117 protein-coding genes, 2 tRNA genes, 3 pseudogenes and 1 other annotated feature (1 of these 123 only partly in view) are annotated in these 114,934 nt (G+C 41.5%); of the genes and pseudogenes, 102 read left to right on the forward strand and 20 right to left on the reverse strand.

Translation table 11 applies throughout. From position 1 onward, the window contains the following. Positions 1-621 precede the first annotated feature (621 nt). The 11 genes from G7Y42_RS00870 (at position 622) to G7Y42_RS00920 (ending at position 11,427) form a co-directional block, all read left to right on the forward strand. Positions 622-1,071: a PTS sugar transporter subunit IIA gene (locus G7Y42_RS00870; RefSeq protein WP_165002970.1), complete on the forward strand. Its 450-nt coding sequence runs from the start codon at positions 622-624 to the stop codon at positions 1,069-1,071. A gap of 56 nt (positions 1,072-1,127) precedes the next feature. After that, positions 1,128-2,546 (forward strand): fructose-specific PTS transporter subunit EIIC, encoded by a 1,419-nt coding sequence (locus G7Y42_RS00875; protein ID WP_165002971.1) that lies wholly within the window; start codon positions 1,128-1,130, stop codon positions 2,544-2,546. Then, a complete protein-coding gene (locus tag G7Y42_RS00880) occupies positions 2,546-3,406 on the forward strand; it encodes a ketose-bisphosphate aldolase (RefSeq protein WP_165002974.1) in 861 nt (286 codons plus the stop codon). The genes G7Y42_RS00875 and G7Y42_RS00880 overlap by 1 nt, the downstream gene beginning before the upstream one ends. 340 nt (positions 3,407-3,746) lie before the next feature. After that, the gene (locus G7Y42_RS00885; RefSeq protein ID WP_165002976.1) at positions 3,747-4,520 is read left to right on the forward strand and encodes a DeoR/GlpR family DNA-binding transcription regulator; all 774 of its coding nucleotides are present in this window, start codon (positions 3,747-3,749) and stop codon (positions 4,518-4,520) included. 94 nt (positions 4,521-4,614) lie between these two features. Further along, complete coding sequence (locus tag G7Y42_RS00890; RefSeq protein ID WP_165002978.1) at positions 4,615-5,625, forward strand: LacI family DNA-binding transcriptional regulator; 1,011 nt, start codon at positions 4,615-4,617, stop codon at positions 5,623-5,625. Positions 5,626-5,684: 59 nt separating this feature from the next. Then, positions 5,685-5,999 (forward strand): PTS diacetylchitobiose transporter subunit IIB, encoded by a 315-nt coding sequence (locus G7Y42_RS00895; RefSeq protein WP_165002980.1) that lies wholly within the window; start codon positions 5,685-5,687, stop codon positions 5,997-5,999. A gap of 60 nt (positions 6,000-6,059) precedes the next feature. Then, positions 6,060-7,358, forward strand: coding sequence for a PTS transporter subunit EIIC (locus tag G7Y42_RS00900; RefSeq protein ID WP_165002982.1), 1,299 nt, complete (start codon positions 6,060-6,062; stop codon positions 7,356-7,358). Positions 7,359-7,406: 48 nt separating this feature from the next. After that, entirely contained in the window at positions 7,407-8,510 is a 1,104-nt protein-coding gene (locus G7Y42_RS00905) for a MupG family TIM beta-alpha barrel fold protein (protein WP_165002984.1), read from the forward strand. Next, positions 8,503-10,515 carry an alpha-amylase family protein gene (locus G7Y42_RS00910; protein ID WP_165002986.1) on the forward strand — a complete coding sequence of 671 codons (2,013 nt, stop codon included), beginning with the start codon at positions 8,503-8,505 and terminating at the stop codon, positions 10,513-10,515. Before G7Y42_RS00905 ends, G7Y42_RS00910 begins: the two co-directional genes overlap by 8 nt. Further along, a complete protein-coding gene (locus tag G7Y42_RS00915) occupies positions 10,508-10,891 on the forward strand; it encodes a PTS lactose/cellobiose transporter subunit IIA (protein WP_241161888.1) in 384 nt (127 codons plus the stop codon). The genes G7Y42_RS00910 and G7Y42_RS00915 overlap by 8 nt, the downstream gene beginning before the upstream one ends. 170 nt (positions 10,892-11,061) lie before the next feature. Next, entirely contained in the window at positions 11,062-11,427 is a 366-nt protein-coding gene (locus G7Y42_RS00920; protein WP_165002989.1) for a DUF2512 family protein, read from the forward strand. A 116-nt stretch (positions 11,428-11,543) separates the two neighbouring features. Here G7Y42_RS00920 and G7Y42_RS00925 read toward each other — a convergent pair whose 3' ends face one another. Beyond that, on the reverse strand, positions 11,544-12,728 hold the full coding sequence (locus tag G7Y42_RS00925; RefSeq protein ID WP_165002991.1) for an MFS transporter: 1,185 nt from the start codon (positions 12,726-12,728) through the stop codon (positions 11,544-11,546). Positions 12,729-12,746: 18 nt separating this feature from the next. Continuing rightward, positions 12,747-13,025, reverse strand: a complete 279-nt coding sequence (locus G7Y42_RS00930; RefSeq protein ID WP_165002993.1) for a hypothetical protein — start codon at positions 13,023-13,025, stop codon at positions 12,747-12,749. Positions 13,026-13,217: 192 nt separating this feature from the next. On the opposite strand from G7Y42_RS00930, the gene G7Y42_RS00935 reads away from it, so the two are divergent. Then, positions 13,218-13,874 (forward strand): Crp/Fnr family transcriptional regulator, encoded by a 657-nt coding sequence (locus G7Y42_RS00935; protein ID WP_165002995.1) that lies wholly within the window; start codon positions 13,218-13,220, stop codon positions 13,872-13,874. Positions 13,875-14,052: 178 nt separating this feature from the next. Here G7Y42_RS00935 and G7Y42_RS00940 read toward each other — a convergent pair whose 3' ends face one another. From G7Y42_RS00940 to G7Y42_RS00960, 5 genes are all read right to left on the reverse strand, one after another. After that, positions 14,053-15,399 (reverse strand): PTS sugar transporter subunit IIC, encoded by a 1,347-nt coding sequence (locus tag G7Y42_RS00940; protein WP_165002998.1) that lies wholly within the window; start codon positions 15,397-15,399, stop codon positions 14,053-14,055. Between the two features lie 25 nt (positions 15,400-15,424). Next, a complete protein-coding gene (locus G7Y42_RS00945; protein ID WP_165003000.1) occupies positions 15,425-15,727 on the reverse strand; it encodes a hypothetical protein in 303 nt (100 codons plus the stop codon). A 247-nt stretch (positions 15,728-15,974) separates the two neighbouring features. Beyond that, a complete protein-coding gene (locus G7Y42_RS00950; protein WP_165003002.1) occupies positions 15,975-16,772 on the reverse strand; it encodes a TPM domain-containing protein in 798 nt (265 codons plus the stop codon). Further along, positions 16,769-17,986: a TFIIB-type zinc ribbon-containing protein gene (locus tag G7Y42_RS00955; RefSeq protein ID WP_165003004.1), complete on the reverse strand. Its 1,218-nt coding sequence runs from the start codon at positions 17,984-17,986 to the stop codon at positions 16,769-16,771. The genes G7Y42_RS00950 and G7Y42_RS00955 overlap by 4 nt, the downstream gene beginning before the upstream one ends. 24 nt (positions 17,987-18,010) lie before the next feature. Next, a complete protein-coding gene (locus G7Y42_RS00960) occupies positions 18,011-19,258 on the reverse strand; it encodes an SPFH domain-containing protein (protein WP_165003006.1) in 1,248 nt (415 codons plus the stop codon). Positions 19,259-19,471: 213 nt separating this feature from the next. On the opposite strand from G7Y42_RS00960, the gene dnaX reads away from it, so the two are divergent. The 10 genes from dnaX (at position 19,472) to dinB (ending at position 27,871) form a co-directional block, all read left to right on the forward strand. Further along, on the forward strand, positions 19,472-21,217 hold the full coding sequence (gene dnaX / locus G7Y42_RS00965; RefSeq protein ID WP_165003008.1) for a DNA polymerase III subunit gamma/tau: 1,746 nt from the start codon (positions 19,472-19,474) through the stop codon (positions 21,215-21,217). 40 nt (positions 21,218-21,257) lie between these two features. Further along, positions 21,258-21,572 (forward strand): YbaB/EbfC family nucleoid-associated protein, encoded by a 315-nt coding sequence (locus tag G7Y42_RS00970; protein WP_165003010.1) that lies wholly within the window; start codon positions 21,258-21,260, stop codon positions 21,570-21,572. A 25-nt stretch (positions 21,573-21,597) separates the two neighbouring features. Beyond that, positions 21,598-22,194, forward strand: a complete 597-nt coding sequence (gene recR, locus G7Y42_RS00975) for a recombination mediator RecR (protein WP_165003012.1) — start codon at positions 21,598-21,600, stop codon at positions 22,192-22,194. Positions 22,195-22,259: 65 nt separating this feature from the next. After that, positions 22,260-22,922 carry a dTMP kinase gene (gene tmk / locus G7Y42_RS00980; protein ID WP_165003014.1) on the forward strand — a complete coding sequence of 221 codons (663 nt, stop codon included), beginning with the start codon at positions 22,260-22,262 and terminating at the stop codon, positions 22,920-22,922. After that, positions 22,919-23,248 carry a cyclic-di-AMP receptor gene (locus G7Y42_RS00985; protein WP_010718688.1) on the forward strand — a complete coding sequence of 110 codons (330 nt, stop codon included), beginning with the start codon at positions 22,919-22,921 and terminating at the stop codon, positions 23,246-23,248. The genes tmk and G7Y42_RS00985 overlap by 4 nt, the downstream gene beginning before the upstream one ends. Positions 23,249-23,257: 9 nt before the next feature. Then, positions 23,258-24,205 carry a DNA polymerase III subunit delta' gene (gene holB / locus G7Y42_RS00990; protein ID WP_165003016.1) on the forward strand — a complete coding sequence of 316 codons (948 nt, stop codon included), beginning with the start codon at positions 23,258-23,260 and terminating at the stop codon, positions 24,203-24,205. Between the two features lie 47 nt (positions 24,206-24,252). After that, entirely contained in the window at positions 24,253-25,077 is an 825-nt protein-coding gene (locus G7Y42_RS00995; RefSeq protein WP_165003019.1) for a stage 0 sporulation family protein, read from the forward strand. Beyond that, positions 25,070-25,417 (forward strand): DNA replication initiation control protein YabA, encoded by a 348-nt coding sequence (locus G7Y42_RS01000; RefSeq protein ID WP_165003021.1) that lies wholly within the window; start codon positions 25,070-25,072, stop codon positions 25,415-25,417. Before G7Y42_RS00995 ends, G7Y42_RS01000 begins: the two co-directional genes overlap by 8 nt. A gap of 66 nt (positions 25,418-25,483) precedes the next feature. Then, on the forward strand, positions 25,484-26,353 hold the full coding sequence (gene rsmI / locus G7Y42_RS01005) for a 16S rRNA (cytidine(1402)-2'-O)-methyltransferase (protein ID WP_165003023.1): 870 nt from the start codon (positions 25,484-25,486) through the stop codon (positions 26,351-26,353). A gap of 396 nt (positions 26,354-26,749) precedes the next feature. Continuing rightward, complete coding sequence (dinB, locus tag G7Y42_RS01010; RefSeq protein ID WP_165003025.1) at positions 26,750-27,871, forward strand: DNA polymerase IV; 1,122 nt, start codon at positions 26,750-26,752, stop codon at positions 27,869-27,871. Positions 27,872-27,938: 67 nt separating this feature from the next. Here dinB and nrdG read toward each other — a convergent pair whose 3' ends face one another. Next, on the reverse strand, positions 27,939-28,541 hold the full coding sequence (gene nrdG / locus G7Y42_RS01015) for an anaerobic ribonucleoside-triphosphate reductase activating protein (protein ID WP_165003027.1): 603 nt from the start codon (positions 28,539-28,541) through the stop codon (positions 27,939-27,941). 134 nt (positions 28,542-28,675) lie between these two features. Continuing rightward, on the reverse strand, positions 28,676-30,862 hold the full coding sequence (gene nrdD / locus G7Y42_RS01020) for an anaerobic ribonucleoside-triphosphate reductase (RefSeq protein WP_165003029.1): 2,187 nt from the start codon (positions 30,860-30,862) through the stop codon (positions 28,676-28,678). A 363-nt stretch (positions 30,863-31,225) separates the two neighbouring features. Here nrdD and G7Y42_RS01025 point away from each other — a divergent pair, with 363 nt between their 5' ends. The 11 genes from G7Y42_RS01025 to G7Y42_RS01075 all read left to right on the forward strand — a co-directional run bounded on the left by G7Y42_RS01025 (position 31,226) and on the right by G7Y42_RS01075 (position 42,588). After that, complete coding sequence (locus G7Y42_RS01025) at positions 31,226-31,993, forward strand: ABC transporter ATP-binding protein (protein WP_165003031.1); 768 nt, start codon at positions 31,226-31,228, stop codon at positions 31,991-31,993. Then, positions 31,983-34,049, forward strand: a complete 2,067-nt coding sequence (locus G7Y42_RS01030) for an ABC transporter permease (RefSeq protein WP_165003033.1) — start codon at positions 31,983-31,985, stop codon at positions 34,047-34,049. Before G7Y42_RS01025 ends, G7Y42_RS01030 begins: the two co-directional genes overlap by 11 nt. Before the next feature lie 230 nt (positions 34,050-34,279). Beyond that, positions 34,280-34,429 (forward strand): teichoic acid D-Ala incorporation-associated protein DltX, encoded by a 150-nt coding sequence (locus G7Y42_RS01035; RefSeq protein WP_165003035.1) that lies wholly within the window; start codon positions 34,280-34,282, stop codon positions 34,427-34,429. An 11-nt stretch (positions 34,430-34,440) separates the two neighbouring features. Further along, positions 34,441-35,958 carry a D-alanine--poly(phosphoribitol) ligase subunit DltA gene (dltA, locus tag G7Y42_RS01040; RefSeq protein ID WP_165003037.1) on the forward strand — a complete coding sequence of 506 codons (1,518 nt, stop codon included), beginning with the start codon at positions 34,441-34,443 and terminating at the stop codon, positions 35,956-35,958. After that, positions 35,955-37,157, forward strand: a complete 1,203-nt coding sequence (gene dltB / locus G7Y42_RS01045) for a D-alanyl-lipoteichoic acid biosynthesis protein DltB (protein ID WP_165003039.1) — start codon at positions 35,955-35,957, stop codon at positions 37,155-37,157. The genes dltA and dltB overlap by 4 nt, the downstream gene beginning before the upstream one ends. 12 nt (positions 37,158-37,169) lie before the next feature. Continuing rightward, positions 37,170-37,403: a D-alanine--poly(phosphoribitol) ligase subunit DltC gene (gene dltC / locus G7Y42_RS01050; RefSeq protein WP_165003041.1), complete on the forward strand. Its 234-nt coding sequence runs from the start codon at positions 37,170-37,172 to the stop codon at positions 37,401-37,403. A 2-nt stretch (positions 37,404-37,405) separates the two neighbouring features. Continuing rightward, on the forward strand, positions 37,406-38,665 hold the full coding sequence (dltD, locus tag G7Y42_RS01055; protein WP_165003043.1) for a D-alanyl-lipoteichoic acid biosynthesis protein DltD: 1,260 nt from the start codon (positions 37,406-37,408) through the stop codon (positions 38,663-38,665). Between the two features lie 212 nt (positions 38,666-38,877). Continuing rightward, the gene (locus tag G7Y42_RS01060; protein WP_165003045.1) at positions 38,878-39,960 is read left to right on the forward strand and encodes a M42 family metallopeptidase; all 1,083 of its coding nucleotides are present in this window, start codon (positions 38,878-38,880) and stop codon (positions 39,958-39,960) included. Next, positions 39,960-40,763: a DUF975 family protein gene (locus tag G7Y42_RS01065; protein ID WP_165003362.1), complete on the forward strand. Its 804-nt coding sequence runs from the start codon at positions 39,960-39,962 to the stop codon at positions 40,761-40,763. Before G7Y42_RS01060 ends, G7Y42_RS01065 begins: the two co-directional genes overlap by 1 nt. Before the next feature lie 69 nt (positions 40,764-40,832). Continuing rightward, positions 40,833-41,573, forward strand: coding sequence for an MBL fold metallo-hydrolase (locus G7Y42_RS01070; protein ID WP_165003047.1), 741 nt, complete (start codon positions 40,833-40,835; stop codon positions 41,571-41,573). 10 nt (positions 41,574-41,583) lie between these two features. Next, positions 41,584-42,588, forward strand: coding sequence for a lipoate--protein ligase (locus G7Y42_RS01075; protein ID WP_165003048.1), 1,005 nt, complete (start codon positions 41,584-41,586; stop codon positions 42,586-42,588). A 188-nt stretch (positions 42,589-42,776) separates the two neighbouring features. Here the strand turns inward: G7Y42_RS01075 and G7Y42_RS01080 are convergent. Then, positions 42,777-44,624: pseudogene (locus tag G7Y42_RS01080) on the reverse strand (hypothetical protein). Between the two features lie 212 nt (positions 44,625-44,836). On the opposite strand from G7Y42_RS01080, the gene G7Y42_RS01085 reads away from it, so the two are divergent. From G7Y42_RS01085 to G7Y42_RS01105, 5 genes are all read left to right on the forward strand, one after another. Next, positions 44,837-45,355, forward strand: a complete 519-nt coding sequence (locus G7Y42_RS01085) for a signal peptidase I (protein ID WP_165003050.1) — start codon at positions 44,837-44,839, stop codon at positions 45,353-45,355. Between the two features lie 68 nt (positions 45,356-45,423). Beyond that, positions 45,424-46,107, forward strand: coding sequence for an O-methyltransferase (locus G7Y42_RS01090; protein WP_165003052.1), 684 nt, complete (start codon positions 45,424-45,426; stop codon positions 46,105-46,107). Positions 46,108-46,304: 197 nt separating this feature from the next. Then, positions 46,305-46,378 (forward strand) — tRNA-Arg (locus G7Y42_RS01095). Between the two features lie 153 nt (positions 46,379-46,531). Then, on the forward strand, positions 46,532-46,891 hold the full coding sequence (locus tag G7Y42_RS01100; protein WP_165003054.1) for a DUF1304 domain-containing protein: 360 nt from the start codon (positions 46,532-46,534) through the stop codon (positions 46,889-46,891). A gap of 122 nt (positions 46,892-47,013) precedes the next feature. After that, positions 47,014-48,633 (forward strand): SulP family inorganic anion transporter, encoded by a 1,620-nt coding sequence (locus G7Y42_RS01105; RefSeq protein ID WP_165003056.1) that lies wholly within the window; start codon positions 47,014-47,016, stop codon positions 48,631-48,633. Between the two features lie 123 nt (positions 48,634-48,756). Here G7Y42_RS01105 and G7Y42_RS01110 read toward each other — a convergent pair whose 3' ends face one another. After that, positions 48,757-49,398: a uracil-DNA glycosylase gene (locus G7Y42_RS01110; protein WP_165003059.1), complete on the reverse strand. Its 642-nt coding sequence runs from the start codon at positions 49,396-49,398 to the stop codon at positions 48,757-48,759. A 140-nt stretch (positions 49,399-49,538) separates the two neighbouring features. Next, positions 49,539-49,615: a sequence feature (ribosomal protein L21 leader region), on the forward strand. 19 nt (positions 49,616-49,634) lie between these two features. On the opposite strand from G7Y42_RS01110, the gene rplU reads away from it, so the two are divergent. Genes rplU through rpmA form a run of 3 tightly spaced genes read left to right on the forward strand, consistent with a single transcriptional unit; the run spans position 49,635 to position 50,622 of the window. Then, on the forward strand, positions 49,635-49,943 hold the full coding sequence (gene rplU / locus G7Y42_RS01115) for a 50S ribosomal protein L21 (RefSeq protein WP_071856305.1): 309 nt from the start codon (positions 49,635-49,637) through the stop codon (positions 49,941-49,943). 28 nt (positions 49,944-49,971) lie between these two features. Further along, positions 49,972-50,316, forward strand: a complete 345-nt coding sequence (locus G7Y42_RS01120; RefSeq protein WP_002289451.1) for a ribosomal-processing cysteine protease Prp — start codon at positions 49,972-49,974, stop codon at positions 50,314-50,316. A 12-nt stretch (positions 50,317-50,328) separates the two neighbouring features. After that, complete coding sequence (gene rpmA / locus G7Y42_RS01125; RefSeq protein ID WP_010751514.1) at positions 50,329-50,622, forward strand: 50S ribosomal protein L27; 294 nt, start codon at positions 50,329-50,331, stop codon at positions 50,620-50,622. A 91-nt stretch (positions 50,623-50,713) separates the two neighbouring features. Here rpmA and G7Y42_RS01130 read toward each other — a convergent pair whose 3' ends face one another. Beyond that, entirely contained in the window at positions 50,714-51,220 is a 507-nt protein-coding gene (locus tag G7Y42_RS01130) for a helix-turn-helix transcriptional regulator (RefSeq protein ID WP_165003061.1), read from the reverse strand. 200 nt (positions 51,221-51,420) lie between these two features. Between G7Y42_RS01130 and G7Y42_RS01135 the strand changes: the two genes are divergently transcribed. The 22 genes from G7Y42_RS01135 to recN all read left to right on the forward strand — a co-directional run bounded on the left by G7Y42_RS01135 (position 51,421) and on the right by recN (position 69,744). After that, entirely contained in the window at positions 51,421-51,834 is a 414-nt protein-coding gene (locus tag G7Y42_RS01135; protein ID WP_165003063.1) for an ArpU family phage packaging/lysis transcriptional regulator, read from the forward strand. Then, positions 51,825-52,280, forward strand: a complete 456-nt coding sequence (locus tag G7Y42_RS01140; protein ID WP_241161889.1) for a phage replication protein — start codon at positions 51,825-51,827, stop codon at positions 52,278-52,280. The genes G7Y42_RS01135 and G7Y42_RS01140 overlap by 10 nt, the downstream gene beginning before the upstream one ends. A 22-nt stretch (positions 52,281-52,302) precedes the next feature. Continuing rightward, positions 52,303-52,476: a hypothetical protein gene (locus G7Y42_RS01145; RefSeq protein ID WP_165003065.1), complete on the forward strand. Its 174-nt coding sequence runs from the start codon at positions 52,303-52,305 to the stop codon at positions 52,474-52,476. A gap of 1 nt (position 52,477) precedes the next feature. Continuing rightward, a complete protein-coding gene (locus G7Y42_RS01150; protein WP_165003067.1) occupies positions 52,478-52,681 on the forward strand; it encodes a hypothetical protein in 204 nt (67 codons plus the stop codon). Positions 52,682-52,693: 12 nt separating this feature from the next. Continuing rightward, positions 52,694-53,269, forward strand: a complete 576-nt coding sequence (locus G7Y42_RS01155; RefSeq protein WP_165003069.1) for a hypothetical protein — start codon at positions 52,694-52,696, stop codon at positions 53,267-53,269. Between the two features lie 387 nt (positions 53,270-53,656). Further along, on the forward strand, positions 53,657-56,497 hold the full coding sequence (locus tag G7Y42_RS01160) for a sigma-54-dependent transcriptional regulator (protein WP_165003071.1): 2,841 nt from the start codon (positions 53,657-53,659) through the stop codon (positions 56,495-56,497). A 190-nt stretch (positions 56,498-56,687) separates the two neighbouring features. Continuing rightward, positions 56,688-57,179 (forward strand): mannose/fructose/sorbose PTS transporter subunit IIB, encoded by a 492-nt coding sequence (locus tag G7Y42_RS01165; protein WP_165003073.1) that lies wholly within the window; start codon positions 56,688-56,690, stop codon positions 57,177-57,179. Positions 57,180-57,283: 104 nt separating this feature from the next. Next, positions 57,284-58,273: a mannose/fructose/sorbose PTS transporter subunit IIA gene (locus tag G7Y42_RS01170; RefSeq protein ID WP_165003075.1), complete on the forward strand. Its 990-nt coding sequence runs from the start codon at positions 57,284-57,286 to the stop codon at positions 58,271-58,273. Between the two features lie 32 nt (positions 58,274-58,305). Further along, positions 58,306-59,109, forward strand: coding sequence for a PTS mannose/fructose/sorbose transporter subunit IIC (locus G7Y42_RS01175; RefSeq protein ID WP_165003077.1), 804 nt, complete (start codon positions 58,306-58,308; stop codon positions 59,107-59,109). Between the two features lie 20 nt (positions 59,110-59,129). Further along, positions 59,130-60,044 carry a PTS system mannose/fructose/sorbose family transporter subunit IID gene (locus G7Y42_RS01180; protein WP_165003079.1) on the forward strand — a complete coding sequence of 305 codons (915 nt, stop codon included), beginning with the start codon at positions 59,130-59,132 and terminating at the stop codon, positions 60,042-60,044. An 83-nt stretch (positions 60,045-60,127) separates the two neighbouring features. Next, positions 60,128-60,502, forward strand: coding sequence for a DUF956 family protein (locus G7Y42_RS01185; RefSeq protein WP_165003081.1), 375 nt, complete (start codon positions 60,128-60,130; stop codon positions 60,500-60,502). 141 nt (positions 60,503-60,643) lie between these two features. Beyond that, a complete protein-coding gene (locus G7Y42_RS01190; RefSeq protein ID WP_165003083.1) occupies positions 60,644-60,889 on the forward strand; it encodes a GlsB/YeaQ/YmgE family stress response membrane protein in 246 nt (81 codons plus the stop codon). Positions 60,890-61,079: 190 nt separating this feature from the next. Beyond that, on the forward strand, positions 61,080-62,144 hold the full coding sequence (locus tag G7Y42_RS01195; RefSeq protein WP_165003085.1) for a Xaa-Pro peptidase family protein: 1,065 nt from the start codon (positions 61,080-61,082) through the stop codon (positions 62,142-62,144). Positions 62,145-62,395: 251 nt separating this feature from the next. Then, complete coding sequence (locus G7Y42_RS01200) at positions 62,396-62,821, forward strand: Asp23/Gls24 family envelope stress response protein (RefSeq protein WP_165003087.1); 426 nt, start codon at positions 62,396-62,398, stop codon at positions 62,819-62,821. Beyond that, positions 62,814-63,263, forward strand: coding sequence for a transcription antitermination factor NusB (gene nusB / locus G7Y42_RS01205; protein ID WP_165003089.1), 450 nt, complete (start codon positions 62,814-62,816; stop codon positions 63,261-63,263). The genes G7Y42_RS01200 and nusB overlap by 8 nt, the downstream gene beginning before the upstream one ends. A gap of 93 nt (positions 63,264-63,356) precedes the next feature. Then, entirely contained in the window at positions 63,357-64,211 is an 855-nt protein-coding gene (locus tag G7Y42_RS01210) for a bifunctional methylenetetrahydrofolate dehydrogenase/methenyltetrahydrofolate cyclohydrolase (protein ID WP_165003091.1), read from the forward strand. Then, on the forward strand, positions 64,212-65,549 hold the full coding sequence (xseA, locus tag G7Y42_RS01215) for an exodeoxyribonuclease VII large subunit (RefSeq protein ID WP_165003093.1): 1,338 nt from the start codon (positions 64,212-64,214) through the stop codon (positions 65,547-65,549). A gap of 4 nt (positions 65,550-65,553) precedes the next feature. Beyond that, positions 65,554-65,778, forward strand: a complete 225-nt coding sequence (locus G7Y42_RS01220; RefSeq protein ID WP_165003095.1) for an exodeoxyribonuclease VII small subunit — start codon at positions 65,554-65,556, stop codon at positions 65,776-65,778. After that, entirely contained in the window at positions 65,779-66,669 is an 891-nt protein-coding gene (locus tag G7Y42_RS01225) for a polyprenyl synthetase family protein (protein ID WP_165003097.1), read from the forward strand. A gap of 8 nt (positions 66,670-66,677) precedes the next feature. Beyond that, positions 66,678-67,496: a TlyA family RNA methyltransferase gene (locus G7Y42_RS01230; protein WP_165003099.1), complete on the forward strand. Its 819-nt coding sequence runs from the start codon at positions 66,678-66,680 to the stop codon at positions 67,494-67,496. Positions 67,497-67,597: 101 nt separating this feature from the next. Further along, positions 67,598-68,047, forward strand: a complete 450-nt coding sequence (locus G7Y42_RS01235) for an arginine repressor (RefSeq protein WP_165003101.1) — start codon at positions 67,598-67,600, stop codon at positions 68,045-68,047. A 17-nt stretch (positions 68,048-68,064) separates the two neighbouring features. After that, a complete protein-coding gene (gene recN / locus G7Y42_RS01240; protein WP_165003103.1) occupies positions 68,065-69,744 on the forward strand; it encodes a DNA repair protein RecN in 1,680 nt (559 codons plus the stop codon). A gap of 64 nt (positions 69,745-69,808) precedes the next feature. Here recN and G7Y42_RS01245 read toward each other — a convergent pair whose 3' ends face one another. Next, a complete protein-coding gene (locus tag G7Y42_RS01245) occupies positions 69,809-69,925 on the reverse strand; it encodes a DUF4044 domain-containing protein (protein ID WP_165003105.1) in 117 nt (38 codons plus the stop codon). 72 nt (positions 69,926-69,997) lie between these two features. After that, positions 69,998-70,954, reverse strand: coding sequence for a magnesium transporter CorA family protein (locus G7Y42_RS01250; protein WP_165003107.1), 957 nt, complete (start codon positions 70,952-70,954; stop codon positions 69,998-70,000). A gap of 173 nt (positions 70,955-71,127) precedes the next feature. Here G7Y42_RS01250 and G7Y42_RS01255 point away from each other — a divergent pair, with 173 nt between their 5' ends. From G7Y42_RS01255 to ileS, 17 genes and pseudogenes are all read left to right on the forward strand, one after another. Further along, positions 71,128-71,496, forward strand: a complete 369-nt coding sequence (locus G7Y42_RS01255) for a DUF3397 domain-containing protein (protein ID WP_165003110.1) — start codon at positions 71,128-71,130, stop codon at positions 71,494-71,496. 170 nt (positions 71,497-71,666) lie between these two features. Beyond that, entirely contained in the window at positions 71,667-72,098 is a 432-nt protein-coding gene (gene mraZ, locus G7Y42_RS01260; protein WP_206215424.1) for a division/cell wall cluster transcriptional repressor MraZ, read from the forward strand. Positions 72,099-72,118: 20 nt separating this feature from the next. Beyond that, positions 72,119-73,078, forward strand: coding sequence for a 16S rRNA (cytosine(1402)-N(4))-methyltransferase RsmH (gene rsmH / locus G7Y42_RS01265; protein ID WP_165003114.1), 960 nt, complete (start codon positions 72,119-72,121; stop codon positions 73,076-73,078). Between the two features lie 4 nt (positions 73,079-73,082). Continuing rightward, positions 73,083-73,484, forward strand: a complete 402-nt coding sequence (ftsL, locus tag G7Y42_RS01270) for a cell division protein FtsL (protein WP_165003116.1) — start codon at positions 73,083-73,085, stop codon at positions 73,482-73,484. Then, positions 73,485-75,680: a penicillin-binding transpeptidase domain-containing protein gene (locus G7Y42_RS01275; RefSeq protein ID WP_165003118.1), complete on the forward strand. Its 2,196-nt coding sequence runs from the start codon at positions 73,485-73,487 to the stop codon at positions 75,678-75,680. Between the two features lie 30 nt (positions 75,681-75,710). Beyond that, positions 75,711-76,673 (forward strand): phospho-N-acetylmuramoyl-pentapeptide-transferase, encoded by a 963-nt coding sequence (gene mraY / locus G7Y42_RS01280; protein WP_165003121.1) that lies wholly within the window; start codon positions 75,711-75,713, stop codon positions 76,671-76,673. Positions 76,674-76,686: 13 nt separating this feature from the next. Beyond that, positions 76,687-78,048, forward strand: coding sequence for a UDP-N-acetylmuramoyl-L-alanine--D-glutamate ligase (murD, locus tag G7Y42_RS01285; protein ID WP_165003123.1), 1,362 nt, complete (start codon positions 76,687-76,689; stop codon positions 78,046-78,048). A gap of 27 nt (positions 78,049-78,075) precedes the next feature. Beyond that, positions 78,076-79,164 carry an undecaprenyldiphospho-muramoylpentapeptide beta-N-acetylglucosaminyltransferase gene (gene murG, locus G7Y42_RS01290; RefSeq protein WP_165003125.1) on the forward strand — a complete coding sequence of 363 codons (1,089 nt, stop codon included), beginning with the start codon at positions 78,076-78,078 and terminating at the stop codon, positions 79,162-79,164. Between the two features lie 15 nt (positions 79,165-79,179). Then, positions 79,180-80,404 (forward strand): annotated as a pseudogene (locus G7Y42_RS01295) (cell division protein FtsQ/DivIB). A gap of 153 nt (positions 80,405-80,557) precedes the next feature. Next, complete coding sequence (ftsA, locus tag G7Y42_RS01300; RefSeq protein WP_165003127.1) at positions 80,558-81,880, forward strand: cell division protein FtsA; 1,323 nt, start codon at positions 80,558-80,560, stop codon at positions 81,878-81,880. Positions 81,881-81,902: 22 nt separating this feature from the next. Further along, positions 81,903-83,144: a cell division protein FtsZ gene (gene ftsZ, locus G7Y42_RS01305; RefSeq protein WP_165003129.1), complete on the forward strand. Its 1,242-nt coding sequence runs from the start codon at positions 81,903-81,905 to the stop codon at positions 83,142-83,144. 16 nt (positions 83,145-83,160) lie between these two features. Further along, complete coding sequence (locus G7Y42_RS01310; RefSeq protein ID WP_165003131.1) at positions 83,161-83,838, forward strand: YggS family pyridoxal phosphate-dependent enzyme; 678 nt, start codon at positions 83,161-83,163, stop codon at positions 83,836-83,838. A gap of 13 nt (positions 83,839-83,851) precedes the next feature. Further along, entirely contained in the window at positions 83,852-84,460 is a 609-nt protein-coding gene (gene sepF, locus G7Y42_RS01315; RefSeq protein ID WP_165003133.1) for a cell division protein SepF, read from the forward strand. Between the two features lie 29 nt (positions 84,461-84,489). Continuing rightward, positions 84,490-84,762, forward strand: a complete 273-nt coding sequence (locus G7Y42_RS01320) for a YggT family protein (protein WP_165003135.1) — start codon at positions 84,490-84,492, stop codon at positions 84,760-84,762. Positions 84,763-84,819: 57 nt separating this feature from the next. Beyond that, positions 84,820-85,602 (forward strand): RNA-binding protein, encoded by a 783-nt coding sequence (locus G7Y42_RS01325; RefSeq protein WP_165003137.1) that lies wholly within the window; start codon positions 84,820-84,822, stop codon positions 85,600-85,602. Between the two features lie 20 nt (positions 85,603-85,622). Continuing rightward, on the forward strand, positions 85,623-86,336 hold the full coding sequence (locus G7Y42_RS01330; protein WP_165003139.1) for a DivIVA domain-containing protein: 714 nt from the start codon (positions 85,623-85,625) through the stop codon (positions 86,334-86,336). A 255-nt stretch (positions 86,337-86,591) separates the two neighbouring features. Then, a complete protein-coding gene (gene ileS, locus G7Y42_RS01335) occupies positions 86,592-89,390 on the forward strand; it encodes an isoleucine--tRNA ligase (RefSeq protein ID WP_165003141.1) in 2,799 nt (932 codons plus the stop codon). A gap of 42 nt (positions 89,391-89,432) precedes the next feature. Here the strand turns inward: ileS and zwf are convergent, their stop codons facing one another. The 3 genes from zwf to G7Y42_RS01350 all read right to left on the reverse strand — a co-directional run bounded on the left by zwf (position 89,433) and on the right by G7Y42_RS01350 (position 92,100). Next, on the reverse strand, positions 89,433-90,956 hold the full coding sequence (zwf, locus tag G7Y42_RS01340) for a glucose-6-phosphate dehydrogenase (protein ID WP_165003143.1): 1,524 nt from the start codon (positions 90,954-90,956) through the stop codon (positions 89,433-89,435). A gap of 13 nt (positions 90,957-90,969) precedes the next feature. Continuing rightward, a complete protein-coding gene (locus G7Y42_RS01345) occupies positions 90,970-91,617 on the reverse strand; it encodes a metal-dependent transcriptional regulator (protein ID WP_165003145.1) in 648 nt (215 codons plus the stop codon). Positions 91,618-91,791: 174 nt separating this feature from the next. Continuing rightward, positions 91,792-92,100, reverse strand: coding sequence for a DUF4828 domain-containing protein (locus G7Y42_RS01350; protein WP_241161890.1), 309 nt, complete (start codon positions 92,098-92,100; stop codon positions 91,792-91,794). Positions 92,101-92,299: 199 nt separating this feature from the next. Between G7Y42_RS01350 and sfsA the strand changes: the two are divergent. The 11 genes and pseudogenes from sfsA (at position 92,300) to G7Y42_RS01405 (ending at position 102,724) form a co-directional block, all read left to right on the forward strand. Next, a pseudogene (gene sfsA / locus G7Y42_RS01355) lies at positions 92,300-93,027 on the forward strand (DNA/RNA nuclease SfsA). 16 nt (positions 93,028-93,043) lie between these two features. Continuing rightward, positions 93,044-94,057: a Gfo/Idh/MocA family oxidoreductase gene (locus G7Y42_RS01360; protein WP_165003147.1), complete on the forward strand. Its 1,014-nt coding sequence runs from the start codon at positions 93,044-93,046 to the stop codon at positions 94,055-94,057. Further along, positions 94,057-95,334 (forward strand): DEAD/DEAH box helicase, encoded by a 1,278-nt coding sequence (locus tag G7Y42_RS01365; protein ID WP_165003149.1) that lies wholly within the window; start codon positions 94,057-94,059, stop codon positions 95,332-95,334. Before G7Y42_RS01360 ends, G7Y42_RS01365 begins: the two co-directional genes overlap by 1 nt. Positions 95,335-95,393: 59 nt before the next feature. Then, positions 95,394-98,096: a sigma-54-dependent transcriptional regulator gene (locus G7Y42_RS01370; protein WP_165003151.1), complete on the forward strand. Its 2,703-nt coding sequence runs from the start codon at positions 95,394-95,396 to the stop codon at positions 98,094-98,096. A gap of 154 nt (positions 98,097-98,250) precedes the next feature. Then, on the forward strand, positions 98,251-98,568 hold the full coding sequence (locus tag G7Y42_RS01375) for a PTS sugar transporter subunit IIB (RefSeq protein ID WP_165003153.1): 318 nt from the start codon (positions 98,251-98,253) through the stop codon (positions 98,566-98,568). An 18-nt stretch (positions 98,569-98,586) separates the two neighbouring features. Next, complete coding sequence (locus G7Y42_RS01380; protein ID WP_165003156.1) at positions 98,587-98,907, forward strand: PTS lactose/cellobiose transporter subunit IIA; 321 nt, start codon at positions 98,587-98,589, stop codon at positions 98,905-98,907. A 114-nt stretch (positions 98,908-99,021) separates the two neighbouring features. After that, positions 99,022-100,491, forward strand: a complete 1,470-nt coding sequence (locus tag G7Y42_RS01385; RefSeq protein WP_165003158.1) for a PTS sugar transporter subunit IIC — start codon at positions 99,022-99,024, stop codon at positions 100,489-100,491. Between the two features lie 76 nt (positions 100,492-100,567). Continuing rightward, a complete protein-coding gene (locus G7Y42_RS01390) occupies positions 100,568-100,789 on the forward strand; it encodes a hypothetical protein (protein ID WP_165003160.1) in 222 nt (73 codons plus the stop codon). 31 nt (positions 100,790-100,820) lie between these two features. After that, on the forward strand, positions 100,821-101,003 hold the full coding sequence (locus tag G7Y42_RS01395) for a DUF3188 domain-containing protein (protein ID WP_165003162.1): 183 nt from the start codon (positions 100,821-100,823) through the stop codon (positions 101,001-101,003). Beyond that, positions 101,003-101,416: a DUF3284 domain-containing protein gene (locus tag G7Y42_RS01400; protein ID WP_165003164.1), complete on the forward strand. Its 414-nt coding sequence runs from the start codon at positions 101,003-101,005 to the stop codon at positions 101,414-101,416. The genes G7Y42_RS01395 and G7Y42_RS01400 overlap by 1 nt, the downstream gene beginning before the upstream one ends. A 120-nt stretch (positions 101,417-101,536) precedes the next feature. Continuing rightward, positions 101,537-102,724, forward strand: a complete 1,188-nt coding sequence (locus tag G7Y42_RS01405; protein ID WP_165003166.1) for a GNAT family N-acetyltransferase — start codon at positions 101,537-101,539, stop codon at positions 102,722-102,724. 212 nt (positions 102,725-102,936) lie between these two features. Here the strand turns inward: G7Y42_RS01405 and G7Y42_RS01410 are convergent, their stop codons facing one another. Continuing rightward, entirely contained in the window at positions 102,937-103,101 is a 165-nt protein-coding gene (locus G7Y42_RS01410; protein ID WP_165003168.1) for a hypothetical protein, read from the reverse strand. A 154-nt stretch (positions 103,102-103,255) separates the two neighbouring features. On the opposite strand from G7Y42_RS01410, the gene G7Y42_RS01415 reads away from it, so the two are divergent. Together G7Y42_RS01415 and G7Y42_RS01420 are read left to right on the forward strand one after the other, a co-directional pair. Then, positions 103,256-103,329, forward strand: a tRNA-Arg gene (locus G7Y42_RS01415). 213 nt (positions 103,330-103,542) lie between these two features. Beyond that, a complete protein-coding gene (locus G7Y42_RS01420) occupies positions 103,543-104,145 on the forward strand; it encodes an RICIN domain-containing protein (RefSeq protein ID WP_165003170.1) in 603 nt (200 codons plus the stop codon). Positions 104,146-105,606: 1,461 nt separating this feature from the next. Here the strand turns inward: G7Y42_RS01420 and G7Y42_RS01425 are convergent. Next, positions 105,607-106,839, reverse strand: coding sequence for an aminopeptidase (locus G7Y42_RS01425; protein WP_165003172.1), 1,233 nt, complete (start codon positions 106,837-106,839; stop codon positions 105,607-105,609). A gap of 256 nt (positions 106,840-107,095) precedes the next feature. Here G7Y42_RS01425 and G7Y42_RS01430 point away from each other — a divergent pair, with 256 nt between their 5' ends. Then, positions 107,096-107,665, forward strand: a complete 570-nt coding sequence (locus tag G7Y42_RS01430) for a TetR/AcrR family transcriptional regulator (RefSeq protein ID WP_165003174.1) — start codon at positions 107,096-107,098, stop codon at positions 107,663-107,665. Between the two features lie 319 nt (positions 107,666-107,984). Here G7Y42_RS01430 and G7Y42_RS01435 read toward each other — a convergent pair whose 3' ends face one another. After that, the gene (locus G7Y42_RS01435; protein WP_165003176.1) at positions 107,985-108,431 is read right to left on the reverse strand and encodes a flavodoxin; all 447 of its coding nucleotides are present in this window, start codon (positions 108,429-108,431) and stop codon (positions 107,985-107,987) included. Between the two features lie 162 nt (positions 108,432-108,593). On the opposite strand from G7Y42_RS01435, the gene map reads away from it, so the two are divergent. The 8 genes from map to rfbC all read left to right on the forward strand — a co-directional run. Beyond that, a complete protein-coding gene (map, locus tag G7Y42_RS01440; protein WP_165003178.1) occupies positions 108,594-109,358 on the forward strand; it encodes a type I methionyl aminopeptidase in 765 nt (254 codons plus the stop codon). A gap of 44 nt (positions 109,359-109,402) precedes the next feature. Further along, the gene (locus G7Y42_RS01445) at positions 109,403-110,326 is read left to right on the forward strand and encodes a YihY/virulence factor BrkB family protein (RefSeq protein WP_165003180.1); all 924 of its coding nucleotides are present in this window, start codon (positions 109,403-109,405) and stop codon (positions 110,324-110,326) included. Positions 110,327-110,401: 75 nt separating this feature from the next. Continuing rightward, on the forward strand, positions 110,402-111,532 hold the full coding sequence (locus G7Y42_RS01450; protein WP_165003182.1) for an MraY family glycosyltransferase: 1,131 nt from the start codon (positions 110,402-110,404) through the stop codon (positions 111,530-111,532). Then, complete coding sequence (locus tag G7Y42_RS01455) at positions 111,533-112,330, forward strand: glycosyltransferase family 2 protein (RefSeq protein ID WP_165003184.1); 798 nt, start codon at positions 111,533-111,535, stop codon at positions 112,328-112,330. It abuts the gene before it with no gap. After that, complete coding sequence (locus tag G7Y42_RS01460; protein WP_165003186.1) at positions 112,330-113,157, forward strand: glycosyltransferase; 828 nt, start codon at positions 112,330-112,332, stop codon at positions 113,155-113,157. The genes G7Y42_RS01455 and G7Y42_RS01460 overlap by 1 nt, the downstream gene beginning before the upstream one ends. A gap of 4 nt (positions 113,158-113,161) precedes the next feature. Beyond that, positions 113,162-113,869, forward strand: a complete 708-nt coding sequence (locus tag G7Y42_RS01465; RefSeq protein WP_165003188.1) for a glycosyltransferase family 2 protein — start codon at positions 113,162-113,164, stop codon at positions 113,867-113,869. Between the two features lie 97 nt (positions 113,870-113,966). Continuing rightward, positions 113,967-114,833 carry a glucose-1-phosphate thymidylyltransferase RfbA gene (rfbA, locus tag G7Y42_RS01470; RefSeq protein WP_165003190.1) on the forward strand — a complete coding sequence of 289 codons (867 nt, stop codon included), beginning with the start codon at positions 113,967-113,969 and terminating at the stop codon, positions 114,831-114,833. Between the two features lie 13 nt (positions 114,834-114,846). Further along, positions 114,847-114,934, forward strand: the 5' end (the start) of a protein-coding gene (gene rfbC / locus G7Y42_RS01475) for a dTDP-4-dehydrorhamnose 3,5-epimerase (RefSeq protein ID WP_165003192.1). It continues 485 nt past the right edge of the window; 88 of the gene's 573 nt are visible here — the first part of the coding sequence; the start codon lies at positions 114,847-114,849; the stop codon falls past the right edge of the window.

The following is a 114,934-nucleotide window of genomic DNA, read 5'->3' on the forward strand; positions in this document are numbered from 1 at the left end:
ATCGATTAGATTATGCGGTGCCAGTGGAAGGCGTTGTTCGATCCAATATTGTGAGTTATACTGGAAATCTTTTTGAGCGAATCATGTGGGGAAATGAAGAGTTAATAATTAATACACCAGAATTGCTATTCTATGATATTACTATTTCAGATGGCTCTATAGGAGCACCAATCATTCAGAATTCTGCTCTTGTAGGCATAACTACTACTTAAAAAAAACAAGGAACAATGAACCAAGCTCTTGCTTTAAGACAAGAACTTTTTATTTTTTTCGCATCATAATGCAGAAATTAATAGAAAAAGTAGTAGATAGTTTTTCATTATCAATTTGATTTGATAAAAACACCCTTGTATTAACGAAATGAAGAGTGATTATTTCAAAGTACAAAAAACAATTTACCTAAAAATAGAAACCAAGCTTTCCTTTCGAGGAAGGCTTTTTGTTTTGCTAGGAACGCACGATTGCTTGTGAGCTAAATCGTTCATTTTGATGACTGAAACACTCGGATGATGGGTATTTTCCCTCTGTTCGCTCATTATATTGAACGGTACAGCTAGCGATGCTATACTGACCTCAGTTCTAAGAAAACGGTAACATTTTTTTGTGGGGGAGAGGATTTTAATGAGCTTTGATCAATTGATCGCAGAAGAACTGGTTGTTTTCGATCCATCGATAGATTCAAAAGGATCATTGTTTGAGCGGATAGGTGATGTACTGGAAAAAACGAACAGGATAAGAAGTGCTAGAAAAGTCGTCAAGGCACTATTCAAACGAGAAGAGGAGATTTCTACAGGGATAGAAGAGGGTTTTGGGATTCCACACGCGAAAAGCAAATATGTGACAAAACCAGCACTGTGTTTTTTCCATACGGCTAAATTAACGGATTACAGCGGGATAGACGGAGTACCGATCGAATATGTTTTTGCCATCGTAGTTCCTGAAAAATCAGCAGATATGCACCTGGAGATCCTCAGCACACTCTCCAGACGGTTGGTGGATGCAGATTTCAGAAAGGAAATAAAGGAAGCTACTACGCCAGCAGACATCATCAGACGGATCAACCAAGCATAAAAAATAGTGTAGCCATGTCCGAGTATCGATAGTGAAGAAAAAGGAGGAAAATGACCATGAAAATCGTTGGCGTAACTGCTTGTCCAACTGGAATTGCTCATACGTATATGTCGGCAGAAAAATTAGCAGTAACAGCAAGAAACCTGAATCATCAAGCAACATTCGAAACGCAAGGTGTAAAAACAGAAAATCGGTTATCTGCAAAAGAAATCGAAGAGGCAGATGCGATCATTCTTGCGGTGGATAAGGATATCGAATTGGACCGGTTTGCCGGGAAAAAGGTGAAGCGTGTCTCTACAAGCAGAGCGATCAAGGAACCACAAGTAGTGATAGAAGAAGCACTGAATGACGTTGATGTATTCGTTGTGTCTAATGAAAAGGAACAAGTTGCAAGTGAGAAAAAGCCGACGCTCTATAACCATTTCATGAATGGCGTGAATTACATGCTTCCATTTGTGATCGCAGGTGGGATCATCATCGCATTGAGTTTTGCCTTCGGGATTACAGCGTCTGATCCTGACTCAGCAGACTACAATGTGCTAGCAGCTGCATTTTCAAGGATCGGAGGGGATACAGCATTTGCGATGATGGTCCCTGCGCTAGGTGCTGGGATTGCTACATCGATTGCCGGAAAAGCAGGATTTGCTCCAGGAATCGTTGCTGGATTACTGGCATCCACAGGCGGCTCGGGGTTTCTTGGCGGAATGATCGGCGGCGTGCTGGCAGGATATATCTGTGATTTTCTGGCAAATAAAATCAGTATAAAAAAAGAGCTTGCCGCGATCTATCAATTGATTGTCGTACCGCTGTTATCGATTTTAATGATTGGGCTATTGATGGTCTTTGTGATCGAACAACCGATCACATGGGTATTGGATGCTTTGACGAATTGGCTGAATAGCTTAGGGAATACATCTGGTCTCTTATTCGGATTACTTATCGGTATCATGATGGCAGCTGATATGGGCGGACCGATCAATAAATCGATTTCGACTTTCTCAATCGGTTTGATGTCAGCAGGCGTGAATGCGCCGATTGCTGCTTGTATGGCAGCAGGAATGACGCCTCCCTTGGGAATTGCACTTGCTACTCTATTATTCAAACACAAATTTACCAAAGAAGAACGGACTTCGGGACAATCATGCTGGATTTTAGGAGCTTCATACATTACAGAGGGTGCTATCCCGTTTGCAGTATCTGATCCGATCCGCGTGATCCCTAGTTTGATGGCTGGTTCGGCAGTCGCTGCAGGGATTTCCATGGCAGCAGGAGTGACTTCGATGGCCCCTCATGGTGGGATTTGGGTGATGCTGATCCCGAATGTCATGAATGATCTGCCTATGTATGTTTTGGCAATTGCTGCTGGTACAGTCACCACAGCCTTTATGCTTGGACTATTGAAAAAATCAGTGGGAGAGAAAAAACAAGACAAGTTGACGAAAAATGAAAATCTAACAAATGAGGTGGAAGCATAATGTTATATACAATGAAAGATTTATTGAAAGTAGCCAAAGAGAACCAATTTGCAGTCCCAGCCTTTAATATTTGCAGCTATGATATGATGAAAGCAATCATCGAAGAAGCAGAACGGTTAGAAGCACCCGTGATCTTAGAAATACATCCTGATGAGATCGCCTATTTGAACGATGAATTCGTTGCAGCAGTGAGAGCATATGCCTATGCCAGCAAACTGCCAATCGCTATCCATCTGGATCATGGTGGTACGATAGAAGATGTCTTGCGAGCGATCCGAAACGGCTATTCTTCCGTGATGATCGATGCTTCTCTGAAATCATTTGAGGACAATGTGCAAATCACGAAAAAAGTGGTAGCGTTAGCTCATGCGGTAAATGTCTCAGTTGAAGCAGAGCTTGGAACGATCGGAAATAATGGATCTGCTGAAGGAGGCGCTGAAACGATCATATATACGGATACTGATCAAGCGGAGATTTTTGTGAAAGAAACAGGGATCGATACACTTGCTGTAGCGATCGGAACAGCGCATGGCTTGTATCCGAAAAACAGAACACCAAAATTGAATATCGACTTACTAAAAGAATTGAACCGGCGAATCGATCTTCCATTTGTTTTGCATGGGGGATCAGGTAATCCCGATGCAGAAGTCAGTGAAGCTGTAAAATACGGTGTTGCCAAAGTGAATTTGAGTTCAGATCTTAAAAGCGTCTTTTTCGATGCCTTGCGGGAGATATTGAGTGATAATCCGGAGATGTACGAGCCGAATGCGATTTATCCGGCAGCAAATAAAAAAGTGCAGGAAGTAGTCAAACATAAAATGGGGATTTTGAATACGATCGGCAAGGCCGGCTTATACTAAGGGGATCAAGTAGGGTATGACAAAATTTCTGTCATACCCTTTTTCGAATAAATGGTGTTCCAGAGACAGCCTATCGGCAATAAGGCTGAACATCTCTGACACAACCTCTCCACTAAACGGTGTTCAAAAGCTTGCATCTGCGGTAATAAGCCCAACCAAACGAAAAATATGAAGAGCTATTTTTTGTTTGGCTGTTCTTATTACGTGATGCAGGACAGCTTTTTCACGACCTCTGATTCACGGTGTTCCATCTGCTGACCTTCGATAGTCGCTCAGGTAAAACTCTGCTGTCGTAACCTCTTTTTTCCTGTTACTATATAAATCAAATGGGGGGATTTTTATGTTGAATGAAGTAGAGAATCGGCAGCAAGAGATTGTGAACTATCTGAAAAACAACCAGTTTGCAAGAGTCGCCGATCTGATCGAGTTAGTGAATTATAGTGAAGCCACGATCAAACGTGACCTTGTCTTTCTAGAAAAAAGCGGATTGATCCGCAGAGTTCGCGGTGGCGCGATGCTTGTCGACAATCGAAAGATCGATGTGCCTTACCTGATGAAGATCACGAAATTAGAAGAAGAAACAGAAAAACGCAAGATCGCAGATATAGCTTCTTCCTTGATCCGAGATGATATGGTCCTATTTTTGGACTCCAGTACGACTTCTTTGCATTTGGTGAGAAACTTAGCAAGATTCGATGGTCTGCAGATCATTACGAATGGCATCGTCACAGCTGCTATGTTGAGTGAATACACAACGGCGAAAGTATCTGTATTGGGAGGATCGATCGTGCCGAAACGAGCAACGATCAACGGTTCGAAAGCCTATAATGATGCATTGTCCTATTACGCAGATCTAGCAGTGATCAGTTGTCGCGGGCTAGATTTCAGCCAGGGAGTGACAGAAACCCATGAAGGAGAGGCAATGGTCAAAAAAGCTTTTCGCAAACAAGCAGATCGGCTCGTCGTCTTAGCTACACAGCAAAAAATCGCGCATAAATTCATGCATCAAGCCATTGCTTTCCATGAAATCGATTATCTGGTGACAAGCAAAGAGCTGACAAGAAAACAGTATGCGAAAGCAAAAGAGCATCATATCGAATGTCTGTATGGGTGAATTGTTGCATGATCGTCTTAAGATGCTTCCCCGTGGATAAAAAACGTGATAAATTAGAGATGCTGAATGTTTTTTAGAGGAAGGAGAGATAAATATGGTCACGATCAAAGAAGTTGCCAAAGAAGCGGGGGTTTCTATTGGGACAGTTTCTCGTTATTTGAACGGTTATCAGCTGAAACAAAACAATATGAAAAAGATTCAACAGGCAATCGATAAGTTAGGCTATGAAGGAAACATCATCGCCAAAGGACTCAAAAGCAATCGAAGTATGTCTATCGGGGTATTGGTCAATTCATTAACAGATGTGTTTGCAACTTCAATTGTCTCTAGTTTGGAAAATTATCTGGAGGAAAACAACTATAGCCTCATCTTATGTGACTATCAAAACGACAATCAACGATTGGAACGTAAATTAGAATTTCTGAAATCGCGTTTAGTTGATGGAATCGTTGTATTTCATATGGAAAATAATCTGCCGATCTTAAAAAAACTACGAGATGCGGGAATCTTTATTGTTGCTGTGGATTCTCCTATCAAGGGATTCAAGACAGATACTGTGTTAGTCGACAATTATCAAGCTTCCTATCAAGTAGTCGATCAGTTATATAAGATGGGGCATGAAAAAATCGGTGTGATCGCAGGAGATACAAATCGATACATCGGTGCCGAACGATTGAATGGCTTTGCAGATAGTATGAAGGAAAAGGGCATCTATTCAGAAGACTTGGTTGTCATGGGAGATTATACAAAAGAAGCGGGATATAAAGGGGCACAGGAACTTTTGAAGAAAGAGGGCATCACCGCGCTCTATTCGACGAATTACTATATGACACTCGGTGCAGTCCAGGCCATCTTTGAAATGAAGAAGAAGATCCCAGAAGATATCTCTATTGTTGGATTTGACCACTTTGAATTGAGCGATATCATCCAGCCGAAACTGACAGTCGTTGAGCAGCCTATCCAACAGATGGGGGAGATGATCGGCGAACTGATTCTGGACTCGATCAAAGGAAAAAATAAGGACCGTCACACTTCAGTCGAGTTGGCGACGAATCTTTTATGGCGCGATTCAGTAAAAAAAATAAAAAAAGGACTTGCTAATTAACCGTTTTCATCATATACTTTCGTTGTAAATTAAAACGATTCAAAAATGGAGGGGACATCATGAAAGTTTTATTAGCTTGTGGCGGTGGAATGAGTTCTTCGATTTTAGCTGAGAACCTGATTGCAGAAGCACAGAAACAAGGTGATCATGATTTTCAAATCGAAGCAACGGGGACAGAGGAAGTATCGTTGAAGATGCAACAAGACAAGTGGGATGCTCTTTTGCTGGCTCCACAAGTCAGTTTCAGGAAAGAATATCTGCAAAAAGAGGCGGACGCCTATCATATTCCTTTGGTCCCGATAGAGGGAATCTTGTATACGCCGATGGGGCTCCCTGATTTATATCGGTTGATTCAAGAAAAGGTCAGTGAATAAAAGAAGTTTCTTCTTTTATTGCAACAAAATTAAAACGTTTCAAAAATAAGGAGGAGGAACATGGAGAAAAGAAAAACTGTTGATTTCAACAAGGTTGTCCGAATAATGGGGACAATTGCCAACAACCGTTATTTGACAGCTGTACGAAACGGGATGAGCGTCATTATCCCGGTAACGATTATCGGCTCGATTTTTATCATTCTTTTGAATCTGCCGATTGATGCTTGGAAAGATTTGATCGCACCATATGCAGAAAAGCTCACGATCCCAATGAATTTTACGATGGATTTTATGTCAGTGTATGTATGTGTGGGGATTGCTTCCAGTTTGTGTGAAGATTATAAATTAGACAAAGTATCTACTAGTGTTTTAGCTGTTCTGGCTTTTCTGATTGCCGCAATTACACCAGCTGTGATTGACGCAAAGGCTGCAGAACAAGCAGGACTGACGATTAGTGGTACCGTGTTGCCATTAGGGAATTTTGGCGCTGGTGGACTGTTTACAGCTATTATCATTTCGATTTTTACAGTTGAAGTTGTCCGTTTTTGTGTCAAGCGCAATATGGTTATCAAGATGCCTCAAGGTGTTCCGACTTCGGTGATCAATTCTTTTGCAGCACTGATTCCAGGAGCGATCGTGATCGTTACTGCATGGGTGATCAAAGTAGCATTGAATTTTGACATCAACCAGACGCTACAGTGGGTTTTCTCGCCTATCCGCTATTTTGCAGGAGATACGATTTTATCTGTCATTATTCCTATTCTTTTAATCACGATTGTATGGATCTTCGGGATTCATGGGATGATCATCGCCACACCGATCTTATACCCATTCTGGTACGAGAACTTGAATGCCAATATCAATGCAGCAGCGGCAAATGAAGCCATCCCACATTTTATGACTGAGCAGTTTTTTCAATGGTTTGTCTGGATTGGCGGTGCTGGAGCAACGTTGTCTTTGACTTTTCTGATGGCGTTTTTCGGGAAATCTGAATTCAGCAGGAAAATGGGCAGGTTTACGTTGATCCCTGGTATCTTCAATATCAATGAGCCGCTGATTTTCGGCGTACCGATCGTCATGAATCCGTTCTTTGCTATCCCATTTATTTTGGCACCGCTTACGATGGGGGTCATCACCTATTTAGCGATGGGCGTCTTCCATCTAGTAAACAGTCCGATCGCAATCGCGCCATGGACATTGCCTGCTCCGCTTGGGGCAATGATGGCGACAGGATTAGACTTTCGAGCAGGGATTTTAGCGCTAGTGAATATCGTGGTCGCTGGGCTTATCTATTATCCGTTTTTCAAAGCTTTTGATAAAAATATGGCAGAAAAAGAACGTGAAGCAGCGCAAGAATAAAGAGATGAAAAATCAATGACTATAAAACACATAGGAAGGTGAAGAAACTTGTTCGGAATTGCTGTCTATCCGTATAAAGAAGTGCAAGAAGAAACAGTAGATTATATCAAGACTGCGGCAAAATATGGGTTTGAGCGTGTATTTACGAATTTATTGATGATCGAGCCAGGGGAAGAAAAACAGGTGATTGAACGTTTGGAAACGATAATAAAAGAAGCAAGAAAGTGTCGAATGGAAGTGATTTTGGATGTGAATCCCGCAGTTTTTGAACAATTGGGCATCAGTCATCACGATCTTACCTTTTTCAAAAAAATGGGCGCAACAGGTATACGATTGGATTCCTCATTCGATGGGCTGGTTGAGTCACTTCTGACCTTTGATGAAACAGGATTGGATCTGGAAATCAATATCAGCAACGATACCTATTATTTAGAAAATATTTTATCCTATCAGCCAAATGCAAAACGTCTTATTGGCTGTCATAATTTTTATCCGCAACGCTTCACAGGACTAGATTATGAGTATTTTATGAAATGCTCGGCGAAATATAAAAAATTGGGCCTTCGTACGGCTGCTTTTATCAATTCACAGACAGCTGATCATGGACCGCATTGTTACACAGATGGGCTTTGTACACTGGAGCAGCATCGCGATTTGCCAATCGAACTTCAAGCTAAACACTTGGTTGCGACCAATCTGATCGATGATATCATCATTGCTAACGCATTTGCCAGTGAGGAGGAGTTAGCAGCGCTAAGTGCTTTATGCACAGACCAAATCGTATTGGATGTAGAATTCTCTTCGAATACGACAGGATTGGAAAAAGAAATCCTATTAGATAATCAGCATTTCAATCGAGGAGATATCAATCGTTTCAGTATCCGTTCGACGTTTGTCAAATTACGCTACCAAGATCAAGATATTCCGGAAAACAATGCGAAAGAAAAGGTCTCATACGCGGAGATTACATTGGGGAATAATTCCTTTGGGCAATACAAAGGAGAAATCAATATCGTGAAACAAGGGATGCCGAATGAACGTCGCGAAAAAAATGTTATTGGAAAAATCACCAAAAGCGATCAATTCCTGATTGATTATATCCAGCCATGGACGAAATTCAGATTTAGAGAGGTCAAAAAAGTCAATGAATAAATTGCCATATCGACAAGTCCACTTAGATTTCCATACGCCGGAGCTTCCTTACGCGCTAGGACAGCATTTCGACAAATCAGTTTTCCAGCAAACGTTAAAGGATGCGTGTGTGAATGCAGTGACTCTTACCGGGCGATGCCACCATGGTCACATTTATTATGATACCAAGCTTCCTGCTAGACATCCACAGATGACGAATGATTTTTTGATGCAACAGGTAGATGCCTGCCACGAAATCGGGATCAATGCGCCGATCTATCTGACAGTAGGCTGGGATGCCTATGCAGCTGACCATCATCCAGAATGGCTGGAACGTAAAACAGATGGGAGTTACTATGGCTTTCAAGATTATGGACAGCTAGCACCAGGATGGAAAACACTCTGTTTCAATACACCTTATCTAGACTATTTGAAAGAACAGATTATTGATACGATGTGTCATTTTAAAGAAAAACTTGATGGCTTGTTCTTCGACATCGTATGGCAGGATCCGTGTTGCTGCGGGGACTGTGTGGCAAAAATGAGACTGAATCAACTTGATCCGCAAAATGAACATGATCGAATGCTCTTTGCCAAACAAACAGAACAGTATTTGAAAGATGAGATTTACCAGATCGTCCATCAGCAAGAGTCGGATTGTCCGATTTTCTTCAACGAAGGGAATATTTTACCAAGTATACGGCCCAATTTATCTGAATACAGCCACTTGGAGATCGAGTCTTTACCAAGTGGAGAATGGGGCTATCAACATTTTCCTACCGTTGTCCGTTATGCGAAGAATCTGGGAAAAGAATATGTAGGTATGACGGGGAAATTCCATAAAGTATGGTCAGATTTCGGTAGCTATAAAAACCAAGCAGCATTAGAATATGAAACCTTTTTAGCGTTAGCTCATGGTGCGAAGTGTTCGATTGGTGATCAGATGTATCCGGATGGCACATTGCAGCCGGCAACTTATGAATTGATTGGTTCAGTCTATCAGCAAGTCCAGCAACTGGAAGGCTATAATGATCGAAGCCAAGCATTGACGGAAATCGCCATCCTTCATCCGGGTGTTATAGTTGAGAGTAAAGAGAAAGTAGATCTTTCATTAGCAGGAGCAGTAAATATGCTGAATGAAAGCCAGTATCAATTTGATATCGTTGATTTGGCAATGGATTGGAAAAAATATAAGGTGATTATCCTACCTGACAAAATCACAACAAATCAGGCAATCCAAGAAAAAACCAACGAATATCTGCAATTCACCACTGGGAAGATTATAGCGACTTATCAAAGCGGTTTAGATGAGAGAAATCGATTTTTACCAGGATGGGGTATCGATTATGTAGGAAATAATGAATTTATTCCGACTTACGGTAAATATGGCTTGTTATTCACAGATATCCTGCCCGATGGTGAACTGGTCTTGCATGGGCCTGGATTATTAGTGAAACCCCATGTAGCGGAAAGTATCGGTAATGAATATCGTCCAATGTACCAGCGCAGCTACCTGCATTATTACTCTCATTTTCAAGCACCTGTTGCAGAAGCTTCTGGTTATCCGGTTATTACGCAAAGCAGTCGAGTATATTATCTCAGTCATCCGATTTTTGAAATGTACAAAAGACACGGTGTTTTACAATATAAACAGATCATCCAACGGATCATCGAGAATATCTTAGGTGATCCTGTAATAAAAACATCAATGCCTGCAACTGGGGACGTCATTTTGAATCATAATGAAGAACGCCAAGAATTGATCATCAACTTCTTGCATTATCTTCCGCAAAGAAAATCACTTGAAATAGATACCATTGAATCAGTCATCCCGATATACGAGGTACAAACAGTGATCAACCTTGCACGAGTAAGCGAACTATGTAATAAAGCGATCACAAGAATTATGAGGGTATCTGATGTCCGGAATCAGCAAGAAATCAGCTATGATGTCTCTGAAACAAAAGTGAGATTTACGGTGCCGATGATCAAAGGATATCAGCTAGTCGTTGTAAAATATGAATAAAGAAAAAGGTGAAGAGATGGAAGGACTAGAATTGATTTCATTCGACATTATCAGACAAGTAGGAACAGCAAAATCAAAGGTAATGGAAAGTATGCAAAAATCACGAAAAGGCGAATTTGAGGAGGCAAAACAACTGATTCAAGAAGCAAATAAGCATTTGCTAGAAGGCGAAAAAACGCATTTTCAAGTGATCACGAAAGAGGCAAAAGAGGGAACGAAAGCAAAAGGTAAAAACATTGAATTGACGATCCTTTTTATACATGCAGAAGATCAGCTGATGTCCGCTGTGACATTGAGGGATCTGGCACAGGAACTTTTAGAAAGTTATCGAATGATGTTTGACTTGAAACAAATGATCACAGAGATCCGTTCCTAAGTATCTCGTCCCTTTTCACGTTTGCTATTTCCTCATTTTCTCCAGACTTTTTTCACTTTCTTAAATAGGACCTTATTTTTGATTGCTTCTCGTAGCAGATGGTATAATCATGAAAAGGTTATCTTGAACGATGATCTTTTCTTTTTATCTAGGAGAAAGGAGTGAAGAAAATGAAACATGTGAAAGCGTTGGTAGTGAAGGCGATTATGATCTGGGCGATTTTATGGATTGTTTTGACAGGTCTCTATGGGGTAAGGTTCATGGACTCGACGATTGTTGGGGCGATCATCGTGGTAATGATTTATGTTTTAGGAGATCTTCTTATCTTAAGAAAAGTAGGGAATATTGCTGCAACGATTGCAGACGCCGGTTCAGCTGCGGTCATTTTATGGCTGTATCTTTACTTCATGAACGATATGAGCAATATCTGGATGAAAGTATTGGTACCAGCATTATTGATCGGTGTAGCAGAATGGTTCTTCCACAAATGGCTGCTTAGCCAAGGGATCGTACCGGATGAACGAAAAATGGAATAAAAACAATGCGTGACAAAATAAAAGAAACTCCCTTGGCTGTTCGTTTTTATCGAATACCCGAGGGAGTTTTCAAATGATTTCTTATTAGCTGAAAATCATCTCATTTTTTCTGGTTTTCAATTCATACCCATCTGTACTGTCTGTCTTTTTCTTCGATTGAACAAGTAAAGTACCGTACAGATCAAAGGAATCACACCAGCAACCAGATACAGCCCTCTGAATGAAGTCAAGGATTTCAGCATCCCCATCAAATAAGGACCGACACCCAATCCCAGATCTAGACCAATGAAGTAAGTAGATAAAGCGATACTGATCCGGTGTTCTTTTACGATCTTCAAGCAGACAGCTTGTCCGTTTGACATGAATGTCCCATAACCTAGACCGACAAGTGCGCCAGAAACCAGAAGTGTGACGCTATTGGTCGTGACACTAAGCAGGAACAAACCGGCAGTCAAGAAAAGATAGCTTGGATACATCACATATTGTTCACCTTTGACATCAAAGATACGACCAGTCAATGGACGGGTGAATGTGATGACCAGTGCATAGACAACAAAGAAGAATGATCCAGCAGAAACTAGATGAATGATTTTAGTATAAGACGACAGGAAAGACAAAACACTTGAATAAGAAAGTCCCATCAAAAAGGCGATCCCTGTGATGAACAATGCTTTTTTTTCGATGAAACTATCGATATTCCATGAACGAAGCGATGTTTTCTGTGCGTCTGTCAAAGCGATATTCTTGACTGGGAAGAATAAGCAGGCAATCGTTACTAATAGGACTAAAATGATGGAGAACCAGATAATGAAATGGAAATCCGCCATGTTCAGCAAGATCATTCCTAAAAATGGTCCGACAGCAGCAGCTAAACTCGTACTTAGCCCATAGTAATTGATGCCTTCGCCTTTTTTTGATTCAGGGATATAGGCGGTCACGATCGCGTTCGTTGCGGTCGAAACAGTCCCATAGCCGAATCCGTTCAAAAAACGGACCAAGTACAAGATCCCGATCGTCGGCATATAGAGATAAGCTAAAGTGGTGAGTAGATAGAAGACAGCGCCACCGCGCAAAGTGATTTTCCGTCCGATCAATTCTAGTTGTTTCCCCATGAATAGCCGAGCTAATAAGGTACCAATAATATAGATCCCAGAAGCAAAACCAGCTTGGCTCAAGCTAGCATGCAGAGAATCTTGTGCAATAACAGCGATGATCACCATAAGTAGATAATAAATCAAATAAACGATAAAATTGATCAGTGTAACTCCGATAAAGTATTTATTGAATAATTTCTTTTCCATGTGTTCTGTGTTTTCCCCTTAATCTGAATAAGCTTTTAATTTTTGTATTTGTACTTCGACATCGTGATAATTCGACGGGTAGCGATCAACGAGCTGACGAATAAATAAATCGCGTGTCGTCATAAATAAGTTCAAGAATTCTTGACATTCATTTGACGGATTCTCATCGACAGATTTGATCAATTCAATTGAGTTCTGATAAGCGTCATTTAAGAAGACCAATGAAGCTTTCATGTCAAATCTTGTTTGATAAGCCGTTTCTAGTCGATCAATGATTGTGTTCATCCAATATTTCATGTTTTTTCCCTCTATTCTTAAAAGATTTTACTTCCGCAGTATAACGAAAAGAAAAAGGAAGGAAAATCACACTGGTAGTAACAAATAGTACTTAACAAATGTTAATATCATTAGTAAAATACCTATGGACTTTAAAAAGTCTAAAAGTCTTGTATGATTTTTTTAGATGAAAGTTTGGATGGGGGAGCATCATTGGATAGTACAGTATTAAAGGAATACTTGGAAAAGAATGATTTTCCAATCATACGGAAAGGGTATCGCAAATATTTGACATTCGAAGGGATGGAAGATTCGCATACGTATATCCTGAAAGAAGGAACGGTAAAAGCTAGTGTCATCTCGAATGACGGGAGAGAATTCAATCTTCGGTACATCAAAGACCTCGAGATCGTCTCTCTTTTAAAAGATGAATATTCACAATTCATCGATTCACCGTATAATATCCGGGTAGAATCGGAATATGCAGAATTTTATCGGATCAATCGTGTCAGATTTTGGCAAAATATCAATGAGGATCCCAAATTACAGCATTATGTAAAAGAGTATTATCGTTATCGCTTGCTGTATTCGATGAAAAAAATGCAGCAGATGCTATTGAACGGGAAGCTTGGCGCTGTATGTACTCAGTTATATGAACTATATGATTTATTCGGCGTACGAACTGATGAGGGGCTGCTGATTGATTTCGTGATCACCAACGAAGAAATCGCGAAATTCTGCGGGATCTCAACAGCAAGCAGTGTCAGCCGGATTTTGAAACAATTGAAAAAAAGCGGGATCATCAAGGTAAAAGATCACCACATCATTATCACGAATATGGATCTCTTAGAAGACAATATTATTTTTTGATATTTTTTATGAAATAAGGATATGAATTATAGAACAAAAGGGTACACGGCAAGACTTGACGTAACAAAAGTCCTGTCGTGTATCCTTTTTCTAATACATAGTGTTCGAGTAACTGACCCTTGGCATTAGTTCAGAACGAAGGGCTCCTTTCACAACCTCATTCTTGCCATGGTTTTTTTTAGACAGCCGATTCTGTTTGTTCTGATACGACGGTTTGATCAAAGGTTTGTTTTTCGATATCTGCTGCGTGTTCTTTTGCCAATTCGTTTTTATCATAGATTTTTACGAATGGATAATACATGAAAACAGATAAAATAATCAGCAAGACATTCAATACAGCCGCCCGCCAGTCACCGCCAGTGGCAAGATATGCGCCGATCGGTCCCGGCAATGTCCAAGGTGCCGTGATCGTCACTGCACTGACTAATCCTAATTTTGTTGCAAACCAAGCAATCGTTGCACAGACCATCGGAGCAAAGATAAATGGGATGATCAATGTCGGATTCAAGACGATCGGTACACCGAAAATCACTGGTTCATTGATATTGAAAATCGAAGGCGTGATGATCGCTTTCCCAAGTTTCGAAGCATATTTTGATTTTGCGGTAAAAGCAAGTAGAATAGCTAGACCAATCGTACAGCCAGCGCCACCGATCCAAACAAACCATTGATAAAAAGGCTCAGCAGCGATATTCGGCAATGCTTCGCCTGCAGCGGCCGCAGTTGTATTTGATTCCAGGATCTGTAACCACAAAGGACGCGCTAATGAACCAATGATCGAAACGCCATGGATTCCGAAAGCCCAGAAAAAAGTGATCATGAAAATCAAAAGCAAGACACTAGGTAATGTATCCGTCGCGCTGATCAGGGGACTCACGATCTTTGAGACAGCTGTATGCCAATCAAAGCCGATATAATAGCTGATAGTAGCCATAACTAAAATTACGATCAGCGTCGGGGTAAGGGATTCAAATGAACGAGCGACAGCCGGCGGAACTTGTTCTGGCATAGTGATCTTGAATCTTGACTTGTCGGTCATGCGATAGACCTCGACGGCAAAGATCGAAGTGATGATCCCAACAAACATCCCGCCGCCTCCTAGATTCGCCATGGGAAGCACAAAGCCGGAAGTACCAGCTGCATCTGCGGCTTCTAAAGGAATATTGACCGGAACAAAAGTCAGTAAAAAAGCAATCGTTGCTAAAATCCCGCCAGACACGACATCAAGCTTATAGGTCTTTGCTAAGCTAGCACCGATCCCAAATGTCGCATAAAGAGACATGATGAACATCGTCATGCGATAAGGAAGTAAAATAGTCGCCGCGTGTTCCGATAAGAATTGATAGATCCGAAAGCTTTGAGGTAAGGGCGGAAAAGCAATGATCAAGAAAAAAGAACCGACGATAATCAATGGAAGCGTAGCAATAATCCCGTCACGAATCGCTCGTAGATGCCGCTGGTTCGCGATTTTTGCCATAGGCCCCGCTAAATGTGTTTCAATGAAATCTGTAAATTTTGTTAACATACCAACACCCCTTTATCCAAATAGATTAAAAAACAATACCTTGATAAAGCCAAAGATAAGCCAAGCCCATAAGAACAAGTGACTCAGCTGAGAATGTAAGAATGAATCCCCGACTCATCCCTTTTTCCGTACGAATGAAATAGTGATTGATCGACAGCACAGCCGCCAGACTAGCTGGTAGAAAAAGCAGCATCCCTAAGCGGAAATCCCAATGCATCAAATAAAAAAGATACGGGATAAAGACTCCGCTGATGAGACAGGCGATCAGAAACAAAGCGGCAGCTTTAAACCCAAACAAAGGCGATATTTCTTCTGTTTTCCTTTCCATTTTTCTTCCTCCTTTAAAATCAAACGCTTACAAAAATAAGTATACAGGTAAGAAATCAAAAATCAAACGATATTTGAAATTTAGGTAATTTTATTTCTAGTTTGTTTGGAATCTAATTGATTTAAAAAAGTAGGGCACCGAGATTTATCAGAACCCAAAATGTTTCAATACAAAAAGAAGAGGTTGTGATAAACAGCTTATCACAACCCCGTTCTATTTTTTTGTTTTCATTGATCAGAAGCTTGACTTAAAAACTCCGTCCGCCTCCGCCGAATGTTCCGCCTCCGCTGGAATGGGTCGTACTCCCGCCACCTCCGCTTCCTGGCGGCGGACTTTTAGGGATACGTCTTGTCGTCACGAAGGAATTGGTTAAACGATCTGTTCTATCCGTCAGTTTCATACTTGATTTTTCACGAAATGGATATTTGTACGTACCTGATTTTAACTGGTAGCGAGAGACAGTGATTGTATAGAACAGGACACTTAGGATGAGAGCTAAGATAAGCGCAATTACGATCTCTGTCGTAGTCAGCACCTTGTATCGAGTGATTTTTCCCGTTTCTTCATCGACACGATAATGTCCGCCAGGTACGCCAGCTTCCACATACTCTGCAGTTTTCGTCAGGTAAGCCTGAGCTGCTTCAAAATAAGCCGCATTCGTCATTTGATCGTATACATCATCGAGAACAGCGTCGATCCGCTTGTCTGTTAAATAATCGATCATATTCCCGGAAGTCGAAATATAGATTTCGCGCTGAGACATATCCATCAGCAGCACAGAGCCGTTGTTGTCATTCCCAATTGCTTCCCGCAAATAATCATCAGCAAAATCTCTCGGCTCCTCTGTATTGGAAGTGGTAGTCACGATAAAGACTTGGCCTTTGATTTTTTGATTCAAAGTTTGCGCTTGCTGTTCTAAGGATTGGATCTGATCAGTCGTGAAAAGTCCTGCTTCGTCATTGACTGTTGCCGTTGCTGCATGGGCAGCAGATGGAAAACAAAAACTTGCCATCAGGAAGAGAAAAAAGAAAAAATGTTTTTTCATATCAGATACCCTCCGATCATAAAGAGGATCGCTAGAACAGCGAAGATGCCAAAAGCGGTCAAGCCAAGTTTTTTATGACTGATTGGCAGGACACCGCTGACTTTTCCCGTCTGACCATTCATTGCATAGTAATACACTTTTTTGCTTGAGTCATTGCTGCGATAAGTAACTAGCCAGACTGGCAAAAGGACATATTCATTCGTTTCACTTGTGATGTCAGCAGAAGTCCGGACACCCGTCAATGTCGTGTAGCCGTTTGCCGTGTCTTTCAGCAGTTTTTCGGAGTAGTCTCTTAATTCAGCCTGTACTTGTGACTTGATCGCTTCGTATTCGATATCACGTTTTTCTGCCTGGAAACCTGCTAGATACTGGCTTTTGAAATCGATCGCTTTGTTCAGCGGGAAGGGCTGGACGCCTTCGACCATTTTCTGCTGGGTATTTTTGGATAAGGCATTTTTGACAAGCTCCTTGAAGGAAAGATTCCCTTCTCTCGATACTGCATATTGCTTAGTCTCGGTATATTCGATATCCCCTACACGCCAGATCCGGATCACTGTCCCGTTGGCTTGCAAAGCGCCTTCGACCTGAGCATCGGTTGCCCAGTAAGGGAAGTAGACGCCAGTTAATTTGTCGATCTGGTCTTTGTTGAAGAAGGCTTTGGGAACAAACCATTTCTTTTTTGTCCATGCTAAAAATTTCTCGACTGCTTCTTCTTTTTCGATCGCAAAAGGGAGGACCTTGTTTGGCAAAAATTCTCCACTCAAACGTCCAGACAGTACGACCGGGTTGTGGCAATAATAACAATAAGTTGCAGCAGTAGTCGCATCAGTGACGATTTCTGCACCACAGTTGGGGCAAAGGAAGAGATCCATCGCCGCTTCCTTGCCAACTGTTTCATCAGCTGTATCTGAAAAACCGCCTGCTTCATCAAACGCTTTTCGTTCAGCCTCATCCATTTCAGCAAGCTGTTCTTCCGCTGTGAAAGTGAAGTCATCTTCTTGGTTTGTAGTGGGTTCTGTCGTTTTCGTTGTCTCGTTTGTTTCTTTTGACTCTTGATCTGATACGCCTCGAGCTTCCTTTTGTTGCTGCTCATAGAGACTGACTTCTTCTTCGGTATAGATATTCAAACAGTATTCGCAATGAAACTTTTGGTCTTTGGGATCAAAGGTCAAAGGCCCCCCGCAATTTGGACATTTATGTGTAAGGACATCCATCAGCTGCACACCTTTCTCAACAGATTAATCGACTGGAATACCTTTGAATGGTTTTCCGCAATTTGGACAGAATTTAGGGATGCCATTTGAAAGATCCACGATCTCATTACATTCACTGCAGCGCATTTGTAATTTTGGCTGTGCGTTTTCGACAGGTTTTGCAGCTCCGCAGTTCGAACAGAATTTTCCGGAATTCTCAGTTCCACAGACAGGGCAGGTCCAAGTATCAGAGTTGCCTTGAGCGGTTTGCTGATTTTGCTTTTCTGCCTGCTGCTTGATTTGTTCTTGGTTATTTTGTGCTGCTTGTGAAAGATAAGAGCCATTTGCATTCATGCCCATGCCGACACCCATGAAGCCTGTCATCGCGCCACCCTCATTTTTTCCGGCAGCTTCCATTCCTCGTGCAATCGAACCTTGGACATAGCCTTCTCGTACGCTTGGATCACCAAGCATGGCACCTTCGTTACGCATATTGATTAGTTTCACTGAATCATCGGTGTAAGAAATGCTGGCAACCGCAACCGATACGATCTCCATCCCGCGAAGCTCACGCCAGGATTCATCTAAAGCTGTGTCCATGTATTTGCTCAATTCCAAGCTTTTTGAAGGAACATAGGAGATCCGTTGTCCATCTGCGGACATCTGGTTGATCGCAGATTGTAAAGCAGTCAAGAATTCTGCCAGATATTGTTCGTTGATATCCGAGATTTCTACTTGTGTCTTGTTTTTAGGGATCGCGTTCGTATAGAACAAGATCGGGTCAACGATATGGATAGAATAAGTTCCATGGGCCCGTAAGAACAATTCAGCATTGTAGAAGTTGTCGAAATAATTCAATGGCGCACTCGTACCGAATTTGATTCCTTTGACTTCTTGCAGATTGATGTAAAAAACCTGTTGTTTCTGCGGTGTCACACCGCCGAATTTAAAACGGTCGAATGTTTCTGCGATGGCTTCTTTCAACGTGCCGTTGAACATGGAAGGTGCTGCATCGTTTTTGATGGTATAGTAGCCTTCTTCTGCGGTATAATCAATGATTTTCCCGCCGTCGACAAGAAGCATCATCATATTCGGATACACATGGACGACTGTTCCGTCAGTTAAGACATCGTCTGTCCCTTTTCGATTGGAACCGCGTTTGTCATCTTTGCGGACCTTGACACCTTTTGTCATAACCGTCGTGTCACTCATATTGTCCGGTTCGATCACCTCAAGCCACTGATCTGCCAGGCCGCCGCCAATCATACTTGTTGCTGCTTTGATAAGACCCATAAAAAATTCCTCCTTCGATTGAGCTGTCGTCAATTATTTTTGTGTTTTCATTATACCATAGTAGGATTTAAAACCTCTCGGACCAAAGACGGAGTTGGCGATAAAATTGATTATTCGTTAAATACCAGAAAAAGGCGTGATGTATAGTAGTTTTTTTAGCAGAAATCACGTATAATAAAAGATAGTGAATTTTTCAAAAAGAGAGGGATCCTTATGGCATATCAAGCACTTTATCGCGTCTGGCGCTCGCAGCGCTTCGATGACATCGTTGGACAAAAAGCTGTGACACAGACATTGAAGAATGCTATCGTTTCCCACAAAACTTCTCATGCGTACCTGTTTACGGGGCCACGCGGAACTGGGAAGACCAGTGCCGCGAAAATTTTTGCAAAAGCGATCAATTGCCCGAACAGCAAAGACGGTGAGCCGTGCAATCACTGCGAGATGTGTCAGTCGATTACAGCAGGGACACAAGAAGATGTCATTGAGATCGATGCTGCCAGCAACAACGGGGTAGAAGAGATACGATTCATTCGGGATCGTGCGAATTATGCGCCTACTAAAGCGGCATACAAGGTCTATATCATTGATGAAGTACATATGCTTTCAACTGGGGCATTCAACGCCTTGCTGAAAACATTGGAGGAACCAAAAGAAAGTGTTATTTTCATTTTAGCTACAACAGAACCTCACAAGATCCCGGCGACGATCATTTCCAGGACACAACGCTTTGATTTCAAACGGATCAATGCATCGGATATCGTGGAACATCTTGAATTCATCTTGAAAGAAACAGACATCGCTTATGAAGAACCAGCGTTAGGGGTCATTGCCAGAGCAGCAGAAGGCGGGATGCGGGATGCGTTGAGTATTTTGGATCAGGCTATCTCGTTCAGTGAGGGAACGATCACCTTGGATGACGCGATGCAAGTAACCGGGAGTCTGACCGATGAGATGATGAACGAATATCTCAATGCTTGCGTGAAAAAGGAAGTCCCCAAAGCGCTGGAGTCTTTGAACAAGATTTTGGCTGCTGGGAAAGAATCTCGCCGATTTTTAGAGGATCTGTTGCAGTATTGTCGTGATCTGCTGATGTATCAGCAGGCACCTAATCTCGTGACAGAACAGACGAGTTCAGTAACTTCTGCATTCATCGAATTGTCAGAATCAGTTTCAGCAGATCAGTTGTTTCAGATGATCAATATATTAAGCGAAACGCAAAACGAGATTCGTTTTACGAATAGTGCTACTATTTATTTAGAAGTCGCAACTGTCAAACTGGCACAGTCTTCTTCATTGCTAAGTCATCAACCAGTAAGTACGGTGGACGATCAGCTTGTCAAGCAGCTGCAGCAAGAGATCGCCCAATTAAAAAAAGAAATCAATGCAATCAAGAAAAATGGCGTAAGCACATCAGGACCATCACAGCCGCAGCCACAGCCAGTGCATAAAAAGCAGGCAAGTACTTATCGGGTGCCGACAGAGCGTGTCTACAACGTTTTGAGAGAAGCTACCCGTCAGCACTTGAACCATGTCAAGGAAGTCTGGGACGATCTACTGATGAGCCTGTCAGTCACGCAACGTGCGATGCTGAAAGCCAGTGAGCCAGTCGCAGCTGGTCCAACAGGGCTGGTCATCGCATTCGATTACGAGATCGTATGCCAGCGAGCGGCAAACGACGAAGATCTGAAGCTTTCTGTCCACAACAACCTTAGTCAGATGATCAAGGACTATGCACCAGAACCGGTGTATATCACGCGAGAAAGCTGGCCGGAGATCCGTAAGAGCTATTTGACCCATGTGAAAGAAGAGGGAACAGAAAACTCATTTGCACCTGAGGAGTCTGAAGGAGAGATCGAACTGCTCCCGCAAGAGCAGGAAACATCTTCTGAAGAGACAGTGGTAGCTAAAGCGGAAGAGCTTTTTGGTACAGAATCGGTAACTGTGGTCGATGATTGAATCGACAGATAAATGAACACAAAAAAGGAGAGAGATAGATATGATGCGCGGAATGGGCAACATGCAAGGAATGATGAAACAAGTACAAAAAATGCAGAAAGAAATGACAGCAGCACAAGAAGAATTGAATGCTTCTGAATTCACAGGAGCATCGACGAACGATTTGGTGACCGTCGTATTTACGGGCGAACGTCAGATGAAAGATATCCAGATCAAAGAAGAACTCGTTGATCCAGAAGACATCGATATGCTGCAAGATCTTGTATTGATGGCAGTCAATGATGCGATGGCGAAAATAGAAAAGGAAACAGAGAAAAAAATGGGGAAATATGCGAAAGGGCTGACCGGCTTTTAATCACCCGATGAAGGAGCAATGACGAATGCAATATCCAGAACCGATTGCAAAATTGATCGACAGTTATATGAAGCTTCCGGGAATAGGGCAGAAAACAGCGACAAGACTCGCTTTTTATACGATCGATATGAAAGACGAAGTAGTCAATGAATTTGCCAAATCACTGCTGAGCGTGAAACGTGATCTGCACTTTTGCAGTATTTGCGGGAACATCACTGAAGAAGATCCATGTGAAATCTGTAAAGATCCTTCTAGAGACAGAAGCATCATCTTGGTCGTAGAAGAACCGAAAGATGTCATGGCGATGGAGAAAATGCGGGAATACCGCGGACTTTATCATGTACTGCACGGTGTTTTGTCTCCAATGGAAGGGACCGGACCGGAAGATATCAATATTTCTTCTCTTTTGCAGCGTCTCCATGATGATGAAGTCAAAGAAGTGATCATCGCGACAAATGCAACGACTGAAGGCGAAGCTACAGCTATGTATCTGTCACGATTGATCAAACCTGCGGGGATCAAAGTCACTCGTTTAGCACATGGACTATCTGTTGGTTCTGATATTGAGTATGCAGACGAAGTGACCTTGATGAAAGCAGTCGAAGGAAGACGAGAGTTGTAAATTTTTGTTTAAAAGAATTTTTCAGATACAATGAAAGAAGTAGCACAAGAGATGGGGGCAACAATGTGAATGGACTATTCATTACAATCGAGGGACCAGACGGCGCTGGAAAAACCAGTGTGCTGAATGAGCTGTTTCCTCTTTTGAAAAACGTAGCAAAAACAGAAATCATCCAGACAAGAGAACCTGGCGGGATCCCGATCGCTGAAGAGATCAGGGCAGTGATCCTTGATCCTAAGAATGACCGGATGGATGAACGGACGGAAGCACTGCTTTATGCAGCAGCAAGAAGACAGCATCTAGTCGAGAAGGTCCTGCCAGCATTGGCTGAAGGGAAAATCGTCTTATGTGACCGTTTTGTCGACAGTTCTCTTGCTTATCAAGGCGCAGGACGCAGGATCGGCGTTTCTGAGATCGCCCGACTGAACGAATTTGCTACAGAAGGTACGACACCAGATTTCACCCTTTATCTTGATGTGGATTCAGACACTGGGCTTCGCCGGATCGAAGAACATCGGCATGATCAGATCGATCGCCTGGATTCAGAAGGACTGGAATTCCATCAGCGGGTCCGCCATGCGTACTTGAAACTTGCGGAAGAAAATCCTGAAAGAATCCATAAAATCGATGCAAGACAATCCTTTGAAGAAGTCCTTCAAACAAGTTATCACGCAATCATTGACCAATATCCGCAATTTTTTGAAAAACAGGAAGGTGAACGTTCATGAAAATCATTTTAGCTATTATCCAAGACAAAGACAGCAACCGTTTGTCCAATGAATTGATCGATGCCAATATACGTGCAACGAAATTGTCATCCACAGGTGGCTTCTTGAAAGCCGGTAACAGTACATTTATCGTCGGTATCGAAGACGAACGTGTAGAAGAAGCATTGGAGATCATCAAAAAAACATGTGAATCCAGAAAACAATTTGTTTCGACCCCTGTGACTTTAGATATTTCGATGGATGGCGGCGTACCTTATCCAGTTGAGGTTGAAGTAGGTGGTGCAACAGTGTTCGTCTTGCCTGTTGAAGGATTCCATCAATTTTAGGAGGAACTTATGGGAGCTGTAGATCGAGAATTAAATCTGGCTCAAATGCAACCTATCGTGTATCAGCAGCTTCAGCGAAGTTTTGAGCATGGGCGTCTCGCTCATGCTTATCTTTTTGAAGGAGAAAAAGGAACTGGTAAACATGAGATGGGCATCTGGCTAGCACAACATCTTTTCTGTACGCAACTGCAAGACAACCAGCCATGTGGAACATGTAACAATTGTCGCCGTATCGAAAACAAAGAACATCCCGATGTGTTGGTGATCGAACCAGATGGGCAAACCATCAAAGTAGAGCAGATCCGCCGCCTCCAGACAGAATTCAGCCGAAGCGGCTATGAATCGAGAAAGAAAGTCTTTTTGATCCAGTCGGCAGAAAAAATGAACAGCAGTGCGGCAAACAGCCTGCTGAAGTTTTTGGAAGAACCAACAGGCGACTTTCTAGCTATTTTGGAAACAGATGCGGTCGGTCGCATCTTGCCAACGATCCAATCTCGTTGCCAAGTGCTCCATTTCCAAGAACTCTCAAAAGAATCGCTGATCCATAAATTGCAGGAAGAGCAGATCTCAAATGAAAAAGCAAAACTTTTGGCTTTCTTAACAAACAGTTTAGGAAAAGCAGTTGAAATCTCACAAGATGAATGGTTTAATGATGCTAAGGACTTGATTTACCAATGGTTTGTGTACCTACAAAAGCATGATACGCAAGCATTCATCTATGTCCAGAAAAAACTGACGAAAGCGTTCAAAGAAAAATCGCAGCAATTTACAGGTTTGATGATCCTGATGTTTTATTATCAGGAGGCTCAGTATCAGGCGATAAATGCTGGCGAATACGGGAAAGTCAAGCAGATAAACCGTACGATCGAACGCATCTTAACGGCAGAACAGAAATTACGAAGCAACGTCAGCTTCCAGGCAGTGGCGGAACAATTTGTTTTACAGACAATTTTTTGAGTCATGTATATGTTTATTGTGAAGAAGAATGATCAAGGAGGATGGAAATGGTCGAAGTAGTAGGTGTCCGTTATAGAGATGCTGGTCATATCTATTATTTTACACCCGGAGATTCTGAATATGTTTATAATGATAAGGTGTTAGTCGAATCTCAGCAAGCCTTACATATTGCAACTGTTGCCATCCCCAAGAAAGAAATTGATCCGGAAGAGCTTCCAGATCAGCTCAATCCGATTCTGCACAAAGCAGCGCCAGCTGAAATGGAAAAACATAAAAAGAACGAAAAGGATGCACAAGCTGCATTGAAGATCGCCAAAGAAAAAGTCAGGAACCATCGATTGGAAATGAAAATCGTCAAAGTCGAATATACCTTTGATCGAAGCAAGCTGATTTTTTCGTTCACTGCAGATGGTCGGATCGATTTTCGAGAACTGGTCAAAGATCTGGCAGGAGTATTTCGCACGAGGATCGAGCTTCGGCAAATCGGTGTTCGAGATGAAGCAAAGCTTGTCGGTGGCATCGGGCCATGTGGACGTCCATTGTGCTGTTCTTCTTTTCTAGGCGATTTCGTTCCTGTTTCGATCAAGATGGCAAAAGATCAGGGTTTGTCATTGAATCCGACAAAAATATCAGGTTTATGCGGACGTTTGATGTGCTGTTTGCAATATGAAAGCGAAGAATATGAATTAGCAAAAAAAGAACTCCCTGACTTTGGAAAAGTGATCGATACACCTGATGGTAAAGGGAAAGTCGTAGGGTTGAATCTGCTTAGCCGTGTAGTGAAGATCCGGCTGACTGGACGGGAAAATCCTGTCGAATATGAATGGGATGAATTAAAAGAGTTTATCCAAGTAGGTGAAATGAATGGATAAGAGATCATTGTACGACGGTCTGAATCAGTTAGAATCAGAGTTGCGAAATACCTTGACGGAATTGGTCGAGATGAAACATGCTTTGCATGAGATCGTCGAAAAAAATACGACTTTAGAGATGGAGAACCAGCGTTTACGTGAACATTTACGGGAATTGAACCAAGTGGCGCAAGCTCCTGCCGAAAGTGTGAAGCAGGAACTGTCCAAATCTCGGATGAATCTGGAAAAAATCTATGAAGAAGGTTTCCATGTCTGTTATGATTTATATGGTTCCAGACGGGAAAATGATGAACCTTGTGCGTTTTGTTTAGAAGTAATCTACCGTGAGAGCGGACGCTGATTAATCGAAAGAAATGACTGGAGCAAATGTACGGATGCTCCAGTTTTTTTATGAGGAGACGGTGAAATGTACAACCAAAAGAGTTTTAAAGGAACCCAGGAATACGGCACACTTTATCTTGTGCCTACCCCTATCGGAAACTTGGAAGATATGACCTTCCGCAGTGTGCGGCTGCTGCAGGAAGCAGAATTGATCGCAAGTGAAGATACGCGCAATACACAAAAATTATTGAATCATTTTGATATCCATACGCCGCAAAAAAGTTTGCATGAACATAACTATAAGGAACGGATTCCGCAATTGACTGCATTCTTAAAAGAAGGCAAGTCGATCGCTCAAGTAAGCGACGCGGGGATGCCTTCGATCAGTGATCCAGGACATGAATTAGTTCTAGCTTGCATCAAGGAAGGGATTTCCGTGGTCTCTGTACCAGGACCGACAGCAGGTATGACCGCGCTGATTGCCTCGGGTCTGTTACCTCAGCCCTTTTTGTTCTACGGATTTTTACCGCGAAAGAAAAAAGAGCAGAAAACGATCTTAGAAGACTTGAGATCACAGACAGCTACCCTTATTTTCTATGAGTCCCCTTATCGAGTCGCAGCCACTTTAGAAAATGCATTAGCAGCATTCGGGAATCGGCAAGCGGTGCTATGCCGTGAATTGACAAAGATACATGAGGAGTATTTGCGAGGCGACATAGAGGAGTTACTGACCTATCTTGAAAGCCATCCAGTAAAAGGAGAATGCTGTCTGCTGATCTCCGGCAGTGAAGACAATGACCAACCAGCAGAGACTAAGACTACAGAAACTTTGAAAGAACAAGTAGAAAGTCAAATCGCACTTGGCTTAAAGCCGAATGCAGCAATCAAAGCTGTCGCGACCAAAAACGGGCTGAAGAAGCAGGAAGTGTATCGGCAGTATCATGAGTTGGATTAGAGGTTGTGACAGTGTCGTTCAGCTTTAGGGGGATAAGAAAAAGTTTGTGAAAATGGCTTTCCACATTTTTACATAAATTTGACTTATCTCCGAAAAGCTGGCACTGGAACACCGTGTATCAGAGGTTGTGAAAAAGCTGTCCTGCATCAAGCAGTAAGGATGAGCAGATAAAAATAGCTCTCCTTATTTCTGCATAAATTTGTCTTATCGCTTGAACTGCGGCATTCGAAGTTTTTAAAGAACAAAGAGAATTTCACAGGTTAGGAACTGGTCCATGCCATCACAAAAGACAAGTGTTGGCATGGATCTTTTCCTCTTGGATCGAGCATTTTTTGTCCTTATCCTGCTGCTTGTATGCGAACAGAAGTTCTTGTATAATAGGAAAGGAGGTGGAGAATGATGGAACTGAAATTCCCTTTACATAATGATACATCGAGAAAAATCATCCATATCGATATGGACGCGTTCTTCGCCTCTGTGGAAGAACGAGATCATCCGGAGTTTCGGGGACATCCACTGGTCATTGCTAGGCACCCAAGCGATACGGGAGGACGAGGAGTCGTGACTACAGCTAATTACGAAGCGAGAAAGTACGGGATTCATTCTGCCATGAGTGCCCAAAAAGCATATGAATTGTGTCCGCAGGCAATCTTCAAACCAGGTGATCATCAAAAATACAGTGAAGTATCTAAAAAAGTAAGAGAAATCTTCCACCATTACACAGATATTGTCGAGCCTGTCAGTATCGATGAAGCTTATTTGGATGTAACAGAGAATAAAGTCGGCTGCAAATCAGCAATCAAAATCGCGCGTATGATCCAGTCAGATATTTGGGATGCTGTCCAGCTGACCTGTTCTGCAGGAGTCAGTTACAACAAATTTCTAGCCAAACTCGCTTCTGATTATCAGAAACCTCGAGGGATCACTGTAGTTGCTCCGCAAGATGCTGTTTTATTCCTAAAGGCACTGCCTATCGAGAAATTCCATGGCGTTGGGAAAAAGACTGTGCCAAAAATGCATGAATTAGGGATCTTTACAGGTGAGGATCTGTACGAGTGCACAGAGATGATGCTGATCCAAAACTTTGGGAAGATGGGCTATTCATTGTATCGAAAAGTGCGCGGTATCCATGATTCACCTGTGAATGTGACAAGAGAACGAAAATCAGTCGGAAAAGAGCACACTTACGGTCAGCCTTTACAAACTGAAGAGGCTGTACTTGCGCAGCTTCGCCAGCTAGCTGAAAAAGTCGAAGAAGCATTGCGACGTGTACAAAAACATGGGAAAACTGTAGTATTGAAAGTTCGGTACACGGATTATTCAACAATCACTAAACGAGTGACGCTACCAGAATATATCTATAAAAAAGAAGCGCTTTTTTACCAGGCAAGCTTGATTTGGGAAGAGATTTTGGGGATCGAGAAAGGGATTCGTCTATTAGGGATCACTTTGACAAATCTAGACCCGATGACTTATGAGAATATCGTTCTGCCATTATGGGGAAACGATGAAAATTAAAAAACGACTTTGAAGAGAAGAACGAGTACGCTGTCATGGAGTACTCGTCTCTCTCAAAGCCGTTTTTTTATATCAGGTCTTGTTTTTTGATTTGTTCATAGGTTTCTGTCGCATCGGTACACTTGTCCCAGATGATGACTTTGTTTTCCGCCAATGATTTTTGGACGTCGATGATCCGTTGATTGCTGCTTCCGCGAAATTGCAGTTTCAGATCACGCTTATTGATATCGAACCGTCCATCTACCAAAATATCGATTTGGGAGAGAAGTGCCAGCTTATCTTCAGAATCCTGCAGCAACTCATCAAAGGTATAGCCGGTCCATGACCAGATATCTTTCGTATGGCCGAACTCTTCACGGATCCGTTTGACTACTTGCAGGCAAACCTCTGTATTCAAAAAAGGCTCACCGCCTAAAAGAGTCAGGCCTTGAACATAATCGTGACGAAGATCTGTCATGATCTGTTCTTCCAGTTCTTTTGTAAAAGGTTTGCCGTAGCGGAAGTTTTGTGCCGCCTTGTTGAAGCAGCCTTCACAGGCAAATAGACAGCCGCTTACATACAAACTGTTCCGCACACCTTCACCGTCGACGAAATTGAACGGTTTGTAATCAGCGATATAATTTTGGCTGTAATCTTTTGCCAGCCATTCTTGTGGTTTGGGATTTCGCATAAAAAAACTTCTTTCATCATAAGTTTATGACAGAGTCTATCCGTCTCTTTAGCAACGACAAATTTTCGTCAAATCATTATTACGGCCAAAGAAACGGCACTGTCAGAGCTAAGCTGTTCGAGTAAAATTGTAGTCTATTTCATGTGTTTCACTCGTGAAGAAATTTCTTTGTGACGTCCATGGACCATTGGGCGTGCTTGAGGATTACCAAGATACCCACATGTACGTTTTACGACATCACACGTCTTTGGATCATGGTTGCCGCACTCTGGGCATTCAAAACCGCGTTCTGTCGGTTTGAAATCTCCCTCGAAACCACATTCGTAGCAGTGATCGATCGGTGTATTCGTTCCTAAATACCCTACTTTGTCATATGCATAATCCCAGACAGCTTCCAGTGCTTTTGGATTTTGCTGCAGCATTGGATATTCACAGTAATGGATGAATCCACCGGAACAATATTTTGGATAATCTTTTTCAAAATCTAGTTTTTCGAATGGTGTCGGATTTTTGCGGACATCATAATGGAAACTATTGGTATAGTATTCTTTATCTGTAATGTTTTCGATCAGTCCGAATTTTTCGGTATCCAATCGGCAGAAACGATCTGTCAGACTTTCACTAGGGGTGGAATAGACACTGAAATGATAGCCGTATTCGTCTCCCCAGGCATCTGCGTTTGCTTTCAATTCTTTCACGATATCTAATGTGAATTCCTTTGCTTCAGGATTTGTTTCCCATTCACCGCCAAAGAAAGCAGATGCCACTTCGTATAAACCGATATAACCTAACGAGACAGTCGCACGACGATTTTTGAACAACTCATCGACAGCATCTGTCCGAGAGAGCCGTTTGCCAAAAGCGCCGTACATATATAAAATCGGTGCATTTGCTGGGATCGCTTCTTTACAGCGTTCCACGCGGTAGACCAAAGCATCTTTCATGATTGCCAAACGATCAGAGAGCAGTTCCCAGAATTTTTTCTGATCTCCTTTGGCTTCGATAGCGATACGTGGAAGATTCAATGTCACTACCCCTAGATTCATACGACCTACATTCACTTCTTGGCCGTTCTCATCTTTCCAGCCTTGAAGGAAGGAGCGGCAGCCCATTGGTACTTTGAAGCTTCCAGTCAGTTCCACGATTTTATCATAATTTAAAATATCAGGATACATCCGTTTTGTGGCACATTCCAATGCTAATTGTTTGATATCGTAATTAGGATCGGTCGGATTCAGGTTGACGCCGTTTTTCAAAGTAAAGATCAATTTAGGGAAAATCGCTGTACGTTTTTCGCTCCCTAATCCATTGATACGGATCTGCAGAATCGCTTTTTGGATCTCGCGTTCGAACCAGTTTTGACCAAGACCAAAACCAAGAGAAGTAAAAGGCGTTTGTCCATTTGATGTAAACAATGTATTGATCTCATATTCCAAGCTTTGCATCGCATCGAAAATATCTTTTTTTGTCTTTGCTTTCGCATATTCTTTTTGACGTTCAGGTGATTCGATCCATTCTTCGGCGTCTTTCAAATGTTTCTGATAATTTAATTCAGCAAAAGGTGCCAAAAGCTCATCTGTACGGTCAGCCGAACAGCCGCCGTATTGACTTGAGGCTACGTTTGCAATGATCTGTGAGATCTGCGCTGTAGCAGTTTGGATCGATTTAGGTGATTCGACTTCGGCATTTCCGATTTTGAATCCGTTGTTCAGCATGCCTTTAAAATCGATCAGGCAGCAGTTCGTCATCGGTGTATAGGGATGGTAATCCAAGTCATGGTAATGGATGTCTCCCTTTTGATGCGCGTTGGCAATATGAGGCGGCAGCATTTTCAAGCCAATCGATTTTCCAACGATACCGGCTGTCAAGTCACGCTGTGTATTGAATACGTTGCTGTCTTTATTCGCATTTTCATTGACGACTGTCTGATCTTTGTTGATCAGTTTTTCGATCGAGAAGTTGATGTCAGTTGCTTTGCTTCGCTGAAAATCGCGTCTTGTCCGATAATTGATGTATTCTTCTGCTAACGCATATTCATTTTTTTCAAGTAAGATATGCTCAACGATGTTTTGGATTTCATAAATTTTTACATTTTCTGCAAATCTGTTCTTGATTTCCTGGACAACGAGTTCTACGATTGTCTGGATCTTTTCATATGTGAGCGGAGAAAGAGTACCGTTGATTTTCTTTTCGGCTTTGATCAACGCTTCACCGATTTTTTGTGCATCGAAATCAACGTGTCGTCCATCACGTTTGATCACGGTGACAGGGATCTCCGATTGAAGCATCCGTACTGTTTTTTCTTCATAATTGAGGTTCATTTTAGTCAACTCCTGCTAAATTCTTCTTGTCTATCATAAAACAAAAAGAATGAAGGAGCAACCGAAAACCGGCATATATTGTATGCAGGAGGTTGCATATTTGCAAAAGTATACTATATATAGTGTATATTTCTTTGTGAAAAAAAGTGAAAACGTAAAAAAACAGGTTTTGCGATCTGTATATTTGTTTTTTGATGAATAAAATGATTGAATAAAAATTTTTTGCGTACTTGTTGATCGAAGGTGACAAAATCTAAAGAGAAAAAAATGAAAGAATATGCTACTATGCAATTAAGGAAATGCAATACGGGCAATAAAGGAAAAATCGGAAGGACGAGCAGAAGAAAGACAGGAGGAACGAATATGGAAAAGATGATCGAGGTAAAACATATCAGTAAAATCTACGGAAGCAGACTTTCTCCAGTCAAAGTTTTAGATAATATTTCTTTTGCTGTAGAAGAAGGCGAGTTTGTCGGGATCATGGGACCAAGCGGAGCTGGAAAGACTACGCTCATGAATATCTTGTCTACGATCAGTCTGCCGACGATGGGGAGCGTGTCGATCCAGGGAAAGGAAATCACTAAAATGAAAAACAGGGAATTGAGTGATTTCCGACGAAAAAAATTAGGATTCATCTTCCAGGAGTTCAATCTGGTCGATACCCTGAATGCAAAAGATAATATTTTGCTTCCGTTAGCTGTGGAACGTATTTCCAAAGAAGAGATGGAAAAAAGAGTCCTGCATGTGGCGCAGTTATTGAATATAGAAGAAATCTTGAAACGGTACCCTGATGAATTATCTGTCGGGCAACGTCAGCGGATCGCAGCAGCACGAGCATTAGTGATAAAACCAAAAGTGATTTTCGCTGACGAGCCGACTGGATCACTGGATTCAAAATCAGCAACGGAGTTATTGAATTATTTGTCGACCATGAATCAAAAAGAAAAAGCCACGGTCCTTTTAGTGACACATGATCCTTACACGGCAAGTTATTGTAATCGGATCTTGTTCATCAAAGATGGTGTCATTTTTTCAGAAGTCGTCAGACGAGGTTCCAGAAGTGAATTTTTTGAAAAAGTGATCGACATGCAGGCAACGATCGGAGGAGGCGGGAGAATCAATGCTTTATAAGCTGGCTGCAAAAAGTTTTTTACGCCAGTCCAGAGGGTATCTAGTTTATTTCTTGAGCTTGACGTTATCGGTGATGATCTATTATTCCTTCAGCGCGCTGACGTTCGATCAGACGCTTGTCAGAAGAGTGAATCAGGATAGTTCGTTGGATGGGACATTGAATCTTGGAGGATTGCTGATCAGTTTCGTTCTTCTCTTTTTCGTGTTCAGTGCGAATCGTTTTTTCTTGAAACGCAGGCAAAAAGAGATTGGGATTTATCAGCTGTTCGGAGTGAACAAAGTGCAGATTTCCGTGATCTATGTTCTGGAAACTTTGTTTATCGGTCTATTCGCCTGTACCTCTGGCATAGGATTAGGGATCATCTTCTCAAAACTTTTTTCGATGATTCTGGTCCGGATGATGAAAATGGATATCACTAGTCCGTTTTTTATTTCCGTTCCATCCATCAGGGAGACTTTATTTGCTTTTCTCATTATTTTGCTGGCGGTGTCCGTCTATTCGATCTGGAATATCTGGCGTTATCCGATGATCCGAAGCTTTGGTGAAAGGGAGCATATCGAAAGTTCATCTATGCGTATCCGGACACGTCATCGTCTGTTGGGCGTGTTAGGGATGCTGTTTCTTTCCAGCGGGTATTTTTGTGCGAGCCATTTTCGAGCCATCGTTTCATGGATCATCGAAAATGACATCAATTATTTATTTGTGGTTTTTCTTCCGCTGGTGATCCTGGGCTTATGCATAGTCGGGACGTATTTGTTCTTTTGCTATTCGATCCGACTAATCATCAATCTGTTTAGTAAATGGAAAATGAATTATAAAGGAATCAACTTTTTGATGATCGGGAATACGCAGATCCATCTTCTGAAAAGCTGGCGTACCAATTCGTTGATTACCGTAGTGATCGGTATAGCTTTGATGATGATCGGAGGTATGGCCTGCATTTCTACGATCATCATCCATCAGGCGCAATTGAATGCACCGATGGATTATCAATTGAGTACGGAGACAGCAGAAAAGATCAAACCGATCTTATCCGAAGAAAAACAGAAGATCACCAGTGAATTTGTGTTACATTACAAATTGACAGGGAGTATGTACCATTTGAATGGCAATCCTTCTGAGGCATATCTTGATTTTCAGCTGGCGAATATCATCTCGGAAAAAGAGTATCAACAGTTTCAGCGGTTGAATCCGAGACTTCCTAAAATCAGGCTGCAGACTGAAAACCATGCAGTTTTGCTCGATCAGATCCAAGGAGTGATCCGAAGAAATCCCATTTACGGGTCAACCATCGCCTTAGCGGATCAAGAAGAATTGACCATCCAATCGAAATTTCCTAACTATCTAGGAGATGAAGATCTTCGTTATATGGGGGTCACACTCATCGTCAATGACGACGTATTTAAAAAGACAAGTGGCTTGGAATATCAAATCGCGACTATGAACGTATCGGGCGGGGATAATGAAAGGATCACTGAGCGTCTTGATAAAGACTTGTCGATGAAGTGGTCGGATACGGTATATTATGAGTACAAGATGAGTGACGGAAGGCTAAGAGGCACAGTCACTATGAAAGCTCCGCTGGAAAAAGCAGAGGGATCAGCTGATTTCAATGGCGAAATGTCACGTTTCAACTTCTCGTCTCGTTATGTAACGATGCGGGCAGCGAACCGGCAAACGGGTATCGATATGTTTGTGACACTATTTGTTGGAATGATCGTGATCATTGCGACAGGGAGTATCCTGACTGTCCGGCAATTAGCAGAAGCAGAGGAAGAAAAGGGGAATTATCAGCTGTTGACGAAGCTTGGCATCCCTCAAAGAAGAGCGCGTCGGATGATTTTTGAGCAAAATGCGCTCACTTTCTTTCCGCCGATGTTCTTAGGGATCGCCCATGCTGTATTTGCCATCAATGTGTTCGCCCAGTATATCGAAACAGCAGATTACTGGATGGCCTATTTAGTCTGCGGCTTACTGATCATCGTCTATTTATTGTTCTATATCGTTACAAGCAAACTATATTGTCGGATCGTCGAAGAACAATTCTTTTCTTGAATCACCAAAAAAACAGATTTTCTTTTAGCGTAAAAGCTGATTGAAAATCTGTTTCTTTTTATTTTTATAAAGTCTTCGTATGAAAGAATCAGCTTCTCTGATTGATCGTAAGTGACAAAAGTGTTAGTGGAAAAACGCTTACTGTTAGTTTATTGAATGTCGCTCTTCTCCGAAGTTATGTACACTTTGGATGAGGTTTTAGTATGAGGTTTTACGAGGAGGAAGTTCCAATGAAAAAATGGTATTCAAATCCTCAATTCAACTATTGGGGAACATTTATTATTCGGACGATTTTTTATAGTGCAGTTTTGCTTATGCTGATCTACCTGTACCACTATAAGAATATCCAGGGAGGTTCTTTTATCTATAACGAGTTTTAGGAGGAAGAGAAATGACTATCAAAACAATCATTGAAACAATCGATGACTGGGGGAAAGATAAGCCAGATCGGATCGCCTATCAAAACAAGAAAGACAAGCATACGTATGGCGAATTAAAGCGATTCTCTGATTCGCTCGCCTGCTATTTGGAAGGACAGTCAATGGATCATGGACCAGTCGTTGTGTTTGGGAATCTGGAATTTGAGATGATCGCAGCTTTTCTAGGCGTCGTCAAATCTGGTCGTGCGTATCTGCCAATCGAAGAACATACCCCTAAAGAGCGTATTGAATCGATCCTTCGTGTGGCACAGCCTTCGATGATCATCAGTATCGGACAGTGGGTGGAAGAAGACCCGATCATCCCAGTAGTATCAAAGGAAGAGCTTCACGCGATTTTTGAGGACCGCGTAGCATCACGTCCGCAATCAGCAGTAAAAGAGGACGAAAACTTTTATATCATCTTTACTTCTGGGACGACAGGGGAACCTAAAGGGGTGCAGATCAGTCATGAGAATTTGAAGAGTTTTGTTCGATGGACATTGGAAGAATTCAAACTAGGTACTGGCAAACGTTTTTTAGCACAAGCACCATTTTCTTTTGATCTTTCCGTCTTTTCGATCTATCCGGCATTGCTGTCTGGTGGAAGCCTAGTGCCTTTGGAAAAATCAGTGATCCAAGATTTCCGTCAATTGTTTTCGGTGTTGCCGAAACTTGAGCTGGATGTATGGGTATCTACGCCCTCATTTATGGAAATCTGCTTGATGGAACCGACATTCGATGCGGCTCATGTCCCGGAATTAGCTACTTTCTTGTTCTGTGGTGAAGAATTGACCAAAAAAACAGCACAGGAACTGTTAAAAAGATTTCCGGATGCTGCGATCTACAATACGTACGGTCCGACTGAAGCAACGGTCGCTATTTCCAGTATACAGATCACTCCACAACTGCTAGATCAGTATGAACGGTTACCGATTGGATACATCAAGTCGGATACGAAAGTCCACATCGCCTATGAAGACAAAGACAGCTTGACAGATGGAACGGGCGAAATCATTATCTCTGGGCCGAGTGTGTCAAAAGGGTATCTGAATAACCCGGAAAAAACACAAGCTGCTTTCTTCGAACAAGCAGGGAAGCGAAGTTATCGTACGGGTGATGCAGGAAGAATGTCAGAAGATGGTTTACTGTTTTATGAGGGAAGAATCGATCAGCAGATCAAACTGCATGGATACAGGATCGAACTTGGTGATATCGAGCATTATCTATTGAAAGACGATCGGATCAAGCAAGCAGTTGTCGTGCCGAGATATCAGAAGACCAAAGTGCAGCAGCTCGTTGCATTTATCGTCTTGGAGAACAGTGAGATACAGCCTGACTTCAAGTTATCCAAATCGATCAAAGAAGTGCTTTCGCAGTATGTCATGGACTACATGATCCCGCAAAAAATCAATTATGCAGAGATGCTTCCACAAACTGTAAATGGGAAAATCGATCGCAAAAAATTACTTGCTGAGGTGAATGCGCGATGATAGTCCCTCACATGATCCCATATGCGGAACCCTTTTATTTTCTGCTTTTAGCAGTAGCGATGCTCCCGCTTGTTTTATCTTTGCTGATCCGTGGAAGACGGCTTTCTATTTATCAGACGGCAGTTACTCTGTTCTTCTTGTACGTCAGCTTTGGCGGTACTTACTGGCAGCAAGGACTAGCGCTGATCTGCTACGTGATTTGGCAAACAGTACTAGTCTGGGCATATTTCGTCTATCGGCAGAAAAAAAATCAGGGCATATGGTTCTATCTCGCTGTATTGCTTGCGATTTTGCCTTTAGTCTTGACAAAGATCACTCCGTTTGCTGAACACGGGAAAGATTCATTGTTTGCTTTTTTAGGTATTTCGTACTTGACGTTCAAATCCGTCCAAATGATCATGGAGATGCGCGATGGCTTGATCAAAACATACCAGCCGTTTCGATATATCCAGTTTTTGCTATTCTTTCCCACCATCTCTTCAGGACCGATCGATCGTTACCGGCGATTTGAAAAAGATCAATTGAATCCGCCAGAGCCTGGGCGATATGTCGAGATGCTTGGGAAAGGAGTCCAGCATATTTTTGTCGGCTTTCTCTACAAATTCATTATCGGTTATTATTTTGGACAGGTCCTCTTGCCCGTTGTCGGTAAGATGGCTTTACATCAAGGCGGGCTCTCATGGGCACTAGTTGGATACATGTATGTCTACAGTATGTACCTGTTCTTTGATTTTGCGGGGTATAGTTTATTTGCTGTAGGGACAAGTTATTTGATGGGATATGACACGCCAGTCAATTTCAACAAGCCCTTTTTGTCATGGAACATCAAAGAATTTTGGAATCGGTGGCACATGTCTCTGTCTTTTTGGTTCAGAGATTATGTGTATATGCGTCTGATGTTTTTCCTGATGAAGAAAAAAGTGATTAAGAGCAGGATCGTGATGTCGAATATCGGCTATTTCGCACTCTTTCTTTTGATGGGTGTCTGGCACGGTCTGACTTGGTATTACATCGTTTACGGATTATATCATGCATGTTTGATCTGTTTGACAGACGCGTGGATTCGCTTCAAGAAAAAACATAAGAAGCTGCCATCGAACTGGATGACACACGCGCTTTCTGTCTTTTTGACATTTCAAGCAGTATGCTTCAGCTTTTTGATTTTTTCAGGATTTTTAGATCAATTATTTTTCAGATAGGAGAGAATACGAATGGAAGAACAAATTTTAGCGATTTTAGAAGAAATCACAGGAACAGACGAAGTGAGAAAGAACCGGGAAATCGATTTATTCGAGGAAGGTTTGCTTGATTCTTTAGCTTCTGTCCAATTATTAGTTGAGTTGGATGGACAATTAGATATCCAGGTACCTGTATCAGAATTCGATCGGGAAAATTGGAATACACCAAACAAGATCATTGCACAAGCTGAAGAATTGAAGGGATGAGTATGAAAAAGAAGCTCTTTGCCATTTTCGGTCCGCTTATCCTGGCATTTGGGTTGCTGTTATTCTTTTTCACTTCTTCTTATCGTGTCAATCTCTGTGACCCTAAAATCCTGCAAAAAGCCTCTTCTTCTATGTCACAGAATGTCTTGAGAGGCGATGCGATAAAGAACAAAGCTTTGTCAGAAAAGCAGTATGTTCCGTTTTTTGGTTCGAGTGAATTGAGTAGGATCAGTCCATTCCATCCTTCTGTGCTGGCACAGAAATACAACCGAAACTATCGCCCATTCCTCTTGGGTGCTCCAGGGACCCAATCGTTGAGTCAATATATGATGATGCGTTCTGCAGGTGACGCACTTAAAAATAAAAAAGTGGTGTTCATCCTCTCACCGCAATGGTTCGTCAAAGAAGGTGTCAAAGAAGATTATTTCAATATGTATTATTCAGAGCTTCAAACTTTTGACTGGCTGTTCTCGCTAAAGAAGATAACTCCGGCTGATCGTTATTTAGCAAGACGGTTACTCTCTTTTCCAAAAGTCACGGAAAATGAAGAACTGAAAATGATCCTCGACACAGTCAAAGCCGGGCGGATGCCGAAAAAAGAGGAACTCGATTCCTTACGCGATAAGTGGAATCTGCTGAAAAGAGAAGATGAAATCTTCAGCAATATCGGTCTTCATGATAGACAAAAGGAAATCGATCGGGATGTCAAGGCGTTGCCTGCTCGATACCAGGAAGCTGAACTATCCGAACTAGCTAATGAAATCGGGAAAAAAGACACAACGAATAATTCTTTTGGTTTGAAAAACGGGTTTTATACGCATCGCATACGAAATCAGGTATCCAAACTGAAAGATTCCCAGAAGAATTGGGACTATCGCTTTTCTCCTGAATTTTCAGATTTCCAACTGGTCTTGCAGCAGTTAGCGAAGGAACACGCTGAAGTACTGTTCATCATCCCTCCTGTAAACGAAAAATGGAGCAACTATACAGGATTGTCCCAAGAGATGCTGCAGGAATTTGCGAAGAAGATCAAATTCCAGCTGAATCGTCAAGGATTCACGCAGGTAGCTGACTTTACTAAGAATGCAGGGACACCGTATTTTATGGAAGATACGATCCATTTAGGCTGGCAAGGCTGGCTTGCAGCAGATCAGCGGATCAAACCTTTCTTGGAACAAGAACAAAAGCCGAGCCATTATCAGCTAGATGATGCATTTTATAGCAAAGAATGGCAGCAGCAAAGACCAGAAAAGCTAAAATAGAGCGCACAAAAACGGGCTGGGGCTTAGGATTGCCCCAGCTTTTGCTATCTGCTGAGCGATAGCAAAAGCTTTTAGTATGCATGCTCTTTTTCAGCAAAAGAGTCAAGAGGATATTTTTATAAAAAGCAGAAAAGAAAAACGTTGGTGTCACTGAACATTCATCAAAAAGAATGGTATAATTTCACCATTACCAATGAAATGAGGGAAAGAATTTGGAGAAAAAAGAAGAGCAGCTGCTCATTGATTTGACAACGGCTAGAGGTGTGCCCGGAAACGAAGAAGAAGTGAGAAATGTTTTCAAAGATTATGCGAAGTCATTCGCAGACGATATTTTCTTTGATGGTTTGGGGAGTGTGATTGCCAAACATGGTGCTGGTGGCGGACCAAAAGTCTTTATTTCTGGCCACATGGATGAAGTAGGATTTATGGTTACGAAGATCACAGAAAAAGGATTTCTGGAATTCCAGACATTAGGCGGCTGGTGGGGCCAAGTCATGCTGGCGCAGCAAGTGGAGATCAAAACACAAGATGGGAAGATCATCCACGGAGTCATCGGTTCAAAACCGCCTCACGTATTGACTCCTGAAGTCCGCAACAAACCATACGCGATCAAAGACATGTTTATTGATATCGGCGCATCAAGCGATCAGGAAGCAAAAGAATGGGGCATCCGTCCAGGAGATATGGTCACTCCATACATCGAATATAAGCGAATGAACGGCAGCAAATTCCTGCTTGCTAAAGCATGGGACAATCGAATCGGTACTGCGGTCTCCTTGAGAGTGCTTGAAAATCTGTCGAAGGAAGAACATCCGAATGTATTATTTGCCGGAAGTGATGTTCAGGAGGAAGTCGGTCTGCGTGGCGCGCGTACAAGTACGCATCTGGTCAATCCAGACATTGCTTTTGCATTGGATACAGGAACTGCTGGGGATACGCCAGGGATGACCCCTAAAGAAGCAGATTCAGTATTAGGGAAAGGGCCGCAGATCCTGATTTTTGACGCATCGATGATCCCTCATAAAAAATTGTTGAATTTTGTCATCAATGTCGCTGAAGAATTGGAGATTCCTTTCCAATATACCGTCATTACAGGCGGAGGGACAGATGCAGGACAAATGCATCTGACAAGAGATGGTGTACCTTCTGTCGCAATCACTGTTCCAGTCCGTTATCTGCATTCGCACACATCGATCATCCATGAAGATGATTATTTGAACACGGTGAAGCTAGTGACTGAATTGGTGAAACGTCTTGACAGTGAAACAGTAGAAAAAATCCGGAGTTATGAATGATGGAGAATCGAGTGACTATTTCAGATTATCGTAAAAAAGCACGTGCTTCTTTGGAACATCAATGGGGAATGAATGCTTGGCTGGTCTTCCTTTCAATGCTAGTCGTTGGTGCGATCCAGTCAGTTTTCGATGGGGTGAGTCCTTTTTCGAGTGAGAGCAGTCAAGGGTCTATCTTAGCGTTTTTAGTGGAGCATTTGCTGCTGTTTGCTTTTACTTATGCATTGTTTTACATTGCATTGGTCGTGGTACGAGGCGGGAAAGCCCAGACTGGACAGTTACTGGCAGTTTTCCAACAAAAATATTTTGGATCGATACTTGTGATCAATCTGATCAGTACCTTCGTTACGTGGGCGATCAATTCGCTGATTCTACTGCCGATCTTTTTCATCGGCGGGATAAATACTTATACTCAGTTGCTTTTCAACTCGAATATGATTCCCGCGAATATAGCAGATTCAGAAGTACTGAACATCGGTTTTGTGTTGCTGATGCTAGCTGTAGCCTTTTTATCATTGCTGATTACGAGTATCGTTGGTGGCTTGTTCCAGTTTGCTGCATGGACAAAATTCGACTATCCTGACCTATCTGTCTTTCAATGTCTGAAGTACGCATGGTTTTTATTGAAAGGACGTATCGGTATCTATATCCTGTTGCAGCTGTCATTCATCGGCTGGTATCTGCTGGGAATGCTTGCATTGTTCATCGGTTTGTTATGGGTCATTGCCTATGTCAATGTAACGATCGCTGGTTTTTATGATCAGGCGCGGATCGAAAAGGGCAGTCCATACGAGTATTTTTCTTAGATTGTAAGCAGTTAACCCATTGGAATCCCAGAAGATGTGGTAGGATAGATTGTTGAGGAGGAATGGAACATGAAATTAACTGTTTTAGGCTGCTTAGGCGCATATCCTTACAAGCAACAAGGAACAACTAGTTATTTATTGCAGTCTGATGATTTCAATTTATTGATCGATGCAGGAAGTGCGACATTAGTCAAACTGCAGGAACATCTTGACCCGTTAGCGCTAGACGCAGTGATCTTGAGTCATTATCACCATGATCACATTGCAGATTTGGGTGTCCTTCAATACTATTGGCAATTGCATCCGGAAAAAGATCCAGAGGCCGTGCTGCCGATTTATGGGCACACGAGAGATGAGTTTCATTTTAGTGAATTGACGATACCTGGTGTATCAGAAGGCCACGGCTATTTTGAAGCGGAAGAATTGAAGATCGGCCCTTTTCTGATTACATTCATGGAAACGATCCATCCTGTGGTATGCTACGCGATGCGTATCGTGGAAGAGTCAACAGGGAAAGTACTGGTGTTTACTGGAGATTCAGGTTATCTGGAAAGCTTTGCTTCTTTTGCAAAAGAGGCGGACTTGTTTTTGGCAGACACCTATCTATTTGAAGGGAATGAACGGCATCGTGCACATTTTACTTCGAAAGAATCGGGCGAATTGGCAAAAGCTGCCAATGTCAAACAGCTTGTGTTGACCCATCTCCCTCAGTTTGGAGATTTAGAGCAGTTGAAAGAAGAAGCGCAAAGAGCAGCAGGAGCGGATATCCAAGTAGCACTTGCTGCCGTTGACAAAGTGTTTGAAATCTAGGAGGAATACGATGATTTTTGTACCGAATGAAAACCATGATCCAAGAATAAACTTGGCAATCGAACAATATTTGCTGCAAGAAATGCCTTTAGATGAACCAATCCTGCTTTTTTACATCAACGAACCATCGATCATCATCGGCAGAAACCAAAACACGATCGAAGAGATCAACCGTGACTATGTAGAAGAACATGGGATCCACGTTGTCCGTCGGTTAAGTGGTGGTGGTGCGGTGTACCACGACCTCGGCAACTTGAATTTCAGCTTTATCATGCCGGATGACGGTGATTCGTTCCGAGATTTTGCTAAAGTAACGAAACCGATCATCCAAGCATTACATGAGCTTGGCGTATCTGGTGCAGAGTTAAAAGGACGTAATGACTTGGTGATCGATGGGATGAAATTTTCTGGTAACGCGATGTACGCGACAAATGGCCGGATGTTCGCTCACGGAACGATCATGTTTGATTCAGATATCGATGAAGTAGTTCATGCGTTGAAAGTGAAAAAAGATAAAATCGAATCAAAAGGGATCAAATCGATCCGTTCACGTGTGACGAACATCAAGCCTTTTCTTCCTGAAGACAAGCAAGACATGACAACAGAAGAGTTTCGTCAAGATATTCTGTTGAAGATCTTTGGTGTGGAAACAGTTGATCAAGTAAAAACCTATGAATTGACAGAAAAAGACTGGGTAAAAATCAACGAGATCTCTGCTAATTATTACAGAAACTGGGAGTGGAACTACGGAAAGTCCCCTGATTTCAATTTTTCTCGCCAAAAACGTTTCCCTATCGGCTCGATCGAAGTCCATTTGAATGTATCAGAAGGTTTGATCGATGATGTCAAGATTTTCGGTGATTTCTTCGGATTAGGGAATATCTCAGACGTAGAACAGGCATTGATCGGCCAGAAATATGAGAAAGCTGCATTAGAACAAGCAGTAGAGAAAATCGATATCAAAAAATATTTTGGTGTGATCGAGCCGTCAGATCTGCTATCTTTGTTATATTGATAACAAGAAGGTCGTGACAGCGATGTTTTGACCTAGGTATTACAGAAGAACAACGGAAAATAGCTCCTCATATTTTTCGCCTGAGCGGACTTAGTGCCGCAGATGCAAGCTTTTGAACATCATTTCATCAAAAAAGGTTGTGACAAGATTTTGTCACAACCTTTTTTTGTGTGGATGGATCAAACCGACTAATCGATTTTTGAATAGTTACGTGACAGCTGGATCGTTATCCGATCGAATAGCTGATCTTTTTCCTGATTCAGTGTCCCAGCATACTTTTCTGCTACATCTTAAATCATCATTAGATCATATTGTTCCTGATCATCCAATTCTTCCGTGATCCCCCGAGTAAAAATATTGCTGTCATAATGAGCACTATGTTCACATTGGATCCACAGCTCCTCTTCTTTTTCGTGCATCGACAAGTAGATCTTTCGTTGCAAGGGATTCTCGATCGCATGTGTTTCTCTGAATGAATGTTCCAGTACATGGATCAGTAACTGTGCCAGATCATCATCTTTGACGTGGAGATGTTGCGGAAGATCCGCACAAAATTCTACTTGGATGTTTCGCTTAGCTGCGATTTCTCGATAGCGGGCCAAAATAAGATTTGTTAATTGATGACCAGAAATCGACGAGATCACTTCGAATTTTTGGGCGCCATCCAGCATTTTATGAAGATAATTCTGGGCTTCCGAATGATTGTTTTCATACATGAGCATTTCTAAATTTTCCATATCATGGATGAAATCAAGTCTTAATGTACTGATTTCTTGGATATGCTGGCGGAGCTGTTCGTAATGCTGTTCTAGCAGATCGGTTTTGATCTGTAAAAAATCAACTTGTTTCTGATGGTGATCGGAATTCATGATGTAATCGATGATATTATAACCGATGATCACGATCAGGATAATGATATAAAGAATGGTCGACCAGTTGATCGTTGTTTGATAAATACCAAGAGCAGACTGGATATAGATTAGACAATGGATGATCGCAATCAAGACGATCCATGGTGTACAGGCAACGAAAAAACGGTTATCTTTATACGCTTCACCGATACAGGCAAGGGAAGTGACCAGTGTACTGATGACACTAGTGATATTTGCAATCGGCATCAGTTCTGGAAGTTCATTTGGTGTCACTGCAGCGTAAACAAGTATACCAATAAAAACGGAAATCTGGACGAAGCAGAAGAGTCCGTACCACTTTTTGTAATAAATCATTTTAGAAAAGTAATAAGTAATGATAAAGACCGACGTCAGGATGATAAAGACATGTGATAAGAATGAATGAACGATCGGTTCGAACAATACTCCGCTTAAAATATCTTCCGAAACGGATTCAAGCCCCAGCGTTAAAGCAAAGCAGCTCAAGATAATCAAAGAATAGTCAAGTTTTTTTTGACTATACATAACGTAAATCGTATAGACTAGTATACCGATAGCTAGAAAAACGGCGATGACCATTGTAAGGACTTGTGGAACAGACTGAGAAAAAATAAAGCTGATCATCGGACCAGTCGTCCCGATGTAGACTTTTGGCGGTATACCGGAATAGTTTTCATAAGGCGATGATACCGTGATTTTCAGTTTTTTGCCGATATAGTTCGCAGGCAAATCAATGACCGCTAACGAGAGACCGGGATTCGTTTCTTTTTGCGTGTCTTTTCGCTGATATAAAAGAGTATCGCCTAAAGTGACAGTCAGCCATTGATGATTGCCTTTAATCAGGAGATTCGCCTCATCCAGATCCTTTTTCAATGTTGTTTCCATCACGAAAGTCTCATTTTTTCCGACCGTCGGGATATAGCTGATATATTTACTGTCAAACTTGAAATCAGGCTCGTCATAGGAGTAAAAAGCCCATGAATGCTTGAGTTCTTTCATTTGATTACTGTCTGCAGGTGAGAAGATAAAATAAAAGAAGTAAACGATGCCTGTTAAAAATAACAGTGATAATATAATGATAGAACTCCACTTCATTTTTATGGATAACGCTTCTTTTTTATTATGTATGTTATTAAAAAAAGACATATTATAGTATCCTTTCTAAATCGATTGGTTTTAGAGTAAACTTTTTTATTTCTTTCGTCAATTATTTATAAAAAAAGATTAATGAATAATGAGTTTTTAGACACAATCCTTTTTAAATAATAATTTATTCGTTTTTTTGTGTTTAAATTTGAAAAAAATAATTCGTTATTATATTATTAGGTAAAATATAAAGAGAACAGGAGGTGAAACCGGTGCCTACTTACAAAAAAATAACTTTTAATAGTTCGATTGCTTTGATCGTGTTTTTGAGCCTGACGCTACTAGTCGTTTTGCTCCCGCGTTTGTTTGGTCTGACACCATACATTATTGAGGATAAAGGAATGAGTCCATATTATGCACAGGGAAGTATGATTTATGTACGTCCGAAAAGTGCCGATGAGATCTTGGTCGGAGATGTCATTACATACTATGAAAATTCAGGGAAGAAAGTGACGACACGGCGCGTGACCGCAGTGGATAAAAATCAAAAAACTTTCTACACTAAAGCAGATGTAGATAACTATGCAGAGCCAGGGATCGTGAGAAAAAGAAATATCATCGGGAAACCGATTTTCCAGATTCCGTATATCGGACTGATTTTATCAAGGACGGCTTTTGTCTGGATCCGATGGCTGTTCTTAGTGATCGCTTTTTGTCTCACCGCAATCACTGCATGGAACACCTTTGAAGAATTCAAGAAAAGGAAAAAAGGGACACGAAGATTTTTGTAAACGTCTCTTGCTTGGTCTTGTAGATTCTTTCAGTTCTCCGTATAATGTGAGAGAAGAGGAGGAGAAGCATGCGTAACGAAATGATGCATCGTCCCGTCGTAAAAGAAGAATTATTAGCGTTTATGCGGACACAGCAAAAAAAACTGCCAGGTGAATTAGGAAAATTGGAGGAAGAAGCACACGAGGCCGGCGTCCCGGTCATTCCTCATGAAACTGTAGTTTTTTTGAAGTTTTTTCTAGGACAGCAAAAACCGAAACAAATTTTAGAAATCGGTGCAGCCATCGGTTTTTCCTCAAGTGTGATGGCAACGACCATCGAAGAAGCTGGGCATGTCACGACCATCGATCGTTTTGATGTGATGATCGAAAAAGCGAAAAAGACCTATGAACGCCTTGGGTTGACAGAAAAAGTCACGCTACTTGAAGGGCAAGCTGCAGATATCTTGCCCACATTGACTGGTCCATATGATTTTATTTTCATGGATAGTGCGAAATCAAAATATATTGAATTTCTGCCAGAGTGTCTGCGTTTGTTGAGAAAAGGCGGCGTACTCATGGTAGATGATATTTTCCAGGGAGGAACGATCCTGCTGCCAGACGAAGAGATCCCTCGTGGAAAGCGGGCGATCCATCGCAAATTGAATGAATTTCTTCAAGTAGTCATGGCACATCCTGATTTGACTTCAACGATCCTTCCATTAGGAGATGGCGTGATCATGATGACCAAAGAAGTAGATCAGATCAAGCTTTGATCCTATTCGCGCGAGAGGGTCCAAAAACAGAGAGGATCTCCAATAGACGATAAAAGAAGTGAGTGGACGAATAAGGGCTTCAGTCGATTCTAAGCGAGATAGCGTATCTAAATTTCAGTATTTGTCATTTAAATAACTATTTCGTATTGACAGAAGCCATTTGTTTCACTATAATTATTGATGTTCCGCTAGTTCTTGTCATAGTAGCTCAGCTGGATAGAGCATCCGCCTTCTAAGCGGACGGTCGGGGGTTCGAATCCCTCCTGTGACGTAAGCAAACCTCTAGAATTATATTTCTAGAGGTTTTTTTTGCATGATCGATTGCCTAAAAATGTTGAAACAAGACAAATGATTAATCGGAGAGAATGTTTTATAATAAAAAAATCAAAGCTGTCTATGAATGGCTTTGGTGAAGGAGGAAAAAATGACATTACTTTCAAAAGTGCTGATTACGTTAGTGGCCATCGAGTTTTTATATATCATGTATATCGAAACCTTTGCGACTACTTCAAAAACGACGAGTCGCGTCTTTAAGATGGAAAAAGAGGAGCTTGCACGTGATTCTGTCCAGACATTATTTAAAAATCAAGGAATATACAATGGATTGATTGGTCTCGGCCTATTATATGGAGCGTATCTTTCTTCTGCACCTAAGGAAATAACTGGTATGCTGCTGGTATATATTTTACTCGTTGCACTATACGGAAGTTTTACTAGCGATCGGATGATTATCGTCAAACAAGGAGGCATCGCTTTACTTGCAGGGATCTCGCTCTTTTTCTAACAGATGAAAAAATCAATGTTTTTTCATGAAATCTCTGAAAGGTTTGTGAAAAATATTACTTTCGACACGGATATATGGTATGCTAGTACTTGTCGAATTTTTCACAAAAAGGAGTTAAAAGGGTGTTCAAACAATTTATTTTTATGTTAAGAGAAGAATTTTCCGGGTATGATCTTTCTAAATTCCAAAAAGATCTACTGGCAGGAATCACGGTGGCAGCAGTAGCACTTCCATTAGCCTTGGCGTTCGGAGTTTCAAGTGGCGCAAATGCCGCTGCTGGTTTGATTACTGCAGTGATTGCGGGTATCGTTATCGGAGGCCTTTCAGGCGGATTCTACCAAATCTCGGGTCCAACTGGCGCGATGGCTGCTATTCTCATGTCGATCGCGGCGACACAAGGACTCCAAGGGGTCTTGCTCGCTACTTTCTTAGCTGGTTTTTTGTTGCTTGCGGCAGGGATCTTTCATTTAGGTACCTTGACTTCATTTATTCCTGCACCAGTGATTACTGGCTTTACCTCAGGGATTGCAATCATCATTGCTTTGGGACAAGTAGATAATTTATTTGGCGTACATTCTGAAGGCGCAACAGTGATCGAAAAACTCAGCAGTTATCAAAGTCTAGGTTTTTCAGTAAATATGCCAGCATTCATCATGGGTATTTTGGTGATCATCGGAATGCTGATCTATCCTAAAAAATGGGCAAAAAGAATGCCAAGTTCTTTAGTGGCCATCATTCTAGCGACGGTGTGCATGCTGATTTTCGATTTACCAATCGCCTCAGTAGGAAAAATCCCGCAAACGCTGATCAGCAGCGAACGGCTCTCGCTAGGTGATTTCAGTCTGTCAGCTATCCAGAAAGTGTTGGTTCCAGCCATAAGTATCACTTTGCTTGGAATGGTGGAAAGTTTGCTATGTGGGGCTTCCGCTGGTAGGATGTCCAATAAGGCGCTGGACAGCAACCAAGAACTAGTTGCACAAGGGATTGGGAATATCCTCCTGCCGTTTTTTGGAGGGATCCCTGCCACTGCAGCAATTGCTAGAACAAGTGTAGCAATCAAATCAGGGGCACAGACGAGACTTGCTGGTATGATCCATGCGGTCGTTCTGTTGCTTTCTATGCTAGTGCTTGCACCGATCATGTCACAAATTCCGATGCCTGCACTAGCAGGTGTGCTTATCGTCACTGCTTGGCGGATGAATGAATGGGAGACGATCCGAACCTTGTTTTCTAACAGATACTGGTCGGCGGTCTTGCTGTTTTTCCTTACAATGATCTGCACGGTCATCTTTGACTTGAGCATCGCAATTGTGATCGGGATCGTGGGTGGATGTATTTTCTTTGTGATAAAGAGTGCTGCGATCACTATTTCAGTAGAAACGATCGACTGGCAAAGAATGAATCTTCCAGAAACGGAAAAACTAAATAATTGGACGGTCGTCTACATCAGTGGACCATTGTTTTTCATGTCTTCAGAAAAGCTGAAGACCACATTAGCACAGCTGAACCAACATGATGGGATCATTTTCTCTATGCGTGGCGTACCAAGTATCGATTTGACGGCGCGTGCTGTATTCGATGATTTCCAAAAGAAAGCAGAAGAGAGAAACCAGAATGTGATCTACACTTCTATGCAGCCGGAAGTAGAAAAACAACTGCAGCATCTGTGGCAAAACGATCGGACGGAGCAGCATGCGACAGTTGCGCATGCTTTATCCGAATTGCATGCGAAATATGCGTAAGTAAATAGCTGAAAAAAACAGCGATAAAAGAATCAACCGACTTCTGATCTACCGGACCTCTCAGTCTGGCTAACAGAAGCCGGTTTTTATTTGCTTTTTGTGACATAATCATTTTATGAAGGTCTAGTTCTTTTGAAGGATCTCAGCTAATGTTTGCCAGTCATTCTGGATCAGCGGCCCTAGCGAACGATTGTAAAAAATGGCAGCAGGATGGAAAAGTGGAATGATCCGATAGTTCTCTTTCGACCATACATAGGCGTCTTTTTGTCCATTCAATCTCATGACAGGCCCTTCGTATAATTCCCCGTGATTTTTAGTCACTGTATAGTTCTTACCTAATAAGCGCTGTAATCCGATGTTCCCTAATGTGGCAATCAACTTTGGCTGGACGTGCATGAGCTCGTAATCCAAGATTGGTGCATGAGCAAAAACTTCAGAGGCAGTAGGCGTACGATTCGGATATGTGGTTTCAGTTTGATTGGTCCGCTTGTTTATTCGCTGGACTGTTCGATAAGGTCTGCTTCGCACGGCACTGGTGATATATACATCTTCGCGCGTCAGTCCAGCAAGGGCTAGAGAAGCCATCAATTCTTTGCCCGCTTGCCCGCTAAATGGAATGTGGTTTTCCACTTCTGTTTTCCCAGGAGCTTCACCGATCAGCATCAATTTGGGCTGAAGAGGTCCTTGGCCAGCAACGAATCCTTCGACAGGCTTGCCATTCATTCGGCGTAAAGCTTCTTTCACTAATTCATCTGGGTATTCCACAACGTATCATCTCCTTTGACACTTTATATTATAAAAAGAAAAACGAAGAATAGCGATCGATCTGTCTGGAAAGAAACTGCAGATTACAGTTGACGAACACCGATTAGTCTGGTAAGCTAGTACTGTTGTAATTGTGGACTCCACAGCTACAACCGCACAGAGCAAGTAGTAAGTACAGCAATTGCTGTCACTTGGGATGGCGAGTCTAAGTATATTATAAGGAGGTGCTTTATAGCATGTACGCAATTATTAAAACTGGTGGTAAACAAGTAAAAGTTGAAGTTGGACAAGCAATCTACGTTGAAAAACTTGACGTTGAAGCAGGCGAAAAAGTTGTATTTGACGAAGTTATCTTAGTAGGCGGCGAATCTACAAAAGTAGGCGCTCCAACAATTTCCGGTGCAACTGTTGAAGGTACTGTTGAAAAACACGGCAAACAAAAGAAAGTCGTTACTTTCAAATACAAACCTAAAAAACATTCACACCGCAAACAAGGTCACCGTCAACCATACACAAAAGTGGTTATCGACGCTATCAACGCTTAATCTGCGTTTGAGAAAGAAGGCCTGAATAATGATCAAAGGAACGTTTAAGCGAAATGACGCAGGTCAGATCGTTTCATTTACTTTGACCGGGCATGCGGATGCAGGTCCTTATGGAAGTGATATTGTTTGTGCAGGTGTTTCTGCATTAGCAATCAGCACAGTCAACGGGATCGCTTCATTAGCCGGTTTTGAACCTATTGTGGAAATGAATGAAGAAGAAGGCGGTTATCTTTATACCGAAGTCACTTCAGGAATGACACAAGAACAAAACAATATTGCCGAGATTCTATTAGAAAATCTCTTGTTGGGATTACAATCGATAGAAGCTGAAAATTCAGAATATATCCAAATAAAAACAATCAATGATAAATAGGAGGTGCAGACCATGTTGTTATCTATGAATCTACAATTATTCGCCCACAAAAAAGGTGGCGGTTCTACATCTAACGGCCGTGACTCAGAATCAAAACGTCTAGGCGCAAAACGTGCTGACGGACAAACTGTTACAGGTGGATCAATTCTTTACCGTCAACGCGGTACAAAAATCTATCCAGGTGTGAACGTAGGTATCGGCGGAGACGACACTTTGTTTGCTAAAGTTGACGGCGTTGTGCGTTTCGAACGTAAAGGCCGCGACAAAAAACAAGTATCTGTTTATCCAGTCGCTCAAGAAGCTTAATTAAAGAGCTTAATAACAATCAGCCTTATTCCTTTATTCAAAGGAGTAAGGCTTTTTTTTCGTGCAATAAGGAAAAGAAGATCCTTGGTATTCAGAGCTCCAATCGATTTTTTTCCTCTTGCGATTCCAGTAATTCCATAGTGTAATTCCAGATCTTGTGTTTATTTTCTGGGTTTAGCCGTGCATAGTTATAGATCATCGTTCTAGATAGATCGGATAATTCATCGAGGTTCAGCTGTTTATCCGGCAGATGCGTCCTGTCGTTTTTTAAAGTAGTAATGGCTTGTAGCGTTAAGGCCATGAATTGTTCGGTCTGTTCTTCTGACCATTCGATTGCTAGTGGATCTATTTCTTTGGCTAATAGTGCTTCACGTTGTTCACTGATTGTTTGATAGGAATCGGGCTGCTCGGACACACCCATGATATAAGCCACAGACACATTGAAATAATCAGCTATTTTTTTCCAGATTTCCTTGTTACGAGGTTCTCTTTTTCCGTTCTCATAGTTTGTTAAAGTACTTTGAGGAAGCTCTAAATCTTGCGCTAGTTTCGTGATCGTGAGCTCATGTTTTTGTCTCAGTGCTTTGATTCGATTCAATGATGTCCCTCTTTTCCGTAGTTATTGTCTATAGGATACCTTTTTTTCGGTGGAGTTTCAATAAAAATATCTCATTTTGAAATATTAAGTATTGTATTTCAAAATGAGATATCCTATAATTCGTGTACAGAGTATATTTCAATTTGAGATATAGATCTGCATCATTCAGCATTTGAACAGAGAAAAAAGGGGGCAAAAAGGTGGAACTGAATTTTGATCACCAGCAAACGAAGAAAAATGTGACAGTTTTTTTGAAACATGCAAATAAAGTACGGGTGCTTTACTACTCCTCACTAGCACTGAAATCTCACAGCAGATATTCGGATACACCGGTCTATGCACAAGGACAGCATTCTGAACAAGTAGCGAAAGCCGCATTGTTACGAATAGAGGCACAAGAGGAGTGGGCAGAGATCGAAACAGCATTGGAGCTGATGGAGCCGGAAAATAAATTATTGATCGCCAAAAAATATCTGACTTCCGACAAACTATCGGATACGAATGTTTATACCACTCTCAATCTTTCTTCCAGCCACTTTTATCGAAAATTGGACAAAGCACTGATCGAATTTGCTTTTTGCTATCGTGGCGGAGAATTAGTCGCATGGGAATAAAAGATTCAGTGTCCGCTTTTTCTTTTTATGTGCAAAATGTTGGAACAAAAAAAGCGAAGGGAGGAAATGTGATGGTTGCCGAATTGAATATTCGCCAAGACCGTTTTTTGAAAGCATTGCTTGAGACACCGAGTGTTGCCAAAGCCTGTGAGCTTGCCGGGATCAATAAGAAAACCGGTTATAAATACTTGAAAGATGAATATTTTATGACAGCTTACAGGGAACTAAGACGTGAATTGATGCAGCAAGCGACAGCGAAACTGCAAAAAATCTCACAAGAAGCTGTCGAAGTATTGAGAGAAATCATGAATGACAATGAAACAACGCCGAGTTCGCGCGTCCAATCGGCTAAAGCTGTTTTGGAGATCTCGTACCGTTCCATCGAGCTAGAAGATATTCAGGAACAAATCGATGAGTTGAACAAAATAGTCGCAATGAAAGAATAAGTGTTTCGATAAAGGAAGGAAAATGGGCACACGTCAGTTAAAAAAAGAACTAATAAAATTGAAAAAACAACATCATACAAGGTACGAAGAAAGAAAATCATTGGACACAACCCAAGAATTGCTTAGTAGATTTATGGACGAATCTGGAAAAAAATGGAAAAGATCCCAAAGAGGGAAAAAGAAAGAAGGAATTTAAATTGACAAAAGAAGATATCCAAAAAGTACTGGAACAGTTTGTAGAAGAAGATGGTACATTTGATCTGGAAAAAGCATCGGAAGCATTGATGGCTGGAATCCAGCCATTTTTAGATGAACTTGAAAAACTGAAAGAAGAAACAGGGCACACCGAAGAAGCGAAAAAAAATCCTTTTGATGAGATTCTAGCGAAATACCAGAAGTAAGGGGTACGCAAAATGAAAAAAATCGATTATACCATTCCGCAGATCGATAAATTTATTGCTGAAATCAGCGAGATTTTCGTAGATCTCGATCAAACGCTGCAAGAACTGGAAAAAGAAAAACAGGAGCTGAAACTTGCCTATGACTCTTTAGAGACTAGCAGTAAGCAAACGATCGATCGCTTGAAACAACGATCAGTGATCCAAAGTAAATTGTCGGAAAATGAAAAAAACACGGCTGCTACTTTGAAAGAAAGACGGAAGCGGCAAGAAGCATATTGGGAAACGATCACCAAAGAAGCAGAAGACATTCGGCTGAATTATTATCAGCAGATCGAAAAACAGCTGCGGTCTGCTGAAGAAGAGATCACTCGCTTACTCGATAAAATCGGGAAAGTGAATAACCAGATCAATGAAGCAAAAGTAACGCGTGAACAAACATTTAACCAAGCAATCGCAAACATTCGACGTATCGTCAAAAATAAATCCGGGAACCAGAAAATTTTGAACGAAAGCTACGCAATTCAAAAAAAGATCATTGAAAGAATCAAAGAATATAATGCGAATCGGATACCAGAAAAACAAATATGAAGATGGAAAAGCAGCTGGACAGGAGAAGACATCAGTCAGATCCTCGAGTTCTGCTGCTTTTTTTGTCTATTTCGTTTCTTAGGCGGTACGATTTTTCGATATGTTTTAATAACTTTCGTTTCGTAAAAAAATTTTCATACAAGAAAATAAATCTGTTACCTTACCTGAAGAAATGATTATACTGAATGTTATGTGGATTTTTTTATTTAGAATACAATGAAGCTGTCACTTCTTGTTTTTTTATCGTGGAAAATCCTTGTATATCAGTCTTTTTTTTAATAATAAAAGTTCTGCATTTTAGGTAAACAGTTGACGAAACAAGAAGAAATCAATAGTATTATGTTTTGAAGACGGAGAAAGACAGTTTATAGAAGAGGAGCGAGGAAGTTGACAAAGCGAATTGACCGGATCTACAGGTATGTCAAAGAAAAGACCGCTCATTTGAAAAGTATGGAATATGATCAAGGTGTGACCACGCAGGAGATTGCTGAAGTGCTGGGTATCCAACGGACGAACAGCAGTAAAGATCTCAATCAGCTGGTACGCGAAGGTAAACTGCTGAAGTCGGAAGGAAGACCCGTACGCTACATATATCAAAAGTCCGTCGTTTATGACAATCCCGATGAAAGATCTGCACCGAAACACGTAGTAAGTTATAAGGAAAAACCCGTGAATTTGGAGCAGCCAACATTCCAAGTGGATACTAAAGACATTTTTGCAAAAATCATTGGTGCGAACGGCAGTATGAAAAACTCTGTCGAACAGGCAAAAGCAGCGATCCTTTACCCGCCGAGAGGTCTGAATTGTCTGATCACAGGACCGACTGGCTCAGGGAAAACTTACTTTGCCCATGCGATGTTCCATTTTGCTAAAGCCAACAATGCTATAAAAGAAGAAAATGAGTTGATTGTTTTCAACTGCGCGGATTATGCGAATAATCCAGAGTTATTGATGAGCCACCTTTTCGGTTATGCAAAAGGCGCGTTTACTGGTGCAGAAGAAGAAAAAATGGGGATCATCGATCAAGCAGATGGAGGTATGCTCTTTTTGGATGAGATCCACCGCTTACCTCCTGAAGGACAAGAAATGATCTTTTATTTTATGGATCACGGGACTTACAGTCGCTTGGGCGAAACAACCAAGTCTCATGAAGCTGATGTGCGGATCGTCGGGGCGACCACAGAAGACCCTGGTTCTTCTTTGTTAGAAACATTTGTCCGTCGTATCCCGATCAATATCAAATTGCCGGCTTTTGAGAAACGACCAGCTAATGAAAAAGTAGATCTAGTAAAGATCATGATCGCGCATGAAGCTAACCGTACCCAACGAAAAATCTCTTTGACAGAAGATGTGGCGAAAGCCTTGATCGGAAGCGTCACGTATGGGAATATCGGACAATTGAAATCCAATATCCAACTGGTGTGTGCTCGCGGCTTCTTGAATCATATGAACTCGCCCGAAATCTCGATTACAGTAGATGACTTGACGGAAGGGATACGCAGTGGCCTGATCCAGCTCGCTAGCAATCGTACAGCGATGGCGGAACTTTCAAAAATACTGGAACCGAAAATCACGGTTTATCCAAATGACATGATCATGAAGATACAGTCGGATTCTTATGAGTTGCCTTATAATTTATACGATATCATCGGGGACAAAGCCGCATTGCTGAAATCAGATGGATTGGATCAAGAGGCGATCAATCATTTTATCTCCACAGATATCAATATCCATTTGAAATCTTTTTATAAAGATCATGGATTTTCGTTCAATGCAGATAACAAATTGGCAGAGTTTGTCGACCCGAAAATCATCGAATTGACGAATCAGATTTATCTAATGGTCAAGAGAGCTTTACCGTATGAATTTCAGCAAAATTTTATCTACGCAATGAGCCTTCATATCAGCTCCTTTATGAAAAAAATCAATTTAGGAGAAGAAAGGCATACAAATGATAATATCCGTGAGATGGCTGTCGATTTTCCAAAAGAATATGCGATCGCAAAAGAAGTGCGGGAGTATATCGAGTCGTATTTCCAAGTCGATATCCCGGAAAGTGAAGATTATTATTTGACGGTACTGATCGTTTCATTGAGAGCCAATCAAGCAAGTGGGCGGATTGGTGTCGTGGTCGCTGCTCATGGAAACAGCACGGCAAGCAGCATGGTCCAAGTCGTACAGCAGCTACTGGATGCAGATAATGTGCGAGCAGTCGACATGCCGCTGGATATGGATCCGAAAACAGCATTGGGACGGATCGAACGGAATGTCCAAGAAGTAGATGAGGGCAGCGGAGTGATCTTGCTCGTCGATATGGGATCTTTAGCTTCATTCAATTCTCAGATACAGCGAGATACAGGGATACCAGTTCGCACGGTTGATATGGTGACGACTTCTCTTGTTTTGGAGACAGTGCGAAAGGTATCTGTATTAGGAACAGATCTTGATATGTTGTATGAATCACTGAAAAACTTCAGAGGGTACGCAGAAATCCCTGCTGCTTCATCCGCTAAAACAACGACGCGGGGGAAAAAGGCGATCTTGGCCATCTGTGCTTCTGGAGAAGGGACGGCACAAAGAATCAAAGAGCTGATCGAACGCGCAGTCAACAAACGGCAAGGAGCAGAATTGGAAGTTTTGGCTTTATCGATCATGGAAGTGAAAAAAGAGCTGCCCGCTATCGAAGAAAACTATCAGATCATAGCTACTACGGGTATCACTGATCCGGCGATCCACGCACCTTTTGTTCCTTTAGAACGATTCATTGATCAAAATATCGAACTGATTTTGGATCAGCTTCTGCTTGAGTCTGAGTTAGAGGAATCTGAGCAGATTTCATTGAATGACGAAACAGCCAAAGAAACCTGTATTGAGTTCATTACTGATAATTTTACCTTTATCAATGGAAAGAAACTGATCGATCCGATCTGGGAATTTGCTACGGATACTGTACAAGTGATGGGGATAAATGAAGAAGAATATGGCTTCAAAATAAATCTAGTCATGCATACGGTCGGAATGATCGAACGTATCATTTTGAACGAGCCGCTGTCAGTAGAATCAAAAGAGCTGGAACAGCTTGAGTCTGATTCTTTGCATGAAAAAGCTGAAGTTCTTTTAGCTTCGATGGAAAACAAAATAAAAGTAAAGACGCCTCGTGAAGAAGAATACTATCTGCTTCGCTTGATCCATAATCATCTGGAGAAAAATGAATACACTAAGCTGTAAATACACAAAAACGATACACTTTATTAGTGTATCGTTTTTGTGTATCGCTAAAAAAAGCATATGTTATGGTTAGTGTATCGAATAAAAGTTGGCACGCTTCTTGCTTAATATAGAGTGTGCTAGGAGGTGGTTGTTCACACAGAAATGATAGGGGTTTCTGTGAAGTAGTTTGAAAGAAGGAGTTTTGCAGATGGATATTCGATTAGCGCGTATAGATGATCGTTTAATCCACGGACAAGTTGCAACTGTTTGGTCAAAGCTAACTGGTGTGGAGAGAATCATCGTCATCAGTGATGCTGTTGCACAGGATCGGCTGAGAAAGTTTCTATTAAAAGAAGCAGCTCCGCCTGGGATAACGGCAAATGTGATAACTGTTCAGAAAATGATCCAAGTTTATCAAAGCGGTTTGTTAGCGCATGCGAAAGTGATGCTGTTGTTCACGAATCCTCAAGACGTTGAAACAATTGTTCGATGCGGAGTGCAGCTGAAGACCTTGAATATCGGCGGTATGAGTTTCACTGAAGGCAAAACGATGATCACTAACTTCGTTTCAGTGAACCAGCAAGATATTGATTCCTTTTATTACTTGAACAGTCAAGAAGTGGAGTTAGAGATTCGGAAAGTACCTGCTGACAGAAAAATCCTTTTGATGGAACTACTAGCAAAAGTCAAAAAGGTGTAGCAGAAATATTGTTGTTGGTAAAAGGTCAAATAAATCTGTTGTAATGGTTAGCAATTATTAATAATTATGATTTTGTTACAACAAAAGAAATAGGAGGTATAAATATGGTAGGGATTATCCTAGCAAGTCACGGACAATTTGCTGAAGGAATCTTACAATCCGGTTCAATGATCTTTGGCGAACAAGAAAACGTCAAAGCCGTTATTTTGAAACCAAGTGAAGGTCCAGATGACTTGAGAGCCAAACTAGAAGAAGCGGTTGCTTCTTTTGACAACCAAGATGAAGTCTTATTCTTAGTTGATTTATGGGGCGGTACGCCGTTCAACCAATCAAACACATTGTTTGAAGAACACAAAGACAAATGGGCAATCGTCAGCGGTTTGAACTTGCCAATGTTGATCGAAGCTTACGCATCACGTTTCTCAATGGAATCTGCGCATGAAATCGCAGCGCATATCATTGAGACAGCAAAAGATGGTGTGAAAGTCAAACCAGAAGAATTAGAACCGGCAGAAGCGCCAAAAGCGGCAGTAGCTGACGAACAACCTAAAGGAGCACTTCCTGAAGGCACTGTTGTTGGAGATGGAAAAATCAAATATGTGCTGGCACGTGTGGACTCACGTCTGCTACATGGGCAAGTTGCAACTGCTTGGACGAAAGCGGTACAGCCTAATCGAATCATCGTTGTTTCAGATGCGGTATCAAAAGATGACTTGCGTAAGAGACTGATTGAACAAGCTGCTCCTCCAGGTGTTAAGGCAAATGTTATTCCAATCAGTAAAATGATCGAAGTAGCAAAAGACCCACGTTTTGGAAACACAAAAGCATTACTTTTATTTGAAAACCCTGAAGATGTACTGACCGCAGTTGAAGGTGGCGTTGATATCCAAGAATTGAACGTTGGATCGATGGCTCACTCAGTTGGTAAAGTCGTTGTAAGTAAAGTGTTATCTATGGGACAAGAAGATGTCGAAGCATTTGAAAAACTTGAACAAAAGGGTGTCAAGTTTGATGTACGTAAAGTACCAAATGACTCTCGTGACAACATGAATGACATCTTGAAAAAAGCAAAAGCCGAATTGGCGAAAGCGTAATAATCATATAAAAAATTCATAGGAGGCTTATCATGTCTATTATTTCAATGATTTTAGTCGTATTAGTTGCCTTTCTAGCTGGTATGGAGGGTATCCTTGATGAATTCCAATTTCATCAACCACTAGTGGCATGTACATTAATCGGTTTAGTTACCGGTAACCTCGAAGCTGGTATCGTACTTGGCGGTACACTACAAATGATCGCTTTAGGTTGGGCAAATATCGGAGCAGCTGTTGCGCCAGATGCTGCTTTAGCATCTGTTGCATCTGCAATTATTTTAGTATTAGGTGGACAAGGTGTGAAGGGTGTTCCTTCTGCTATCGCAATTGCTGTTCCTCTAGCTGTCGCAGGATTATTCTTAACAATGATCGTACGTACAATCGCTGTTCCAATCGTTCACTTGATGGATGCAGCTGCTGAAGAAGGAAATATTCGCAAAGTTGAAATGTGGCACGTCATCGCTGTATGCTTGCAAGGTGTTCGTATCGCTATTCCAGCAGCAGCATTGCTATTTATCCCTGCACAAACAGTCCAATCATTCTTGGAATCAATGCCAGCATGGTTGACAGACGGTATGGCTATCGGTGGTGGAATGGTCGTAGCTGTAGGTTACGCTTTAGTAATCAACATGATGGCTACAAAAGAAGTATGGCCATTCTTTGTTATCGGTTTTGTTGTAGCTGCAATTTCTCAATTGACATTGATCGCGCTTGGTGCACTAGGTGTTGCTCTAGCTCTTATCTACTTGAACCTTTCTAAAATGGGCGGTTCTTCAAACGGTGGAGGCGGAAGCAATTCTGGCGACCCATTAGGCGATATTTTGAATGACTATTAATCTTGAAGGAGGAAAATAAAATGGCAGAAGAAAAAATCACATTATCGAAAAAAGATCGTTTAGCTGTTGCATGGCGTTCTACCTTCATTCAAGGTTCATGGAACTACGAACGTATGCAAAATGGCGGCTGGGCTTTCTCAATGATTCCAGCAATCAAAAAATTATACAAAACAAAAGAAGAACGTTCAGCAGCGTTGAAACGCCATCTGGAATTCTTCAATACACATCCATATATTGCTTCTCCTATTCTAGGGGTTACTTTGGCACTAGAAGAAGAACGTGCCAATGGCGCACCAGTTGATGATGTAGCGATTCAAGGGGTTAAGGTTGGTATGATGGGACCTTTAGCCGGTGTCGGTGACCCAGTATTCTGGTTTACTGTACGTCCAATGCTAGGCGCGCTAGGTGCTTCATTAGCAATGGGTGGAAATATTCTTGGACCAATCATCTTCTTCTTGGGATGGAACATTATCCGTTGGTCATTTATGTGGTACACACAAGAATTTGGTTATAGAGCCGGTTCTAAAATCACTGATGACCTTTCAGGCGGTTTGTTGCAAGATGTAACAAAAGGTGCATCTATTTTAGGGATGTTCGTACTGGCTGCGTTAGTTCAGCGGTGGGTATCGATCAAGTTCTTACCAGTCGTATCTACTGTTAAGCTAGATAAAGGTGCTTATATCGAATGGGATAAATTACCTTCAGGCGGCGAAGGAATTAAGAGTGCATTTGAACAAGTAAACAACGGTTTAGCACTTTCTCCTGAAAAAGTAACGACCTTACAAGATAACTTGGATCAATTGATTCCTGGATTAGCTGCTTTAGCATTGACACTGTTCTGTATGTGGTTGCTTAAGAAAAAAGTTTCTCCAATCGTTATCATTCTTGGATTATTCGTAGTCGGTGTTGTTGGACACGTTATCGGACTTTTATAATCCGCAAAATACGGCTCGGGCATTGTCCCGAGCTTTTTTTATATAGTATACTGTAAGAGTAAAAAGATAACAGGAGTGATAGAATGGTTCAGTCAATCAATACAAAAGTAGACTTAGTAATTGACGCAACTGCCTTTACTGGCTTGACAGACTATGGACAAATCATGATTGGCGATAACGGTTTCGAATTTTACAATACACGGGATAAACGAAAATATATACAGATTCCTTGGGAAGAAGTAGACTACGTATTAGCATCAGTGATGTTCAAGGGTAAGTGGATACCTAGATATGCCATTCAAACAAAAAGAAACGGTACATACACGTTTTCTTCAAAAGAACCTAAAAAGGTACTGCGAGCAATCAGAAAATACGTAGATGAAAATCGGATGGTTCAATCATTAAGCTTCTTTGACGTAGTAAAACGCGGGATTCGCGGAATATTCAAACGCAAATAAGCAAAAGACGAAGAAGGTCTCTCCTGAAGAAACTTCCTTCGTCTCTTCTTTTTTACGAGCAGATGCATGGCTGAAATCCGATTATTTGTTCGCTTCAAATCCTCTATGATAAAATTAATATGAAAAGAAGGGGGTTATATGATGAGTTGGTTATGGACATTGATCGTAGGAGCTATTATTGGCGCGATTGCAGGAGCCATTACAAGTAAAGGAAGCTCGATGGGATGTATCACGAATATCATCGCTGGGTTAGTCGGTTCAAGTATCGGTCAGGCGATTTTTGGTAATTGGGGTCCTAGCGCTGCGGGGATGGCACTGATCCCGTCTATTCTAGGCGCAGTGATTCTGGTTGCAGTTGTCTCATTCTTCTTTGGGAGACGTTCTTGATTAGCTAATCAAGAGATAGTACGTTTTTATTTGTTTCTACATTTAACAGCAGAAAGATCTGTTCGATCCTAGATTGAGCAGGTCTTTTTTTATCCCTTGTTTTGTTTATAAAATTTACCTTAAACACTCGTGCTAGAAGAAAAGTTTGCTATAATAGAAAAAAGAAGGACAGAAAGAAGGAGTTTCATTTATGATGCTACGAGTAGAAAAATTGCGCAAAAAAATGCAGGAAGAAAATCTGGATTCATTTCTGGTCACCAGCCCATATAATCTTCGCTATTTAACGAATTTCACAGGAACGACTGGATTAGCAGTCATCACCTTGGACAAAGCATTCTTTATCACAGACTTTCGTTATACAGAGCAAGCAGCAGCGCAAGCTCAAGGGTTCGAGATTATCAAAAATGTGGGACCGATCTTTGATGAAGTAGCGAATCTTATCCGTAAAGAAGAATTGCAGGCACTTGCGTTTGAAGAAACAACTGTTTCATTTTTAGAGTACTCAGTCTTAGAAGAAATCATTGATGCAGAACTGATCCCTGTGTCTGATATGATCGAAGAATTGCGTGAAATAAAAGACGACGAAGAAGTGGCGATCATTGAAAAAGCTTGCAGCATTGCAGACATGGCTTATGAACATGTACTGAAAATGATCCGTCCTGGGATGACAGAGATCGAGGTAGCCAACCAGTTAGACTTTTATATGCGTTCGTTGGGTGCATCAGGTGTTTCTTTCGAGACGATCGTGGCAAGCGGTCTTCGTTCAGCGATGCCTCATGGTGTAGCTAGCAAAAAGGTCATTGAACAAGGCGATCTGATCACTCTGGATTTTGGATGTTACTACGAAGGTTATGTTTCTGATATGACACGTACGTTCGCAATCGGCGATCCTGGAGAAAAATTAAAAGAAATCTACCAGATCGTCTTAGATGCTCAACTTGCAGTACTTGAGGCAGCAAAACCTGGAATGACAGGCGTTCAGCTAGACGCTATCGCAAGAGATCATATTACAAAACACGGCTATGGTGAAGCATTCGGCCATTCTACCGGTCATGGTATCGGATTGGAGATCCACGAAGGACCGAACGTTTCTGCACGAGCAGAAAAACAATTTGTACCAGGAAATGTCATCACTGACGAACCAGGGATCTATCTACTAGGAATCGGCGGCGTTCGTATCGAAGATGATCTGCTGATCACTGAAACTGGCAACCGCGTGTTGACGCATTCGCCGAAAGAACTGATCATCTTATAACATAGAACAGCCGACAAAGAGACCGGATCAGTAAACTCAGACTTTGTTATAGAAAATGACTTGATTTAATGATACACTATAGAAGAACTTTTAAGCTGTAAGAGAGAGCAAAGTTGGGATTTTTCTCCAATCGTTGCAGCGTATTGCAAAGCGGATAACCTCGTTTTGGACACAAAGAGGAAAGGCTGGTTAGCATCAATCAGCTGGTTCGTATGTATCTCATGCTTAGGCAAAAGGAGGAATAAATAAAAATGGCAGATGAAAAAAATTTGATCTTGGACGCAAACCAGGATCTAGGTGAAATCGTGATCGCACCTGAAGTGATTGAAGTGATCATCGGGATTGCAGCTTCTAAAGTAGAAGGTGTCTATGGGATGCGCGGAACTTTTGCCAGCAATGTGACTGAATTATTAGGCCGAGCAGCTCATGGGAAAGGCGTCTATTTAGTAAATGATGAAGAGGGTCTGAAAGTAGATCTGTACTGCTACTTGGAATATGGTGTTTCCGTGCCGAAAGTAGCGATGGAAATGCAAGAACGTGTGAGTCAGCAAGTTCTTTTCATGACTGATATCACGTTGGCGGAAGTCAATATCCATGTGGTTGCTGTTGTACCTGAAAAGCTGGAACAACCGGCGATCGAAGAACTTTTTGAAGACGAAGAGGAAGAGAATGAATAAAGAATTATCAAGACACGAGATTCGTGAAATGGCTTTACAAGCATTGTTTCCATTGGATTTTAATGCTGACCTGACAAAAGAAGATGCGATTTACAACGCGATCGAACTGGATCATCGAGATATGATCAGTGAGGATGAATCGGAATTTGTTCCGGTTTACTTAGATACATTGGTCGGCGGTGTTTGCGCCAAAAAAGATGAGTTAGACCAAACGATCGAAAAGCATTTGAAGGACAATTGGAGTATCAAACGTATCTCTAAAATGGATCTTATCATCTTGCGTATCGCTATCTTTGAAATGACATACGTGACGGATGTCCCGGCAACTGTTGCTTTAAATGAAGCAATCGAGCTGGCGAAAACATTCAGTGATGATCGTTCGAGAAAATTTGTCAACGGTGTGCTATCCAATGTATTGAAAGAACTAGAAGCTGGGGCGTAAGTCCTAGCTTTTTTCTATGAGAGATATTATTCATGTTATAAATCAGTAAAATTCTATGGTAGAATGTAAACAAAAAAGTCTGGGAGTGGTCATGTGGCAGAATTGATTAAGGGAAAAGAATTAGCAGAAAAAATGCAAGCAGACATTGCGGTAAACATAGAGAAACTAAAAGAAAAAGGAATCCATCCCGGCTTAGTCGTTTTATTAGTAGGAGAAAATCCGGCAAGTCAGATTTATGTTCGAAACAAAGAACGTGTTGCAAAGAATATCGGCATCTACTCAAAAGTAGAACGTTATCCTGAGACGATCACTGAAGCGGAGCTGTTAGAAGAAATCCGCAGATATAATCAGGATCCGAAATTCCACGGTATTTTAGTACAGCTGCCATTGCCTCAGCAGATCGACGAAGAAAAAGTTCTGCTAGCGATCGATCCTGCAAAAGATGTCGACGGATTCCATCCAATGAATCTCGGCCGATTGCTTGCCGGCGATCCGGATAAGATCCCTTGCACTCCTTATGGCATCATGAAAATGTTCGAAGCTTATTCGATTGATCTTTCTGGCAAGCAGGCAGTAGTGATCGGCCGAAGCAATATCGTGGGGAAACCAATGGCGCAATTGCTACTGATGGCTGACGCTACAGTGACCATGACACATTCAAAAACCAGAGAACTAGCAAAGACCGCCCGTGAAGCAGATATTCTGGTAGTAGCGATCGGGCGCGGACACTTTGTGACAAAAGAATTTGTGAAACCCGGAGCTGTCGTCATCGATGTCGGGATGAATCGAGATGAAAATGGCAAGTTGATCGGTGATGTCAAATTTGACGAGGTCGAACCGATCGCTAGTTACATCACCCCTGTCCCTAAAGGTGTCGGTCCAATGACGATCACGATGCTGATGTATCAGACAGTGAAATCCGCGGAAATTTTAGAAGCAGGTGAGTAAATGTCTCAAGAGTACCTAACAGTCACGACATTGACAAAATATTTAAGACGGAAATTCGATGCAGATCCTTATCTGGAAAGAGTCTATCTGACAGGAGAGATTTCCAATTTCCGCTTGCGCGCCAATGCCCATCAGTATTTCAGCTTGAAAGACGATCATGCAAAAATCTCTGCGATCATGTTCAAAGGGGTATTTCAGAAGTTGCGGTTTCAGCCGAAAGAAGGGATGAAAGTCCTTGTCGTCGGACGGATCTCCCTGTATGAAGCTGGAGGCTCTTATCAGATCTATGTGGAACATATGGAACCAGATGGTATAGGTGCACTTTACCAAGAACTGGAAGAACGAAAAGCGAAGCTGATGCAAGAAGGGCTGTTCCAAGGGCCTAAAAAAACATTGCCGCGCTTCCCGAAACGAATCGCAGTATTGACGAGTCCAAGCGGCGCCGTCATCCGAGATATTATCACGACCGTCAAAAGACGTTATCCGATCGTGCAGTTAGTACTTTTTCCAACTGTCGTCCAAGGGAACCAAGCAGCTGATAATGTCGTACGAAATATCCAGAGAGTAGAAGAACTCGGTCATTTCGATACGATGATTATCGGTCGGGGCGGTGGTTCTATCGAAGATCTATGGCCATTTAATGAGGAACGAGTCGCACGAGCGATTTATGGAGCAAAAACACCTGTCATTTCTTCTGTCGGACACGAAACAGATACGACGATCGCAGACTTAGTTGCCGATGTCCGAGCAGCTACACCGACAGCTGCTGCTGAATTAGCTGTTCCAGTCCTTTCCGAGGAACTGATGCGGATCAAAGAACGACAGGCACGTTTGGAACAGGCATTTCTGCGTCAGATCCAAAGAAAACAAGAGCGATTTGAACGCGCAAGACGATCGTATGTCTTTCGTCAGCCAGGACGTCTTTATGATGGGCAGACGATCAAATTAGATCAGCTGAAACAGCGATTATATCAAGCAACCCAGCAGATCTATCATGCAAAAGAAAAACAAACAATTGCATTAAGTCATCAGCTTGAGCAGGCAGCACCGCTACATCGTGTGCGAGAAGCGAAGCAAGAAACTACTTATTTAGAAAAACGTCTGGAAGAAAAAATCCAGCAGTATATGCAGCAACAGCAGCAGCGTTTCCACCAGGCAGTTCAATCACTTGATCTGCTGAGTCCTCTGAAAATCATGGGGCGCGGCTACAGTTACACGACATTGAACGATCAAGTCGTTAAAAGCATCAAAGAAATCAAGCCTGGTGACACACTGACGATCCATTATCAGGATGGACAGGTGAAAGGGCAAGTGCAAGAGATAGAAAAAGGAGAATGACTACATGGAAAATCCAACGTTTGAAGAATCATTACAGGAATTGGAAAAAATCGTCACACAGCTAGAACAAGGTGATGTGCCTTTGGAATCTGCGTTAGATGCTTTTAAGCGAGGGATGGAATTAAGCAAACAGTGCCAAGATACACTATCAAAAGCAGAAGAAACCTTGACGAAAATGATGACAGAGACAAATGAAGAAGTTGTTTTTGATGGAAATGAGGATGCATAGATGATGTTATCTGATTTCTCAGCTGCCCATTTGCCATCAGTCGAAAAAGAGATTATTTCTTTTTTGAACGAACACACTTCAGATGAAAAATTGAAAGACAGTATGCTGTACTCAGTGAATGCCGGAGGGAAAAGAATCCGCCCTCTGCTGCTTTTGACGACGGTTGCTGCTTTCGATGAAAGAATCGACACAACGACTTATCAGGTTGCTGCAGCACTTGAAATGGTCCATACCTATTCATTGATCCATGACGATTTGCCAGCCATGGATGATGATGCACTTCGACGCGGAAAGCCCACCAATCATAAAGTATTCGGAGAAGCATTAGCGATTTTGGCGGGGGACGGCTTACTAACAGGTGCATTCCAGTTGATCAGTATGGCTCATTTAGCCAGCTCGCCGAAACTGCTGCTTTTACAACAGCTAGCAGCAAGTGCCGGAACGGAAGGAATGGTGGCTGGACAAGCTGCTGACATCGAAGGCGAGAACAAAGAACTTTCATTAGAAGAGCTTGCATCGGTCCATGAACGAAAGACGGGCCGATTGATACGATATGCATTGCTAGCAGGTGGGATCTTGGCAAAACAGCCAGAAGAAGTGCTTTCTTCATTGCAGCAGCTAGCAAGTCATCTAGGTCTGGCTTTCCAGATCCGTGATGATTTATTAGACGTTGTCGGAACGACTGAAGCTCTAGGGAAAACAGCTGGAAAAGACGAAAAAACGGGTAAAAATACGTACCCTCGTTTATTAGGATTAGAAAAGACAAAGCAAGCATTAGCTGCAGAAATCGAAGCAGCAGTTGAAATCATTGAAACATTGGAAGAAACTGTTTTTTCTTTTGATGGTGTGCTGCTGCGTCAATTGATCAAGCGATTTGATATGGAGAAATGAGGAAAACGATGGAAAAAGAACGCGTAGACGTACTAGCGGTCAAACAAGGATTATTCGATACGAGAGAGCAAGCGAAACGTTCGGTAATGGCTGGACTGATTTATAATGAAAAAAATGAACGTTTTGACAAGCCCGGGGAAAAAATCCCTGTCAGCAGTGAACTGAAAGTCAAAGGAAAGAAACTGCCTTATGTATCCCGTGGCGGGTTGAAATTAGAAAAAGCACTCAAAGTTTTTGATCTGACTGTTGCAGATAAGATTTTACTGGATATCGGGGCATCCACAGGCGGGTTTACAGATGCCGCTCTGCAAAATGGTGCGAAGCTAAGTTATGCTTTGGATGTCGGATACAATCAGCTGGCTTGGAAAATCCGACAAGATCCGCGTGTCGTAGTGATGGAAAGAGTGAATTTCCGTTATGCTAAACCTGAAGACTTTGATGCGGGGATTCCTGAAGTTGCCGTGATCGATGTGTCATTCATTTCCCTCAAACTGATGCTTCCGCCTTTACATGCTATTTTAAAAGATGGGGGAGAAGTCATTACACTAATCAAACCGCAATTTGAAGCAGGAAGGGACGCAGTCGGTAAAAACGGCATCGTCCGTGACCCTCAGACTCATGAAACGGTCATCGATACGATCTTGGCTTTTGCAAGCGAAAGCGGATATGACGTTCTGGAGTTGAGCTATTCTCCTATCACAGGCGGCGAAGGAAATATTGAATTTTTAGCTCATTTAAAGAAAGTTTCTGGAAAAGGAACGATCAATCCTGAGATCGATTCGTCGAAAGTCGTAGCAGAAGCACATGGACAGTTCACACATAAATAGTGCGGATCGACAAAGAAGTAGAAGTATGCGGATTCTTCTTTATTAAGCGTCTGAAATAGGCTATCATTGATAAGAAGAATAAGCGAAGGAGCGAAGAGAACATGAGAAAAAAAGATCGGCATCGTTTGATCACCCGTTTACTGAATGAACGCGATATCCGAAAACAAGAAGAGTTTGTGGAAATCTTGAAAAGTAAAGGCATATCCGTCACACAAGCAACGATTTCCAGAGACATCAAAGAACTCAAACTCATCAAAGTCCCCGCTTCAGACAGTGGTTATCGATACAGTCTTCCAGCAGAGACCAGCGAAGATGTGAGTACCAAACTGGAAAAATTGCTGAAGGACGCATTTGTCGCTGTAGATCAAATGGAAAAATTTGTTATTTTGAAAACTTTGCCGGGAAACGCTTCGGCGGCAGCCAATCTGATCGACAAACGGTATAAAAAAGAATTGTTTTCAATCATCAACGACGATGACAACGTGTTGATGATCACTCGGACGGAAGAAGATGCTGTCACACTGAAGAAAGATTTCCTCCATTACCTTTAATTTGAGGAGCGATTGCGATGTTACAAGAAATCAGTATCACTAATTTTGCGATTATTCCTGAGTTGCGGTTGTCTTTTCATGAAGGAATGACTGCATTGACAGGAGAAACAGGTGCAGGAAAATCGATCATCATCGATGCGCTCGGCTTATTGGCAGGTGGCAGAGGGTCCAGTGATTATATTCGGCAAGGAGCAGATAAATGTATCCTGGAAGGATTGTTCGAGCTTCCTCAGCAACCTGGATTTACTGACTTGATGGATGAACTAGGTATCGAATCTGATGATGACAATCTGATCGTACGACGTGATATGTCGTTGACTGGAAAAAATATCTGCCGAGTAAATGGACACATCGTAACATTAGCTAACCTTCGGCGGATTGGCAGTTATCTAGTAGATATCCAAGGTCAAAATGAACACCAGGAACTGCTACGTCCTGATGCTCATCTGGATTTGCTTGATCGTTTTGGCGATGACGCGTTCCTTCAAAAGAAAAAAGCGTATCACAAAACATATAATGCTTATCGGGAATTAGAAAGAAAAGTCAGGAAAGTGCAGCAGAACGAAAAATCTTATGTCCAGCGAATCGATATGCTGCATTTCCAACAAGAAGAGATCGCTGCAGCTCAATTGCAACCTGGAGAAGAAGAAAAGCTGAAAGAAGAACGCGAAAAGCTGAGCAATTATCAAAAAATCGCGGATGGACTGGCTGCCGGTTACAGTGCATTAAGCGGAGGAGACCAAAGTAGTGTCGATGGTATCGGTTTAGCTGTCTCAGAATTACAGAGCATCGCCCATTTGGATACGGAATATGAAACGATTTTCGATAATATCCAAAACGCCTATTATCTGCTTCAAGATGCAGTGGGAGATATGAGTCGGCAAATCGATTTACTTGAACTAGACGAGAATCGACTAGAAGAAGTGACGCAAAGGCTAGAACTGATTCGTCAGCTTAAACGGAAATACGGTGATTCCATCGAAGCGATTTTGACGTACTATGAAGAGATCACAAGGGAACTTGCCTCTTCTGATTTTTCGGAAGGTCAGTTAGAAAAAATGAGAAGTGATCTTGCTGAAAAAGAGAGCTTGCTCAATCAGCAGGCAAACGAGCTGCGTGCAGGACGGAAAAAGATCGCTAAACAATTGGAGAAATCCATCTTGAAAGAGCTAAAAAGCTTATATATGGAAAACACGGAATTTGAAGTCCGGTTTATGGAACAGGAAGAAAAGCGTTTCGACCCGAATGGATTTGACCAAGTAGAATTCTACATCACGACGAATCCGGGAGAACCGTTGAAGCCACTAGTGAAAGTTGCTTCTGGCGGGGAGCTTTCACGGATGCTGCTCGCATTGAAAACGATCTTTTCCTCTGAACAAGGTGTGACAAGTATCATTTTTGATGAGGTCGACACTGGGGTAAGCGGAAGAGTCGCACAAGCGATTGCAGACAAGATCTCACAGATCTCGAAGTATTCGCAAGTCTTGTGTATCACGCATCTGCCTCAGGTTGCAGCAGTTGCTGATTACCAGTATTATATCGTCAAAGATGTGATCGAAGGAAGGACACGTACTTCGGTCCAGGAACTGAAGCCAAATCAACGAGAAAAAGAAATTGCTCGGATGCTCGCCGGAAGCGAGATCACTCAGCTGACTGTAGAGCATGCGAAAGAGCTGCTGCGTTTAGCGAAACGCTGATAAAAAATAAACAGAAAAAGGCTGTGGTAAAAACCGCAGCCTTTTTCTGTTTATTCGAAAAGTATTACATTACGCTCATAACTGCTGTTAAGACAACAGAACCGATCGTCAATAGCAGCATCGTCCATACGACGATTTTTGTTACTTTGGCGAAAGTACTCATTTGTTTTTTTTCTCGCATCGTTTATCTACCTCGAATTATTTAGTTGACTTAAGTGTACAATCTTTTTGTCGTTTCTACAAGAGGGGATGATTATAAAAACTTGCCCTTTTTTAAATAATAGGTAGTAAGAACGCAAAGAAAGACCATGAACAGAATCAGCCAAATAAACGCATCATCTCTTTCAGCGATTGGGAGTTTGATATTCATTCCATACAAACTGCCGATGATCGTTGGAATCGTCAAGATGATCGTCAGAGAAGTTAAGATTTTCATAATATTATTCAAATTATTCGAAACGATAGCAGAAAACGTCTGATTCATTTGTTCGACGAGCTTCAACTGGATACGCGAAGTAGTCATCGCTTGCTCTGTCTCGATGATGACGTCTCTTAAATGATTCTTCAATGCGTGATTTTCTAGAAATAATTTATTTTGTGCCAATATTTTCAGCGTTTCCAAATTGGATGCAGTTGCCTCTCTGAAATAAACTAGACTTTTTTGGATATCCATTATTTGATAGAGATGTTTATTTTCCGTTGAAACTTGCAGCTGTTCTTCCAATTTGTCACAGTTTTCCTGTAAAGTAGCAAGGTAATTATTATAAGAAAAGGCAAGCTGCCATAAAAACTGCAGGAAAATATTTAAGTTGACGGACACATCGTTTTCAGGGAAGTTTTGATTGAAGACTTTTTTCAAAAAAAGTGGTTCATGATTTGTAATTGTGATAAGCTTCTTTTTGGGAGTCACAATGATCGAAAACGGGTAGGTATCCACTTGGAAATAACCGCTAGGACTTGTTTTAGCGAAAGGATACTGCAATAATAACAATGCTGGTTTTGTCAGCTTTTCTTGATTGAATTCTTCTGCACGTGAGTTTTCCGCATCATCTAAAATCGATGTGATATAGTCTGTCGGAATCTGGAATTGATGTGTCAGCTGATGGATCTCTTCTGCAGTAGGATGTTCTACGCAATACCAAATGGTTTCTTCTGATTCTGAGTCAGCGTGATAGAGCATTTGGTTGTCGATGGAAAAATACTTGATCATATGAAACCTCCTGTAAATCCTGTTTCTTCTATTATAACGGATACCTGAATAGAACTCATTGAAAGTGATCGTAAAAAAATCAGCATAACTGTATAAATTTAAATAAAATGAAATGGTTGTGTAAAGTATATGAAGTATACTTGAGACAATTAGAAAGAAGGAGTTTTCATCTCATGGGCACATTTTCACCACTTGTATTGTTCTGGTACATCTTTCCGGTAATCGTATTATTCGGTTGCCAATTTCTTGTTAAACTATTTTCGTTGAATCGACGCTTTAAGATCAAGGCTCCTGATCTGGCGATCCCTTTTTTGTGGGGAGGGATGCATGCACTGTCACGGAACATGGCGACAGTTTCGTTCCTGCCATTTTTCTTGATATCGATTCTACTGATGGGTATCTGTATTGCTGTCTTCCAAGCTTACTATTATGAAGAAATCGTTTATTCTCGTTATTTGAAAATGACTTGGCGTTTGACATTTTTACTCACTATCCTGCTTTATTTCGTTTTGATTGTATTAAATATCGTTTCCTACTTATGATAAATAAGTAAAAGCTATAAAAAGACTTTAAAAAGTCTTTTTATAGTCTGGTTCTTAAAAAAAAGTTTATGAATAAAAAAACTTGTTCCCGGATTTCCTATAAAAGGTGGTAGAAAGTGGGGGATTGTGGTAGACTAATTTTAGTTAGTGGAGGAACGGGGGTAGTTTCGATGTTGATGGGCGAATATCGGCATAATATTGATACAAAAGGCCGTTTAATCGTGCCCTCGAAACTTCGTGAAGAACTTGGTGAACAGTTTGTTCTCACACGGGGATTGGATGGCTGCCTTTTTGGTTACCCAATGAGTGAGTGGACCAATTTAGAAGCCAAATTGAACGAAATGCCTTTAGCGAAGAAAGATGCTCGTACCTTCGTGCGTTTTTTTTACTCCGCTGCCACAGAATGTGAACTTGACAAACAAGGACGAATCAATATTCCGAGCACATTGCGAAAGTATGCTGATTTGTCAAAAGAATGCGTTGTAATAGGTGTCTCGAATCGGATCGAAATCTGGGATGAGTCACGCTGGCAGGCATTCTCTGATGAAGCAGAAGAAAACTTCGACGAAATTGCAGAGAATATGATTGATTTCGGACTATAAGAATAGGAAGAGGCTGACTAATGACTGAAACATTTCAACACTATACAGTCATGTTGAAAGAAACGGTGGATGGATTAAACATCAAACCGGATGGCATTTATGTAGACTGTACACTAGGCGGTGCCGGACATAGCGAATACTTACTGAGTCAACTCAATACTTCTGGGCATCTCTATGCTTTTGATCAGGACCAAAAGGCCATCGATCATGCAAAAGTGCGTTTAGCCCCTTATATTGAAAAAGGCATGGTGACATTCATCAAAGCGAACTTCCGAGACTTGGAAGAACGTTTGACAGAATATGTGACTGAGGTAGATGGTATTTTGTACGATCTTGGGGTATCTTCTCCACAGCTTGACGAAGCGGAACGTGGTTTCAGCTATCATCAGGATGCTCCCTTAGATATGCGGATGGACCAATCAGCCCCGTTATCTGCTTTTCAAGTGATCAATGACTACGCATACAATGACTTAGTGAAGATTTTCTTCCGATATGGCGAAGAAAAATTCTCAAAACAGATCGCTCGCGAAATCGAACGGGTAAGAAAGCTCCATCCGATCGAGACGACTGGTGAATTAGTAGAGATCATCAAAAATGTGATCCCTGCCCCAGCAAGAAGAAAAGGCGGACATCCGGCCAAACGGATTTTCCAAGCAGTTCGGATCGCAGTCAATGATGAATTAGGCGCAGAAGAAGCGTCACTGGAACAAGCAATCCGCTTATTGAAACTAAATGGCAGAATCAGTGTCATCACGTTCCATTCATTAGAAGACCGTATTGTCAAAAGCATGTTCAAAGAATACAGCACAATACAGGATCTGCCACCGGGACTTCCGGTCGTTCCCGATGAATTCCAGCCTGAACTTAAAGTGATTACACGAAAACCCATTCTTCCTTCAGAAGAAGAATTAGCAGAAAATAATCGATCGCGTAGTGCCAAACTGCGGATCGCTGAAAAAATACGAGTGAAAGAGGAGTAGAATGATGGCAGAATTAAAGAAAGTACAAGAATATCCATATGATTTACCAGACATGGTGGATCAGCCAGAACACCAGCTGCCAGATGATACTTCCGACCAAGAAGTGATTCTCCCTCAATCACCGGCCAAACGTTTGAAACAAATTTCTGTACTGGAAAAAATAGCGATCGCAAGTGTCACGATTGCAGTCGTTGCACTAGCAGTTTTGACAGTGATGCTACGTACGAACATCAGCGGTGTCGAAAAAGAAATCACATCGATCCAAACAGAAATCAATGATAAAAAACAAGAAAAAATGAGTTTAGAACAAGAAAAAAATGAACTTTCTCGTACTGAACGGATTAAACAAATCGCAGAAGAAAAAGGATTGTCTATCAACGACGACAATTTAAGGAAAGTGAAGTAAATGAGTCTTAAAAGTAAATTTCGGCGGTTTATGGAAAAGAAAAATCTAAATCCGATGAACAATCGCAAAAAAGTAGGTATCATTTTATTTGCTACGAGTATTGGATTGTTCTTTTTATTTGCCGTCCGTTTCTCGTATATCGTCATCGGAGGTCACGTTGCAGGGACCTCATTGGCAGAAAAAACAAAGCAGCTCTATCAAGGAAGTGAAGTAGTCAAGGCAAAACGCGGGACGATTTATGATAGAAATGGCGTTGCGCTTGCCGAAGATGCAACTTCTTATTCGATCAAAGCGATTCTTTCAAAAACATATACTTCTAATGGGAAAAATTTGTACGCGGAAGAAAAAAACTTTGACAAGATCGCAGAGATCCTGCACAAAAATCTCTCAATCGAAAAAAGCAAAGCATTGAAAATCTTACAAGACGGTGCAGATGATAAATTATACCAAGTCGAATTTGGTGATTATGGAAAAAACATCACTCAAGAGACCAAACAAAATATCGAAGCCGAAATGAAAAAAGAAGGCATTGCCGGCCTTTATTTTGACGATCATCCTGCTCGTATGTATCCCAATGGCGTTTTTTCTTCTCACTTTATCGGCTATGCAGTGCCAGATGATAAAGAAGAAAACGGTCTGGTGGGCAAATTAGGGCTGGAATCTGCTTATAATGATCTGTTGAGTGGGAAAAACGGCAAGATCGTTTATCAAAAAGATAACTTCCAGAATCCATTACCAGGAACAGTCGCAGAAGAAGTAGCCGCAGTAGACGGTCAAGACATCTATACGACATTGGATAGCCGATTACAGAGCTACCTGGAAACACTGATGGATCAAGTCAACGAGGAATATCAGCCAGAGGAGCTGACAGCTGTTCTGATGAAAGCAAAAACCGGTGAGATCCTGGCAATGGGGCAGCGCCCAACCTTCAATCCAGAAACAATGGAAGGATTGACCGGAAAAGATGCTGTTTGGAGAAACTTCCTCGTCCAAGACAGTTATGAACCAGGTTCTACGATGAAGGTATTTACTACCGCAGCAGCGATCGAAGAAGGCGAGTTCAATGAAAACGAAACTTACCAGTCAGGGAAGATCAAAGTAGCAGACGCAACGATCAATGACCATGACTTCGGGAAAAAAGGAGTCCTGACCATGCGTCAAGCACTTTCTTGGTCAAGTAACGTAGGGATGGTCATCTTGGAACAGCGACTAGGTGGACGCTGGTATAACTACCTTCAGAAACTCGGCTTTGGACAAAGTACGCATTCAGGATTAGATGATGAAGTCAACGGGGCACTACCGACAGCGAACATCGTTGACCGTGCTATGAGTGCTTACGGACAAGCTATCGGCGTCACGAATTTCCAAATGATGAAAGCTTTCACTGCTGTAGCAAATAACGGTACGATGATCCAGCCACGCTACATCAGCAAAGTCGTCGATCCGCAAACTGGTGAGGAACGGACGACACAGACAGAAGTACTGGGTCAGCCTTTCTCAAAAGAGACAACAGAAAAAGTCAGAGAATACATGCGTGACGTAGTGGAAAGCGAGAACTACGGTAGTGCTTACGGCGTATATAGTGTGCCGGGCTACAATGTTTCAGCAAAAACCGGAACAGCACAGATCGCCTCAGATACCGGTGGTTACCAGACTGGAGATACTGCTTACCTGTATTCGATCGTTGAAATGGTGCCATCGGAAGATCCTGATTATGTCTTGTATCTCACGATGAAACATCCAAAAACATATGATCGCATGGCTTTAGCAAAAATTGCCAACCCGCTGATGAAACGTGCGATGGATTTTCAAGAAACAGAATCAGAAACAGACACTGAACCAAAAACAGAAAAAATAACAGTTGCAGATTACCGCAATTTAGCTACTGATGTCGCAGCTGCAGATGCACAAAAAAGCGGATTGCAGCCTATCGTCATTGGTAACGGAAAAAAGGTGGAAGCACAGTCAACCGCAAATGGCGACAAGCTGATTTCCGGAGAGAAACTGATCTTGTATACTGGTGGCGACAAACTGATGCCTGATGTTACTGGCTGGTCAAAAGCCGATATCATGAAACTCGGGAAGATCCTGGGCGTCGAAGTCAGCTTCCACGGGGATGGCTATTGCGTGAAACAAAGCGTAGCCCCTTATGACAAAATCACGGATGATAAATTAAGCTTTACTTTAGAAGAATAAGAAGAGAATAGAAATAGGAGAGAAAAGAGCATGGAGTGGACACAAGCATTGATACCCATTGTAAGCAGCTGCGCAATGACAGTTGCAGCAATGCCGTTATTCATCGGTTACTTTCAAATGAAAAAACAAGGGCAAGCAATTCGTGAGGAGGGACCGAAATGGCATAACGTAAAAGCCGGCACCCCTACGATGGGCGGATTGGTGTTCCTAGTTGCCGCATTACTAACGGGTATTTGGGTTGGGGCTTGGCAAGACCAGTTGACGCCAACTCTTTTCATCTTATTGTTTGTTTTAGCTTTATATGGAGTCATCGGTTTCTTAGATGATTTCATCAAGATTTTCAAAAAAAGAAACATGGGACTGAACTCGAAACAAAAATTGATCGGGCAAATCTTAGGTGGAGTCGTTTTCTATCTTGTCTATCGTTCAGAAGGCTATCCTGGTACGTTGAACTTCTTTGGGATCGATGTTCCGTTAAGCATCATTTACGGTATTTTTGCTATTTTCTGGTTAGTTGGTTTCTCGAATGCTGTGAATCTGACCGATGGAATTGACGGTCTGGTTGCAGGCCTAGGATCAATCTCATTTGCTACTTATGCCATCATTGCTTGGCATCAGCAGCAAATGGATGTATTGATCATCTGCTTAAGTGTATTAGGCGGACTTCTTGGCTTTTTCGTTTATAACCGCAAACCAGCAAAGATATTCATGGGTGATGTCGGCTCATTAGCTTTAGGCGGACTTTTGGCAGCAATTTCGATCATGCTGAATCAGGAATGGACATTGCTGCTGATCGGATTGATCTATGTGATTGAAACAGCTAGTGTGATGCTTCAAGTTACTTCTTTCAAACTGACAGGAAAACGTATCTTTAAAATGTCACCTATCCATCATCATTTTGAAATGAGTGGATGGTCAGAATGGAAGATCGACACAGTTTTTTGGATGGTCAGCGTTGTGACTTCTTTGATTACACTTTGGATTGTTTGGTAGGAGATGACTGGAAATGAAAAAAATTTCAACTTATGAAAATAAAAAAGTCCTTGTATTAGGACTTGCAAAAAGCGGATTTAGTGCGGCCAAATTGTTACATGAATTGGGCGCACTTGTCACTGTTAATGACGGAAAACCATTTGACGAGAATCCCGAAGCACAAGATTTGTTGGCACTAGGAATCAAAGTGGTCACTGGCAGCCATCCAATCGAGCTATTAGATGAAGAATTTTCATTGATGGTAAAAAACCCTGGGATTCCATATCATCATCCTTTGGTAGCAAAAGCACAAGAAATGGGTATTCCGGTAATTACGGAAGTTGAATTAGCTTACGAAGTAGCGGAATGTCCAATTATTGGCATTACAGGGACCAACGGCAAAACGACGACGACGACGATGGCAGGACTGTTATTGAATGCGGGAAAAGAAAAAGGAGTCGCCCGCTTAGCAGGGAATATCGGTTATCCTGCAAGTAGCGTTGCTCAAGAAGCTGATCCTGAAGACAAATTAGTCATGGAATTATCCAGCTTTCAATTAATGGGGATCACTGCCTTTCATCCCCATGTTGCTGTCATTACGAATATTTATGAAGCACATATCGATTATCATGGTTCAAGAGAAGAATATGTCAAAGCAAAATGGCATCTGCAAAAAAATATGACAGCTAAAGATTATCTGATTTTGAATTGGAATCAAGAAGAGCTGCAAGAATTAGCGAAAAAAACGAAAGCACAGGTGCTGCCTTTTTCTACAGAAGAGGTATTAGAAAAAGGAGCATATGCTTTAGATGGTGCCATCTACTATGATCAGATCAAAGTGATGGAGGTCTCAGAACTTGGTGTCCCCGGTTCACATAACGTAGAAAATGCACTTGCTGCGATTTCAGTCGCAAAACTATATGGTATTTCAAACGAGGCGATTCGTGAGACGCTCCATTTGTTCCATGGTGTTCCTCACCGAACACAGTATGTCGGTGAAGTGCAAGGCAGAAAGTTCTACAATGATTCAAAAGCGACCAACATATTAGCGACAAAAATGGCATTGAGCGGCTTCGAGCCGGAAAAAGTGGTTCTTTTAGCAGGTGGACTTGATCGCGGGAATACATTTGATGAACTGATCCCTTCACTTAAAGGGATCAAAGCATTGATCGTCTTTGGTGAAACAAAAGACAAACTGATCGATGCAGGGAAAAAAGCTGGTATCGCAAGTATCCAGACAGCACAGACAGCAGAAGCAGCAGTTCCTTTGGCATTAGCTGCTAGTGAAGCAGGGGATGTCGTCTTGTTATCACCTGCAAATGCCAGTTGGGATCAATACCCTAATTTTGAGACTAGAGGGAACCGATTTATGGAAGCTGTGAATCGATTAAAATAGAAAATAGAAGAAGCGAGCGATAAAATAATGAAAATTTTGGTTACAGGTGGAGGAACGGGTGGTCACATCTATCCAGCACTAGCCTTTGTCAATTATGTTAAATCCCAAGACCCGGATGCTGAATTTATGTATGTTGGCGCAAAACGTGGATTGGAAAATAAAATCGTACCGGAAACCGGTATCCCCTTCCATACTTTAGAGATCCAAGGATTTCAGCGGAAACTTTCTCTGCATAATGTGAAGACGATCCAGCTGTTTCTTAAAAGTATTCGTCAGGCAAAAAGGATTTTGAAAGACTTCCGACCTGATGTCGTGATCGGAACGGGCGGTTATGTTTCGGGAGCGGTAGTCTATGCTTCGGCAAAATTAAAGATTCCGACGATCATCCACGAACAAAACAGTGTACCTGGTATCACAAATAAATTCCTAAGTCGCTACGTGGATCATATTGCGCTCTCATTCAAGGACGCAGCTTCTTATTTTCCAGAAGAAAAAACGATTCTGATCGGCAATCCAAGAGCACAAGAAGTAGCGGACACGAAGAAGTCATCGATCTTAGAAGATTATGGCCTTGATCCAATGAAAAAAACTGTACTGATCTTTGGCGGCAGCCAAGGCGCATTGAAAATCAATCAAGCAGTCACCGAGTTTCTGGAGCAGCTGGACGAACCGGAATACCAAGTATTGTATGCTTCCGGCGATCGTTATTATCAAGAGATCAAAGAAAAAGTGACTTCTGAAATAAAAAATGTGAGTATCCAGCCGTACATCACGAAGATGGCTGAGGTCATGGCGAACAGCGATCTTCTTGTAGGACGTGCCGGTGCTACCTCGATCGCAGAGTTCACTGCATTGGGACTTCCAGCGATCCTCGTGCCCAGTCCTTATGTCACCAACGATCACCAGACGAAAAATGCGATGAGTCTTGTCCAAGCCGGCGCTGCAAAAATGATCGCAGACGGCGAACTGACGGGTGAAACATTAGGCAAAGCTATCAATGAGATCATGACAGATGACAAGCTTCAGCAAAAAATGTCCCAAGCATCAAAAGAACAAGGGATTCCTGATTCGTCAAAAAGACTGTATGAACTAGTTGGGACAGTAATCAAAAAGTAAAAGGCGGTGGTCTTAGTGAGTAAGAAAAAAGAACCAGAAAAATTGCCGAATCCATCCCCTGAGGAAAGTAATTTGACTCCTTGGCAAAAGGCCAACCGAAAATATCTAGCAGAGCACGGCAAACAAAAAGACCAGTCAGAAAGTCTTGCCGAACAGCAAGACAGCGGCAACGCGCCAAAAGATGCAAGTGAGCTAGATGAGCAGATACAAGAAGAAAACGCTAAGCAATTCGAACCTGAACAAGCACCTGAACAAGACTTTGAAGAAATCGAACAAAAGAAAATAGGCGGACCATACAACGGTTCTTTTCTCAATCGGCTGCCTAATTTGAAAAGCCATAGAAACAAAGTATTGTATCGTCGTTTAGGACTGATCATTGCCGTACTTGGTATTCCTCTGATTTTCTTGATCTATTATGTCTCGCCTTATAGCAAGCTAGAAGCAGTAACGGTGACAGGAAATCAAGTGGTGACTAGTCAAGAAGCGATAGCTGAAACGAAGCTGAAACTCGGCGCCAATATTTGGAAGCAATATTGGCATAAAGATCAGTATATCGATCAGCTGAAAAAAGAGCAGCCGAGAATCAAAACAGCTGCCATAAGTTTCAGATCGGTCAATCAATTGGATCTGAAAGTTACCGAGTATAAAGAAATCGCTCTTGTATCGAAAGAGAATCAATATTACCCTGTAATCGAAAACGGAGTGGTCCTGAGCGAAAAAGTAGCGAATCCGACGAAAAATCTTCCTATTTTGGAAGACTTCAACGAAAATGCGAAGATCCAGGAATTTGCAAAACAATACAATCAATTGTCAGCAGAACTGCAAAAAGCGATCTCAGAAATCAAATATACACCAAGAGACAGCAACAAGGATCTGATCCAGTTGAATATGAACGATGGGAATCAAGTCATTGTCAATATCACGAATTTGGCTAGCCAGATGAAATACTACCCGCAAGTAGCAAAAGAAATGGATGAAAAAGGGGTAGTCGATATGGAAGTCGGCATTTTTTCTTACCCTTACAGCAGCCAAGACAGCACACAAGGTTCTGAAGCAAGCGAAGAGACAGCAGAAACCGCAGTAAATGAGGAAGCAGCTAGCCAAGATGGCGAGTCAAATGAGACGGCAGGTGTCAGGATCATCTGATACGAATGAAGCAGACCAGACAGGGAATACAAGTGAAACTAGCCAAATAGATAACGATTCAAGTCCATCTTCGTCCGATTTAGCTGGAAATTGATAAAACAACCTTAAAAAGTAAGAATCTACTTTCTAAAAACCAGTAATTTATGGTAGAATTGAAAGCAGTGAATATATCTATTATAGTATATTTAAAAACGGACGTTAGTTGTTCGCTTGTATATGGAATAGTAAGTAGGAGGGAATCCCATTCATGGCAAAAACAGGAATGTATGTAGGCCTTGATATTGGAACGACATCTGTCAAAGTTGTCGTGGCTGAATATATCGACAGCCAAATGAATATTATTGGAGTAGGAAACGCAAAATCAGAGGGGATTAACCGCGGCATTATCGTTGATATCGATAAAACAGTCCAAGCGATACAACGTGCAGTGCGACAAGCAGAGGAAAAAGCAGGCATCCAAATCAAGAGCGTAAGCGTTGGTCTGCCGGCTAACATGCTTGAAGTTGAAAATTGCCAGGGAATGATTGCAGTGAACGGTGATTCAAAAGAGATCACTGACGAAGATGTACGTAATGTAGCATCGGCTGCCCTTGTTCGTTCAATACCTCCTGAACGTCAAATCGTGTCAATTTTTCCACAAGACTTTACTGTAGATGGTTTTGAAGGCATCAAAGATCCCCGCGGAATGATCGGTGTCAGATTAGAAATGTACGGTCTGTTATTTACCGGACCTAAGACAATCATCCATAACATTCGGAAATGTGTCGAAAATGCAGGCCTGATCGTCAATGAGCTAGTGATCACTCCATTAGCTTTAACGGAATCAATCCTTTCAGACGGAGAAAAAGATTTTGGTACGATTGTCATTGATATGGGAGGCGGCCAGACAACGACTGCTGTGATGCATGACAAGCAATTGAAATTCACTCATCTTGATCAAGAAGGCGGAGAATTCGTCACAAAAGATATTTCGATTGTTTTGAATACCTCTTTTAATAATGCAGAAGCGCTAAAAATAAATTATGGTGATGCGTATCCAGAACGAACATCAGAAGACGAAGAATTCCCAGTAGATGTAATTGGACAGTCAGAACCTGTAAAAGTTGACGAACGTTATTTATCAGAAGTCATCTCAGCACGGATGGAACAAATCTTCAACAAGGCAAAAGACGCATTGGATCAAATCGAAGCTTTGGAATTGCCTGGTGGTGTCGTGCTGACAGGTGGTGCAGCAAGTCTTCCTGGTGTGGTAGACTTGGCACAAGAGATATTTGGCGTAAATGTGAAATTATATGTCCCAAACCATATGGGACTAAGAAATCCGGTATTTACGAATGTTATCAGCATTGTTGACTATTCAGCGAACTTAAGCGAAGTATACCAGTTGGCAAAAATAGCTGTGACAGGCGAAACGACAGTCACAAATCATGTATCTGTTGAGCAAGACACAAGTTCATATGATAATTATGATGTTCCTGAAGAAGCAACATACGATGATCCGGAACCAAAACAATCCGGTGAAAATGTAACAAATAAAATCAAGGGTTTCTTTACAAATATTTTTGATTAATTCATCCTGGGAGGAATAAAATATGGAATTCTCAATTGATAATAATATCAATGACGGCGCAGTAATCAAAGTCATCGGAGTCGGTGGCGGCGGTGGTAATGCTGTGAACCGTATGATCGAAGAAAATGTTAAGGGCGTTGAGTTCATCACTGCGAATACTGATGTTCAGGCTTTAAAAAATTCAAAAGCTGAAACAGTGATCCAATTAGGGCCTAAATATACACGCGGTCTAGGAGCAGGTTCTCAACCTGAAGTAGGACAAAAAGCGGCAGAAGAAAGTGAACAGTCATTACGCGAAGCATTGGATGGCGCAGACATGATCTTCATCACAGCCGGAATGGGTGGCGGTACTGGTACTGGTGCTGCACCGATCGTCGCAGGTATTGCCAGAGAATTAGGCGCTTTGACTGTCGGTGTGGTGACACGACCATTTACATTTGAAGGTCCAAAACGCGGACGCTTTGCTGCTGAAGGGATCGCTAGACTGAAAGAAAATGTAGATACATTACTGATTATCTCAAATAACCGTCTTCTTGAAGTTGTTGACAAGAAAACGCCAATGCTAGAAGCATTCCGCGAAGCTGACAACGTGCTTCGTCAAGGGGTACAAGGGATCTCTGATCTGATCACAGCACCTGGTTACGTGAACCTTGACTTTGCTGACGTGAAAACAGTGATGGAAAACCAAGGAACAGCATTGATGGGAATCGGTGTTGCAAGTGGAGAAGACCGTGTCGTTGAAGCAACGAAAAAAGCGATCTCCTCACCTCTTCTTGAAACATCTATTGATGGCGCAGAACAAGTGCTTCTGAACATCACAGGTGGTTTGGACATGACATTATTTGAAGCGCAAGACGCTTCTGATATCGTGGCAAATGCCGCAACTGGCGATGTGAACATCATCTTAGGTACATCGATCAACGAAGAAATGGGCGATGAAATCCGTGTAACGGTTATCGCAACAGGTATCGATGAATCAAAAAAGGAGCGCAAGTCTAGCCGACCAGCTAGACAAGCCCAAATGCAATCATCTGCTCAAAAAACAGTGTTAGACATGGATCAGGCAAAACCAACTTCAGCTGAGGACGAAAACAGTTTTGGCGACTGGGATATCAGACGCGAACAAAACATCCGTCCAAGAGTTGACGAATCAAACTTCGATCCAATCGAAAAAAAAGAATTTGATACATTTAACCGTGAAGAACCAAAATCTACTGGCGATGATGAATTAAACACGCCACCATTTTTCCGACGCAAAAAATAAAGGAGAGGAAGAGCACATGATTGCTGACAACTTGCAGAAAATCGAGCAAGAAATTCAGGATTCGTGTGCTCTTGTTCATCGTAATCCGAAAGAAGTCACCTTAGTAGCTGTAACAAAATCTGTCGAATCGGCAAAGGCAAAAGAGCTGGTAGAAGCAGGTGTTACGCATTGCGCAGAAAATCGTGTAGATAAATTGTTGCAAAAGAAACAAGATTTACTTGATCATCCTGAAATAAAGTGGCATTTAATTGGTAATTTACAACGTAGAAAGGTAAAATTGATTATAAATGAAATTGATTACTTTCATGCGTTGGACAGTTTAAAATTAGCAGAAGAAATTCAAAAAAGAGCAGAAAAGCAAATCGCTTGTTTTGTTGAAGTAAACGTCTCTGGAGAAGAATCCAAACAAGGAATCTCCCCCGAAGAACTTCTTCCTTTCTTGGAATCTTTAGCTGCCTATTCAAAAATAAAGGTTGTTGGGTTGATGACGATGGCACCTAAAGAAGCTTCTGCAGAAGAAATCCATAAAGTATTTGGAACGCTGAAAGAATTGCGTGATCTTGTTCAAGCAAAAGGCTATGCACATGCACCATGTACAGAATTAAGCATGGGGATGAGCCAGGATTTTCAACTTGCGATCGAAGAAGGAGCAACATTTATCCGCGTAGGCACAGCGCTATTCAAAGACGAATAAGGGAGGAACAAACATGCCGCTTTTAAATAGAGGAGCAATTGCTAATTTTTTCGGATTAGCTGATGAAGAAGAGTACGAATATCAAGATCATCCTGAAACAACACAAAAAGCACAAAAGGCTGTACCACAGCCAACAAAAAAAATAACAACACAGAATCATCAAACACAGACTGTATCGGCTGCACCTTCTCGTGAGACACAACGGACTGCAACTACTCGTCCAGTAACTCGCGAAAAAACACAGCCAAGTGAAAAGAAAGTAATTGAACTGCACCAGTCACCTGCAAAAAATGTACGAAAAGAAGAAACAGTTTCAAGAAACTCTTTTCAGCCGAAAGCAAATCTAGCTGGAAAAATCACTGTGATGGAACCACGCGCTTATTCAGAAGCAATGACGATCGCTAAACGTATCCTCGCTGGCGAAGCTACTTTAGTGAATTTTCACTTGGTAGAAGAAAAACAAGCGAGACGGATCGTGGATTTCCTAACAGGAACTGTCTACGCGTTAGATGGAGATATCAAACGTGTAGGAGATGAGATCTTCCTTTGTACACCTACAGGAATGGAGATTGACAGTTCAACTGCTCAATCTTTTGCAGATGCGAATTTGTTTGATCTGTAAGAGGAGGAACTACGATTTATATTATTTTTATGCTATTTCAATTATTAGAGCGTGTAGTCTATTTCTATACGATACTCTTAGTCGTTTATGCATTACTTTCATGGTTTCCGGGCGGGTATCAATCGGGACTCGGTCGTTTTCTATCGAAAATATGTGAACCATATCTCAGTTTGTTTGATCGCTTGCCCTTAAGAATCGGTCCATTCGATTTTACGATTTTGGGAGCAATCATCATCTTGAATTTAGCCATGCAGGGACTTGCGCATATCTTAGTCTGGATCGTTGCGGGGGCAATTATTTAACTTAGATATAAGTAGACGATCTTATTTCCATCATAAACAAGCAGGGAGGTAAAAAAGTTGGACGCAAATGTATATCAGCACTTTCGAGCAGATGAGCGTTCGTTCATCGACTCCGTGGGTGATTGGATCGAGCAGGTACAGGGACAGTATGCACCTTATCTGACTGAGTTCCTTGATCCAAGACAGTCTTATATCTTAGAAACACTGATCCGTCAAAACAGCGATTTACGGTTCATGTTTTATGGAGGATATGAGCAAGCGGAGAGAAAAAGATGCCTGATTTTCCCAGACTATTACCAACCTGAAGAGGAAGATTTCGAGATCGCCCTTTATGAGATCCATTATCCTAGTAAATTTGCCAGTTTGAGTCATGGAAAGATCCTTGGAACTTTAGTAGGGACAGGCATCAAACGTTCTTATTTTGGTGATATCATCTCAGATGGCGAACGTTGGCAAGTATTCATCGCACAAGAAGTCGATCATTTCGTCACTGCACAAATCACGAAGATCGGCAAAGTAGCTGCGCGACTAGAACCGATGAAATACACAGAAATGATCTTACCTAAAGACAGCTGGACACAAGAAAGAGGAACGGTCACCTCTATGCGTCTGGATAGTGTGATCTCAGAGATTTATAATATTTCCAGACAACGATCGAAACAATTGATCGAATCAGGGAAAGTGAAAGTGAACTGGACTGAAAATACCAGACCTGATTTTCTGCTTGAACTATTAGATATTATTTCCATCAGAGGATACGGGAGAATCCAGATCCAAGAGCTTGAGGGAAAAACGAAAAAAGAAAAATACAGGGTGCTGTTTGGTGTATTACGTAAATAAAACAAAAAGGTGGTTTACTCATGGCTTTAACTCCATTAGATATCCAAAATAAAACATTCCCGACAAAAATGCGGGGATATAATCAAGACGAAGTAGATGACTTCTTGGACCTTGTTGTCCGTGATTATGAAGAAGTGACTCAAAGAAATCGTGAATTAGAAAAAGCAGTGAAACATTCTGAAGAAAAGCTGGAATATTTCAATGAATTGAAAGATGCGTTGAATCAGTCGATCATTGTCGCACAAGATACTGCTGACAAAGTAAAAACAAGCGCAAGCAAAGAATCAGAAGTCATCGTGACATCTGCTCAAAACAAAGCAGATGAATTAGTGGCGAATGCGGAAAAACGTGCGCATCAGTTGACGACAGACGCAGAAGAAAAAGCAAGAAAAATCTTAACAGACGCAACGGAAAAAGCAAGACAGCTTGCGACCGAAACAGAAGATCTCAAGAAGAAAACACGTGTCTTCCATCAGCGAATCAGCTTGATGTTGGAATCACAGCTTGAACAAGTGAAAAGTCCGGAATGGGATGAAATCTTACAGCCATTCTCAAGCTACGTAACAGATAGCCATGAAGTCATCAAAGAAGTTTTGGCAAAACAGCTTGACAACGAAAATGGAACTGATGTAAACTCAGAAACAGGAGTAATCGAAGCTCCTATGACTGCATTTGACACACAGGCTATCGACATTTCGATCGTTCCTGGAGATCATGAAAACGAAAACGAGTAGAACAGAAAAGCACTTTGGTATTCTTCCAGCGAGCCGATGAGAGTGAAAGTTCGGCAAGACTCTGCAAAGTGAAAGATCCTCTACTTGACTTGTTTCTGAATCGTTAGTAAGAAACAACGGCTGACCTCGTTACTGGTCTTTGAGAGTTGCGCAAAAGGCGTAACTGAATTTGGGTGGTACCACGGCATGTTCGTCCCTTGTGACGAGCATGCCTTTTTGCGTCCGGAAAAACAATCGAAGGAGTGTGTTTGTTTTATGAAAATGAAAGAAACGCTGCAATTAGGAAAAACAAAATTTCCTATGCGCGGGAACTTGCCAAACCGTGAAGGCGAATGGCAAAAAGAATGGGAAGAAAATAAAATCTATCAAAAAAGACAAGAATTGAACGAAGGAAAACCAAGTTTCATCCTTCATGATGGTCCTCCCTATGCAAATGGGAATATCCATTTAGGACATTCTTTGAATAAAATCAGTAAAGACATCATTATCCGTTCAAAATCAATGTCTGGCTTCCGTGCACCTTATGTACCGGGATGGGATACACACGGATTACCGATCGAACAAGTACTGGCTAACAAAGGCGTGAAACGAAAAGAAATGTCAATGGCTGAGTATTTGGAAAAATGTCGTGAATACGCACTTTCTCAAGTCAGCAAACAACGTGATGATTTCAAACGTCTAGGTGTAGCCGGAGATTGGGATCATCCTTATGTGACACTTGATCCTTCTTATGAAGCTGCACAAGTACGCGTGTTTGGGAAAATGGCAGAAAAAGGCTACATTTACAAAGGCTTGAAGCCTATCTACTGGTCACCTTCCAGTGAATCCTCTTTAGCAGAAGCAGAGATCGAGTATAAAGATGTGAAGTCGCCATCGATCTTTGTCGCATTCAATGTAAAAGATGGCAAAGGTCTTCTTGATGGAGATACAGCCTTCGTGATTTGGACGACGACACCTTGGACATTGCCTGCAAACCAAGGGATCGCAGTGAATCCTTCATTCATGTATGTATTGATTGAAGCAGATGGACGTAAATTTGTCGTAGCAAAAGACTTGCTTGAAAATGTCCAGTCAGAAATCGGCTGGGAAAATGTATCAGTCATCAAAGAATTTTCTGGTCAGGAAATGGAATACATGACGGCTCAACATCCTTTCTATGATCGTGAATCCTTAGTGATTTTAGGCGATCACGTGACGTTAGAAGCAGGTACTGGATTAGTGCATACTGCTCCTGGACATGGGGAAGATGACTATATCGCAGGAAACAAATACAAATTGCCAGTCGTATCACCAGTAGATTCTAAAGGAGTATTTACGGATGAAGCACCTGGTTTTGAAGGAATCTTCTACGACAAAGCAAATCCGATGATCACAGATCTATTGAAGGAAAAAGGCGCTTTACTGAAACTTGATTTCTTTACCCATAGTTATCCTCATGATTGGCGTACAAAGAAACCTGTGATTTATCGTGCCACTCCGCAATGGTTTGCTTCGATCGATGATTTCCGTCAAAACATCCTTGACGAAGTAGAAAAAGTCGACTGGGTGATCCCATGGGGCAAAACTCGTCTGTACAACATGATCCGCGACCGCGGGGACTGGGTGATTTCCCGCCAACGTGCATGGGGTGTACCATTACCGATCTTCTATGCGGAAAATGGCGAAGCAATCATCACACCGGAAACGATCGAGCATGTCGCAAAATTATTTGCGGAACACGGTTCGATCATCTGGTTTGAAAAAGAAGCAAAAGAATTACTTCCTGAAGGATTCACTCATCCTGGCTCTCCAAATGGGGAATTCACGAAGGAAAAAGATATCATGGATGTCTGGTTCGATTCAGGTTCTTCTCATGAAGCAGTTCTACGCCAACGTCCAGAATTAACATTCCCAGCTGATATGTACTTAGAAGGATCAGACCAGTACCGCGGCTGGTTCAACTCAAGTATTACGACAAGTGTAGCGATCAATGGGGTAGCACCTTATAAATCTGTGATCTCTCAAGGATTTGCACTTGACGGTGAAGGTCGGAAAATGAGTAAATCATTGGGCAACATCATTGCACCAGAAAAAGTCATCAAACAATTCGGCGCAGATATTCTTCGTCTATGGGTCTCAAGTGTTGATTATGAAGCAGATGTACGTGTTTCTATGGATATTTTGGGGCAAGTCGCAGAAGTTTATCGTAAAATCAGAAATACGATGCGTTTCCTGATTGCAAATACGGAGGATTTCGATCCTAAAAAAGATACTGTTCCTTATACGGAATTGCGTTCGGTGGATAAATATATGACCGTTCGTTTGAATCAAGTGATCAAAGAAATCCGTGACGAAGGCTATGACAAATATAATTTCATGCATATCTACCGCACAGTCATGAATTTCTTGACAGCTGACTTGTCATCCTTCTATTTAGACTTTGCAAAAGATGTCGTTTATATCGAAGCAGAAAATGATTACCAACGTCGATGCATGCAAACAGTGTTCTACCAAACAGCTGTTGCTTTGGCAAAACTGTTGACACCAATCATCCCTCATACATCAGAAGAAATCTGGTCCTTCTTGAAGGAAGAAGAAGAGTATGTTCAATTGAGCGAATTACCTGGCTACGTTGAATTTACGAACCAAGAAGAATTGATGGATACTTGGGCAGCATTCATGGATTTCCGAGATAAAGTATTGAAATCTTTGGAAGAAGCACGAAACAGCAAGCTGATCGGAAAATCGCTAGAAGCGAAATTGACGATTTATCCAAATCGCCAAGTACGTGAAATGCTGACTGCTGTCGATGCTGATATCCCTCAATTACTGATCGTGTCACCTGATTATTTTGAAATCAAGTCAGAAGACGCAGAAGTACCAGGATCAGCAATCGCTTTTGATGATGTAGCTATCCTAGTCGAAAAAGCTGACGGCGACACATGTGATCGTTGCCGACAAGTAAGAAAAGACGTTGGAGTAGACGAAAAACTTCCGCATCTATGCGGTCGCTGCGCACACATCGTTGAAGAACATTATCCAGAAGCTGTAGCAGAAGGATTCGAAGAAAAATAACAAAAAAACGTCAGAGGCTTAGCCTCTGGCGTTTTTTGCGGTTCAATCCAATTTTCCTCGTTCTCTGTACCAGTTGTCAGGCTGCCAGATCCATTCAAAGCCGTCTTTTTCCAAAAGCTCGAAGGCGGCTTGTGGCCCCATAGATCCTGCTTTATAGTTAGGGAATTCAGGATGTGACTGATCCCAAGCTTTACGTATCACATCAACGATATGCCAGGATTGAGCAACTTCTTCCCAGTGAGAAAAGTTCGTCCCGTCACCATTCAATGCATCTAAAAGCAGTTTTTCGTAAGCTTCAGGGCTGTTTTCGACCATTTCAGCACTATTACGATATTCTAGTTTGATCGGTTCCGTGTCAAATCCCTGACCAACTTCTTTCCCATTCAATGACAAAGAAAAACCTTCTGTCGGCTGGATATAGATAGTCAGTACATTTGGCGGAAGCGTGGTGTCTTTGCAAGGTTCATCGATCGATGTCTTGAAGACATTCACAGGAACTTGTTTGAACACGATATTGATACGTGTACCTTTTTCAGTCAAGCGTTTCCCTGTTCGAACGTAGAAAGGAACACCGGACCAGCGGAAATTGTCGATGGTGAATTTCCCAGCAACGAAGGTCTCTGTTTCAGATTGCGGATCGACTTTGTCTTCTTCTCTGTAGCCTTTGAATGTTGTTCCATCCAGTTTGCCTTGTGCATATTGACCGCGTACGAAGTTTTCAAGTACTTCTTTTTCATTGTAGATGCGGATCGCTTTCAGCGCTTTGATTTTTTCAGTCCGGATTTCTTTTTCCGAAAAAGCCACAGGAGGTTCCATTGCCAGTAAAGCAACGACTTGAAGAATATGATTTTGCACCATGTCTTTCAGTGCGCCACTATGATCGTAATATCCGCCTCGATCTTCTACTCCAAGGCTTTCGCCGAATGTGATCTGGATATTGTCGATGTAGCGGTTATTCCATTGCGATTCAAAAATGTTATTGGCAAAACGGATTGCTGAGATGTTTTGGATCATTTCTTTTCCTAGATAATGATCGATCCGGAAAATATCTTTCTCAGGAAAAACTTCGCGGATTTGTTGGTTCAATTCAAAAGCGGACTGATAGTCAGAACCAAAAGGCTTTTCGATGATCAGCCGATTGAAGCCAGTTTCTGTCACGATCTTCTGAGATTTCAGATGAGAGACGATCGTACCGAAGAATTGCGGAGCCATGGCCAGATAATAGACCCGGTTACCATTCAGTTGATATTGTTCATCTAATTGATCAGCTAGGATTTTCAATGTTTGATAATGTGTCGAATCATTGACATCATGTGACTGATAATAAAAATGACTCGCAAAGGTGTTTGCTTCAGCATCAGTCGGATTTAATGAACGGATCGTTTCTTTGACTACTTCACGGTAATGCTCATTGCTCCAAGGACGTCTGGCCGTACCGATAACAGCGAAATGTTCTCCGAGATTTCCTTTTCTGTAAAGACGGAATAAAGAGGGGTATAATTTACGTTGTGCCAAATCGCCTGTACCGCCAAAAATCGTAAATAATGCATTCTTTTCATTAGACATAGGGCATGCTCCTTTATAATTTATCGACAAAAATCGTGCTTGCCGCTTTGAAGCTGACAGGAATTTTTTTTGTTTGATTCTGGATCGTAACGGGTCCTTCATAAGCTGCGATATCGATGATCTCATATTCCTCATCGATGTTCAGATCGATCGTCACCAAATAATCAAGCAGCTCTTTTTCATCAAGCACCCGTGCAATGCGGATCTTCGTTCCGACCGGGTAGGATTCTAATGTCTGGCGCCGTTCTTCGTGGACAACCTGTTCTTTTTTTGGAATGATCCCTCCATGCGGACAGTGTTCAGGATGATTCAAATAGTCTTCTAAATGGTCAGCAAGCTGTTCTGAAGTCACATGTTCCAGTACTTCGGCATCATCGTGTACTTCATTCCAGCTATACGCTAAATGTTCAACTAAAAAAACTTCCCATAAACGATGCTTGCGAATCAAACTGCTTGCTTTTTGCAATCCGCTTGCTGTTAATTGTACTCCTTGATAGGGAGAGTGTTCAACAAGCTGTTCCTTCACAAGTTTAGAAATCATTTCGCTGACAGATGCTGGTGAGACATCCAGACTGGATACGATTTGCTTATTGTTTACTTTTGTTGTATCACCGCCTAGTTCCAAAATGATCTTCAAATAATCTTCTCGGTTTGGTGTCATATTCGATCATCCTTTCATGGTAAGAAACCATCATTAGTTAGTGTAACAAAAAAAAGAGAAATTGACTATTTTTCTAGGCAAAAAACAACAAGAAAATGTGCGTATTCTGCAAAAAAAGACGAAAGCACAGGATCGTCCTGATGCTTTCGCCGGTTGTCGAAAAATGTTTCATGTTTATGATCTGGATAGAGGGTAATAAGATTCGGCAGATTCATCATAAAAAGTCATATCTGGGTAAGAAAAAGTCAAATAAAAACCATACTGATCACGTACGACTAGTTGATCCGCATCGACTTTGATCACCGTAGTGCCAAGTGGATGATCATTGATCGAAAGGGTGAAATCTGAGGAGATCGTCAAATGATGTTTTTGGCCGTTTTCATCTTCAAAGCTCCAAGTACCGCAATACTGTGCAGGATCGAACAGCTGTCTCGTCTGTTTTTTCTTTCGAAAGAACAGACTGCCGGCTAAAGTAACGAACAATGTTCCAAGCAGATAAACAATTTTTTTCTCATCGAACCACTCCTTCTCAGCTGTTTACTCATCCTGTATCTTCACGCTTTTCTGTTACCTCCATTCTACAGAAAAAAAACTAAAATTTCTCTAAGACTTTCGACTGGTTTTTCAAGTGTTTTTGTTAAAATTATGATAGGATACATAGTAGGAAGACAGGTGGCATATTTTGAAGTATCAACAGGTAGAGACAGCTTTTTTCATTGACCGGCCGAATCGTTTCATAGCGAATTGTGTGAAAAAAGACGGAGAAGCGATCATCGCTCATGTGAAAAATACCGGACGCGGCAAAGAAGTCCTGATTTCGGGAGCAGAAGTTGCTGTTGCCTTTGCACCTGGCCCAAAGCGGAAAACAAATTATGACTTGATCGCAGTGAAAAAAAGCAGCAGTGGTTCAACATCGACAGTCAACTTCCCAATAAACTGGCGATTGACGCGATCTTGGACGGGACGATCCAGCTGCCTGGTGCAATGGGGGAGTTCACCTTGTACAAACGGGAAGTGAAGTATCGGCACTCCAAGTTCGATATTTACCTGGAGACCTCTTCTGGGCAAAAAATATTTGTCGAAGTAAAAGGAATGACTTTGGAAAATGAATCGGTAGGCGCTTTTCCAGATGCACCGACACTCAGAGGGCTGAAGCATATAGAAGAATTAACACAAGCGCAGTTAGAGGGATATCATGCCTATGTTCTTTTCATTGCGCAATTCGAACACTTGCATATAGCAACGATCCATGAGGTCATGCAGCCAGAGCTTGCGAATATGACCCGCTACGCACAATTAAACGGCGTACAGGTTCTTGCTTATAATTGTCAGGTAACATCAGATGAAGTAAGGGTGAAACAAGCGATTCCATTCGATGTGGACTATCCCTTCAAAGATCCTATCTTATAGAAAGAAGGCGGAAAGAATGATCAATTTAGGAATAATCGGTACAAATTGGATCACACATCAATTTGTCCAGGCAGCATTAAGTACGAACGAGTATGAGTTGACAGCTGTCTACTCGAGACACTTGGAAAAAGCGCAGGAATTCGGTTCAAAATATGAAGGAGATATCGAATTTGCGACCGATTTAGAGGCCTTTTTCGGGATCGCTCATATGGATACGATATATATCGCTTCTCCTAATAGTCTGCACTTCCAGCAGGCAAAGCAGGCAATCTTGGCAGGGAAAAATGTGATCGTGGAAAAACCGGCTTTTTCCACACCAAAAGAGATGGATGAGATCATCCATCTGGCCAACCAGCAAAATGTCTATTTCTTTGAAGCAGCTCGAAACATCCATGAATCTGGCTTCAAAAAAATCGCTGAGTATTTGCCGCTGAAAGATGAGATCCTTGGAGCAAACTTCAGTTATATGAAGTATTCTTCTCGTTACGATCAGGTATTGGATGGCGAAGAGCCAAACATTTTCTCCATGCATTTTTCTGGTGGTGCAATGATGGATCTAGGCGTTTATTTAGTCTATGCAGCGGTAGCGTGGTTCGGTATGCCGTCAGAAGTACATTATTTCCCAAGAAAAATCTCAACCGGTGTAGATGGCCTAGGCTGGGGGATCTTGCGTTATGAGTCATTTGATGTAGCGATCCAACCAGGGAAAATCGGTGATTCTTACTTGCCTTCTGAAATCTATTTTGATTCCGGGACTTTGATAATGAATGGGGTCAATGCCATCACGCAAGCAGAATACCACGATCGTACACATAACGAAACAGCTGATTTGTCGATCACAGCGGCAGAAAATCCGATGGCAGACGAAGCGATGGATTTCGCCAATGTATTGAACCATCCAAAAGATCCGGCATGGGGACTTCTCTATGAAGAATGGATCGAATTAGCAAGGAATGTGAACCAAGTGATTTACGATTTAAGAAAAAATGGCGGTATCAAATTTGATGCTGATAATGAGGAAGATTTTTAATGAATGAATGGACAATGGAATTTCCGAAGCAATGGCAAGAAAAATGGGCGGACAAAGCATTTGCTGCGCCTTCTCTGATCCAAGAAGCAGTATTTCAGCCACTGCGCGACAAACAAAGTATCATAGGAGTATCTCCGACAGGTTCTGGGAAAACGCTGGCTTATCTTTTGCCACTGCTTTTGAATGTTTCACCAAGTGAAGGAAGTTCGTTGCTGATCCTAGCTTCTTCTCAGGAACTTGCGATCCAAGTGGCAGATGTTACCCGAGAATGGGCAAAAGAGCTAGACTTGAATGTGCAGTCATTAGTAGGGGGCGCGAATGTCAAACGCCAGATCGAAGGATTGAAGAAAAAACCGGAAATCCTCGTAGGGACACCGGGTCGCGTGCTAGAATTGATGAAAACGAAAAAAGTCAAGGCACATCAGATCAAAACGATCGTATTCGATGAAGCAGACCAGCTGTTTGCAGACAGCAGCGTCCAATTGGTCGAGCAGATCCTGCACCAAGCACCAGTGGAATATCAGTTAGCCTTTTTCTCTGCTACAGCAGATCGCTCGATCGAAGCAATCGAAAAAGTGACGGGACGATCTTTTGAAACGATCGACGTGACACATGAAGATGATTCGAGAAAAGGTCTGAAGCATTATTTTCTTCGCGTACCATCAAGGAAAAAAGATGATTATTTAAGACGGATCGCTCACGTCAAAGATTTCCAAGGATTGGTGTTTTTCAATCAGTTGAGTGAATTAGGTGTGATGGAAGAGAAGATGGTTTATCGGGGCGTGCCTGTAGCAAGTTTAGCCTCTGATCAGAACAAGTTGCTTCGTAAAGCTGCACTTGATCAATTGAAAGAAAAACGTGTCCGTGCACTATTCACTACAGATGTCTCGGCTAGAGGTCTGGATATTGATGCACTTCCTTATGTGATCAATGCGGAAGTCCCTTTGAGCGAAGAATCATATCTGCACCGGTCGGGTAGAACTGGTCGAATGGGGAACGACGGGATCGTTGTCACATTCGTCCAAGATAACACTCTGAGAGATCTGAAACGGATCGCTAGCCACACAAACATAACAATTGAAGAAGTTTATCTTCATGGCGGGTCGTTACAAACGGAGCCTCCACAAAAAGAGGAACAGTTCACCCAAACAAAAAGCAAGCAGTCTGCACTTCCTGTAAAAAAAGAAGTAGAGACGAAACATAACGAGAGTACAATCAAGAAAAAACGTAAAAATAAATCAAAAAAAAGTAAAAATAAAGGAGCAAGGCGCAAATAAGCGCCTTTTTTATGATATGATGAAAACGGAAACAAGAAAATGATTAAAGGAGGGATTATGTGAACGAAAGGCAAGAAGAAATCTTGGATTTGCTGACTGAGAACCAACAGGGATTATCTGCAAGCGATGTAGCCAGTCACCTGAAAATCGATCGAAGCAACGCGAGCCGCTATTTAAGCGAGCTTTATAAAGAACGTTATATCATTAAGTCAGCTGGCCGTCCTGTCATTTACTCGATGCCTCCTAAAAAATCCTCTTCAGATAAAGTCCATGTGGATTCTTCGACACAAGTGACATTCGAGACACTTGTGGGCGAGAATGATTCATTGAAAGTCAGTATCCAGCAGGCAAAAGCAGCCATACTTTACCCGCCGAGAGGATTGCATACCATTATATTTGGAGAAACCGGCACAGGGAAATCGATGTTCGCTGAGTGCATGTATCATTTTGCGATCGACTCGGAGATGCTTTCGCCGGATGCGCCGTTTGTCTCTTTCAATTGTGCAGATTATGCACAGAATCCGCAATTGCTTTTTGGGCATATTTTCGGGATCAAGAAGGGGGCTTACACCGGAGCTTCACAGGACAGCCTTGGGTTGATGGCAAAAGCCGATGGCGGTATTTTGTTTTTAGATGAAATCCATCGTTTGCCTCCAGAAGGACAGGAAATGCTGTTTACCTTTATCGATAAAGGTGTTTATAGGCCATTAGGAGAAAGTGCACATGTCCATGAAGCATCTGTCCAGATCATAGGAGCTACGACAGAATCTTCCGAAAGCTTTTTGACGACGTTCAATCGCAGGATACCAATGGCAATCACTTTGCCGAATCTAGCTTCCCGCTCCTTAGATGAACGCTATGAGATCATTTCGCTATTTATCAAACAAGAAGCTAATCGGCTGAATCAGCGGATCGACATCGAAAAAGAAGCGATCCTCGCTTTTATGTTATATGATGCAGAAGGAAACATCGGACAGGTCAAGCGTGATCTGAAACTCGTCTGTGCAAAATCCTTTCTTCATTACCGAACACATAATGAAGAGAAACTGATCATTCGAAAAGAAGAGCTTTCGCTCCACGTCCAGAAAGGTCTTTTGAAAATCAGAGAGATCCCAGAACGCCTGGACCGTTTCATGGATAGCAAAAGCCAGTATCTGACTTTTGAACCTGGATTTGCTGATGTGGTCTGGTCTCAAGATCCTGAAAGAAATATGCAGGTTTATAATGATATCGAAGAAAAAGTCACTACTCTTTCTGAAACAGGAGTAGAAAGTGTGGATCTTGAAACACTGATTTCAAAAGATGTCGATGCCTATTTCCAAACTTACGTCAAAGAACTTACCAATAGTACGATCCCTAAAGACCTTTTGCCTGATGATATCTGGCGACTGACGAATGAATTGTATGATATAGCCGAAAAACGGTTGGATCGTGTGTACAATGAAAAAGCCCGATTCGCTTTTGCACTCCATCTGCAAAGCACATTGGACAGGGTAAGGGAAGGGCATATGATCGTTCATCCAGATTTAAATAACGTACGTAAGAATTTCAAGAAAGAATTCCAAGTCGCCATCGATCTCTCAACGATCATCGAAGAAGAGCAGCAAGTAGAGATCCCTTTCGATGAGATCGGCTTTATCAGTATGTTCCTTTCGATCAGTCTAGGTGAAAGTGAGCCAGTCAAAGAAAACAAAGTGGATGTCCTCGTCTTGATGCACGGCCGGCAAACAGCTTCCAGCATGCTGGAAATGGCCCAAGAATTGTTGGGAACGAAGCTGGGCAAAGCATTCAACATGCCATTAGCGATGGAAGTCCAAACCATGTATGAAGAAGTACTGCACTATGTCCAAAGTCGGCAAAGTTCGCTTACGAACGGACTGATGTTGTTAACAGACATGGGCTCATTGAACACATTCAGTGATCTGATCTTTGAAGAAACAGGGATCAGGACCAAAGCGATCACTATGAGCAGCACGATGGTCGTGATCGAAGCGGTACGAATGGCCAATGTCGGACGAAGCCTAGAAGATATCTATCAGAATATCCAGATTTCTTTCGAATCGATCATAAAGGATCAGTTCAAAGTAGAAAAGCAAGAAGAACAGCAACGGAAAAAAGCAGTGATCGTGACTTGTTTCACTGGAGAAGGTGTTGCTGCCAAACTATACCAGCGGATCGTGCCGGTGATCAATCAAAACAAAGTCGAAGTGATCCAGATGCAGTTTTTAGAAAGAGAATCATTCAAAAAACATATCGATGCACTGCTGGAAGAATACGAGATCAAAGCAATCGCTGGAACAGTCGACGTGGATTATCAGAATATCCCTTTTTTCTCCGCGTATGACGTGTTCGATGACGAAAAATTGAACACACTGAAGCGTATCGCAGACGATGAAATCCCGATAGCCAAAATCGTGGATTCTTTGACAGGTTCGTTAGATGCGACTTTTTCTGTCGAAGAACTGATCCGTTCCCTGCAAAAAATCGTGCAGCAGATCCAATCTGATCTGTCGATTATCGTAGAACCAGGTGTAGATGCAGGTATCTTGATCCATATTGCATTTATGTTGGATGGTCTAGTCAGAAATGAACAAAGCCGAGTGTTTGAAAAATTGTCGATGTTTGTCAAAATCTATCGGTTGGAAATGGATATCGTTCGAGCCAATCTCATGGCGCTAGAGCGGAAATATGGGATAAAGATCCCAGAAGACGAGATCGCCTTTCTTACGCAGATGTTCATTGAGAATAAAATAAAAAAATAAAGCACACTAAGCGTTCTGTTTACACACTAAGCCGTTGTGTGCGCACAAAGAAAAAGAACTAAAAGGCATGAAAACGCTATTTTGGTTCTTTTTTTATTTGGCATGTTTCTTGCATTATAATTATGTGTAAAACAAATTAAAAGGAGTGGAGAAAATGGAGAAAAAAACGATTATGTTAGTATGTTCTGCTGGGATGAGTACAAGTTTATTGGTGACAAAAATGCAAAAAGCTGCGGAAGAAAAAGGAATGGATGCAGATATCTTTGCCGTTTCTGCCTCTGATGCAGACAACAATTTAGAAGCAAAGAATGTCGATGTATTACTATTGGGGCCTCAAGTCCGCTTTATGAAAGCTCAATTTGAACAAAAACTAGCGCCTAAAGGTATCCCGCTAGATGTGATCAATATGCAAGATTATGGGATGATGAATGGTGCCAAAGTATTGGAACAAGCTGAAAAGCTGATGCAATAAGAAAAGCTGGAGGAAAAAATGGAGGATCAACAAAATCTAGAAGCAATCATGGGATTGATCATGTTTGGCGGAAATGCAAAAAGCGATGCAATGGAAGCGATTGCAGCAGCGAAGCACGGTGATTTCGAATTAGCGGAGCAAAAAATCGCTGAAGCGGAAGAATCGCTTGTTCAAGCCCATCATTCACAAACAGATATGCTGACTCAAGAAGCACAAGGCAATCATGTACAGGTCACACTACTAACTGTCCACAGTCAGGATCACTTGATGACGTCAATCGCATTCACTGATTTGGCAAAAGAAATCATTGATCTTTACCGTCGGACCTATAGCGAATAAATACCACCTTCTTTTTTGAACGGAAGAAGCTACTAAAAAATTTTTGAACGGATTTTTTAATTTGGTATAAAGAGAAGACTCTTTGTATAAAAAACTTATAGGAGGAAATAAAAAATGAACGGTTTAACAAGTTGGATGGAGAAATACATCCTGCCCGTTGCCGCTAAGATCGGCGCGCAAAAGCACCTAGTTGCTTTGCGTGACGCCTTTATCGGTACATTGCCTGCAACCATGGCTGGATCTGTCGCTGTAATGATCAATGCAATTATTCGAGATTTGCCACAGCAATTTATCAGCACTTATGCAGACAGTCTGGCAGCAGACAAAGGAATCTTTGCAGTCTTGAATGTCATCATCGGCATCAACGGATTTGTATGGAACGGCACATTGGCTATCGCAGGTTTGATCTTTGCTTTTTCGTGGGGGTATAACTTAGCTCGAGCATATGGGGTGAACGATCTAGCCGGAGGGATTGTCGGATTAGCTACATTGATCCAGGGAATCGCTTTTGGTCCCGCACTTTCTGCTCCTTTGAATGTGAATGTCCCTGCAAACGTCGCAGATGCAATCAATGGAACAGAATTGGGAGCAACGATCACAGACGGCACATTATCTGTCGGCCTGTGGGGCTGGTTGAAGCTGGATCATTTAAATGGAAATGCTTATTTCACCGTAATGATCATGGGTGCGATCTCAGTAATCATCTTCTGTAAATTGATGTTGGCTAATATCACTATTAAAATGCCGGATTCAGTTCCACCTGCAGTATCGAAAGCTTTTGCGGCGATTTTGCCCGCAACGATCGCTTTATATATCATTGCAATCATCAATTATATCGTAGGACGTTTAGCAGATGGTCAACTGATCATCGACTTAGTCCAAAAATATATCGCAGAGCCATTCCTAGGATTGTCTCAAGGCTTAGGAGCTGTATTGATCGTTACCGTGTTTGTCCAAGTATTCTGGTTCTTCGGGATCCATGGTCCAAACGTTTTGGCACCTGTCCTAGAAGGAATCTGGGGACAAGCACAGCTGATTAATATCGACATCTTTCAAAAGGGATACAATGGCAAAACGGGTACACCAGCAGTGTTAGATGCGATTGAAGATGGAAAAGCATACATGTGGGTACGCGGTTCCTTTGACGCATTCGCATGGTTTGGTGGATCTGGTGGAACGATCGTCTTGTTGATCGCTATCTTGCTGTTTTCAAAACGGGCAGATTATTTAACTGTTGCGAAGCTGTCGATCGGACCTGGTATCTTCAATATCAATGAACCAGTGATGTTTGGTTTGCCGATCGTGCTGAATGCGATCATGTTCATCCCATTCTTGATCGCACCAGTCGTTGCTACTGCAATAGGCTGGATAGCAACATATCTTGGATTAGTAGCACCAGTCTCGCAACAAGTGACCTGGGTAGTACCGCCGTTCCTGCTTTCTTTCTTAGCAACCGGGGCAGACTGGCGCGCACCGATCGTTACTTTAGTATGTATGGTCGTCACCTTCGTGATCTGGGCACCATTTGTGATCTCAGCAAACAAAATGGACCCAGCAGCTGGTGAACAGAAACTGAATCAGTAGAATGTAAAAAAGAAGGAGGCGGGGCAGCGAATCATGTGCCTCGTCCTCTTATAGATAAACGTTAGGAGAGATGGAAATGATTTCGATCGCAAGTGCAATGCAGCAAGAGGCTATCAAAGAATTATTGGAAGGGTATAATGAAGAAGGCATCACGTTTACGTTCAAAGAAAAACAAGGAATCAAAATGTTGTTTGACACAACTGCAGAAGATCCAGAAGCAGCTGCCAGAAAAGCCAAGGAACTGATCAAAGCGCAGCCTTGGGGAACAGTCCTTTATTTCCAGGCTGCAGCTGTTTAAGAAAAAAGAGTGAAAAGACAGGGTGGTTCACATGATGAAAAATGGTTTATTTTTATGCAGTCTCGGTTCATTGATTGTATTGTACAGCTTGAATCCAAATTCACAAAACTATGATTTATACAGTATGGTCACGGGCCTTTTTCTAACAGGGCTAGGCATCTATTTCTTTTTAAAAGGAAAGAAAAGAGAAGAGACGAAGGAGAAGAACAACTAATGGAAATCGTAAAGAAGTTAAATATCCCAGCATCGTTTTTCTATGATAAAGTAATGGATTCTGTTCTTTTCGATGTACGCAAGGCGACTGGAAAATCTGTGACACGCAAGCAGCTAAAAAATCTAGAATATGTCAAGCAATTCTCTCAAAACAATCGAGCACGTATAAAAATCGAAGAAGTCATCGAAAACCAGTCTTATAAATTCCGTACATCAACGACGAAAAATGAATTTGTCGTCCATTATCAGATCAAACCATTAGATGAAAAAACGTGTGAAGTCCATTACACGGAACAGATGGAATCTCACGGTATGTTACAGAAGCTGAATGATATGCTGCTAGGTACGCTTCTGATGTACTTCAAGCGTCGGCGTTTCAAAAAAATGCTCGTGATGATTGAAGAAACCTATTGAGCAATAGAGATATCAATCAAAAGAAAGACGGCTAGAGAGAAATGCTGTTAAAAGTATGCAGGAACAACTGCATGACTAGGCAGTGTTTCTGCTAGCTTTTTTGTAGGAAGGGGAAGCAACATGACAAAACAGGTAAAAGAACTGGCTGTATCTTACATTGGAGAAATGTTCGAGCTGGCTGCTTATGCATTCAATGGAGAAGATACACCGAAACGGCGGGAACGATTTCGAATGCTCGCAGAAAATTCATGGAATTACGGATTTTTTGATGAGGAGGATCGATTAACGAGCCAAGTCATGGCGACACCTTTTTCGATTGATTTTTATGGTCAAGAATATTTGATGGCTGGGATCGGCTATGTCGCTTCTTATCCGGAGGCAAGAGGACAAGGCGGGATCAATCGTATCATGGAAAGAATCCTTGAAGATTGTCGCGACCGAAATGTCACCTTATCTTACTTAGCGCCATTTTCTTATCCTTTCTATCGTCGCTACGGTTATGAGCAGGTATTCGATCAGATCCATTATCAGTTGAACAGTCGTGACGTACCTGCACCGAAAAAGACTGCAGGAAAGATGAAACGAACGACTTTTGAAGAAGCAAAAGAGGCGATCAAAGATATCTATGGACGAATGCCGGAAAATCAGCGGGCTGGATTGAAACGTGAAGACTGGTGGTACACGTATAAATTTGATCAAAAAGGAAACAATCGTTATGCTCTTTATTACGATAAAGAAGGTCAAACAACTGGCTACGTGGTCTATCAGACAGTAGCGCCTGTTTTTACCATTGTAGAATGGGGATATTTGGACCATGAGGCTTTTCGAAGTCTTGCTCGTTTCGTCAGTTCCCACAGCGGGGCATTTGATCGATTTGAGTATGCCTGCGGTTATTCCGGAAGCAGCAAAAATTATCTTCTCGACAATCCGTTTGCCTCAGTGACTGTCTCCCCTTATATGATGGCGAGAATCGTAGAGATGCAGCGATTTCTAGAGTCTTATCCATTCAAAACAGCTCAGGCTTCCTTTGCGTTACATGTGGAAGCAGATGATTATGCCAAATGGAATGAAGGGATTTTTGAAATAAAGATTGAAGATGGAATCATTCACGTAGCTAGAACAGAACAAACTATTCTGCCGACCATTCGCGGGAATATCCAGCATTTGACTCAGCTGTTATTAGGTTATCGAAAAGTTGAAGAACTTGTTTTTTATGAAAAAGTGCAGGTATCGGATACAGACGAGCTGATTCCGTTGTTGACCCGCTTGCTGCCACAGCAGCAGCCGGTACTTAATGATTACTTTTGATGAGATACACGAAAAAAGAGGTTGTGACAGAAGTGGGCAACTTCAAGAAATAAGAAGGAATTTACGAAAATTGCTTCTCAAATTTTTGTGAAATTTCGGCTTATTTTCGAAGAAGCTACTTCTGGAACACCGTTTATTCGGAAAAAGAAGTTGTGACAAGACTTTTGTCACAGCTTCTTTTGTGTACTTTGGCAATAATGTTTTTTAAGTGACTAGAGTAAGTCTTCTTTTTTCGTAAACTTGAATTTTTTCTTTTCTTTTGTTTCAGGGTTTTCTTTTTTATGCTCTTCGATGGCTTCTTTTGAGATCTGTTCGCGGTTTTTTTTCGATGAATCTAAACGTTCTGCGTATACTTTCTCTTTTGATTTTTCAGGCATTGTCAGAACCTCCTTACTAACAAGTTATCCATAATTTGATTTTATCATCTGATGCAGTATGTATGGAAACGTTTTGCTTAAGGAAAATGTGGATTTTCTGTGATATAGTCTTGCATGAAAAAAACAAACAGGCTACAATTGATATATTGAAGCTGTTCCTGTAGCTCAGTAGGATAGAGCAATCGCCTCCTAAGCGATAGGTCGCTGGTTCGATCCCAGTCAGGAACGTATATAAAATCCTTGCCTTTTTTGAATGAAAGCGTAAGGATTTTTTTGTGCTGAAAAACAAGAACACATAAAAATAAAATAACTAAAAGAATGATGCTGATGATTAAAAAAACTTGTTTATTTATATATAGATGTTAAACTAAAGATAGGGAGTTTTTTTAAAAATAACGTTATTGTTTTGGTGATTATAATAAAAGAAAAGAGGGATAAAAAATGAAGGTATTAAAAAAAGGAATTGTAGGCTTATTGTTATCTTTGTTTGTTGGAACGATCATAGGAGCAGGCACTGCATCAGCAAGTGAAAAAACTGTTGGCGGTATATATGATAGAAAAATAGTAACGATCCAAAGTGTGATTGATCCGTGGTACGTGGTTGATTGGAGCCAGACAAACCTTGATGAAGCTGTTCTTTTTCATAACAATGGAGTTTGGAACCAGAAATGGTGGATGTGGTACAATCCTGAAAACGATACGTATGATATAGCAACGGGATTTATTCCTCCTAGTCCTAATAAAGTAGGATCATGGTTACAGGCTACAGATAAAACAGATGCAAATGGTAATCCGTTCGTTGGAGGAGACATGTATAATCCACATGAATCATTGTTTTGGAAATTGATCCCAGTGGGCAGTCATCCAAACGGAACAGTTGTCATGTTAAAAAACTTACATACGAATACGGTGATGGATATTGCGGATAGTCAGATTTATAATGGTAGTAGATTAATCACTTATCCACAGCATGGTGGGAGAAATCAGCAGTTTATTATCCATGTAGAAGGAGATTCTAATAGCTCCGCACTAATAAATCGCTGAAGTCATTGAATGAAAAAACCACCTGTTTTTGAATGAAGAGGCACATAAACAAACTCCTAGAAATATAAACAATAACGAAAGAAGTCTCGAAATAAAATTATTTTGAGGCTTTTTTTGATTTTGTTTAGAAGAAAAGTCCGATTAAAGAAACGGTTTTAGGAGATAAAAAAACTATTTATAGATTCATAAAAAAAGAAGAAATAAATAGTGAAGAAGCTAAATCAACATTTTTTAGATAGTATAAATTAATAACGTTAAAATATAATAAAATAACTTAATATATAAGTGTGATTTATGTTTGTTTTTTGATTTAGCCTTTTAAAATTTATTTTTTTATGATAAAAAATTTTTTAGGAGGTGAAAAATAACGTATTTAAAATAGAAAATAAAGATAGTAGATTTTAAAAAGGAACATATATCTTAGCACTTGATTCTGCCAAAGAAAGAGGAAAGAAATAGACGCTGTGTGAAACAAATGCAGGGTGATCAAATAATTGATACATATATTGATGGAGAGAACCACAAAGAAAGGATGAGAGAAAATGAAAAAACAAAGTTGATGCTTAGTGCAGTCGTATAGATGTATTTATGTAGTGGGTTTTTAGGAAGTAGTACGGTGGATGCCAGTGAATATAACAAAGATACATATAATAATAAAGTTGTTTCGCTTCGAGCTGCTAGGGACACAACGCTTACTGTGTCACGCATACCTTATAATCCTAATCTATATTTTGAAATTTCAATGGAAAATTATGATCAATCTGACTCAACCCAATATATGGAAAAACCACTGTTCCTGAAACATAGGACAGTGGTTTTTTCCATATTAAGAGATACTACCTAGAAATTGGATACATAGTCCAAGGATAAATAATAAGATCAACCCGGTGGACAAGCGTCTTCCGGCTAAAGCACCAAAATCTTTCGGATATTTTTTTGTTAAATATACCGAAAAAGGTAAAGAAGAGAGTAACAAGATGGTTAGGGTATTTTGTAAAGGGAGAGGCATCAATGTAACAAGTGAGTTTCCTTTATAGTAAATAAGCATGAAGGTGATAAATACGAAATTGATTACTAAAGAAAAGCTTCCTGGCCCCACAGTTCGTTTTGTTTTCATGCTTCATCAAATTCCGAAAAAAAGGTCAAAGCAAAAAAACTGATCATGATTAATATTACTTTTTTCATTTTCAGACCTACTTTCTTTGGTTGATTGTGTGAATAAACTCCTAATATAGAGTGTTTCTGAATCTACATAAATACTAAATCAGGTCACCTCTCATCTATTTTAGAATATCAGATAAAGAAAACGGTTTCGATACATTTCGATGTATTTAAATTTATATATAACGCTATTTTATGAGGGCGATTTTTCGATTTATTTGCAAAAAAACAGAAGCTGAGTAAAGATCTCAGCTTCTGTTTTTGCTTGTCCAATCGTTCTTTATAAATACAGAATTAGGGTTAAGCCCAATCCCCATTGCGGAAAATCGGTACGGTAGATCCATCTTCACGGATGCCGTCAATGTTCATTTTGTCAGAACCAACCATAAAGTCGACATGCGTTTGGCTTCGGTTCAATCCAGCTTCTGCCAGTTCCTCTTCAGACATTTCTGTTCCGCCTTGGATACTGAACGCGTAGGCAGAACCTAGAGCTAAATGATTTGAAGCATTTTCGTCGAACAAAGTATTGTAGAAGATGATGCCGGATTGAGAGATAGGAGATGGATCTGGAACAAGAGCGACTTCTCCTAAACGACGTGCGCCTTCATCTGTATCAAGCAGCTTGGCTAGTACTTCTTGTCCATGCTCTGCTGAAAAATCGACCACTTTGCCATCCTTGAATGTGAATTTCATGCCCGAAATCGTTGTGCCTGCATAGCTCAAAGGTTTCGTGCTGGAAATATATCCATCGATCCGACGGCTGTCAGGAGCTGTGAAGACTTCTTCGGTCGGCATGTTGGCCATGAATTTTTCACCGCGGGCATTATAGCTTCCGGCACCTTCCCAAAGATGGTTTTTAGGCAACCCGATCATGAGGTCTGTGCCTGGAGCAGTATAATGCAGGGCAGTAAATTGTTCTTCATTCAATTCATTTGCTTTTTTTGCCAGTTTTTCGTCATGTTTTTCCCAAGCAAGCACTGGATCTTCTTCATACACACGAGTAGTTTTGAAGATTTGATCCCATAGTGCATCGACTTGTTCTTCTTCTGGCAAGTCAGGAAAGACCTTTGCCGCCCATTGCTTGCCGGCAGCTGCTACGACTGTCCAGCTGACTTTATTTGCCTGAGTCGCTTTTCGCAAATTCATCATCGCTTTTCCTGCTGCGGCTTGATAAGTGGCTACTCGGTCACGATCAACGCCAGAAAAGGCATCGGGATCAGCTGATACGACGCTGATTCGACTTGCGCCTTTAGCAATCCAGTCATCTGCCTGATCGATTTTATATTGAGGAACAGATTCGATTCGATCAGCTGCAGCATGAGTAAGAAACTCTTTTTGGATTTGATCATCTGTCCATTGAACGATCACTTCAGCAGCACCTAATTTATAGGCCTCTTCAGTGATCAGACGAGCTAGCGGCGCTTGGTCTACACTGATTTGCAAAACGACAGTGTGTCTGTCTGTGACACTGACCCCGGTTTCTGCGATTAGACGTGCGTATTTTTTTAGAAGTTTATTAAAATCTGTTAACATGACTGCTGTTCCTCCTCATTTGTTTATTTGATAATTAATAATATGATAACATTTTATTAGAATCGATACAATGAACGAAAGGATAAAATAAAGCCTATTTTTTTATTAGGAAATTTCTTTACTTGTAGAACCAAGTCTTTGAGGGAGCGAATGAAGAAATTTAAAAACAAATTTTGCATATCAAAAAAAACGTGTTACAATAAAATTAATCAATGGTGGAAGCGTTATAAAAAAATTTTGAGGAGATTAAAAAACTATGGCAAGAAAAAAGACGATTACAAAAGAACAGATTTTGGCAGCTGCTTACGAAGTAGCTGCCACCGAGGGATTTTCAAGATTTACAGCGAGAAATATTGCAAACAAAATGAACTGTTCGACACAGCCGATCTATCTGGAATTCAAAAATATGGAAGAGCTGAAGCAGTCACTATTCGAACAGATCTATGACTACTTGAAATATGAAGTGTTTCCTGTAGAGCACACGGGCAATTCGATCATTGATCTGGCATTCAACTATATCCATTTCGCAAATCGTGAGAAGAAACTGTATCGTTCACTATACTTGGAAGAGTATGGCGGCGGAAGAGAGATGCAGAAATTTTCTTATAATTATTTCGTGGATATTGTCAAAAAAGATCCGGAGTACGCAGATCTGACAGAAGAACAGATTGAGTCTCTGCACAATGGGACCTGGTTCATTGCTACAGGGATCGCAGCATTGATGTCATCTAATATCATTCATCCATCTGACCTGCAGATCGAGAAAATGATCCAAGACAGTATTGATGCGATCCTCAGATTGAAAGAACCGATTGAAGTCGAGTAGTGCGTATTTGAGAAGAGCATCTAGAAGGCTGAACGATCTACATTTTGTGACATGAATTTTCTGGACATCGTTTCATTAGACTCCCGAAAAATAAAGCAAAATGCTTCCATAAACACCACTAAAAAAGACGCCGAGGCAAAAGTCTCGGCGTCTTTTTTAGTGACATGCTTGGATAAAAAATATGATGATACTGCTTGATGCAGGTCATTTTTTTCAATCTCTAATAAGCAGCTGACTCTCGACATTCGTTCAGAAAAATGCAAAATATAGAGAGCGATTTTCCATTTTCCCTCTCTAATGCCCAAATTAAATGCGACTGTCACGCGCGCTCTTTTTCGACTAACTCTTTTGCAAATGCCTCTAGATTTTCGATGTCTTCTTCTTCGGCGTTTAGATCGACTTTGACGTTTTCAGCGCCTTTTGTTGCTCCGGTTTTTGCAAAAGCTGCATCGAAATCATCAACTGATTTACAGAATTCATCATAGAAAGTATCGCCAGATCCGCAAACTCCGTAGATTTTTCCAGAAAGATCCAATTCCTGCAAGTCTTCATAAAAATCAACGATCTCATCTGGCAAATCGCCGTCATCATATGTATAAGTTGCAACGACACAAATGTCCGCATCTTCAAATTCATCTGCGTCTACTTGCGTACATTCATTGATCTCTACATCGATATCTAGGTTTTCTAAAGCTTCTGCGACAATATCTGCGATTTCTTCTGTATTGCCTGTCATACTTGCGTAAACGATTTTTGCTAAAGTCATACTGTGCCTCCTGAATAGATATGATTTGTTTCTATCAACTATGGATTATACCAAAACATGGAACAAAAGAAAACAAGACTTGAAAACGATAGAGAATGTGATTTGGCGAAATACGTACCACTATGGTAAAATAAGAAAGATTTGTAAAAAGGAGACGAAAATATGATCACATTAAAATCAGCACGAGAAATTGAAATGATGGCTGAGTCTGGTGCTTTACTGGCAGATGTACATAAGAATCTGCGTGATTTTATCAAACCGGGCGTTACAAGCTGGGATATCGAAGTATTTGTCAGAAACTATATTGAAAGCCATGGCGGGATTGCTGCTCAAATCGGATTTGAAGGTTATGAATATGCAACATGTATCAGCATAAATGATGAGATCTGTCATGGATTTCCTCGTAAAAAACCGTTGAAGAGCGGAGATCTAGTCAAAGTGGATATGTGTATCGACTTAAAAGGCGGCATTTCTGATTCTTGCTGGGCTTATGTCGTAGGAGAATCGACACCTGAAATCGACCGCTTGATGGAAGTAACGAAGAAAGCACTGTATCTTGGGATCGAGCAAGCACAAGTCGGCAATCGGATCGGGGATATCGGTCATGCGATCCAAACTTACGTCGAAGGCGAAAACTTTTCTGTGGTTCGTGATTTTATCGGACATGGCGTTGGACCAACGATCCACGAAGAACCACCTGTGCCTCATTACGGGGAAGCTGGTAAAGGGCTGCGCTTGAAAGAAGGCATGGTCATCACGATTGAACCGATGGTAAACACAGGTACTTGGAAAATGAAAATGGATCCTAATGGCTGGACCGCTTATACAAGAGATGGCGGGTTGTCTTGCCAATATGAACATACTTTGGCAATCACGAAAGAAGGACCAAAGATCTTGACTTCTCAAGGAGAAGAAGGAACCTATTAATTCGTTTGACCAGTTTTTTATTTCATCAGATACAGGAGAAGCAAATGGGAATTTGGCAAAAAATAAAGCAAAATGACAATCTTATGCGTTTTATAGAAACAACGCAAAAACGTATAACAGATTCAGAGATGAGCACGACTTCAGTGGTTGTCGCTTACTATTTACTTCTATCTTTATTTCCATTGATCATTGCATTTGGCAATCTTCTGCCGTATCTCCACATTGACCAAGAGACAGTGTTGACTTATGTCCGTGAAGTGATCCCTGAAACAGTCTACCAATTCATTGGACCGGCTATCAAGGATCTGCTCACACAAAGCTCAGGCGGATTACTCTCTGTGTCCGCCTTGGCGGCTTTGTGGTCGGCAAGTCAAAGCATCAATGCGTTGCAGATTGCGATGAACAAAGCGTATGGTGTAGAGAATAGAAAAAATTTTTTGATCGTACGCTTTTTTTCATTGATCGTTATTGTTTTATTCATGGTCGCTATCAGTGGGGTAACGATCGTTCTTGGTTTGGGGCAGGTTATTTTGGAAGCGATACAACCGATCGTGAATATACCTGTCAATTTTATCGATCAGTTTCAGGCGTTGAAGTGGCCGATCACGTTAGTTGCACTATTTGTTATTATGTTTTTGATTTATTTGATTGTGCCAAACGCCCAATTGAAACTAAAAACGGTGATCCCTGGAACCATATTTGCAACAGTCGGTTGGATGCTTTTATCTCAAGTATTCAGTATTTATGCGAGATATTTTGCTACTCGGATCAGCGGTTATCAGATCATAGGAAGTTTTATCGTTCTCATGCTGTGGCTGAATTTTGCAGCAACGATCATCATTCTTGGCGGGATCATCAATGCGGTGGTTCAAGAATACGTAACTGGGAATGAGATAAAGAAACGCCGAAATCCGGCAAATAAATGGTTCGGCAAACTAAAAGCTAAATTTTCTCATAAAAAAAAGTAGAAACAAGAGTTCTTATTGTAAATTCGATCGAGTGTTTTATAATAATGATGACTCTTAATTAAAGTAGGTGCCCATATGCTCGTTTCTTTTAGTATGGTTGTAAGATTTTTTTTCACAATATTGTTATCTTTGATATTGACACCCGTATTTAAAATCATTTCTGTCCAAACTGGGATGGTCGACAAACCCAATGAACGGAGGATCAATAAAGTTCCTATGCCTTCAGCTGGCGGACTGCCGATTTTCATTTCATTTGTCGTTTCGACCTTATTTTTGTTCAGAGACATCATTCCGCGATTTTATATCCTGCCGATCCTGCTGGCAGCATTGGTGATTGTTGCCACTGGGGTTTTGGATGACAAATTCGAATTGACCCCGAAACAGAAAAGTTTGGGGATTCTGCTTGCGTCACTCATCATTTATTTCGTTGCGGATATCCATATCGATTCGTTCACGATTCCTTTTTTGGGACATATCGAGCTGGGATGGTTCAGTTTTCCTGTCACGCTCTTTTGGATCTTCGGAATCACGAATGCAGTCAATCTGATTGATGGACTAGATGGTTTAGCGGCAGGAATCTCACTGATTGGTCTGATCACGATCGGGATCATCGGGTATTTCTTTCTACACGCTTCAACAGTGTACATTCCTATTGTTATTTTCTGTCTGGTGGCAAGTATTATTGGCTTCTTTCCTTATAATTTTTACCCTGCAAAGATTTATTTAGGAGATACGGGCGCTTTGTTTTTAGGCTTTATGATGGCGGTGCTTTCGCTCCAGGGCTTAAAAAACGTGACGTTTGTTTCTTCAATCTCGTTATTGATCGTTATGGGTGTGCCGGTAACAGATACTTTTTTTGCGATCGTTCGACGAAAAGCCAATCGCGTCTCTTTTTCGACTGCAGATAAAAAGCATCTGCATCATCGACTGATCAGTTTAGGCTTCACCCATAAAGGCGCAGTCCTGACGATCTATGCGATGGCGCTGATGTTTTCATTCACCGCGATGATCATGAATTATACAGGAAGTATCGGTACGATCGTGTTGATCGGTGCCATGCTGTTTGCAGCAGTCCTTTTGTTCGAGCTGATCGGGCTGATCAATGAGAAACATCAGTTTATTTTAAAAACGCTGCGGTTCTTGGGGAACAAAGAATACCGGACGCAAGTGATACAGAAATATAAGAAGAAGTGGGACCGACATTAGATGGAGAACAAAGTAAAAAAGCCGATCCTGATTAGTATCGTGACGGCGAACAGTAAAAAGATTTTTCAAACATTAGATACGTTTATCGCAACAGTTGATCAGCCAGCAGTAGATATTTTGATTTTTGACAATAACTCGACGCCAGAATACAAAGAAAAGCTGAAAACTTATCTAAAATATCCTTATATCAAGATAAATTTCCATCATGAGAATCGCGGGTTTGGCTATGGTCATAACCAGAATCTGCTTCATAGCCAATATCAGTATGCAGTGATTTTCAATCCGGATATCCTGGTCAGTGAACAAACAGTGATCGATTTGGTGGCTCTTCTTCAAGAACATCCAGAATGCGCAATGCTGGCGCCTAAGATTCTTAATGAAGATGGATCAGTCCAGCATTTGATAAGAGAACGACTAGATGTATTTGACTATATGCTTCGCTTTGTTCCTTTCCAGGGAGTAAAGAAGCGTTTCGATAAACGCTTGGCGAAATTTGAATGCCGTTATCTACCAGAGGATCGAGCGACTTATGTACGAATGATCTCTGGGAGTTTCATGGTGACCGATGTCGCTAAGTTTAAGGAAGTCGGCGGATTTGACGAAAGATTTTTTATGTATTTTGAAGATAATGATCTATGCATGAAAATTGAAAAAGCGGGTTACAAGCTTTTATATACGCCGCTTTTTTCTGTTGTTCATTTGTATGGAAAAGGGGCACATCGGAATTTCAAGCTTTTTCGTGTGTTTCTCGCTTCTATGGCGAAATTTTTCCATAAGTGGGGGTGGCACTTTTTCTGATGAAACCGAAGATAGCAGTGACGATCGTATTATATCAGCAGTTATTTTCCCGGATTCCTGCTTTTGAAGAACTGAAAAGAGCTGTAGAAGAGAAAAAGATCCAGCTTGTCATCTATGATAACAGCGAACATGAACAAAAGAATCCGGTTTTTGACGAAGAAAATGTCCTCTATCATCATGATCCTAAAAATCCGGGACTTGCGGCTGCCTATAATTTTTCCTTGGCACAGCTGCCGTCAGATACTTGCTGCTTTGTCACGCTGGATCAAGATACTGTTCTGACGGAGTCGTATGTTCATGCACTGTCTGAGATCCATTTTGAAGAAGACGTGATAGCAGCAGTCCCAATGGTTTTTGACCATGGGAAACAAGTCTCTCCCGTTTATTCAGACGACTATGTGAATCGTACGTTCCAAGCGGTCAAAGAATCTGGGATCATCTCAGAGCGCGTGATGGCGATCAATTCAGGAGCAGCTTTCTCGTTCTCTTTTTTACAGGAGATTGGGGGATTCAATCCAGTCTTTGCTTTGGATTTTTTGGATCACTGGCTGTTTTGGAAGATCCATGAGGCGGGGAAAAAGGTAGAAGTTTTACCTGTTCGATTGGAACACGAGCTGTCCGTGATGGACTATGCGAATGTGACCACGAAACGATATCATTCGATCCTGACAGCAGAAAATCAATTTTATCAGAAGTATGATCATAGTCATTGGCCAGATCATCGACGTCAATTGCTGCTGCGAACGTTCAAGCAATTTTTGACCGTTAAAAATCGTGAAATCTGGCGTTTGACATTACGTTCATATATCGAGAATTGGAAGGTGTGAATTTGTGCGTTCGGTTTGTATAGCTACCTTTAATGGCGGCAGATATTTAAGAGAACAATTAGATAGTATTTTGCAGCAGCTGGCAGAAGAAGACGAAGTCATTATTTCTGATGATGGTTCAGTTGACGATACATGGGCTATCTTGAATGATTATGCTGAGAAAGATCACCGAATCAAGCTTTTTGAGGGACCAAAGCAGGGATTGATCGCTAATTTCGGCTATGCTATCCAACAAGCAAAAGGAGAACTCATTTTCTTAGCAGACCAAGATGATGTCTGGCTGGAGCATAAAGTAGAGAAAATAACAGATTATTTCAAAAAAAATCCGGATAAAACAGTAGTTGTTTCTGATTTGGTAATCGTCGACAGTGAGTTGAAAGAGATCCACGCTTCTTATTTTTCCTACCGTCGTTCAAAAGAAGGCTGGCTGAATAATCTGATACGCAGTCATTATATCGGAGCGGGGATGGCTTTTCGCTCTACCTTGAAAAAAGAGATATTGCCGATCCCGGCTGATGTACCGATGCATGATATGTGGATCGGTCTGTTAGGCGGAAAGCATACCGGTTTTCTGCGGGAACCTCTGACGCTTTACCGCAGACATGATTTCAATGCAAGTGAGATCGAAACCCATTCATCTTTGATGCAGAAATTATCTTGGCGAGTCCATTTAGCTGCGGCACTTATCAAGCGAAGAGGATTCAAGCACTAATAAAAGAAAGTTAAATTCTAAATAATTCCATGACAAATATTACGATTGATGAGATAATAACAAAGTGAAATTAGAAATCAAAAAGGAGCTTATATCCATGAAGGGAATCATCCTCGCTGGGGGAAGCGGAACACGTTTGTACCCCTTAACAAAGGCAACTTCAAAACAATTGATGCCAATCTATGATAAACCAATGATCTACTATCCAATGTCTACTTTGATGTTGGCAGGGATCAAAGAAATCCTGATCATCTCAACACCACAGGATACACCGAGATTCAAAGAATTATTCGGCGACGGAAAAGATTTGGGCCTTCAAATCGAATACGCCGTACAAGAAAGTCCAGATGGCTTGGCACAAGCCTTCATTATCGGTGAAGAGTTCATCGGAGACGATAGTGTGTGCCTTGTACTCGGCGATAACATCTATTATGGCGGCGGATTGTCAAAAATGCTGCAACGTGCTGCTTCAAAAGAAACAGGAGCAACGGTATTCGGCTATCATGTCAATGACCCAGAACGCTTTGGTGTTGTTGAATTTGACGAGAATATGCAAGCTTTGTCTATCGAAGAAAAACCGGCACAGCCAAAATCGAATTATGCAGTGACTGGTTTGTACTTTTATGATAACGACGTCGTGTCGATCGCCAAAAGCATCAAACCTTCTGAGCGCGGCGAGCTAGAGATCACAGATGTGAATAAAGCTTACCTTGAAAAAGGAAACTTATCCGTTGAATTGATGGGACGAGGATTTGCTTGGCTAGATACAGGCACACACGAATCTTTACTGGAAGCTTCGACCTTTATCGAGACGATCGAAAAACGTCAAAACTTGAAAGTAGCTTGTCTAGAAGAAATCGCGTATCGTATGGGCTATATCGATAAAGAGCAGCTGTCTGCACTGGCCCAGCCTTTGAAAAAAAATCAATACGGTCAATATCTATTGAAATTGGCCGCTGAATAGGGAGTCTTCAACTATGAAAGTAACAGATACCAAATTAACAGATGTCAAGATCATCGAAATGGATGTTTTTGGCGATCACCGTGGCTTTTTTACAGAAAGTT

This window comes from Enterococcus sp. ZJ1622 (assembly GCF_011038845.1).
Classification (GTDB): domain Bacteria; phylum Bacillota; class Bacilli; order Lactobacillales; family Enterococcaceae; genus Enterococcus_B.

What these genes read in the sequence shown, in the direction of transcription:
- rpmA (WP_010751514.1), top strand. Translation starts at nt 50,329, where the DNA reads ATGTTGTTATCTATGAATCTACAATTATTCGCCCACAAAAAAGGTGGC.
- G7Y42_RS01190 (WP_165003083.1), top strand. Translation starts at nt 60,644, where the DNA reads ATGAGTTGGTTATGGACATTGATCGTAGGAGCTATTATTGGCGCGATT.
- G7Y42_RS00875 (WP_165002971.1), top strand. Translation starts at nt 1,128, where the DNA reads ATGAAAATCGTTGGCGTAACTGCTTGTCCAACTGGAATTGCTCATACG.
- dnaX (WP_165003008.1), top strand. Translation starts at nt 19,472, where the DNA reads ATGGCATATCAAGCACTTTATCGCGTCTGGCGCTCGCAGCGCTTCGAT.
- dinB (WP_165003025.1), top strand. Translation starts at nt 26,750, where the DNA reads ATGATGGAACTGAAATTCCCTTTACATAATGATACATCGAGAAAAATC.
- G7Y42_RS01310 (WP_165003131.1), top strand. Translation starts at nt 83,161, where the DNA reads ATGATTGCTGACAACTTGCAGAAAATCGAGCAAGAAATTCAGGATTCG.
- G7Y42_RS01065 (WP_165003362.1), top strand. Translation starts at nt 39,960, where the DNA reads ATGGAGAATCGAGTGACTATTTCAGATTATCGTAAAAAAGCACGTGCT.
- ftsZ (WP_165003129.1), top strand. Translation starts at nt 81,903, where the DNA reads ATGGAATTCTCAATTGATAATAATATCAATGACGGCGCAGTAATCAAA.
- G7Y42_RS01030 (WP_165003033.1), top strand. Translation starts at nt 31,983, where the DNA reads ATGCTTTATAAGCTGGCTGCAAAAAGTTTTTTACGCCAGTCCAGAGGG.
- G7Y42_RS00970 (WP_165003010.1), top strand. Translation starts at nt 21,258, where the DNA reads ATGATGCGCGGAATGGGCAACATGCAAGGAATGATGAAACAAGTACAA.
- dltD (WP_165003043.1), top strand. Translation starts at nt 37,406, where the DNA reads ATGAAAAAGAAGCTCTTTGCCATTTTCGGTCCGCTTATCCTGGCATTT.
- G7Y42_RS01410 (WP_165003168.1), bottom strand. Translation starts at nt 103,101, where the DNA reads ATGCCTGAAAAATCAAAAGAGAAAGTATACGCAGAACGTTTAGATTCA.
- G7Y42_RS00950 (WP_165003002.1), bottom strand. Translation starts at nt 16,772, where the DNA reads ATGAAAAAACATTTTTTCTTTTTTCTCTTCCTGATGGCAAGTTTTTGT.
- G7Y42_RS01395 (WP_165003162.1), top strand. Translation starts at nt 100,821, where the DNA reads ATGATGAAAAATGGTTTATTTTTATGCAGTCTCGGTTCATTGATTGTA.
- map (WP_165003178.1), top strand. Translation starts at nt 108,594, where the DNA reads ATGATCACATTAAAATCAGCACGAGAAATTGAAATGATGGCTGAGTCT.
- G7Y42_RS01390 (WP_165003160.1), top strand. Translation starts at nt 100,568, where the DNA reads ATGATTTCGATCGCAAGTGCAATGCAGCAAGAGGCTATCAAAGAATTA.
- G7Y42_RS01420 (WP_165003170.1), top strand. Translation starts at nt 103,543, where the DNA reads ATGAAGGTATTAAAAAAAGGAATTGTAGGCTTATTGTTATCTTTGTTT.
- G7Y42_RS01155 (WP_165003069.1), top strand. Translation starts at nt 52,694, where the DNA reads ATGAAAAAAATCGATTATACCATTCCGCAGATCGATAAATTTATTGCT.
- G7Y42_RS01385 (WP_165003158.1), top strand. Translation starts at nt 99,022, where the DNA reads ATGAACGGTTTAACAAGTTGGATGGAGAAATACATCCTGCCCGTTGCC.
- G7Y42_RS01025 (WP_165003031.1), top strand. Translation starts at nt 31,226, where the DNA reads ATGGAAAAGATGATCGAGGTAAAACATATCAGTAAAATCTACGGAAGC.
- murG (WP_165003125.1), top strand. Translation starts at nt 78,076, where the DNA reads ATGAAAATTTTGGTTACAGGTGGAGGAACGGGTGGTCACATCTATCCA.
- G7Y42_RS00945 (WP_165003000.1), bottom strand. Translation starts at nt 15,727, where the DNA reads ATGGAAAGGAAAACAGAAGAAATATCGCCTTTGTTTGGGTTTAAAGCT.
- G7Y42_RS00960 (WP_165003006.1), bottom strand. Translation starts at nt 19,258, where the DNA reads ATGGGTCTTATCAAAGCAGCAACAAGTATGATTGGCGGCGGCCTGGCA.
- G7Y42_RS01360 (WP_165003147.1), top strand. Translation starts at nt 93,044, where the DNA reads ATGATCAATTTAGGAATAATCGGTACAAATTGGATCACACATCAATTT.
- G7Y42_RS00955 (WP_165003004.1), bottom strand. Translation starts at nt 17,986, where the DNA reads ATGGATGTCCTTACACATAAATGTCCAAATTGCGGGGGGCCTTTGACC.
- G7Y42_RS01195 (WP_165003085.1), top strand. Translation starts at nt 61,080, where the DNA reads ATGATGCTACGAGTAGAAAAATTGCGCAAAAAAATGCAGGAAGAAAAT.
- G7Y42_RS00910 (WP_165002986.1), top strand. Translation starts at nt 8,503, where the DNA reads ATGAATAAATTGCCATATCGACAAGTCCACTTAGATTTCCATACGCCG.
- holB (WP_165003016.1), top strand. Translation starts at nt 23,258, where the DNA reads ATGGGAGCTGTAGATCGAGAATTAAATCTGGCTCAAATGCAACCTATC.
- G7Y42_RS01225 (WP_165003097.1), top strand. Translation starts at nt 65,779, where the DNA reads ATGATGTTATCTGATTTCTCAGCTGCCCATTTGCCATCAGTCGAAAAA.
- G7Y42_RS01330 (WP_165003139.1), top strand. Translation starts at nt 85,623, where the DNA reads ATGGCTTTAACTCCATTAGATATCCAAAATAAAACATTCCCGACAAAA.
- recN (WP_165003103.1), top strand. Translation starts at nt 68,065, where the DNA reads ATGTTACAAGAAATCAGTATCACTAATTTTGCGATTATTCCTGAGTTG.
- nusB (WP_165003089.1), top strand. Translation starts at nt 62,814, where the DNA reads ATGAATAAAGAATTATCAAGACACGAGATTCGTGAAATGGCTTTACAA.
- G7Y42_RS00880 (WP_165002974.1), top strand. Translation starts at nt 2,546, where the DNA reads ATGTTATATACAATGAAAGATTTATTGAAAGTAGCCAAAGAGAACCAA.
- G7Y42_RS00985 (WP_010718688.1), top strand. Translation starts at nt 22,919, where the DNA reads ATGAAAATCATTTTAGCTATTATCCAAGACAAAGACAGCAACCGTTTG.
- G7Y42_RS00900 (WP_165002982.1), top strand. Translation starts at nt 6,060, where the DNA reads ATGGAGAAAAGAAAAACTGTTGATTTCAACAAGGTTGTCCGAATAATG.
- G7Y42_RS01435 (WP_165003176.1), bottom strand. Translation starts at nt 108,431, where the DNA reads ATGACTTTAGCAAAAATCGTTTACGCAAGTATGACAGGCAATACAGAA.
- rsmI (WP_165003023.1), top strand. Translation starts at nt 25,484, where the DNA reads ATGTACAACCAAAAGAGTTTTAAAGGAACCCAGGAATACGGCACACTT.
- nrdG (WP_165003027.1), bottom strand. Translation starts at nt 28,541, where the DNA reads ATGCGAAATCCCAAACCACAAGAATGGCTGGCAAAAGATTACAGCCAA.
- G7Y42_RS01075 (WP_165003048.1), top strand. Translation starts at nt 41,584, where the DNA reads ATGATTTTTGTACCGAATGAAAACCATGATCCAAGAATAAACTTGGCA.
- rplU (WP_071856305.1), top strand. Translation starts at nt 49,635, where the DNA reads ATGTACGCAATTATTAAAACTGGTGGTAAACAAGTAAAAGTTGAAGTT.
- mraY (WP_165003121.1), top strand. Translation starts at nt 75,711, where the DNA reads ATGGAGTGGACACAAGCATTGATACCCATTGTAAGCAGCTGCGCAATG.
- dltB (WP_165003039.1), top strand. Translation starts at nt 35,955, where the DNA reads ATGATAGTCCCTCACATGATCCCATATGCGGAACCCTTTTATTTTCTG.
- dltC (WP_165003041.1), top strand. Translation starts at nt 37,170, where the DNA reads ATGGAAGAACAAATTTTAGCGATTTTAGAAGAAATCACAGGAACAGAC.
- G7Y42_RS01100 (WP_165003054.1), top strand. Translation starts at nt 46,532, where the DNA reads ATGACATTACTTTCAAAAGTGCTGATTACGTTAGTGGCCATCGAGTTT.
- G7Y42_RS01230 (WP_165003099.1), top strand. Translation starts at nt 66,678, where the DNA reads ATGGAAAAAGAACGCGTAGACGTACTAGCGGTCAAACAAGGATTATTC.
- ftsL (WP_165003116.1), top strand. Translation starts at nt 73,083, where the DNA reads ATGGCAGAATTAAAGAAAGTACAAGAATATCCATATGATTTACCAGAC.
- G7Y42_RS00925 (WP_165002991.1), bottom strand. Translation starts at nt 12,728, where the DNA reads ATGGAAAAGAAATTATTCAATAAATACTTTATCGGAGTTACACTGATC.
- G7Y42_RS01275 (WP_165003118.1), top strand. Translation starts at nt 73,485, where the DNA reads ATGAGTCTTAAAAGTAAATTTCGGCGGTTTATGGAAAAGAAAAATCTA.
- G7Y42_RS01405 (WP_165003166.1), top strand. Translation starts at nt 101,537, where the DNA reads ATGACAAAACAGGTAAAAGAACTGGCTGTATCTTACATTGGAGAAATG.
- recR (WP_165003012.1), top strand. Translation starts at nt 21,598, where the DNA reads ATGCAATATCCAGAACCGATTGCAAAATTGATCGACAGTTATATGAAG.
- G7Y42_RS01035 (WP_165003035.1), top strand. Translation starts at nt 34,280, where the DNA reads ATGAAAAAATGGTATTCAAATCCTCAATTCAACTATTGGGGAACATTT.
- G7Y42_RS00915 (WP_241161888.1), top strand. Translation starts at nt 10,508, where the DNA reads ATGAATAAAGAAAAAGGTGAAGAGATGGAAGGACTAGAATTGATTTCA.
- xseA (WP_165003093.1), top strand. Translation starts at nt 64,212, where the DNA reads ATGTCTCAAGAGTACCTAACAGTCACGACATTGACAAAATATTTAAGA.
- rfbA (WP_165003190.1), top strand. Translation starts at nt 113,967, where the DNA reads ATGAAGGGAATCATCCTCGCTGGGGGAAGCGGAACACGTTTGTACCCC.
- G7Y42_RS01200 (WP_165003087.1), top strand. Translation starts at nt 62,396, where the DNA reads ATGGCAGATGAAAAAAATTTGATCTTGGACGCAAACCAGGATCTAGGT.
- rsmH (WP_165003114.1), top strand. Translation starts at nt 72,119, where the DNA reads ATGACTGAAACATTTCAACACTATACAGTCATGTTGAAAGAAACGGTG.
- nrdD (WP_165003029.1), bottom strand. Translation starts at nt 30,862, where the DNA reads ATGAACCTCAATTATGAAGAAAAAACAGTACGGATGCTTCAATCGGAG.
- sepF (WP_165003133.1), top strand. Translation starts at nt 83,852, where the DNA reads ATGCCGCTTTTAAATAGAGGAGCAATTGCTAATTTTTTCGGATTAGCT.
- G7Y42_RS01090 (WP_165003052.1), top strand. Translation starts at nt 45,424, where the DNA reads ATGCGTAACGAAATGATGCATCGTCCCGTCGTAAAAGAAGAATTATTA.
- murD (WP_165003123.1), top strand. Translation starts at nt 76,687, where the DNA reads ATGAAAAAAATTTCAACTTATGAAAATAAAAAAGTCCTTGTATTAGGA.
- G7Y42_RS01380 (WP_165003156.1), top strand. Translation starts at nt 98,587, where the DNA reads ATGGAGGATCAACAAAATCTAGAAGCAATCATGGGATTGATCATGTTT.
- G7Y42_RS00940 (WP_165002998.1), bottom strand. Translation starts at nt 15,399, where the DNA reads ATGTTAACAAAATTTACAGATTTCATTGAAACACATTTAGCGGGGCCT.
- G7Y42_RS01170 (WP_165003075.1), top strand. Translation starts at nt 57,284, where the DNA reads ATGGTAGGGATTATCCTAGCAAGTCACGGACAATTTGCTGAAGGAATC.
- G7Y42_RS01455 (WP_165003184.1), top strand. Translation starts at nt 111,533, where the DNA reads ATGGAGAACAAAGTAAAAAAGCCGATCCTGATTAGTATCGTGACGGCG.
- G7Y42_RS00890 (WP_165002978.1), top strand. Translation starts at nt 4,615, where the DNA reads ATGGTCACGATCAAAGAAGTTGCCAAAGAAGCGGGGGTTTCTATTGGG.
- G7Y42_RS01220 (WP_165003095.1), top strand. Translation starts at nt 65,554, where the DNA reads ATGGAAAATCCAACGTTTGAAGAATCATTACAGGAATTGGAAAAAATC.
- G7Y42_RS01430 (WP_165003174.1), top strand. Translation starts at nt 107,096, where the DNA reads ATGGCAAGAAAAAAGACGATTACAAAAGAACAGATTTTGGCAGCTGCT.
- G7Y42_RS00995 (WP_165003019.1), top strand. Translation starts at nt 24,253, where the DNA reads ATGGTCGAAGTAGTAGGTGTCCGTTATAGAGATGCTGGTCATATCTAT.
- G7Y42_RS01375 (WP_165003153.1), top strand. Translation starts at nt 98,251, where the DNA reads ATGGAGAAAAAAACGATTATGTTAGTATGTTCTGCTGGGATGAGTACA.
- mraZ (WP_206215424.1), top strand. Translation starts at nt 71,667, where the DNA reads ATGTTGATGGGCGAATATCGGCATAATATTGATACAAAAGGCCGTTTA.
- G7Y42_RS00870 (WP_165002970.1), top strand. Translation starts at nt 622, where the DNA reads ATGAGCTTTGATCAATTGATCGCAGAAGAACTGGTTGTTTTCGATCCA.
- G7Y42_RS01165 (WP_165003073.1), top strand. Translation starts at nt 56,688, where the DNA reads ATGGATATTCGATTAGCGCGTATAGATGATCGTTTAATCCACGGACAA.
- G7Y42_RS01175 (WP_165003077.1), top strand. Translation starts at nt 58,306, where the DNA reads ATGTCTATTATTTCAATGATTTTAGTCGTATTAGTTGCCTTTCTAGCT.
- G7Y42_RS01425 (WP_165003172.1), bottom strand. Translation starts at nt 106,839, where the DNA reads ATGTTAACAGATTTTAATAAACTTCTAAAAAAATACGCACGTCTAATC.
- G7Y42_RS00885 (WP_165002976.1), top strand. Translation starts at nt 3,747, where the DNA reads ATGTTGAATGAAGTAGAGAATCGGCAGCAAGAGATTGTGAACTATCTG.
- G7Y42_RS01445 (WP_165003180.1), top strand. Translation starts at nt 109,403, where the DNA reads ATGGGAATTTGGCAAAAAATAAAGCAAAATGACAATCTTATGCGTTTT.
- G7Y42_RS00930 (WP_165002993.1), bottom strand. Translation starts at nt 13,025, where the DNA reads ATGAAATATTGGATGAACACAATCATTGATCGACTAGAAACGGCTTAT.
- G7Y42_RS01070 (WP_165003047.1), top strand. Translation starts at nt 40,833, where the DNA reads ATGAAATTAACTGTTTTAGGCTGCTTAGGCGCATATCCTTACAAGCAA.
- dltA (WP_165003037.1), top strand. Translation starts at nt 34,441, where the DNA reads ATGACTATCAAAACAATCATTGAAACAATCGATGACTGGGGGAAAGAT.
- G7Y42_RS01245 (WP_165003105.1), bottom strand. Translation starts at nt 69,925, where the DNA reads ATGCGAGAAAAAAAACAAATGAGTACTTTCGCCAAAGTAACAAAAATC.
- G7Y42_RS01460 (WP_165003186.1), top strand. Translation starts at nt 112,330, where the DNA reads ATGAAACCGAAGATAGCAGTGACGATCGTATTATATCAGCAGTTATTT.
- G7Y42_RS01320 (WP_165003135.1), top strand. Translation starts at nt 84,490, where the DNA reads ATGCTATTTCAATTATTAGAGCGTGTAGTCTATTTCTATACGATACTC.
- ftsA (WP_165003127.1), top strand. Translation starts at nt 80,558, where the DNA reads ATGGCAAAAACAGGAATGTATGTAGGCCTTGATATTGGAACGACATCT.
- G7Y42_RS01250 (WP_165003107.1), bottom strand. Translation starts at nt 70,954, where the DNA reads ATGATCAAGTATTTTTCCATCGACAACCAAATGCTCTATCACGCTGAC.
- G7Y42_RS01235 (WP_165003101.1), top strand. Translation starts at nt 67,598, where the DNA reads ATGAGAAAAAAAGATCGGCATCGTTTGATCACCCGTTTACTGAATGAA.
- G7Y42_RS01450 (WP_165003182.1), top strand. Translation starts at nt 110,402, where the DNA reads ATGCTCGTTTCTTTTAGTATGGTTGTAAGATTTTTTTTCACAATATTG.
- G7Y42_RS01000 (WP_165003021.1), top strand. Translation starts at nt 25,070, where the DNA reads ATGGATAAGAGATCATTGTACGACGGTCTGAATCAGTTAGAATCAGAG.
- ileS (WP_165003141.1), top strand. Translation starts at nt 86,592, where the DNA reads ATGAAAATGAAAGAAACGCTGCAATTAGGAAAAACAAAATTTCCTATG.
- G7Y42_RS01345 (WP_165003145.1), bottom strand. Translation starts at nt 91,617, where the DNA reads ATGACACCAAACCGAGAAGATTATTTGAAGATCATTTTGGAACTAGGC.
- G7Y42_RS01120 (WP_002289451.1), top strand. Translation starts at nt 49,972, where the DNA reads ATGATCAAAGGAACGTTTAAGCGAAATGACGCAGGTCAGATCGTTTCA.
- G7Y42_RS01185 (WP_165003081.1), top strand. Translation starts at nt 60,128, where the DNA reads ATGGTTCAGTCAATCAATACAAAAGTAGACTTAGTAATTGACGCAACT.
- G7Y42_RS01140 (WP_241161889.1), top strand. Translation starts at nt 51,825, where the DNA reads ATGGGAATAAAAGATTCAGTGTCCGCTTTTTCTTTTTATGTGCAAAAT.
- G7Y42_RS01180 (WP_165003079.1), top strand. Translation starts at nt 59,130, where the DNA reads ATGGCAGAAGAAAAAATCACATTATCGAAAAAAGATCGTTTAGCTGTT.
- G7Y42_RS01145 (WP_165003065.1), top strand. Translation starts at nt 52,303, where the DNA reads ATGGGCACACGTCAGTTAAAAAAAGAACTAATAAAATTGAAAAAACAA.
- zwf (WP_165003143.1), bottom strand. Translation starts at nt 90,956, where the DNA reads ATGTCTAATGAAAAGAATGCATTATTTACGATTTTTGGCGGTACAGGC.
- G7Y42_RS01400 (WP_165003164.1), top strand. Translation starts at nt 101,003, where the DNA reads ATGGAAATCGTAAAGAAGTTAAATATCCCAGCATCGTTTTTCTATGAT.
- G7Y42_RS00895 (WP_165002980.1), top strand. Translation starts at nt 5,685, where the DNA reads ATGAAAGTTTTATTAGCTTGTGGCGGTGGAATGAGTTCTTCGATTTTA.
- G7Y42_RS01365 (WP_165003149.1), top strand. Translation starts at nt 94,057, where the DNA reads ATGAATGAATGGACAATGGAATTTCCGAAGCAATGGCAAGAAAAATGG.
- G7Y42_RS00920 (WP_165002989.1), top strand. Translation starts at nt 11,062, where the DNA reads ATGAAACATGTGAAAGCGTTGGTAGTGAAGGCGATTATGATCTGGGCG.
- G7Y42_RS01255 (WP_165003110.1), top strand. Translation starts at nt 71,128, where the DNA reads ATGGGCACATTTTCACCACTTGTATTGTTCTGGTACATCTTTCCGGTA.